The 96,114-nt window shown below is 38.6% G+C and carries 99 protein-coding genes, 2 tRNA genes, 1 pseudogene and 2 other annotated features (1 of these 104 cut by a window edge); of the genes and pseudogenes, 10 read left to right on the forward strand and 92 right to left on the reverse strand.

The window, feature by feature from the left end:
• The 16 genes from pepT to rpsU form a co-directional block, all read right to left on the reverse strand.
• Positions 1-720: the 5' portion of a peptidase T gene (gene pepT / locus KH893_RS04680; protein ID WP_281164988.1), read on the reverse strand. Its footprint begins 528 nt before the window's first position; only the first 720 of its 1,248 coding nucleotides appear in the window; the start codon lies at positions 718-720; the stop codon falls past the left edge of the window.
• Between the two features lie 14 nt (positions 721-734).
• Positions 735-1,850 (reverse strand): Nif3-like dinuclear metal center hexameric protein, encoded by a 1,116-nt coding sequence (locus KH893_RS04685; protein ID WP_281164989.1) that lies wholly within the window; start codon positions 1,848-1,850, stop codon positions 735-737.
• A complete protein-coding gene (locus tag KH893_RS04690) occupies positions 1,837-2,550 on the reverse strand; it encodes a tRNA (adenine(22)-N(1))-methyltransferase (RefSeq protein ID WP_281164990.1) in 714 nt (237 codons plus the stop codon). Before KH893_RS04690 ends, KH893_RS04685 begins: the two co-directional genes overlap by 14 nt.
• A gap of 153 nt (positions 2,551-2,703) precedes the next feature.
• Positions 2,704-3,849: a trans-sulfuration enzyme family protein gene (locus tag KH893_RS04695; protein WP_281164991.1), complete on the reverse strand. Its 1,146-nt coding sequence runs from the start codon at positions 3,847-3,849 to the stop codon at positions 2,704-2,706.
• Positions 3,850-3,872: 23 nt separating this feature from the next.
• Complete coding sequence (locus KH893_RS04700) at positions 3,873-4,790, reverse strand: PLP-dependent cysteine synthase family protein (protein WP_281164992.1); 918 nt, start codon at positions 4,788-4,790, stop codon at positions 3,873-3,875.
• Positions 4,791-5,082: 292 nt separating this feature from the next.
• The gene (gene rpoD, locus KH893_RS04705; RefSeq protein WP_281164993.1) at positions 5,083-6,210 is read right to left on the reverse strand and encodes an RNA polymerase sigma factor RpoD; all 1,128 of its coding nucleotides are present in this window, start codon (positions 6,208-6,210) and stop codon (positions 5,083-5,085) included.
• A 12-nt stretch (positions 6,211-6,222) separates the two neighbouring features.
• On the reverse strand, positions 6,223-8,061 hold the full coding sequence (dnaG, locus tag KH893_RS04710) for a DNA primase (protein WP_281164994.1): 1,839 nt from the start codon (positions 8,059-8,061) through the stop codon (positions 6,223-6,225).
• Positions 8,062-8,193: 132 nt separating this feature from the next.
• Complete coding sequence (gene glyS, locus KH893_RS04715) at positions 8,194-10,260, reverse strand: glycine--tRNA ligase subunit beta (RefSeq protein ID WP_281164995.1); 2,067 nt, start codon at positions 10,258-10,260, stop codon at positions 8,194-8,196.
• Complete coding sequence (glyQ, locus tag KH893_RS04720) at positions 10,261-11,178, reverse strand: glycine--tRNA ligase subunit alpha (protein ID WP_281164996.1); 918 nt, start codon at positions 11,176-11,178, stop codon at positions 10,261-10,263.
• A 285-nt stretch (positions 11,179-11,463) separates the two neighbouring features.
• A complete protein-coding gene (recO, locus tag KH893_RS04725; RefSeq protein WP_281164997.1) occupies positions 11,464-12,228 on the reverse strand; it encodes a DNA repair protein RecO in 765 nt (254 codons plus the stop codon).
• 20 nt (positions 12,229-12,248) lie between these two features.
• Positions 12,249-13,151 (reverse strand): GTPase Era, encoded by a 903-nt coding sequence (era, locus tag KH893_RS04730; protein ID WP_281164998.1) that lies wholly within the window; start codon positions 13,149-13,151, stop codon positions 12,249-12,251.
• A 13-nt stretch (positions 13,152-13,164) separates the two neighbouring features.
• Positions 13,165-13,569 (reverse strand): diacylglycerol kinase family protein, encoded by a 405-nt coding sequence (locus KH893_RS04735; RefSeq protein WP_427859851.1) that lies wholly within the window; start codon positions 13,567-13,569, stop codon positions 13,165-13,167.
• Positions 13,553-14,029: an rRNA maturation RNase YbeY gene (gene ybeY / locus KH893_RS04740; RefSeq protein ID WP_281165000.1), complete on the reverse strand. Its 477-nt coding sequence runs from the start codon at positions 14,027-14,029 to the stop codon at positions 13,553-13,555. The genes KH893_RS04735 and ybeY overlap by 17 nt, the downstream gene beginning before the upstream one ends.
• The gene (locus KH893_RS04745) at positions 14,029-15,015 is read right to left on the reverse strand and encodes a PhoH family protein (protein WP_281165001.1); all 987 of its coding nucleotides are present in this window, start codon (positions 15,013-15,015) and stop codon (positions 14,029-14,031) included. The genes ybeY and KH893_RS04745 overlap by 1 nt, the downstream gene beginning before the upstream one ends.
• A gap of 145 nt (positions 15,016-15,160) precedes the next feature.
• Positions 15,161-15,601, reverse strand: coding sequence for a GatB/YqeY domain-containing protein (locus KH893_RS04750; protein ID WP_281165002.1), 441 nt, complete (start codon positions 15,599-15,601; stop codon positions 15,161-15,163).
• Between the two features lie 21 nt (positions 15,602-15,622).
• The gene (gene rpsU / locus KH893_RS04755) at positions 15,623-15,808 is read right to left on the reverse strand and encodes a 30S ribosomal protein S21 (protein WP_010581058.1); all 186 of its coding nucleotides are present in this window, start codon (positions 15,806-15,808) and stop codon (positions 15,623-15,625) included.
• Positions 15,809-15,998: 190 nt separating this feature from the next.
• Between rpsU and KH893_RS04760 the strand changes: the two genes are divergently transcribed.
• The gene (locus KH893_RS04760; protein WP_281165003.1) at positions 15,999-16,820 is read left to right on the forward strand and encodes a pyruvate, water dikinase regulatory protein; all 822 of its coding nucleotides are present in this window, start codon (positions 15,999-16,001) and stop codon (positions 16,818-16,820) included.
• On the opposite strand, the gene KH893_RS04765 is transcribed toward KH893_RS04760, so the two are convergent.
• From KH893_RS04765 to hisS, 8 genes are all read right to left on the reverse strand, one after another.
• Positions 16,812-17,723 (reverse strand): deoxyribonuclease IV, encoded by a 912-nt coding sequence (locus KH893_RS04765; protein WP_281165004.1) that lies wholly within the window; start codon positions 17,721-17,723, stop codon positions 16,812-16,814. The two genes, KH893_RS04760 and KH893_RS04765, sit on opposite strands and share 9 nt — an antisense overlap.
• Positions 17,724-17,747: 24 nt before the next feature.
• Positions 17,748-18,704 carry a glycosyltransferase family 2 protein gene (locus KH893_RS04770; RefSeq protein ID WP_281165005.1) on the reverse strand — a complete coding sequence of 319 codons (957 nt, stop codon included), beginning with the start codon at positions 18,702-18,704 and terminating at the stop codon, positions 17,748-17,750.
• A gap of 15 nt (positions 18,705-18,719) precedes the next feature.
• Entirely contained in the window at positions 18,720-19,493 is a 774-nt protein-coding gene (locus tag KH893_RS04775) for a glycosyltransferase family 32 protein (protein ID WP_281165006.1), read from the reverse strand.
• A gap of 14 nt (positions 19,494-19,507) precedes the next feature.
• The gene (locus KH893_RS04780) at positions 19,508-20,518 is read right to left on the reverse strand and encodes a glycosyltransferase (protein ID WP_281165007.1); all 1,011 of its coding nucleotides are present in this window, start codon (positions 20,516-20,518) and stop codon (positions 19,508-19,510) included.
• 26 nt (positions 20,519-20,544) lie between these two features.
• On the reverse strand, positions 20,545-21,429 hold the full coding sequence (locus tag KH893_RS04785) for a YitT family protein (RefSeq protein ID WP_281165008.1): 885 nt from the start codon (positions 21,427-21,429) through the stop codon (positions 20,545-20,547).
• A 13-nt stretch (positions 21,430-21,442) separates the two neighbouring features.
• Positions 21,443-21,973 (reverse strand): peptide-methionine (S)-S-oxide reductase MsrA, encoded by a 531-nt coding sequence (gene msrA / locus KH893_RS04790; protein ID WP_281165009.1) that lies wholly within the window; start codon positions 21,971-21,973, stop codon positions 21,443-21,445.
• Positions 21,974-22,089: 116 nt separating this feature from the next.
• Positions 22,090-23,850 carry an aspartate--tRNA ligase gene (aspS, locus tag KH893_RS04795; protein ID WP_281165010.1) on the reverse strand — a complete coding sequence of 587 codons (1,761 nt, stop codon included), beginning with the start codon at positions 23,848-23,850 and terminating at the stop codon, positions 22,090-22,092.
• Positions 23,847-25,157 carry a histidine--tRNA ligase gene (hisS, locus tag KH893_RS04800; RefSeq protein WP_281165011.1) on the reverse strand — a complete coding sequence of 437 codons (1,311 nt, stop codon included), beginning with the start codon at positions 25,155-25,157 and terminating at the stop codon, positions 23,847-23,849. Before hisS ends, aspS begins: the two co-directional genes overlap by 4 nt.
• 380 nt (positions 25,158-25,537) lie before the next feature.
• Here hisS and KH893_RS04805 point away from each other — a divergent pair, with 380 nt between their 5' ends.
• Positions 25,538-26,410: an N-acetylmuramoyl-L-alanine amidase family protein gene (locus tag KH893_RS04805; protein ID WP_281165012.1), complete on the forward strand. Its 873-nt coding sequence runs from the start codon at positions 25,538-25,540 to the stop codon at positions 26,408-26,410.
• On the opposite strand, the gene KH893_RS04810 is transcribed toward KH893_RS04805, so the two are convergent.
• From KH893_RS04810 to prmA, 7 genes are all read right to left on the reverse strand, one after another.
• Positions 26,403-27,056 carry an HAD-IA family hydrolase gene (locus KH893_RS04810; RefSeq protein WP_281165013.1) on the reverse strand — a complete coding sequence of 218 codons (654 nt, stop codon included), beginning with the start codon at positions 27,054-27,056 and terminating at the stop codon, positions 26,403-26,405. The two genes, KH893_RS04805 and KH893_RS04810, sit on opposite strands and share 8 nt — an antisense overlap.
• Positions 27,053-28,015 carry an alpha/beta hydrolase gene (locus tag KH893_RS04815; protein ID WP_281165014.1) on the reverse strand — a complete coding sequence of 321 codons (963 nt, stop codon included), beginning with the start codon at positions 28,013-28,015 and terminating at the stop codon, positions 27,053-27,055. The genes KH893_RS04810 and KH893_RS04815 overlap by 4 nt, the downstream gene beginning before the upstream one ends.
• Positions 28,016-28,032: 17 nt before the next feature.
• A complete protein-coding gene (dtd, locus tag KH893_RS04820; RefSeq protein ID WP_281165015.1) occupies positions 28,033-28,482 on the reverse strand; it encodes a D-aminoacyl-tRNA deacylase in 450 nt (149 codons plus the stop codon).
• A gap of 25 nt (positions 28,483-28,507) precedes the next feature.
• Positions 28,508-30,730 carry a RelA/SpoT family protein gene (locus KH893_RS04825; RefSeq protein ID WP_281165016.1) on the reverse strand — a complete coding sequence of 741 codons (2,223 nt, stop codon included), beginning with the start codon at positions 30,728-30,730 and terminating at the stop codon, positions 28,508-28,510.
• Positions 30,731-30,832: 102 nt separating this feature from the next.
• Positions 30,833-31,159: a hypothetical protein gene (locus KH893_RS04830; protein WP_281165017.1), complete on the reverse strand. Its 327-nt coding sequence runs from the start codon at positions 31,157-31,159 to the stop codon at positions 30,833-30,835.
• 34 nt (positions 31,160-31,193) lie between these two features.
• The gene (locus tag KH893_RS04835) at positions 31,194-31,955 is read right to left on the reverse strand and encodes an RsmE family RNA methyltransferase (RefSeq protein WP_281165018.1); all 762 of its coding nucleotides are present in this window, start codon (positions 31,953-31,955) and stop codon (positions 31,194-31,196) included.
• A gap of 10 nt (positions 31,956-31,965) precedes the next feature.
• Entirely contained in the window at positions 31,966-32,856 is an 891-nt protein-coding gene (gene prmA, locus KH893_RS04840) for a 50S ribosomal protein L11 methyltransferase (RefSeq protein WP_281165019.1), read from the reverse strand.
• A 367-nt stretch (positions 32,857-33,223) separates the two neighbouring features.
• Between prmA and KH893_RS04845 the strand changes: the two genes are divergently transcribed.
• Both KH893_RS04845 and KH893_RS04850 read left to right on the forward strand, forming a co-directional pair.
• Positions 33,224-33,529 carry a hypothetical protein gene (locus KH893_RS04845; RefSeq protein WP_281165020.1) on the forward strand — a complete coding sequence of 102 codons (306 nt, stop codon included), beginning with the start codon at positions 33,224-33,226 and terminating at the stop codon, positions 33,527-33,529.
• Between the two features lie 55 nt (positions 33,530-33,584).
• On the forward strand, positions 33,585-33,815 hold the full coding sequence (locus KH893_RS04850; RefSeq protein ID WP_281165021.1) for a hypothetical protein: 231 nt from the start codon (positions 33,585-33,587) through the stop codon (positions 33,813-33,815).
• A 130-nt stretch (positions 33,816-33,945) separates the two neighbouring features.
• On the opposite strand, the gene lepA is transcribed toward KH893_RS04850, so the two are convergent.
• From lepA to KH893_RS04975, 25 genes are all read right to left on the reverse strand, one after another.
• Positions 33,946-35,778, reverse strand: a complete 1,833-nt coding sequence (lepA, locus tag KH893_RS04855) for a translation elongation factor 4 (protein WP_281165022.1) — start codon at positions 35,776-35,778, stop codon at positions 33,946-33,948.
• Positions 35,779-35,912: 134 nt separating this feature from the next.
• Entirely contained in the window at positions 35,913-37,040 is a 1,128-nt protein-coding gene (dnaJ, locus tag KH893_RS04860) for a molecular chaperone DnaJ (protein WP_281165023.1), read from the reverse strand.
• A 107-nt stretch (positions 37,041-37,147) separates the two neighbouring features.
• Positions 37,148-39,004, reverse strand: coding sequence for a molecular chaperone DnaK (dnaK, locus tag KH893_RS04865; RefSeq protein ID WP_281165024.1), 1,857 nt, complete (start codon positions 39,002-39,004; stop codon positions 37,148-37,150).
• A gap of 38 nt (positions 39,005-39,042) precedes the next feature.
• Positions 39,043-39,660: a nucleotide exchange factor GrpE gene (gene grpE, locus KH893_RS04870; protein ID WP_281165025.1), complete on the reverse strand. Its 618-nt coding sequence runs from the start codon at positions 39,658-39,660 to the stop codon at positions 39,043-39,045.
• 22 nt (positions 39,661-39,682) lie between these two features.
• Positions 39,683-40,720 (reverse strand): heat-inducible transcriptional repressor HrcA, encoded by a 1,038-nt coding sequence (gene hrcA, locus KH893_RS04875; RefSeq protein ID WP_281165026.1) that lies wholly within the window; start codon positions 40,718-40,720, stop codon positions 39,683-39,685.
• A gap of 115 nt (positions 40,721-40,835) precedes the next feature.
• A complete protein-coding gene (gene ribF / locus KH893_RS04880) occupies positions 40,836-41,774 on the reverse strand; it encodes a riboflavin biosynthesis protein RibF (protein ID WP_281165027.1) in 939 nt (312 codons plus the stop codon).
• A 5-nt stretch (positions 41,775-41,779) separates the two neighbouring features.
• Positions 41,780-42,685, reverse strand: a complete 906-nt coding sequence (gene truB / locus KH893_RS04885; protein ID WP_281165028.1) for a tRNA pseudouridine(55) synthase TruB — start codon at positions 42,683-42,685, stop codon at positions 41,780-41,782.
• Between the two features lie 123 nt (positions 42,686-42,808).
• Positions 42,809-43,177 (reverse strand): 30S ribosome-binding factor RbfA, encoded by a 369-nt coding sequence (gene rbfA, locus KH893_RS04890; protein WP_281165029.1) that lies wholly within the window; start codon positions 43,175-43,177, stop codon positions 42,809-42,811.
• A gap of 24 nt (positions 43,178-43,201) precedes the next feature.
• A complete protein-coding gene (infB, locus tag KH893_RS04895) occupies positions 43,202-45,442 on the reverse strand; it encodes a translation initiation factor IF-2 (RefSeq protein WP_281165030.1) in 2,241 nt (746 codons plus the stop codon).
• A gap of 4 nt (positions 45,443-45,446) precedes the next feature.
• Positions 45,447-45,788, reverse strand: a complete 342-nt coding sequence (locus tag KH893_RS04900) for a ribosomal L7Ae/L30e/S12e/Gadd45 family protein (protein WP_281165031.1) — start codon at positions 45,786-45,788, stop codon at positions 45,447-45,449.
• Positions 45,785-46,090, reverse strand: coding sequence for an RNase P modulator RnpM (gene rnpM / locus KH893_RS04905; protein WP_281165032.1), 306 nt, complete (start codon positions 46,088-46,090; stop codon positions 45,785-45,787). The genes KH893_RS04900 and rnpM overlap by 4 nt, the downstream gene beginning before the upstream one ends.
• Positions 46,091-46,133: 43 nt before the next feature.
• The gene (gene nusA / locus KH893_RS04910; RefSeq protein WP_281165033.1) at positions 46,134-47,210 is read right to left on the reverse strand and encodes a transcription termination factor NusA; all 1,077 of its coding nucleotides are present in this window, start codon (positions 47,208-47,210) and stop codon (positions 46,134-46,136) included.
• A 24-nt stretch (positions 47,211-47,234) separates the two neighbouring features.
• Positions 47,235-47,708, reverse strand: a complete 474-nt coding sequence (rimP, locus tag KH893_RS04915; protein WP_281165034.1) for a ribosome maturation factor RimP — start codon at positions 47,706-47,708, stop codon at positions 47,235-47,237.
• A gap of 127 nt (positions 47,709-47,835) precedes the next feature.
• Positions 47,836-52,176, reverse strand: a complete 4,341-nt coding sequence (locus tag KH893_RS04920) for a PolC-type DNA polymerase III (RefSeq protein WP_281165035.1) — start codon at positions 52,174-52,176, stop codon at positions 47,836-47,838.
• A gap of 29 nt (positions 52,177-52,205) precedes the next feature.
• The gene (locus tag KH893_RS04925) at positions 52,206-53,933 is read right to left on the reverse strand and encodes a proline--tRNA ligase (protein ID WP_281165036.1); all 1,728 of its coding nucleotides are present in this window, start codon (positions 53,931-53,933) and stop codon (positions 52,206-52,208) included.
• Positions 53,934-53,974: 41 nt separating this feature from the next.
• Entirely contained in the window at positions 53,975-55,243 is a 1,269-nt protein-coding gene (gene rseP, locus KH893_RS04930) for an RIP metalloprotease RseP (RefSeq protein WP_281165037.1), read from the reverse strand.
• 33 nt (positions 55,244-55,276) lie between these two features.
• On the reverse strand, positions 55,277-56,062 hold the full coding sequence (locus KH893_RS04935; protein ID WP_281165038.1) for a phosphatidate cytidylyltransferase: 786 nt from the start codon (positions 56,060-56,062) through the stop codon (positions 55,277-55,279).
• A gap of 4 nt (positions 56,063-56,066) precedes the next feature.
• On the reverse strand, positions 56,067-56,843 hold the full coding sequence (uppS, locus tag KH893_RS04940) for an undecaprenyl pyrophosphate synthase (protein ID WP_281165039.1): 777 nt from the start codon (positions 56,841-56,843) through the stop codon (positions 56,067-56,069).
• A gap of 128 nt (positions 56,844-56,971) precedes the next feature.
• Positions 56,972-57,535 carry a ribosome recycling factor gene (gene frr, locus KH893_RS04945; protein WP_281165040.1) on the reverse strand — a complete coding sequence of 188 codons (564 nt, stop codon included), beginning with the start codon at positions 57,533-57,535 and terminating at the stop codon, positions 56,972-56,974.
• 2 nt (positions 57,536-57,537) lie between these two features.
• Complete coding sequence (pyrH, locus tag KH893_RS04950; RefSeq protein WP_281165041.1) at positions 57,538-58,260, reverse strand: UMP kinase; 723 nt, start codon at positions 58,258-58,260, stop codon at positions 57,538-57,540.
• Between the two features lie 170 nt (positions 58,261-58,430).
• On the reverse strand, positions 58,431-59,309 hold the full coding sequence (tsf, locus tag KH893_RS04955; RefSeq protein ID WP_281165042.1) for a translation elongation factor Ts: 879 nt from the start codon (positions 59,307-59,309) through the stop codon (positions 58,431-58,433).
• An 80-nt stretch (positions 59,310-59,389) separates the two neighbouring features.
• Positions 59,390-60,196, reverse strand: coding sequence for a 30S ribosomal protein S2 (rpsB, locus tag KH893_RS04960; RefSeq protein ID WP_281165043.1), 807 nt, complete (start codon positions 60,194-60,196; stop codon positions 59,390-59,392).
• A 151-nt stretch (positions 60,197-60,347) separates the two neighbouring features.
• Positions 60,348-61,340 (reverse strand): D-2-hydroxyacid dehydrogenase, encoded by a 993-nt coding sequence (locus KH893_RS04965; protein ID WP_281165044.1) that lies wholly within the window; start codon positions 61,338-61,340, stop codon positions 60,348-60,350.
• Between the two features lie 46 nt (positions 61,341-61,386).
• Positions 61,387-61,665 carry a GIY-YIG nuclease family protein gene (locus KH893_RS04970; protein ID WP_281165045.1) on the reverse strand — a complete coding sequence of 93 codons (279 nt, stop codon included), beginning with the start codon at positions 61,663-61,665 and terminating at the stop codon, positions 61,387-61,389.
• A complete protein-coding gene (locus KH893_RS04975; RefSeq protein ID WP_281165046.1) occupies positions 61,655-62,410 on the reverse strand; it encodes a tRNA1(Val) (adenine(37)-N6)-methyltransferase in 756 nt (251 codons plus the stop codon). Before KH893_RS04975 ends, KH893_RS04970 begins: the two co-directional genes overlap by 11 nt.
• 91 nt (positions 62,411-62,501) lie before the next feature.
• Here KH893_RS04975 and KH893_RS04980 point away from each other — a divergent pair, with 91 nt between their 5' ends.
• Entirely contained in the window at positions 62,502-63,134 is a 633-nt protein-coding gene (locus tag KH893_RS04980; RefSeq protein WP_281165047.1) for a lysophospholipid acyltransferase family protein, read from the forward strand.
• 78 nt (positions 63,135-63,212) lie between these two features.
• On the opposite strand, the gene KH893_RS04985 is transcribed toward KH893_RS04980, so the two are convergent.
• Both KH893_RS04985 and KH893_RS04990 read right to left on the reverse strand, forming a co-directional pair.
• Positions 63,213-63,440 carry a YneF family protein gene (locus KH893_RS04985; RefSeq protein WP_281165048.1) on the reverse strand — a complete coding sequence of 76 codons (228 nt, stop codon included), beginning with the start codon at positions 63,438-63,440 and terminating at the stop codon, positions 63,213-63,215.
• A 73-nt stretch (positions 63,441-63,513) separates the two neighbouring features.
• A complete protein-coding gene (locus KH893_RS04990; protein WP_281165049.1) occupies positions 63,514-63,762 on the reverse strand; it encodes a DUF896 domain-containing protein in 249 nt (82 codons plus the stop codon).
• 140 nt (positions 63,763-63,902) lie between these two features.
• On the opposite strand from KH893_RS04990, the gene lexA reads away from it, so the two are divergent.
• A complete protein-coding gene (gene lexA, locus KH893_RS04995; RefSeq protein WP_281165050.1) occupies positions 63,903-64,529 on the forward strand; it encodes a transcriptional repressor LexA in 627 nt (208 codons plus the stop codon).
• Between the two features lie 43 nt (positions 64,530-64,572).
• On the opposite strand, the gene recN is transcribed toward lexA, so the two are convergent.
• The 15 genes from recN to KH893_RS05070 all read right to left on the reverse strand — a co-directional run bounded on the left by recN (position 64,573) and on the right by KH893_RS05070 (position 75,051).
• Entirely contained in the window at positions 64,573-66,255 is a 1,683-nt protein-coding gene (gene recN / locus KH893_RS05000; protein ID WP_281165051.1) for a DNA repair protein RecN, read from the reverse strand.
• 20 nt (positions 66,256-66,275) lie between these two features.
• The gene (locus KH893_RS05005) at positions 66,276-66,728 is read right to left on the reverse strand and encodes an arginine repressor (RefSeq protein ID WP_281165052.1); all 453 of its coding nucleotides are present in this window, start codon (positions 66,726-66,728) and stop codon (positions 66,276-66,278) included.
• Between the two features lie 87 nt (positions 66,729-66,815).
• Entirely contained in the window at positions 66,816-67,628 is an 813-nt protein-coding gene (locus KH893_RS05010) for a TlyA family RNA methyltransferase (protein WP_281165053.1), read from the reverse strand.
• Entirely contained in the window at positions 67,625-68,524 is a 900-nt protein-coding gene (locus KH893_RS05015; RefSeq protein ID WP_281165054.1) for a polyprenyl synthetase family protein, read from the reverse strand. The genes KH893_RS05010 and KH893_RS05015 overlap by 4 nt, the downstream gene beginning before the upstream one ends.
• On the reverse strand, positions 68,517-68,747 hold the full coding sequence (locus KH893_RS05020) for an exodeoxyribonuclease VII small subunit (protein WP_281165055.1): 231 nt from the start codon (positions 68,745-68,747) through the stop codon (positions 68,517-68,519). Before KH893_RS05020 ends, KH893_RS05015 begins: the two co-directional genes overlap by 8 nt.
• A complete protein-coding gene (gene xseA, locus KH893_RS05025) occupies positions 68,740-70,089 on the reverse strand; it encodes an exodeoxyribonuclease VII large subunit (protein WP_281165056.1) in 1,350 nt (449 codons plus the stop codon). The genes KH893_RS05020 and xseA overlap by 8 nt, the downstream gene beginning before the upstream one ends.
• Positions 70,086-70,940: a bifunctional methylenetetrahydrofolate dehydrogenase/methenyltetrahydrofolate cyclohydrolase FolD gene (gene folD, locus KH893_RS05030; RefSeq protein ID WP_281165057.1), complete on the reverse strand. Its 855-nt coding sequence runs from the start codon at positions 70,938-70,940 to the stop codon at positions 70,086-70,088. The genes xseA and folD overlap by 4 nt, the downstream gene beginning before the upstream one ends.
• Positions 70,941-71,047: 107 nt before the next feature.
• Complete coding sequence (gene nusB, locus KH893_RS05035; RefSeq protein WP_281165058.1) at positions 71,048-71,455, reverse strand: transcription antitermination factor NusB; 408 nt, start codon at positions 71,453-71,455, stop codon at positions 71,048-71,050.
• Between the two features lie 2 nt (positions 71,456-71,457).
• A complete protein-coding gene (locus KH893_RS05040; RefSeq protein ID WP_281165059.1) occupies positions 71,458-71,889 on the reverse strand; it encodes an Asp23/Gls24 family envelope stress response protein in 432 nt (143 codons plus the stop codon).
• A 137-nt stretch (positions 71,890-72,026) separates the two neighbouring features.
• Entirely contained in the window at positions 72,027-72,584 is a 558-nt protein-coding gene (efp, locus tag KH893_RS05045) for an elongation factor P (RefSeq protein WP_281165060.1), read from the reverse strand.
• Between the two features lie 106 nt (positions 72,585-72,690).
• Positions 72,691-73,761 (reverse strand): M24 family metallopeptidase, encoded by a 1,071-nt coding sequence (locus KH893_RS05050; protein WP_281165061.1) that lies wholly within the window; start codon positions 73,759-73,761, stop codon positions 72,691-72,693.
• Positions 73,762-73,825: 64 nt separating this feature from the next.
• Positions 73,826-74,113 (reverse strand): 50S ribosomal protein L27, encoded by a 288-nt coding sequence (gene rpmA / locus KH893_RS05055; protein WP_281165088.1) that lies wholly within the window; start codon positions 74,111-74,113, stop codon positions 73,826-73,828.
• Positions 74,114-74,132: 19 nt separating this feature from the next.
• Entirely contained in the window at positions 74,133-74,447 is a 315-nt protein-coding gene (locus KH893_RS05060) for a ribosomal-processing cysteine protease Prp (RefSeq protein ID WP_281165062.1), read from the reverse strand.
• A gap of 17 nt (positions 74,448-74,464) precedes the next feature.
• Positions 74,465-74,776, reverse strand: coding sequence for a 50S ribosomal protein L21 (gene rplU / locus KH893_RS05065; protein WP_281165063.1), 312 nt, complete (start codon positions 74,774-74,776; stop codon positions 74,465-74,467).
• Between the two features lie 15 nt (positions 74,777-74,791).
• Positions 74,792-74,870: a sequence feature (ribosomal protein L21 leader region), on the reverse strand.
• 107 nt (positions 74,871-74,977) lie between these two features.
• Positions 74,978-75,051 (reverse strand) — tRNA-Arg (locus KH893_RS05070).
• A 143-nt stretch (positions 75,052-75,194) separates the two neighbouring features.
• On the opposite strand from KH893_RS05070, the gene KH893_RS05075 reads away from it, so the two are divergent.
• Entirely contained in the window at positions 75,195-75,317 is a 123-nt protein-coding gene (locus KH893_RS05075) for a hypothetical protein (RefSeq protein WP_281165064.1), read from the forward strand.
• Between the two features lie 7 nt (positions 75,318-75,324).
• Here KH893_RS05075 and KH893_RS05080 read toward each other — a convergent pair whose 3' ends face one another.
• The 15 genes from KH893_RS05080 to KH893_RS05150 form a co-directional block, all read right to left on the reverse strand.
• Positions 75,325-75,792, reverse strand: a complete 468-nt coding sequence (locus KH893_RS05080; RefSeq protein WP_281165065.1) for a hypothetical protein — start codon at positions 75,790-75,792, stop codon at positions 75,325-75,327.
• 16 nt (positions 75,793-75,808) lie between these two features.
• On the reverse strand, positions 75,809-76,780 hold the full coding sequence (locus KH893_RS05085; RefSeq protein ID WP_281165066.1) for a hypothetical protein: 972 nt from the start codon (positions 76,778-76,780) through the stop codon (positions 75,809-75,811).
• Positions 76,773-77,669, reverse strand: a complete 897-nt coding sequence (locus KH893_RS05090; protein ID WP_281165068.1) for an exonuclease SbcC — start codon at positions 77,667-77,669, stop codon at positions 76,773-76,775. Before KH893_RS05090 ends, KH893_RS05085 begins: the two co-directional genes overlap by 8 nt.
• 93 nt (positions 77,670-77,762) lie before the next feature.
• Complete coding sequence (locus KH893_RS05095) at positions 77,763-78,935, reverse strand: hydroxymethylglutaryl-CoA synthase (RefSeq protein ID WP_281165069.1); 1,173 nt, start codon at positions 78,933-78,935, stop codon at positions 77,763-77,765.
• A gap of 422 nt (positions 78,936-79,357) precedes the next feature.
• Positions 79,358-79,445: transfer RNA gene (locus KH893_RS05100), tRNA-Ser, on the reverse strand.
• A 63-nt stretch (positions 79,446-79,508) separates the two neighbouring features.
• Positions 79,509-80,264, reverse strand: coding sequence for an NADPH-dependent oxidoreductase (locus KH893_RS05105; RefSeq protein WP_281165070.1), 756 nt, complete (start codon positions 80,262-80,264; stop codon positions 79,509-79,511).
• Between the two features lie 12 nt (positions 80,265-80,276).
• Positions 80,277-80,702: a hypothetical protein gene (locus tag KH893_RS05110; RefSeq protein ID WP_281165071.1), complete on the reverse strand. Its 426-nt coding sequence runs from the start codon at positions 80,700-80,702 to the stop codon at positions 80,277-80,279.
• A gap of 71 nt (positions 80,703-80,773) precedes the next feature.
• On the reverse strand, positions 80,774-81,253 hold the full coding sequence (gene greA, locus KH893_RS05115; RefSeq protein WP_281165072.1) for a transcription elongation factor GreA: 480 nt from the start codon (positions 81,251-81,253) through the stop codon (positions 80,774-80,776).
• A gap of 22 nt (positions 81,254-81,275) precedes the next feature.
• Positions 81,276-81,926, reverse strand: coding sequence for a uridine kinase (udk, locus tag KH893_RS05120; protein ID WP_281165073.1), 651 nt, complete (start codon positions 81,924-81,926; stop codon positions 81,276-81,278).
• 31 nt (positions 81,927-81,957) lie between these two features.
• Complete coding sequence (gene mltG, locus KH893_RS05125) at positions 81,958-83,094, reverse strand: endolytic transglycosylase MltG (RefSeq protein WP_281165074.1); 1,137 nt, start codon at positions 83,092-83,094, stop codon at positions 81,958-81,960.
• Between the two features lie 136 nt (positions 83,095-83,230).
• Positions 83,231-85,642: a phenylalanine--tRNA ligase subunit beta gene (pheT, locus tag KH893_RS05130; RefSeq protein WP_281165075.1), complete on the reverse strand. Its 2,412-nt coding sequence runs from the start codon at positions 85,640-85,642 to the stop codon at positions 83,231-83,233.
• Between the two features lie 6 nt (positions 85,643-85,648).
• Complete coding sequence (pheS, locus tag KH893_RS05135) at positions 85,649-86,695, reverse strand: phenylalanine--tRNA ligase subunit alpha (RefSeq protein ID WP_281165076.1); 1,047 nt, start codon at positions 86,693-86,695, stop codon at positions 85,649-85,651.
• Positions 86,696-86,744: 49 nt separating this feature from the next.
• Positions 86,745-86,963: a binding site (T-box leader), on the reverse strand.
• Between the two features lie 43 nt (positions 86,964-87,006).
• Positions 87,007-87,348 carry a winged helix-turn-helix transcriptional regulator gene (locus KH893_RS05140; RefSeq protein ID WP_281165077.1) on the reverse strand — a complete coding sequence of 114 codons (342 nt, stop codon included), beginning with the start codon at positions 87,346-87,348 and terminating at the stop codon, positions 87,007-87,009.
• 103 nt (positions 87,349-87,451) lie between these two features.
• The gene (locus tag KH893_RS05145; RefSeq protein WP_281165078.1) at positions 87,452-87,952 is read right to left on the reverse strand and encodes an HD domain-containing protein; all 501 of its coding nucleotides are present in this window, start codon (positions 87,950-87,952) and stop codon (positions 87,452-87,454) included.
• Positions 87,953-88,048: 96 nt separating this feature from the next.
• Positions 88,049-88,825: a TrmH family RNA methyltransferase gene (locus KH893_RS05150; RefSeq protein ID WP_281165079.1), complete on the reverse strand. Its 777-nt coding sequence runs from the start codon at positions 88,823-88,825 to the stop codon at positions 88,049-88,051.
• An 82-nt stretch (positions 88,826-88,907) separates the two neighbouring features.
• On the opposite strand from KH893_RS05150, the gene KH893_RS05155 reads away from it, so the two are divergent.
• Together KH893_RS05155 and yidC are read left to right on the forward strand one after the other, a co-directional pair.
• Positions 88,908-89,183 carry an acylphosphatase gene (locus tag KH893_RS05155; protein WP_281165080.1) on the forward strand — a complete coding sequence of 92 codons (276 nt, stop codon included), beginning with the start codon at positions 88,908-88,910 and terminating at the stop codon, positions 89,181-89,183.
• 97 nt (positions 89,184-89,280) lie between these two features.
• Positions 89,281-90,219: a membrane protein insertase YidC gene (gene yidC / locus KH893_RS05160; RefSeq protein WP_281165081.1), complete on the forward strand. Its 939-nt coding sequence runs from the start codon at positions 89,281-89,283 to the stop codon at positions 90,217-90,219.
• Between the two features lie 39 nt (positions 90,220-90,258).
• Here the strand turns inward: yidC and KH893_RS05165 are convergent, their stop codons facing one another.
• The 4 genes from KH893_RS05165 to clpX all read right to left on the reverse strand — a co-directional run bounded on the left by KH893_RS05165 (position 90,259) and on the right by clpX (position 95,418).
• On the reverse strand, positions 90,259-91,728 hold the full coding sequence (locus tag KH893_RS05165) for a HAMP domain-containing sensor histidine kinase (protein ID WP_281165089.1): 1,470 nt from the start codon (positions 91,726-91,728) through the stop codon (positions 90,259-90,261).
• 65 nt (positions 91,729-91,793) lie between these two features.
• Positions 91,794-92,480: a response regulator transcription factor gene (locus tag KH893_RS05170; protein ID WP_281165082.1), complete on the reverse strand. Its 687-nt coding sequence runs from the start codon at positions 92,478-92,480 to the stop codon at positions 91,794-91,796.
• A gap of 170 nt (positions 92,481-92,650) precedes the next feature.
• Entirely contained in the window at positions 92,651-94,081 is a 1,431-nt protein-coding gene (gndA, locus tag KH893_RS05175; RefSeq protein WP_281165083.1) for an NADP-dependent phosphogluconate dehydrogenase, read from the reverse strand.
• Positions 94,082-94,167: 86 nt separating this feature from the next.
• Positions 94,168-95,418, reverse strand: coding sequence for an ATP-dependent Clp protease ATP-binding subunit ClpX (clpX, locus tag KH893_RS05180; protein ID WP_281165084.1), 1,251 nt, complete (start codon positions 95,416-95,418; stop codon positions 94,168-94,170).
• A 367-nt stretch (positions 95,419-95,785) separates the two neighbouring features.
• Between clpX and KH893_RS05185 the strand changes: the two are divergent.
• Positions 95,786-96,114, forward strand: a pseudogene (locus tag KH893_RS05185) (ISL3 family transposase); the annotation flags it as partial.

Below are 96,114 nucleotides of genomic sequence, written 5' to 3' on the forward strand. Positions count from 1 at the left end.
ATTGACCATGACATTTTTGGCTGAACCCGGATGAACATTTTTGCCAATTAGTTTTATCTTAGCCTGAGCAGCATTAAAAGTTTCATATTCCAACTCACCTAAGGGACCACCATCAACGGTATATGCTAAATCAGCATTAAACTCCTTAACATCGAAATGATCCGCGCCGGTTCCAATTTCTTCATCCGGACCAAGACCAATTTGAATTTGACCATGCTTAATCTCAGGATGATTCAATAGATATTCGACCGCCGTAATAATTTCAGCTACACCGGCTTTGTCATCTGCCCCCAATAAGGTCTGACCATCAGTCGTAATCAAATCCTGACCAGCATAATTTCTTAAATTGGGGAACTCATGTGGATCAAGCCGATACTGACTGGTTCCTAATTGAATTGCCGATTTACCATCATAATTTTTAATAATTTGCGGGGAAACATTTTTGGCATTAAAATCCGCCGTATCCAAATGCGCAATCAAACCAACCGTTGGCACCTGCTGATCTTTTGCTAAATTACTTGGCAAAGTTGCTAAAACGTAGGCACTTTTTTGGGAGATATGAACTTTGCTGAGACCAAGATTTGTTAATTCTGTCACCAATTCACGCGCAAACTCAACTTGACTTGGTGTTGAGGGAACTGTTTGCGAATTTTCATCAGAACGCGTCTCTTTTTTGACATATTTAATAAATCGCGGGATTAAATTTTGATAGACTGTCATCTTAACTCTCCTTGTTAAATAAATTTAAATGGATCGGTATTAAGTCTTGAAGTAATAATTGGAAATTGCCAGTCATTCTCTGAGCGCCATTTTTCAAATAAGCGCTTCAAATTTGGCTTGCAAATACTTTCAATGTGGTGTCCCGGATCAATAACCGTCAAGCCAGCCGCTAAAATGTCATGTCCCGTATGATAAGTCACATCGCCGGTCAGATAAACATCAGCATGAGCTTGAAGTGCAGCAGGATAAAATTGTGCTCCACTGCCACCTAAAACTGCAACCCGACTGATAATTTGATTTAAATCTGGACTGATCACGCGCAGCCCAGAAATCTTGAAAGTCTGCTTGCACATTAAAGCAAATTTTTCAACTGTCAAGGGATGCTTGAGCTGGCCAACGCGCCCCATTCCATATTTTTGATTTAAACCATGAACTGGTACTAGATAATAAACTGGTTCTTCATACGGATGTGCGGCCAACATTGCTTGGATCACCTGACCAACTAGTCGTGGTCTAACAAAAACTTCAAGCTTTTCTTCCGCCGCTTGACTTGGTTGATTTGCCTGACCGATCAGTGGCTGGGCAGCTTGATTTGGTAAAAAGCGACCAGTGCCCACCGCACTATAGGAACAGCCAGTATAATTACCGATCGAACCAGCACCGGCTTGGGCTAATGCTTGGCGAACAGTTGCTGCTGCAGCCCGTGGAACATAAACGCACAGCTGATCCAGTGATTCTTCTTTTAAAGGCAAAAGACTACTCGTTGCCGTTAATCCTAAAGCGGCTGCCAACCAATCATTCATACCACCTGGAGCATTATCTAAATTTGTATGTGCCGCGTAAACCGTAATTCCATGTTTGATCAATTCAGCATACATTTGATTTTGCGGAACTGTTAAATCAAAATGCTTGACCGGGTGAAACATTGCTGGGTGATGGGCAAAGATAAAATCGACTTGCTGATCAATTGCCTCTTTAACAACCTCAGGGCGAACATCCAACGTTACCATCATTTTCTTGATCTCCGCTGATAAGCTTCCTAATTGCAAACCCACTGGATCACCAGGTTCGGCGATTTCCTTGGGCGCAAATTTTTCAAAGCGTTCGACAACTTCTTTAACCTTTGTCATTTAAAACACCTTCGATCATTTTAATTTTTTTCAAAAGCTGCTTTTCTTTGGCTAAGGGTTCAGTTTGAGCTCGTTGCAGCTGAACTAGGACCTTTTTGAGTTTTTCAATTTCCAAGGACCATTTTTTTTGAAAAGGCGGGTCTTGGTGCGCTAATAAAAATGGTCCAAATAATAGCTGCTGATTAGTTAGCAATTGCTGAGTTTTTCCTGGATCAGCAACAATAATTTCATAAATATGACCATCCTCTTCCAAGATCTCTTCGGCAATGATCTGATACCTATGCACCTGTAGCCAGCGACGAACTTTCATTGAACCAACATTTGGCTGCAAAATCAAACGCGGCAGACGGGTAAAACTTTTCAATTGTTCCCAACCAGCTGTTAAAATCTGGCAAATCAAAGCTCCGCCCATTCCACAAATTGAAATCGCATCAACTTCTTCAGTCGGTTTAAGAGCAGCCAAGCCATCAGCCTGCCTAGTGATGACCATTGAACTAAGATCAAGCCGCTCAATTTCGCGGCAAGCATTTTTATATGGTCCTGAAACAATCTCACCCGCGATGGCTTGCTTAATCCGGTGATTTAACGCTAGATTGGCTGGCAAATAAGCATGATCTGAACCAATGTCGGCTAAGAAAGCCTGTTCTGGAACATACTTAGCAGCCAACTGCAGTCGTTGTGATAAATGATATGCATCCAAAGTCTTCACTCCTTAATTCTCTTACCTTTAAGTATAGCTGACTTAAAGCTGAAAAAAAAGTTGTCTTAAGCGACAAAAAATAGGATTGAAAAATTCCGTCTTTTTTCAGTCCTAAAGTTGTTTTTATTTAGAAATCTGCAAAGATTTCAGTGACTAGTTTTTAGCTTGATCCAAGGCTTGTTTTAAATCTGCTAATAGATCTTCAATGGCTTCAATTCCGACTGAAAGACGAATCAACTCATTTGAAATTCCATTAGCCAAACGGATCTTCTCAGGAATCGATCCATGTGTCATAATGGCGGGAACTTCAATTAAACTTTCTACGGAACCAAGACTTTCTGCTAATGTGATCAAATGAAGATTGTCAATAAACTTTTTGACTGATAACTTCGGATTGATTTCAAATGAAAGCATCCCACCAAAACCATTCATCTGTTTTTTGACCAGCTGATAATCAGCCGCTTGAGGATCGCCTGGATAATAAATTTTGGTGATTCGCGGATCGTTTTGCAAAAATTCAAAAATCTTTAGTGCATTTTGCTGATGAGCCTCCATCCTGACTGCTAGTGTTTTAATGCCGCGCTGCAAGAGCCAGCTATCCTGTGGGCCTAAGATTCCGCCAATTGCATTTTGCAAATAACCAATTTTTTCAGCCAATTTAGAATCTTTGACTACGATCAATCCAGCAATCAAATCACTATGCCCGCCTAAATATTTAGAAGCACTATGCAAAACTAAATCAGCTCCTAAATTCAATGGCTGTTGAAAATATGGTGAAGCAAAAGTATTATCAACGATCGTTAAAAGATGGTTTTGCTTAGCTATTTGTGCTAAAGCTGCAATATCAGAAATATGCATCAATGGATTAGTCGGCGTCTCCAAATATATCGCTTTAGTGTTAGCTTTGATTGCTTGGGTAACAGCCGTTAAATTCCGAGTATCAACGGCCGTAAATTCTAATCCTAAACGTGTCAATACTGTGTTGATCAAACGAAAAGTTCCACCATAAACGTCGTTACCAACAATAATGTGATCACCAGCCGAAAAAAGTGAAAAAGCAGTGTGGATGGCAGCTGAACCGGAGGCAAAAGCAAAACCAGCTGTCCCATTTTCTAAATCAGCAATCAAGCTTTCAACCGCCAAACGCGTAGGATTGCCAGTCCGTGAATATTCAAATGATGGGTGACCACCTAATTCTTTTTGAGCAAAAGTTGACGTTTGGTAAATGGGCACGCTGACTGCGCCAGTTGTTTGATCTTGACTGATTCCACCATGAATTAATTGCGTTTTAAATTTCATTGTTTAACATCCTTTCCAAATCTTTAATTATAAATCTGTTGACTGAGATATCTTTCACTACTGTCGGGAAATACCGTGACGATGTTGCTTTGTGGCGGTAATTCCTCAGCAAGCTGCCAGCTAGCTGCCAAAGCTGCCCCGCTAGAACTGCCTGCAAAAATACCAAACTTTTTGGCTAACTTTTTGACCCATTCAAAAGCTTGCTGATCACTGATCGTAAAAATTCGATCAACATCTTGCCGTCGCAAAAATGGCGGAATAAATTCCACCCCAATGCCTTCGATTCGATGCGGATGCTCTGGACCGCCATTTAGGATCGATCCTTCTGGTTCAACGATGGCGGTTTTGATGCTTGGAAGCTGTTCTTTAAAATATCGCGCCGCTCCGACAAAGGTCCCGCCACTGCCTGCTCCGGCGACAAATCCCGCTAATTTTAAATGGTTAGCTTGAAACTCTTGCCAAATCTCTGGGGCTAGCGTTTGGTAATATGTTTCTGGATTAGCTGGATTGTCAAACTGCATTGGTACATAACTATTAGGAAGCTGCTCAGCTAATTGTCGTGCCCGTTTAATTGCACCGACAATTCCTGCTTGGCTTGGAGTATGGACGATTTGAGCTCCCAATGCTTTCATCAACGATTGCTTTTCCTGACTAAACTTTTCCGGTACAACCAAAATAGTTTTCAAGCCGGCCTGGCCAGCAGCTAAAGCCAACCCAATCCCGGTATTACCAGCTGTTGGTTCAATGATCGTCGTTTCAGTATCGATCAACTGTTTTTCAAAAGCCTGTTCAAGCAAATATTTTCCCAAGCGATCTTTGATACTTCCTCCAGGATTAAACATTTCCAGCTTGGCAAAAATATGTGACTGCTTGGGAGCTGCAAGTGGCAACTCGATTAGTGGTGTTTTCCCAACTAACTGACTAATCTGTTTATAAATCATTAAAAACCCCTCCTTGATTATTAAAGAAAAGTGTAAACAAAAAAGGACGCAAATCAAAATTGATTCGCGTCCTCATACGTTGATAAGCCGTCGACTATTACGACTCTTTCTCACTGAAAATAAAAGCTCTAGCTTGAAAAATTGCCGCACCAAGTCATCGCACTCCACGCATAAAAACGCGAATTGCGACAACAACATGCTACAAAATTAAGCTTAAAGTCTTTCATCAACAGCCCTCTTTTCTTTACTTTTAAGAATACCAGTTGTCTTTAAATAAAACAAGTCTTTTTTATTATTCCAGAAAATCACGCAACTGTTTGGAACGTGAAGGATGCCGTAATTTTCGTAATGCTTTTGCTTCGATTTGGCGGATCCTCTCCCGCGTTACTCCAAAGACCTTACCAACTTCCTCAAGCGTCCTGGTTCGACCATCGTCCAGCCCAAAACGTAGACGCAAAACATTTTCTTCCCGATCAGTCAAAGTCTCCAGGACACTTTCCAACTGTTCTTTAAGCAACTCATAGGCAGCATGATCAGCCGGACTGGTTGCATCATGATCTTCAATAAAATCACCTAAATGCGAATCATCTTCTTCACCGATCGGGGTTTCCAAAGAAACCGGTTCTTGGGCAATCTTCAAGATCTCTCTAACTTTATCGGTTGGCATATCCATTTCAGCACCGATTTCTTCCGGCGTTGGCTCACGACCCAAATCCTGTAGCATTTGGCGCTGGATTCGAATCAGTTTGTTGATCGTCTCAACCATATGAACGGGAATCCGAATTGTCCGGGCTTGATCAGCAATCGCCCGAGTAATCGCCTGTCTGATCCACCAAGTTGCATACGTTGAAAACTTAAATCCCTTTCGATAATCAAATTTCTCAACAGCCTTCATTAATCCCATGTTGCCTTCTTGAATCAGATCAAGAAATGACATTCCTCGACCAACGTAACGCTTGGCAATTGAAACGACTAAACGCAAATTAGCCTCTGCTAGCCGTTGTTTGGCTTCTTCGTCTCCCTTTTCGATTCGTAAGGCCAACGCAACTTCTTCATCAGCCGTTAGAAGATTTACTCGTCCGATTTCTTTCAAATACATCCGAACCGGATCATTGATCTTAACCCCTGATGGTGCCCCAGCTTCCCGCTCAACCTCCTTGGTGTCATCTTTATTTTCATTGGCAACCGCTTGTAAGCTGTGCTCACTCGGCTCACCATTTTCATCAACAACTGAAATTCCTTCATCTTCAATGTGTTGGATCAATTCTTCCATTTGCTTGCTTTCTAAACCAAATGGCGAAACTAAACGTTTAGTCAGTTCATTATAAGTAATTTGTTTAGCCGGTTTGAATTCACGGATCAATTTCCGTAATTCTTTTTTGTATTCTGCCGTATCCTTGTTCATTTTCTCTTCTGCCATTATGCAGCCCCCTTAAAGTGAAGTTGATTTTTTCAGTTGTTTTTGTTTCAATAAATCGACAAATTCAATCGTTAATTTAGTAATTAGTTGCTGATCATTTGTTTTGCGTGCTGCAATTAACTGATGCTTAACTTGCAGCAACTTTTCCTCAATTGGTGAAACCTGCATAATTAAACGCACACAATCTTGGATTTCCTCCATTGAACCAACCTTAGCGTAATTTTCAATCTCCAAACTAATAATTATTTGTCGCAAATCATCAGCTTGCAAAAAGTCTAAAAAGCGTGCTGTTTCATATTCATCATAAACTTGAAAGTAACCTTCTGCGAGCAAATAAATCGTTTGATACTGATCATGAATAAATGAAAATCCTGTCACTCCCTTGAGATGTGAACGAACCTCATAACTCTGCAATAATCGATAAAGCAACAAACGCTCAGCTTTTTCAATTTGACTATATTTTTTCTCAGCATGCAATGACAAGTCCGGTGACTGTTTTGCTTGTTGAGACAAAGCCGGCTGCTTAAATTGCTTTTGTTGGCGCATTAGCACGTGTAACTGTCTCGTCAAGCTGCTTTTTTCCAATGCGAAACGTTTAGCTAATTGATTAAGATACAAGTCACGTTCAACTGGCTCCAACAACTGAGCAATTTTCTCTAAAACTTCTGAAATATAGGCTAGCTGTTCATTTTCATTTTCTAAATTGTGTTTGGCAGCCAAATAAGTCATCCAAAAGGACATTTTTGTTTGTTGTCCTTTGGTAACTAAATTCTTAAATGCTTGACCACCATTTTTTTGAATATATTCATCCGGGTCTTGCTTTTCAGGCAGTAAAACAACATTCAACTTCAGACGAGTTATTGGCTGAAGCAGTTTTAACGCACGAGCAATTGCATTTTGCCCTGGATCATCACCATCATAGCATAAACACAAGCGCTCAGTTGTTCGCTCTAATAAATAAACCTGTTCATTGGTTAAACTAGTCCCCATTGAGGCAATCCCGTTTTTAACTCCCACTTGGTACGCTGATAAAACATCCATAAAGCCTTCTAATAATAAAGCAAAACCATTTTGTCTGATAGCTGACTTAGCTAAATCAAAATTAAACAAAATCTTACGTTTATTAAACAGCTTGGTTTCTGGACTATTCAAATATTTAGGAACTTTAGGGTCCTGGCTTAATGTTCGTCCAGAAAAAGCAACTACATAGCCTTGTCCATCACGAATTGGAAATAAGACTCTTTCTCTAAATCGTTGCCGCAAAACACCACTTTGATTTTCAGCAAACAGTCCAGTTTTAATCAGCAATTGATGCGAAAAACCCTTTTCAGACAAAAATGTTGCCAAAACTTCCTGCGGGGGTGCAAAACCTAATTGAAATTTTTCAATTGTTTCCGTTGTTAATCCCCGGTCTTGCAGATAAGTCAAGGCACTTTCTCCTAACTGGGTATTCAGTAAAATATGGTGAAACAATTGAGCTGTTTCGGTATAGACACGTCTTAACTGACCAGTTTCTGAATCAGCCGAAACAGTCTGATCCGAACTCGAATTCAGCAATTGCGGTGGAAGCGAGATTCCACCAAGTTCAGCCACTTTGAGCACCGCTTCAGGAAAACTAATTTTTTCGATCTCCATGATGAATTTAAACACGTTACCGCCACGATGACAGGAAAAGCAATGGAAAATCTGTTTTTCAGGTGCAACTGAAAAAGAAGGCGTTTTTTCTTCGTGAAATGGACACAACCCAAAATAATTTTTCCCTGATTTGCGTAATTGAACGTATTGGCCGACAATATCGACAATTTCAACATTTGAACGAACTTGTTCGATCACTTCTTCAGGAATCCGCATGATCGTTCGACCTCCTTGTTCAGCTCACGCTATTTAGGTCAACAAAAGCCGCACAAAGCTGTGCGACTCTTCAAAACACTCTTTTTAATTTTAGCGCAAAAATACTAGAAAATCAACTAAAGGCCTCTACGATCATTTGACATTCAAAACTGTTAAATCACCAAACGGTTGTAAGATATTAGCTAATTGAGCTAATTGTGCTAAACGATTTTGCCGCAACTTTTTTTCTTGAGCCATGACCATCGTCTGGTCAAAATACTCAGTAATCGGCTGCCGCAAGGTCTGCAGCTGCTGATATAACTCTTTAAGATCTTTAGTAGCTGTTAAAGCTTCTACTGCAGTTTGCAGCTGCTGCTCGCTGGCATTTTCAAATAATGCTGGATCAACTGATTGATCGGACTTAATACCAGCTTTACGCAACAAACGCAAAACTCGGCTGGCAGCTTCAATCGTTCCTTTAAAATCAGCATCAGTTCGATGAGTTTGTAAAATTGCAGCAGCTTGAGAAATCATGGTAAAAGGATTTTTTGCATCAGCAACTGTCGCTTGGATCACATCAAAATCATAATTATTGCGGGCTAATTGCTGCTGAATTCGATCTTTTAGAAAGGCAGTCATTTCATCAAGGTGAGCTGGTTGATTTTTTTGATATAAGTCACGATTTGCTTGTGCCATTTTAGCAACTAATTCTTCCAGTGAAGTAATTGAGACTGGCCAATCAAAAGCTAATGCGATCCGCACTAAGCCAGCCGCTTGTCTTCTAAGTGCATAAGGATCATTTGAGCCAGAAGGAATCATTCCTACTGCAAAGAATGAACTAATGCTGTCTAATTTATCTGCTAAAGCCAACAAGGCGCCAACTTTAGATTCTGGTAAAACACCGCCTGCTTCAATTGGTAGATAATGTTCTCTGATTGCGGTAGCAACTGCTGGATCTTCACCTTGCAAAAGTGCGTACTTTTCGCCCATGACGCCTTGTAACTCTGCAAACTCACCAACCATTCCAGTTACTAAATCAAACTTATAAATCTCAGCTGCTCGCGCAACTTGTTGCTTTTCCTGTTGATCAAAACCAAATTGAGTGGCTAAATCAGCAGTCAATTTGCCAACTCGCTGCATTTTCTCAGCAATCGTACCAATTTTATCATGGAACATGACTTTCTGTAATTTTTTAGTGTAATCAGCGATCGTCGCCTTTTGATCCTCATGGTAGAAGAAAGCAGCATCTTCCAAACGAGCAGTTAAAACCTTTTCATTACCAGCAATGACGTTTTCTAAATGGTCTTGGTTGCCATTGCGCACAGAAACAAAATTCGGCAGCAATTTACCCTGCTGATCGCGGACATAAAAGAAACGTTGATGGTCCCGCATTGAAGTAATCAAAACTTCTTCAGGAATCTCCAAATATTTTGCTGCAAATTTACCAGCAAACACGGTTGGATACTCAACCAAATTATTAACTTCTTCAAGAAGTTCAGGCTCAACCACGATCTGCCAATGCCGAGCAGCGGCCAACTTGATAATTTGCTGTTTGATCAGTTCTTTGCGTTTAGCAGCATCAGCAATTACAAAAACTTTTTCCAAAGCAGCTGGATAATCAGTGGCGGATGATAATTTGACCGATTGACCCAAAAATCGATGTCCCTCTGAAACTCGATCACTTTTAATATTTAAAATTGCAAACGGCATGACCTGCTGATCTAATAAAGCAACCAGCCATCTGATTGGCCGCACATACTTAAAATCATGATTGCCCCAACGCATCATAGTTGGAAAATTCATTGCGGTAACAACGTTTTTGATTTTGGGTAAAATTTTGCTAGTGGTTTGACCCGGGATAAACTTCTTAACATAGGCATACTCTGTGCCCTTTAATTCCTGGAAAAAAATATCATCAGGTGTCAGCTTTTGACCACGAGTAAAACCAACTGCTGCCTTTGACCAACTGCCATCAGCTTGCTGAGCAACTTTCTTTGACGGACCTTTGACTTCTTCCTCCACATCCGGTTGCTTATCAGCCAAACCAGCAACTTTGACAGCCAAACGCCGCGGAGTCGAAAAACTTTCAATTTTTTCGAAGTTTAAATGCTCAGTCCGCAAAAATTTAGTGACCCGCTCAACTAATTGTTTAGCACTGGCGGTAACTACATGAGCTGGCATTTCTTCCAAACCAATTTCAAGTAAAAATGTATGTGACATTTATTTATCCTCCTTTAGCAGTTTTGCTCGCAGCTGCTCATCTTTTAATAATGGGAAGCCTAATTTTTTGCGTTCAGCCACAAAAGCCTTAGCAATTGATTTGGCCAAATTCCGGATTCGAGCCAAATACCCAGCCCTTTCAGTGACTGAAACTGCTCCTCGCGCGTCCAACAGGTTAAAAGTATGACTGCATTTTAAAACATAATCATAAGCCGGATGGATTAAACCTAACATAATTTGCTTTTTAGCTTCGGTTTCATAGATATCAAAGAACTTGAAAAGCATCTCTTGATTACTAGTTTCAAAAGCATATTTTGAATGCTCATATTCTGGCTCACTAAAAATATCTCCGTAGCGAACCCCATCGCCCCATTCCAAATCAAAGACTGAATTGACATTTTGAATGTATGAGGCCAAGCGTTCTAAGCCGTATGTTACTTCAGAAGCCACCGGTTTGACTTCTAAACCCCCAACTTGTTGAAAATAAGTAAACTGAGTGATTTCCATTCCATCCAGCCAGACTTCCCAACCGACACCAGCGCAACCCATTGATGGGTTTTCCCAATTATCTTCGACAAATCGAATATCATGTTCCAGCGGATCAATTCCTAATGAGCGCAAACTATCCAAATAAAGATCCTGAATATTAGCTGGTGAAGGTTTCATAATTACTTGGAATTGATGATGCTGAAAAAGTCGATTAGGGTTTTCCCCATAACGGCCATCAGCTGGTCGACGTGAAGGCTCAACGTAAGCCGCATTCCACGGTTCTGGACCAATTGCCCGCAAAAAAGTATAAGGGCTCATCGTTCCAGCACCTTTTTCCGTATCGTAGGCTTGCATCAGCATACAGCCTTGTTGTGACCAAAACTTCTGCAGTCTTAAAATTATTTCTTGCATTGATAACTGCTTTTCCATTGTCTTCCTCCTTGAATTTTTGGATGACTGCAATTCAAAATTTAGCCATAAAAAAAACCTATGCAACCACCCAAGTTGGTTACATAGGGACGATTTTCAACCGCGGTTCCACCCTACTTCCGGTTTTTTTACCGGCAACTTCATTTATAACTAAGCTCCGAAAACGCCAATCAACCAGTTTTAATCACCTGCTTACACCACTTCAGGCTCGCTAAGATCAACCCGGATGACCCTTTTTCATCTTTGCCTTTACGCCCTTAAGCTTAATCGAAGAAAAATAATTTGTCAATGTTTCGGCCATATTTTCATTTCTTCTAAAAAATGCCGCGATTTCAAATTTAAGCCAACTTCATTATCATAAATTTGATCCAAGGCCTGCCGTAAATTATTTTTTGTCGTTGCTTTAACCTGAATCGAATTCAAACGCCGCAAATCAATCCGCGCAAAAGTTCGTAAAAGGTACAGTGTTCGTTGATCTAAATGCATTCGTTGCGGATCTAAATGAAAATGTGTTGCACACAATAAGCCACCATAACTTTCTGAGAAGTCAAAGTTACCAGTCTTTTGATGACAAATTACGCAATCTTGTAAGTTAGGTTTAACTCCAAAAAAATTAAGGAGTTGAACTTCGATGATATTAACAATAATTGCCGGGTCAAAATGCTGGTCAATCAGCTGCAATGCCCGCTGAAGTTGAATAAACCAACCACCAAGCGGCCGGGAATCACCAAATGCTGCAGCAGCTAGTTCCAAAAGATAAGTTGCATAAGCATTTAACTCAATATCCTGCAATAAGTTTTGATAATGTTCGACATCTTTAACACTATTAATAAATGATAAACCATCAGCGTTAATGGCACCAAGGTAATTAGCCTGTGTAAATGGCAAAATTGCAGATCCTAGCCGAAACCCCCTTTTCCGCGCACCACGCACAAAGAACATCTTAAAACCAAAATTATCAGTTAGGATTTTTACTAGCATATCTCTTTCCCGATAATCACGGCGAAAAAAAACAATTCCAGCAAATTCAGCAGCTTGGGCCTGACTCATCTATGTCACCTCATTAATGCTCAGTCTTCATCTGGCTGATAGCCTAAAGATTGCAAATCAACTTTCCGATCACGCCAATCCTTTTGAACTTTGACCCAGAGTTCCAGAAAGACTTTATCCCCTAACAATAGTTCAATTTGCTTGCGCGCCTGGGTACCAATTTGCTTGAGCATTTTGCCGCCACGACCAATTAAAATTCCCTTTTGCGACGAGCGTTCAACAACAATTGTCGCTTGAACCAAGACTTTCTGCTGATCCTGACGTTGAATCTTCTCAGTTACGACTGCTACCGAGTGCGGGACTTCCTGTCGAGTCAACTTTAGAACTTGCTCGCGAACCAATTCGGCAACAATAAATCTTTCTGGATGATCAGTAATCTGATCAGCTGGATAATACTGCGGTCCAGCTGGCAGCATGTTAGTCACTGCGCTTAAAAGTTCTTCGCAATTGATTCCTTCAAGAGCTGAAATTGGATAAATTTCTTGAAAATCAAGTGTTTGGCGAAAATCTTCGACAAACGGCAACAAATCATCTGGCTGAACCTGATCGATCTTATTGATCACTAAAAAAATTGGTTGATTGACTTTCTTTAACCGTTCAATAATAAAGTCATCCCCACGACCGCGCCTTTGAGTTGCATTGACCATAAATAAAACCGCATCAACATCATTTAAAGTTGAGAGAGCCGCTTGTACCATATAATCTCCCAACTGACTTTGTGGTTTATGGATTCCTGGGGTATCAATAAAAACCACTTGACTATCAGTGGTGGTATAAATTCCTTGGATCTTATTCCGAGTTGTCTGAGCTTTATCACTCATAATGGCAATTTTTTGACCAATAATTCGATTTAAAAAGGTTGATTTGCCAACGTTAGGCCGACCAATAATGGCCACAAAACCAGAATGTTTCATTAATTCCATCAAATTTACTCCTTTATCTAGCAAACAACTGCCAGATTTTTACACCAAAAATTATTGTGCCAACAATCAAAGCAAAAATCGCATTCAACAAAACTGCCGCCGAAGCCATATCTTTAGCTTTTTTTGCTAAAGGATCACTATGAAACTTAGTGACTAGATCGACAATATTTTCAATGACGGTATTCCAAATTTCACTCGCCAAAACACTAATAATACTCCAACAGAGCCATAACCATTCATTCAGATCTAACTTTAAATAAATTCCCAACAAAATTGCAGCAATCATCGCCGCAGTGTCAAAGCGAAAATTACGTTCATCTAGCCAGACCGTCTTCAAACCGGTCAACGCGTGCCCTAATGATTGACAAAAATTATGATTTTTCCAGCGCCGTTGCTGCTCTTTATCTTTTAAGTCCATAAGCATCTAAAATCTTTCGTTGTAAACTGAACATTACTTTTTCATCTTCCGATTTCATATGATCATAGCCATTTAAGTGCAAAAAACCATGAATCACTAAAAAACCTAATTCGCGTTCTTCAGAATGCTGCAAATAGGCGGCTTGTTCTTTAACTTTATCAACTGACACCATAATGTCACCAATATTTTTAGGCTCTTTAAAATCGGCATCTGCTGGGATAATTATTGGATCCTCGCTACCAGTTTCTTCGATTGCAAAACTGATCACATCAGTTGGTTTGTCGACTCCGCGATATTTTTTGTTGATTTGATGAATGTGTTCATTGTCCATTAAAGTAACTGACATTTCAGTTTCCTCTGGCAGTTTCAAGTAGTTACCAGCATACTCAAGGACAGCTCGAATTAATTCAATCCAGTTGGAATCTGCTTGTTTGGTGTCATCATAAATTTCTAAATCCACTATTCTTGCCTCTTTCTTTCATCATCTTCTTTAGCATACGCTTGAATGATCTCAGCTACAATTGGATGCCGAACGACGTCAACGGCCGCAAACTTAACAAAAGCAATTCGTGGTAAGCCTTGCAAGATCTCCCAAGCATTAATTAAACCGCTTTGACTATGACCTTTAGGTAAATCAATCTGAGTTTGATCTCCATTTACCACCATTTTGGAGCCAAAACCTAAACGAGTTAAAAACATCTTCATCTGAGCACGGGTTGTGTTTTGAGCTTCATCCAAAATAACAAAGGCATTCTCCAATGTTCGACCGCGCATGTAAGCTAATGGTGCAATTTCGATTGTTCCCCGTTCGATCAAACGTTCCGTGTGTTCTTTTCCAATGATCGTGTAAAGTGCATCATAAATTGGCCGCAAATAAGGATCAACTTTTTCTTTGAGATCGCCAGGTAAAAAGCCTAATGATTCACCAGCTTCAACAGCTGGTCGAGTCAAGATGATTTTTTCAACTTGATTTTTTTTCAAAGCAGCTGCTGCCATTACGACCGCTAAAAAAGTTTTAGCGGTTCCCGCTGGTCCGATCCCAAAAACTAAATCTGATTTACGAATTGCATTAATATAACGCCTTTGTCCAGCAGTTTTACTGCGAATCGGACGTTTTTTTTGATCATAAAGCAATACTTCCATATAAAGATCATGAAAGTAGTCAAGTGTTCCTTTGTCAGCCATCTTGATGGCTGACACCACATCTGTTGCTCCAATAGCAATCTTTTCCTCTAATAGCCGTTCTAACTGTGTCAGGATCGCATAAACCCGTTCAACAGCTGCCGGTTCACCGCTAATTCGGATTGCGTCGCCAAATGGTTGGACTTTGACCTGTTCTTTTTCTTCTAGTAATTGAACATATTGATCATTAACACCTAGCAAAGCCACTGATTGTTGTCCTTGGGCAACTTGAAAAGTTTTTTCTACAATCTGTTCACTTGTCAAATGTTCGACTCCTTATAAAACAACTTAATATGCTTAAATCATAGCATAAATAAAATCCAGATAAAAGTTTCAGCTGGTTTAAAAAAAGACAAGCTGCTAAAAAATAACAACTTGTCTTTAAAGATCTGAATTTAGTTAAACGGACTTACAGCAATGAGTTAACAATTTTGTTAACTAATTTTCCATCAGCTTGGCCTTTCAACTTCGGCATAACAGTTTTCATAACTTTGCCGAAATCTGCTTTTGAAGAAGCTCCCACTTCATTGATCGTTGTTTCGACGATTTTTTTGACTTCTACTTCGCTTAATTGCTGTGGTAGATAGCCCTGAACAACTTTGATTTCTTCTTCAATTGCTGGAAGTAAATCTTCACGTCCAGCTGATTTAAATTCTGACAATGAATCTTTCCGTTGTTTCAATTCACGAGTTAAAACTGCCAGTTCCTCATCACGGGTTAAATCATGTCCAACCTTGATTTTTTCATTCATCACCGCAGCCTTTAACATACGAACTGTACTTAAGCGTTGTTTGTCATGCGCCTTTAAAGCACTCTTCAGATCATTATTTAATAAATCGAGCAGGCTCATCAGTTCTATCCCTCCTTAGGATTAGAAACGACGCTTGTTTTTTCTTTTACGCGCTGCTTCAGATTTTTTCTTGCGTCTCACGCTAGGTTTCTCGTAAAATTCACGTTTACGGTATTCTTGTAAAGTACCTGTTTTTGAAACGGAACGTTTGAAGCGACGAAGAGCGTCATCAAGAGATTCGTTTTTACGAACGATCGTCTTTGACATTTTGTTTCCCTCCCTCCGAGCTTAAATGTAACCGTCATACTCTGCATAAAAAACACAAACTTTTAACAGTTCTTAACTATTATACAAAATGTAAGTTTGACCGTCAATAAAATTATGTCAGTTTCAAGGCTTGAATATTAGTTAATTTTTTTTTATAATAAATTAAACATCATGAAAGGGGTATCCAATCTTGGCTGACTCAAAACAACTGATCGTTTATGTAATCTCTGATTCTTTGGGCGAAACTGGTTACAACCTGGCAACGGCAGCAACCGTTCAATTTCCTAAGATCAAATTTCAATATCATCGCTTCCCATTGACCCGGACGAGCGCTAAGCTTGATAAGATTCTGCAACAGGCTCTGGGTGATAATGCTTTTGTTGTCCATACTTTTGTTGATACAAATCTCTCAGCTTATGTTAATAACTTCTGTCACCAGCACGAGCTGGGTGTTCTCGATGGCATGTCAAAATTAATCAAGGCCATTCAGCAAAGGACTGGCGAAAAACCCTTAGGACAAGCTGGACGCAATCACAAACTGACCCAAAATTATTTCAAACGGATCGATGCAATCGAATTTGCTGTCACTTACGATGATGGTAAGGATCCACGGGGTTTTTTAAATGCTGATATAGTTTTATTGGGTGTTTCAAGAACTTCGAAGACGCCACTGTCATTATATCTAGCCAATAAAAATTATCGGGTAGCAAATTTACCATTAGTTCCGCAAGCACAGTTACCAAAAGAAATTTGGCAAGTTAATCGAAAAAAGATTTTTGGTTTAACCAATGATCCCGCTGTCTTAAACAATATCCGTCGTCAGCGGATGTTGACTTATGGATTGAATCCCGATACTGCCTATTCAAATCTTGATAATATTGAAGGCGAACTCGAATACGCCCAAAAGCTGTATCAAAAGCTCGGTTGCACTGTGATCAACGTTGCCAACAAATCAATTGAAGAAACCGCGACTTTAATCACTGAACAATTAGACAAAAATGTTTCATTTTAACAATTGCCCTTGATTTTCAATGACCTTTTTCTTCATTCCGGTAAAAAATTTTTGCTGCTCCAGCATTTGAATCTCAAAAGCATAAGGCGGATATTGGTGCTGTTTATCTAATCCAATATATGGCGTTTCCATAATTTTCGGTACCGACTTTAGTGCCGGATGATGAACAATGTAGTTCAAAGCTTGAAAACCAATTGTCCCAAAACCAATATTTTCATGTCGATCCTTGTGGCTGCCACAAGGATTTTTTGAGTCATTTAAATGCAAAACTTGCAAACGTTCAAGACCAATGCAATGATCAAAATGCTCTAAAACACCATCAAAGTCATCTTTGACCGCATAGCCAGCATCATTAGTATGACAAGTATCAAAAGTTACTGAGAGTTTATCGTTGTAAACTACCCCAGCAATTATTTCAGCCAGCTGTTCAAAGGTCCGACCAACCTCAGTCCCCTTTCCAGCCATTGTTTCAAGTGCAATTTTAACCGTTTGTTGTGGTTCAATTACCGCATTTAAACCGCGAATAATATTTTTGATTGCTGCTTGATCACCAGCACCAACATGAGCTCCTGGGTGGAAAGTAATTTGGGTAGCATTTAAAGCCGCCGCTCTTTGAATTTCTTCATGCAAAAAATTGACGGCAAATTCAAAATTTTGGGGTTTCTTGGTATTGCCTAAATTAATGATATAAGGTGCATGGATAATCAATGGACCCAACTGGTTAGTTTGCATAAGCTTTTGTCCAGCCGCAATTTTCATCGCTGAGATTGGCTTCCGGCGGGTATTTTGTGGAGCACCAGTATAAATCATAAAACAAGTTGCCCGATAAGCAAGTGCTTCACGTGCCGCCCCTAAAAGCATATCTGGTGCTTTCATTCCAACATGACATCCCAAAAGTTCCATAATCTTCCTCCCTGTTTTAATTACCTACAATTTTAAAATCAATTTAGTGACGATTGGATTAGTAAGACGCAAATAAAGATTGATTAGTCCTGATTGATGAAGATATGGATTCTTTTTCCATTGAGGAAACCAACTATTTATTTTTTGCCAAATCTGAGATTCAAAATTCTTTTTCTCAGCTTGATTGGGTAATTGGCGAACCTTTCTGAGCAAAACATTGCCTAACAGGTTACGGCAAAAACGATATTCGATTTCTCTCGTAAAACGATTTTCTGCTTGTTGCTGATAATAGTCCAAAATATCCTGATAGATCCAAAAAATATCATCCAAACGACTTGCCTCATTATAAGAAATTGAATCATTTCGTTGCCGATAATGAACTTCAGGGATTTGATCAACTGCGACTTCCTTAATATTTTTCAGCTGAGCTACTAATTTAAAAAAGAAAGCTTGATCTTCATACAAACGTCCAGTTGGAAACAAAACCTTGGTCGCCAACAACCAACTACGCAAATAAAGCTTGTTCCATGCAACAACTCGTCCATGGACCAAATAATCATTAAGTGAATTATAATCTGTCCGCAAATCTTGCCGGGCATGATTGCTGAACTCCCAAATAAAATTGCATTCGATAATTTTCTTTTGTCCACCAACGCTTAACGCATACATCCGCTCCAGCATTTTCGGTTCAACATAGTCATCTGAATCAATGAACAACACATATTTACCTTGACAATATTGTAAGCCAAAATTCCTAGCTGCTGATAAACCGCCATTTTTTTGACTATACAATCTAATCAAGTGCGGATATTGATGCGCAAAAGTTTGACAGATCTTTAATGAGTCATCCGTACTGCCATCATTGACCACAATCAGTTCATAATCACTTGGCGCAAAAGTTTGCTGCAAGAGGCTGTTTAAACATTGCGGCAAAAATTCAGCTACATTATAAACTGGTACCACGACACTAATCTTTTTCATTATTCATCACCTAAATCAATGTTTGCCTAAGGCTTTAAAACGCCGCTTAACAGCCCAGCTTGCTCGCAAGAACCAGTTGATTTTCATCCCCAATTTTTTCCCAAATTTGCGATTCACTTGGCGAATGATTTTAATATGCCGCAAATTCTCTGGGTTTTGCCAAGTAGCACTATAATGATGGATACTGTAGGTGTTTTCTGTCAAATGGATCTCCCCAGTTAAAAAATCCATTGGAGCAAAATAGTCACTCGGATACAGCTTAATCCCAGCAATCGTTTGCAACCGGTTATTGGTTTTTAATCCCTTTTGACATAATAGCTTAGTTGTATAAGTCGGAACTGCCAATGTGTTTAAATGACCATTTTGATCAATAAACGCTAAGTCATCATAAATCTGACACAGCTCTTTAATTACCGGATCATGCTTTTGAGCGCCAAAACCCAAGCCAGGATTGATTGCAAAACCAATTTCATTTTCTTCAAATCCCATAAAGGCTTGATTATTCAATAAATAATCCAAATTTTTAAGCAGTTCAACATCAGTATCTAAATAAATCCCACCATACTGATAGACCACATCAAAGCCTAGATAATCTGAAACAAAACTCCATTTTCCCATTTGAGCTGCCTGTTGCATATAACGATTTTTTTGAACATCGTAGTTGGTTTCATCCCAACGAATAATTTGATAATCTGGACATTTTTTTTGCCAACTAGCCAGATAGTGCTGATACTCCGCCGGCAGTTTTTGCGAACCAAACCAACAATAGTGAATGATTTTCGGTATCATACGATTTCCTCCGTTTAGACTGTCAAAATTTGCTGACAAGCTGTTTTAATAAACTGACCCTGGCGCATTTTTCTCCCAATTCGCCGAGCATTTTGACTTAGGCGTTGATACTCGGTAACTGAAAGCCTGTCCAGCAGCGAATCAATCTGATCTAAACGATCAACTAGCAACCCGACTTGTTGTTGAGCAACAAAATCTGCTAAAGCAGCTTGTTTCCAGATAATCACCGGCAGTCCAGAACTAAGATAAAGTGAAGTTTTATGCGGATCGTTATATTTCAAATATTCGCCAAATAAACCGCTGCACCGATCAATTTGGTCACCATCCCAAATCAAACCAAAATTACCCTTCAAATGAGCTGGCAATTCAGCCGGCAAAAAAGAACCTTGATAAGCAACTCTGGCCGGATAACTGGCTGCTGGATTTGAACCATATAAGTAAAATTGATGTTGAACTCGCAAATTTTGAATGAAGCCAGCCTTCGCTAAATTACCTGCATAACAAAGACTGCCTCTATATGGTAGCTCGACAAATGGTTGCGGATTAGCATAATCAAAAATCTGCAAATCAATCATCGGTACTAAAACACCCTGTTGGCTTAACCAAGCTTTCATCTTTGAATTATGGACAATTAATCCATTCGTCTGATTAAAAAATTTAATTTCCTGCTGACGATAAGTCTGACTTGGTCGCTGCTGGCGCAATGATTCAACATCGTGAATAATCAAAAAAACTTGAGCTGCAGTTTTTTTTGCAGCTTGCAAGATTGCCCAATTAGTACGCCAATTAAACGCCGGATACTGAAAAAAAACTTGGTCTGCTGTTATATGAGCAAAGGTTTGTGGAATATCCCACCAGCTTTGTTTAAAACTCATCAATTTGGCTTTGCGATTACCTTGAAAATAAAAATTAACTGGCTGAAAACCATCGGCCGCCAAAAATTTTTCAATATCGCATTTAGCTTTGGGACCAGCTTCATTTTGTCCTTTATTATACATTGCCACCACTAATTTTTTAAAATTCATTTTTATCCCCTTTAATAGCCAATTAGTCAAGGCTCTGGTTCATAAAATCTTCCCATAATTTCGACATTATCAGAAATGCTGACAAATGCATACGGATCTGATTCTTTCATTGCCGCCTTTAACTCTGGTTTTTCGTAACGTGAAATAACCGTCAGCAAAACCGTTTTTTGATCATGCCGATAGGCCCCTTCTGCGTCATGAACAATCGTAATTCCCCGACTGAGCCGATTCTGAATACAATCGATCACACTTTTTGGTCGATCAGTAACAATCAAGACTTGCATTTTTTGCTGGCGCGTATATACCATATCCATGACTCGCGCATTAATAAAGATTCCTAAAGCTGAATAAAATGCATACGGCCAGCCATAGACGGCACCAGCTGCCAGGATAATAAAGAAATTAAAACACAGATTGATCGTTCCAATACTTTTGCCTGTTCGTTTGCGCAAAGTTAAGCCTAAAATATCTAAACCGCCAGTTGAAATCCCATTTTTTAAAGCTAAGCCCGTTCCAAAACCATTGATGGCTGCTCCAAAGATTGCACAAATAATCGGATCAGTTGTTAAGGTGATCGAATGCAAAGACTTGATCATCAAACTTGAACAGGTAACTGCTAAAATAGTAAAAAAAGTAAAGCGATGGCCAATTTGCTGCCAAGCTAAAATAAATAATGGTAAGTTCAAGACAAATAATAGTAAGGCAACTGAGGGTTGAAAAAATCCTGTTGAAAAATAACGTTTAGCTAAAGTTGCAACTAATTGGGCTAACCCCGTCACACCTGAGGAATAGATTTTACCGGGAGTCCAAAAAAAGTTCATCGCGATTGAAACTAAAATGCCATAAATGAAAGCCGTGGATGCTTTAGCAACGTATTGATGCTGTTTAACAATTTTTTGGAGTTCATCCATTGTCAGTTCGCTCCTAATTATTTTCTTGCCAGTGGACTTGCTTAAACTGCTGTCTGGTAGTTTCTTCTAAAGCAAAGCGCGCTGGATTTTTGCGATAAAAATGCTGATGATAATCCTCTGCAGGATAAAACGGTTGGGCATCCTCAATTTGAGTCACAATTGGTTGATCAAAACGACCACTTTTAATCAATCGCTCTCTTGATGCAAGTGCAATTTGATGCTGCTTGAGACTGTTAGTAAAAATCACCGGCCGATAATTGTCACCGCGATCTTGAAATTGTCCCATAGCATCGGTTGGATCGGTTTGCTGCCAATAAATTTCAACTAACTGCTGATAAGAGATGATAGTCGGATCAAACGTGATTTTAACCGCCTCAGTATGTCCGGTCGTATGCGAACAGACTTGCTCGTAAGTTGGATTTGGCACGTGACCGCCAGTATAACCTGAAACAACACTTATTATTCCTGGCTGCTGATCAAAAGGTTGCACCATGCACCAAAAACAACCACCTGCAAAAATAGCTGTTTCTTGTCGTTTAGCCATTTTATACTCCCCCTCAAATTCTTCGATCATCATTTAAAATACCTTAAAATCCAACAAGGTGCAAGTTTTCTTGCACCAAAAAAGTCTGGCTGTTCACCAGACTTTTTAATTAATGATTAGTCATCCTCGATTTCTAAGCCTAATTCATCCAACTGTTTGGCTGAAACTGTTGAAGGAGCATTAGTCAACGGTTCAGATGCTTTGGAATTCTTAGGAAAGGCGATTACTTCACGAATATTATCCTTACCTGACAACAGCATCGCAAACCGATCAAGTCCAATTGCTAGACCACCATGCGGAGGAAATCCATAATCAAAGGCATCCAGCAAAAAGCCAAACTGACTTTCTGCTCGTTCTTTGCTAAAGCCTAATGCTTTAAACATTTTCTCTTGAATATCGCGTCGATGAATCCTAATCGAACCACCGCCCAGCTCATAGCCATTTAAAACAATATCGTAACTTTGCGCATGAGCTTGGTGCGGGTCGGTATCCAGTAAATGGATATCCTCTTCATTTGGCATGGTAAATGGATGGTGGGCCGCAATATAACGGTGGAACTCTTCACTATATTCAAACAATGGCCAATCAACGACCCACAAATAGTTAAACTTGCTTTCATCGATCAAATTCATTTCATGCGCAATACTGGTCCGTAGATAGCCTAATGCATCAGCCACGACTTTGCGCGTATCAGCAACAAACAAGATCAAATCACCAACCTTGGCTCCAGCTGCTGACTTAATTCCAGCAACCTGGTCTTTAAAGAACTTGGCAATTGGGCCAGAAAAGCCGTCGGGCGTAACTTTTAACCAAGCTAACCCTTTGGCGCCAAAGCGTTTCAAATAATCCTGCTTAGCTTCAATTTCTTTACGTGAATAATGGTTGGCGCCATTGGGTACAACGATGGCTTTAACCTGACCACCTTTTTGCAAAACATTTTGGAAGACTTTAAAATCAACATTTTTAACAGCTGCCGCCATATCAATCAATTCCATCCCAAAACGTGTATCAGGTTTATCTGAGCCAAAACGATCCATTGCTTCATCCCAAGTGATTCTTGGTAATGGTAATTTGATTTCGATTCCTAAAACATCCTGCATTACTTTTTTCAGCAAGCCTTCAGTAATACTTTGAATATCTTGCGCTGTCAAAAATGAAGTTTCCAAATCAATTTGGGTAAATTCCGGCTGCCGATCACCACGCAAGTCTTCATCCCGAAAACAGCGAGCGATTTGGTAATAACGATCAAACCCAGCACCCATCAATAGCTGCTTAAAAAGCTGCGGAGATTGTGGTAAAGCATAAAAATGTCCGGGATAGACGCGTGAAGGAACTAAGTAATCGCGTGCCCCTTCTGGCGTTGATTTAGTTAAGTACGGCGTTTCAATATTGATAAAATCTTGATCAGCCAAATAACGATGAACGGCCTGCAAAATTTTGCTGCGTAAAATAATTGCTTGTTGCATTTCTGGACGTCGTAAATCTAAATAACGATATTTCAAACGTAAATCATCCGCAACCTTGATACCATTTTCAATATAAAATGGTGGTGTTTTTGCCTTACTCAAAATATTAACTTGATGAGCCTCAACTTCAATCGTTCCAGTTTTCATTTTAGAATTTATTTCTTCATCCGCGCGACGAACAACGATCCCACTGACTTCGATCACGTACTCATTCCGTAACTGATCAGCAATTTTTAGTGCATCTGGTTCAAATTCTTGACTAAAAACTAATTGCACGATTCCTTCACGATCACGCAAATCGATAAAAATTAAATTTCCTAAATCACGCCTTTTTTGAACCCAACCTTTTAGACAAACTTGCTGGCCTAAAAAGCTTTCATTGACTAAGCCGCAATAAGTTGTTCTTTTCATCTTGTTCTTTGCTCCTTTTTCTCAGTAATCTTTTGCCAAACAGCTGTAAAATTCGTCAACGCTGCAGTTAAATCAATTGTTGTTTCCTGACTCGTCGCCATGTTTTTGACTTTAGCAACTTGCTTTTCCAATTCAGCTTCACCAATCGTAACTGTAAAACTTGCCGCTTGCCGGTTAGCTGCTTTGAATTGCCCCTTAGGCTTACGATTCAGATAATCCCGATCAGCTGTTAAACCAGCTTGGCGAATAGCTTGTACCAGCTGGAGAGTAACCGCATCAGTGGCCTGACCGATTCCAACAACATATACATCTAATTGATTAGCCAGCTGCTGGCTGTTGCCCTCGGCCTCCAACACTAACAATAACCGCTCGACACCCAGCGCAAAACCAATTCCAGGAACTTCTGGACCGCCTAATTGCTCAACTAAGCCATTATAGCGTCCACCAGCACAGACAGTTGTCCATTTGCCACCAAAAGCTTTTGAATCACTCATAATTTCAAAAATCGTATGATTGTAATAATCCAATCCGCGAACCATTGTCGGATCGATTTCAAAGTCGATTTTCAAGGCATTTAAACGATCCTTGACTTGTTGAAAGTGCTCGGCAGCTGCACTTGTTAAATAATCAGTAATTTGCGGTGCATTTTTAACAATGACTTGATCTTGGGAATCTTTGCTGTCTAATACCCGCAATGGATTCTTCTTTAACCTAATTTGCGAGTCTTTGCTTAACTGATCAGCATACGGCTGCAAATAATCAACCAACGCTTGATGATAAGCTGCTCGTGAAGTTCGATCACCTAAGGTATTTAAAACTAATTTGACGTTTTTTAACCCCATGCTTTGCAGTAAATCAAGGGCCATCGCCATGACTTCAACATCCAAGGTCGGATTATCGACTCCAAAAGCTTCTACTCCGATTTGATGAAACTGTCTGAGTCTTCCCGATTGCGGTCGCTCATAACGAAACATCGGTCCCAAATAATAAGTCTTAAATGGTCGCTGAATTTCTGGCCCGTAAAGTTTGTTTTCAACATAAGCGCGAACAACCCCCGCCGTTCCTTCTGGTCGCAAAGTTATATGCCGTTGCCCTTTATCGTAAAAATCATACATCTCTTTGGTAACAATATCTGATGTTTCACCTGAAGTCCGTGAAAAGACTTCAAAGCTTTCAAAAATTGGAGTCCGAATCTCCTGATAACGATATTTTTTAAAAACCTGGCGTGCAATTTTTTCAACAAATTGCCATTTTTCAGACTCACCGGGAATGATATCATTTGTGCCCTTTGGACGCTGATACTTCATTGATTTATCCTCCTTAAATAAAACAAAATAAAAAAGCCCTGTCAATTCGACAAGGGCGCAATCAGCACGGTACCACCTTTATTTAACACTTTTGGATAACGCCCCATAGCGGCATCTGCTAAAATGCACCTCGAAAGTGTCTTTTGCTTGTCTGTTCAGCAGGCCTTTCACCAAATCACCCTTCGCTGTTTCTGAAAACCCAAGCTACTTTTCTTCCGTTCGGTTTTAACTATACTGTAGTAAAAGATACCTGAAATTAACTACTAAGTCAAGTTAGTTTAAAAATCAGGAATAAAAAAATGATTTCTTTATAATCGCAACATTTATTTGTTATAATTATCAATTGAAAACTAATTAATATATTGGAGTTAACAACAGCCATGAGAAGTAAACGTTCAAAAATCGCACATCGGCATCAAAGTCTGATTTTTTTAATAACTGTCACATTTCTGCTAGCGGGCATCCTTTGCTGGCGAACATATTCTTATTTTAAACAAGTCGAAGTTAACGTTGCTCAAGTCCAATTGCGTCAAGGACCCGGCATCGAATACCAAGCCAAGGGCCAGCTCAAACGTGGGAGTCGAATGACTGTCTTGCGCGAAAAATATCGTTGGTATTATGTCAAAACTGCCAATAATAAGTTCGGCTGGGTTGCTAGCTGGAATCTTAATCCTCAGGGTTCACAAACTGTCACCAAATTAAATAATGCCACGATTGTCCTTGATCCCGGTCACGGCGGTAGCGACTCCGGGGCACTTTCTGCTAATGGTAAGATGGAAAAAACTTATACTTTAAAATTGGCTAAAAAAGTTGCTGCTTTGCTTCGGCAAAAAGGCGCCAAGGTTTATTTGACCCGTACAAGTGATAAATTTGTCAGTTTAGCAGCTCGGCCTGCTTTATCAAATCAAGTCCATGCCAATGCTTTCATTAGTTTTCATTTTGATTCTTCACCTCAGCAAAATTTGGCTTCCGGTGTAACAACTTATTATTACCACCGTCAATTGTCGTATAGTTTAGCACATACTATTAACCAACAACTAAATAACTTGAACTTAAAGAATCGTGGAATCGACTTTGGCAACTTTGAAGTCATTAGAGACAACGATTACCCAGCCGTTTTGCTAGAAATGGGCTACATTAATAGCGATCATGACTTTGCCGAAATCAGATCTAATCAATATCTGGCAGAAGTTGCCAACGATGTCGTTAAAGGTCTTAGCAATTACTTTGCTACCAGTTCTTCAACTAATTAAGACGAAAAAGCTGATTGAGTGCTTGATAACTGCTAAATTTTAAGTCATAAGCAGTGAAATTTATGAGTTCATCCGGCGCAAATAACCAGCCCTGCATCCCAGCTCGCTGGCCAGCAACAATGTCTAACGGTCGATCGCCGATCATTACTGCTGTAGCTGGATCAATCGTATATTTGTGGCACAAATAATTTAAAGATGCCGGATCAGGTTTGCGTGCAAATTTCATTTCTGCTGTAACTCCGCCAGTAAAAAACTTTTCCAAATCATCATTTTTTAGTAACTGCCAAGCAGATGAGTCCCGGTGAGTCAACAAAAATTGCTGTTTGCCTTGTTGAAACAATAATTGGCAAACGGTGCTTACTCCTGACATTGGTTTTGCTGACAGTGAATGTTGACTTTCCAATTTGCGATAGATTGTCCAAATTTGCTGCCTTAGATCATGCTTTTCACTAAAAAAAGTGTCAAAGGTCTGATGAACTGAGGTCTGCCGAAAATGACGAAAAATCTGTTGATAATCTAAAGAAATGTTAAAATTTTCAGCCGCTTGCAACAAACTCGCGGTCATTTCTGGATAGGTGTCGTAAAGCGTTCCATCAAAGTCCCAAAAGACTGTACTTATCTGCTTAACCACTTCTTTATTCTTCAAACTTGCTTGCTCCTCTTTTTCAACCAATCAACGGCAATATTCATCGCCAGGCGACAGGCATTGGTCTTATCTAGCTGATTTTTCGTAACAAAATCGTGAATAATCCCTTGTAAGCGTAACTCAGCCACTTTACCACCAGCATCTCGCAATTTACGTGCTAAAGCTTCTGCTTCATCGCGAACTGGATCAGCTTCTGCAGTTAAAATCAAAGTTTCTGGTAACTTTTTTAATAATTCAAATGAAGCCAGCAATGGCGAATAGTGCCAATCATTTCTTTGCTCATCTGTTTGCAGATACTGTTGCCAACACCACTTCATCTCTTCGCGGGTCAAATCGTAACCACCAGCATATTGCAGGTAAGATTCAGTCTCAAAGCTGGCATTCACAACTGGATAGAATAAAAGCAGTTTATAAATTGGCAGCTGCGCGGTTTGAGCCAAAGTTAAAGCTAAACTAATGGCCATTCCACCACCAACATCATCTCCAGCTAACATTAAACGTTCCAGCGACAAGGGCGTTTTTGCTGTCAGCTCCGGCAGTCTTAAAAAGCATTGCTGCAGTTGCTGCAATTGAAACGGAGCTTTTTTTTCCGGTGCTAAAGCATAGCAGGGGAAAATTACGGCCGCATGTGAGCGGTAGACGATCTCGCGGACCATTTTATCATGCGAAAAAATCCCACCATTAACAAACTGTCCGCCGTGAATATAAAAAATAGTTGGAATTTTTTCGCCTGGCCGTAAGTGATGTGGAAAGTAAACTCTAACTGGTAATTCTCCTAAATCATTACCTAAATCAAGTTTTAAATCGTGAAACTTGACAGGATGGATGAAAACCGTTGAACGCTGATCAAACCTCAACTGTTGCCGTAAGACTTCTAAACCAATGGTAGTTGGCACAAAAATGTCTTGATGCTGCAGGCAGAGGTTTTTGGCTGCTGATTCCAAAGAAATTAATCGCAATTGTCACCCTCCTTTATTTAACCCAAATTATCAGTATCATAAATTAAGGTTACTGGGCCGTCATTAATCAACTCGACCTGCATGTCTGCTCCAAACATTCCTTCTGCCACTTTTAGTCCTTCAGTTCTCAAAGCCTGATTAAATACTTGATAATTTTTCTGGGCCGCAACTGGATCTTGCGCTAAAGAAAAACCTGGCCGATTGCCTTTGCGTAAAGCAGCATACAAAGTAAACTGTGAAACTGAAAGGATTTCCCCGCTAACTTGATGAATGTCTAAATTTAACTTGCCACTTTTATCGGCAAAGACCCGCACATGACTAATTTTATGCACTAAATAGTCAATTTGTTTTTGAGTATCGCCAGCTTCAAAACCAACTAACAACAAGTAGCCTTGATCTATTTGTCCGACAACTTGCTGATCAACTTTAACACTTGCCTTTTTAACTCGCTGTAAAACAATGCGCATTTTTTCTGATCACCTGCTCTTTTATCTAATGGATCGTTCGCTTGACAACATAAACATCTGGAACTTTTTTAATATTATCGATCACTCGTTGCAAATGTAAACGATCTTTGATCCCGACGGTGACTTCCATCGTCGCCAATTTGTTATGGTCAACGCGTCCATTGACCGAACTCAACTGACGCGTACTGTTATTTAAGGCTTGCAGCACATCATTTAATAAGCCATTACGATTATATCCTTGAATTTGCAGATCCGCATTGTAATAAGTCTGGCTTTCGGGATCAATATTCCATGAAACCTCAATCAAACGACTGCCATTCTTTTCAGCATTTTTAATATTAGGACAATCCGCTCGATGGACTGAAACCCCGCGTCCCTTGGTAATGTAACCAACAATTTCATCGCCTGGAATCGGATTACAACAATGACTCAAACGAACTAAAAGATTATCAACTCCCTCAATTACTACTGCACTATCTTTACTGACAGGAGTATTTTGCTGACTTTCATGAGAAATTTCTTTGTGTTCTTCTAATAAAGCCTTTTGCGCCTCGAGCTTTTTATCCACTTCACGCTGTTGCCGGATCTTTTCCGTCAAAATATTGATGATTCCTAAGGGTGCCAACTCACCAAATCCTAACGCGGCATAAAGATCATCAGCACTTGAAAATTTGCGTCGTTGCAACGCCTTATCGATATTCTCTGGTACTAAGATCTTCTTTGGTTCAAACCCCATTTCAATCAAATTGGTATTTAAAATTTCTCTTCCTTTTTCAATATTTTCTGTCCGATCGCGCTGTTTAAAGAAACGTTTAATTTTGTTTCGGGCTTTATTAGTATGAACCAATTTCAACCAATCACGACTCGGGCCAGTTGAGTTTGTGGAAGTCAAAATATCAACGATTTCGCCATTTCTGATTTGGTAATCAAGTGGCACAATTTTGCCATTTACTTTAGCCCCAACTGTCTTATTGCCGATCTCAGTATGAATTGAATAAGCCATATCTAACGGACCGGCTCCTTTGGGCAGTTCCAAAACATCGCCCTTCGGAGTAAATACATAAACACGGTCGCCAAAAAGATCCCCCTTGACACTCTCCATAAATTCAGCAGCGTCATTGCTTTCATCCTGGAGTTCAACGATTTCTTTGAACCAGTTAAGCTTATTACCAGTTTTATCGGGTTTAACACCATTCGTTTTGCCTTCTTTATAGGCCCAGTGCGCCGCGACCCCATATTCAGCAACCCGATGCATTTCTTCCGTTCGAATCTGGACTTCAAACGGTTTGCCATTTGGCCCGATAACGGTTGTGTGCAACGATTGATACATATTAGCCTTGGGCATGGCAATATAGTCCTTAAAACGCCCGGGCATTGGTTTCCATTTAGTATGAATTGCACCCAAAACAGCGTAACAGTCTTTGATTGAACTAACGATTACCCGTACTGCCAGCAGATCATAAATCTGACTAAATTGTTTATGTTGATCTTTCATTTTGCGATAAATTGAATAAATATGCTTAGGACGGCCGTAAATCTCGCAGTCCAAATGCAGATCAGCGATTGCACCCTTGATTTCTTCAATCGCACGATTAATATAGGCAACTCGTTCCGCACGCTTCGAATTCATTAAATGCACGATTCGATAATATTGCTGCGGATTCAAATAACGCAAGGAAATGTCTTCCAATTCCCATTTGATCGTACTAATTCCTAAGCGATCGGCCAATGGTGCATAGATTTCCAGTGTTTCATTAGCGATCCGCCGTTGTTTATCCGGTCGTAAATGATTGAGTGTCCGCATATTATGTAAACGATCGGCTAATTTAACGATAATTACTCGCAAATCTTTGGACATCGCCAACAACAATTTACGGTGGTTCTCTGCTAATTGTTCTTGATGAGATTTATAACGGATTTTGCTCAGTTTAGTCACGCCATCAACGATCACCTCAACATCGTGTCCAAACAACTCACCAACATCGCCCAAGGTGACATTAGTGTCTTCAACAACATCATGTAAAAAACCAGCACAAACTGTTGCCGGATCCATTTTCAAATTAGCTAAGATACCAGCCACTTGAATCGGATGCATAATATATGGTTCACCTGATTGACGACGTTGATCCTGATGAACATAAGCTGCAAAGTTATAAGCCTTTTTAACTAACTCTACGTGCGTTTGGTTCATATACTTTTCAACCATTTGAAAAACATCTTCCGCCGTCCAAGTCATTTCTTTTGCCATTTTATTCACTCCCCCTAAATCAACTACCTGTCACTAAAGCAACAAGTTCCCCTCATCTAGTAACGAAATAAAAGCGGTCAGCACCGTTTTTAAAAAAGTTGATCACTTTCGGAAAGCTCCATATGCTAAAAATGTAAAAATTACATAAGCCCCCGCAAAATAATAAGCATAGCTATCAAAAAAGAAATGAACGCCAATCAAATAAACGACCGGAAAGAACAGCAAATATACTAGTGGCTGTTGTTTTAAACCGACTATCACTCCGACCACTAATGAATAAATGACGTTAATTCCAAATAATATCAAACCTAGTCTTTGAACATCCGAGGCGTTAGTTTCAATAAAAATTATTGGAACAACAAAAGAAAGCGCCGCCGCCAAAGCCAAATACCAAAGAGCTGTAACTGAAAAAAGCTTACTCCGATTCATTGTAAAATCTCCGTTTCTTTTAATTGTTATTATTTTACCCTAATTCTAAGGCAAAAGAAAGTGTCGCTAATAAATACCAAGGTGCTGTTTCGGCCCGCATGATCCGAGGTCCTAAGCCAGCTAAATAACATCTTTGCTGTTGAAGATAAGCAACTTCAGCCAATGAAAGCCCACCTTCTGGGCCAAAAACTGCAACTAGAGTTGGTCTGGTCTGCTGTTTTGTTAATTGCTGTCTGATTTTTTGAATAATCAGTGGCAAAGCTTGTTTCTCACCTTGTTTAGCTGATTCTTCGTAAGCTGCTACTCGATACTGGTATTTTGAAAAATCAAATTTTTTCAACTCCGTTACAAAGTTAATTAACGGTACCTGGGTTCGATGCGATTGTTCAGCAGCTCCTTGAGCGATTTTTTGCAATCGTCCCAACTTCTTAGAAGCTTTTTGCTCATTCCACTGAGCAACAGAAAAATCAGCGTTGAAAAAAATAATGCTGGCTGCTCCTAATTCGGTTGCTTTTTGAATTAACAAATCTGGTTTGGAATTTTTGATCAATCCGGCTAAAATTGTTATTTTGACTGGAAGTTCGACCTGAGGCTGACTTGTCTTGAGCGTTTTAGCAAAAGCTTGATCAGCAAAAACGCGGGTTAGTTTCATTAATTTAACCCTTTGCTGTTGGTCTACCAATTCAAACATTTGACCTTCTTTATCCCGCAAGACTTTAATTGCATGATGAAAAATTTGAGGCTCTAATTGATAATCTGCTGGAACCTCGCTTAATTTAGTAAAATAGCGTTGCATTGCTGACTCCTTAATCATTTTTTTGAGCAACGATCCCCAACCAATTTTTCAATTGTGATTTTTGTAGAACCGTAAAATTATTCTGTAACAGTGCAGTTTCAACAATTGTTTGTTTTTCAAGAATTATTCCTGAAAGAATCAACTTTCCTTTCGACTTCAAATAATGAGCGACCGTTGGCAATAATTGTAAGATCAGATTTGGTAAAAGATTAGCAATTATTAGATCAGCTGGCCTTCTTGCATTTTGCAATAAATTACTCTGCATGAATGAAACATTCTTAGCTAAGCCGTTGAGCTGCAAATTTTTCTTAGCCGCTGCTAAAGCAAGCACGTCAAGCTCATAGCCATCGACCCACTCAGCTCCTAACAAGCTGGAAGCTAAACTTAAGATCCCTGAACCAGCTCCAACATCAATTACTGACTGATTGGTAAGTAAGCTTTCCTCGAGTGCTTGCAGTGCTAAAATCGTAGTTGGATGCATTCCCGTTCCAAAAGATTGACCAGGGTTCAATTTCAGCACTATTTCACCCTGAAACTTGGAGCAATATTTTTTCCAAGCGGGAACGATCGTTAAGAAATGACTAATATGCTGAATATTATAATAATTTTCCCACTGATGCTGCCATGTCTCTTCATCAACTTGGACTACTTTCCAAGTCAGTGCGCCGACTTTTAATTGACAATTTCTCAAACTATTTAATTGCTGTTTTATTTCAGTAAAATTCTGATCCCATTCAGGTGTTATATTAAAGTAGCCAATTAACTTAACTGGTTGTCGCGAATCACCTTGAAAATCCAAATCATCAATTTGATTTCCCAAACTGCCTGCTTGTAATAATATTTCACTCGCAGCCGCAACCGCTTGATTATCAAGTGAAATGGTCAATTTATTCCATTGCAAAAACTCGTCCTCCGTATTCTTCAATGTTAATGTCTATAAGCTATCTTAGTAGCTCAAAATTAGACTGGCAATCATTATTTTAAAATTACTAGTTATTTCAGTCGTTTTTTGCTAAAATTTACTTGAATTTAATTCGAAATCAAATATGCCATTTGATCAACTACAGCTTAAAGATCTATAATTAATTTAATTGCTATTATGAATACTTAATTAACCAGTAGCAATGACTTAATGACAATTGGTGATTATAGCTATTTTTTCCAAAAAACAGTACAAATTGGGAGGGACAGGTAACAGCCTTTTCTAGGTTGTCAAATCAATGATAAAGTTTATAGGATTGATACTTTACATATTTTGGATTTTGTTATTGTTTTTAAAATATCAACAACTAGTTAAAAATCGGCATTTTTCTTACAAAGAACTTTTTTTTGGCCATCTTTCTTGGTATCAAAATTCACGCAATTGGGTCTTGATTTTAGCTATTTTAATTTGTGAATTGACACTAAAGTTAAAAAGTATTTATCTCTTACTAGCCTTGACTGGTTTATTACTTTTATTAATTAGTGGACTCAACTGGCATTTTAAAATCCAACGCTCTATCATAACTTTAAGTGTCTTTTTTCTTGGAGCTTTAATGATGTTTGGTAGCGGCTGGATCCTTTATCAGCTTTAAGAACTATAATTTTGCTGAATTAAATTAAATCTTGAAAATCAAGGAGATAATTAAATTGAAAATCGTATTTGATCTTTGGCGTTATTCTGATTGGGGATACACAGTTGAAACACGGGAAAATGGCAAGTTGCATAAATTTGAGCGCTATGACGTTCACGACAAGCTTCTAGCTAGTTTTACCCCAAAGGATTTACAACAAATGGCTACTTGCATCGAAAAGTTAAATGATGGTGAGGATTTGCTTAACTGGAACGATTTGGATCCTTTACCAGCAACAAGCAAGTAAACTATAGTTCAGCCAATTAGCAAAAATGCAGGTGGTCATTAGCCTGCATTTTTTTACTATTACTAAATCAATTATCATCTCTTTTTCTGTCAACTTGGCTACCATACGCCATTTTATTACACCCGCTAAACTATTTATTTTGTTCTTCATCTGTCTTCAAAACTGCCATAAATGCCTCTTGTGGAACGATCACTCTACCAACAGCTTTCATCCGCTTTTTGCCACGTTTTTGTTTTTCAAGCAATTTTGCCCGTCGATCTGGATCGCCAGTATGAATCCGTGCAGTAACATCTTTGCGATAGGCTTTGATATTTGTTCGAGCAATTATTTTAGCACCAATTGCAGCTTGAATTGGAATTTCAAAGTTTTGCCGAGGAATAATGGCTTTAAGTCGAACCGTTATTTCTCGACCACGCTGTTGAGCATTTTGACGATGAGTAATAAAACTTAACGCATCAATTTTTTCTCCATTCAATAAAATATCAATTTTAACTAGATCACTTGGCTGACTAGTACTCAATTCATAATCAAGCGAAGCATAACCACGGGTGCTTGATTTCAATTTATCAAAAAAATCATAGATGATTTCTGCCAATGGAATTTGATAGATCACATTTACTCGATAATCATCTAGATAGTCCATCGTAACAAATTTGCCACGTTTTCTTTGGCAAAGTTCCATAACGGCACCCACATAATCATTGGGTACCATGATAGTTGCTTTGACAAACGGCTCGTTAATCTGTTTAATTTGAGCGATGTCGGGCATTTCAGATGGATTAGCGACTTTCAAATGTGATCCCTCAGCTAATTCAACATCATAAGTAACGGTTGGAGCCGTAGTAATCAAGTCCATATTAAATTCACGTTCCAATCGTTCTTGTACTACATCCATATGCAACAAACCCAAGAAACCACAGCGAAAGCCAAAGCCTAAGGCCTGCGAAGTTTCTGGTTCAAACTCCAACGCTGCATCATTAAGCTTCAATTTTTCCAAAGCTTCCCGCAAATCATTATACTTTGCATTATCTGTTGGATAAAGGCCCGCAAAGACCATTGGATTCATTTCACGATAACCCTTCAATGGTTTCGCAGCCGGATTAATAGCTGAAGTCACCGTATCACCAACCCGGGTATCTTTGATATCTTTAATACTAGCAGTTAAATAGCCAACATCTCCAGCCATTAAATAGTCACGTTGCAATGGCTTAGGCGAATTAACCCCAACTTCAGTCACCTCATACTCAGTCTGACTATTCATTAACCGAATTCGATCGCCAGGTTTGACTACCCCATCGACAACTCTAATACTTAAAACGACTCCTCGATAATCATCATAAATTGAATCAAAGATCAAAGCTTTCAACGGTGCTTCTAAATCACCATCAGGAGCTGGTACCTGATGAACGATTTTTTCCAGGATCTCTTTAATACCAATTCCTTTTTTAGCACTAGCCAAAACTGCCCCAGTGGCATCTATACCGATCACATCTTCAATCTGTTGGCGCACTACTTCTGGTTGCGCCGATGGCAAATCAATTTTATTGATCACTGGTATAATTTCCAAATCATCGTCAATTGCTAGATAAACGTTAGCGACTGTTTGTGCTTCGACCCCTTGAGCAGCATCAACAACCAAAATTGCTCCTTCACAGGCTGCTAAGCTGCGTGAAACTTCATAGGAAAAATCAACATGACCTGGGGTGTCAATCAAATGGAAAATATAAGTCTGACCATCATCTGCCCGATAATGAAGTTCAACCGCGTTTAGTTTAATCGTAATGCCGCGTTCTCTTTCCAAATCCATAGAATCCAACAACTGATCTTTCATTTCCCGTTTTGAAACGGTATCCGTCAACTCAAGAATTCGATCAGCCAAAGTGGACTTACCGTGATCAATATGTGCAACGATTGAAAAATTTCGAATCCGCCGCTGCCGTTGCTTCATTTCTTTCAGATCCATTTTTATGCCTACTTTCTATCTACTTAACAGAATTATATCAATCATTTAAATCGAATACAATTAAGGGAAAACAAACCATCCTAGAAATAAAAATGGAGTCGCCGGCTTAAAACTGGCAACCCCAATTAAATCAATTAAAAACCATGCTTTTTGAAACGATCAAACAATGAACCCTCGCCAGCAACCTTTTCGCCACTAGCCTCAGCAAAAGCTTTTAAGGCTTCTTTTTGACGTGAATTCAATTTCTTAGGTGTCACAACTTTGACGGTTACTTCTTCATCACCCATTTCCTGAGTCCGTAAATGCGGAGCTCCTTTGCCACGTAAACGGAAAGTAGCACCTGATTGGGTCCCAGCTGGAATCTTCAGTTTAACATCTCCATGTACAGTTTTAGCTAAGACTTCATCACCTAGAGCAGCTTGCACAAAGCTGATTGGTTGCGTAAAGAAGATTTTCGTACCATCACGTTTAAAGATTTTGCTTGGTTTTACTCGGAAAACAATGTATAAATCACCATATGGTCCACCGTTAAAACCAGCTTCTCCTTGATTTTGCAAACGCATTTGATTGCCGTCTTCAATTCCGGCTGGGATTGAAACCTCAACTTCATGCCGTTCTTTGACATGACCAGTTCCTTGGCAGTCCTGACATTTTTCGCGGATCACTTTTCCTGTACCACCACAGACATTGCACTCAGCTTCACGAATAATTCGACCTAAAGGAGTATTTTGAGCTTGCCGAACCGTTCCTGAACCATGACATTTTTGACAAGTCTCTGGATGTGTCCCTGGTTTAGCACCAGATCCTTGGCACGTTTTGCATAAAGCTTCTCGAGTATATTGAATATCAGTTTTCTTCCCGAAAATTGCTTCTTCAAATGTTAAAGTCATATTATATTGTAAATCATGACCTTGTCGTGGCTGATTGCGTGAACGACCGCCGCCACCGCCACCAAAGAAAGATGAAAAAATGTCTTCAAAACCACCTGAGAAATCGCCAAAATCAGAACCCTGAAAACCGCCAAAACCTTGACCTGCATTGGCGCCAGTCGAGCCAAATTGATCAAACTGAGCTTTTTTCTGCGGATCACTTAAGATTTCATAGGCTTCATTGATTTCTTTAAACTTTTGTTCAGCTCCCGGTTCTTTATTTAAATCTGGATGATACTTTTTGGAAAGCCGCCGATAAGCTTTTTTAATTTCCGCAGCAGAAGCATCCCGTGAAACACCAAGCACTTCATAAGGATCTTTATTTCCTGCCATTTTCTCCCTCCATTACTTACAGTCTACTTAAAAAGAGTAACATAATCGTCCCGAAATAAAAAGTCAAAGTCCCGCAGGCCTTTGACTTTTTATCCAATCAGCACTGATTATTTTTTGTCATCTGGATTGACTTCTTTAAAGTCACCGTCAACTGTTCCGTCATCAGACTTTGAAGAACTATTCTTGGATTCAGTCGAACCATTATTTTGTCCATTCGCCTGTTGATCTTTTTGTGCTTGTTGATAAAGTTTCACTGACATATCCTGAACAATCTTCATCAAATCGTCTTTCTTTGCCCTCATCTCATCAGCATTATTAGCTTCTTGAGCCTTCTTCAGAGCATCACGAGCAGCCTCAGCCTTCTTGATCTCGTCATCAGATACTTTGCCTTTGACATCTTTCAAAGTCTTCTCAGAAGTAAAGAGCAACTGGTCAACCTCATTTTTAAGATCAACTTCTTCTTTACGCTTCTTATCAGCTGTTTCGTTTTCTTTGGCTTCTTTGACCATTCGCTGAATTTCTTCATCTGAAAGGCCAGATGAACTTTTGATCGTAATTTTTTGTTCTTTGTTCGTGCCTAAGTCTTTAGCTGAAACATTAACGATACCGTTTTTATCAATATCAAAAGTAACTTGAATTTGTGGAACTCCTCTAGGTGCCGCTGGAATATCCGTTAATTGGAAACGACCTAATGTTTTATTGTCGGCAGCCATCGGACGTTCACCTTGTAAAACATGGATATCAACAGCTGGTTGATTGTCAGCAGCCGTTGAAAATACTTGCGACTTGCTGGTTGGAATCGTTGTATTTCGATCAATCAACTTCGTAAAGACTCCACCCATGGTTTCAATTCCTAATGACAGTGGTGTAACGTCAAGTAACACAACATCCTTAACATCACCAGTAATTACCCCACCTTGAATGGCTGCTCCTAAAGCAACAGCTTCATCTGGGTTAACTGATTTATTTGGTTTATGGCCAGTTTCTTTTTCAACTGCTTCTTGAACAGCTGGAATCCGCGTCGAGCCACCAACTAAAATAACTTCATCAATATCAGTATTAGTTAACTTGGCATCATGTAAAGCATTGCGAACCGGAATCTTTGTTCTTTCAACTAAATCCGCAGTTAATTCATCAAACTTAGCCCTCGTCAATGTTTTTTCTAAATGCAATGGACCATTTGCGCCAGAAGTAATGAATGGTAAACTAATTTGTGAACTTGAAACACCCGAAAGATCTTTCTTAGCTTTCTCGGCTGCATCTTTCAAACGCTGCATTGCCATTTTATCCTGTGATAAATCAATACCATTTTCCTTTTTGAAATCATCAATTAGCCAATCCATGATCTTGCGGTCAAAATCATCACCGCCCAAATGTGTATCACCATTAGTCGAAAGGACTTCAAAGACACCATCGCCTAATTCAAGGATCGAAACATCAAATGTTCCACCGCCGAGGTCAAATACTAAGATTTTTTGATCTTTTTCAAGTTTGTCCAAACCATAAGCTAAAGCAGCAGCCGTTGGTTCATTAACAATTCTTTCGACCTTTAAGCCAGCTATTTTACCAGCATCTTTAGTTGCCTGGCGCTGAGCATCATTAAAGTAAGCTGGAACTGTAATAACAGCCTGAGCAACTTTTTCACCTAAATAAGCTTCTGAATACTCTTTAATGTACTGCAAAATCATCGCTGAAACTTCTTGAGGAGTATATTCTTTGCCTTCGACACTAACTTTATAATCAGCTTCACCCATGTGACGTTTAATTGAATAAATCGTATTTGGATTAGTAATTACCTGACGTTTAGCAACTTCACCAACTTGTCTTTCACCATTTTTAAAAGAAACAACTGACGGAGTTGTTCGGTTTCCTTCTGGATTAGTAATGATTTTAGGTTCCTTACCTTCAAGAACAGCCACTGCAGAATTAGTTGTTCCTAAATCAATACCAATGATTTTTGACATAATTTTCTACCTCTTTTTAGAATTTATTTTAATGATTGTTATTGTGCTACTACTACCATCGCTGGCCGCAAAACCCGATCCTTTAATAAGTAGCCGTCTTGGAAAACTTCTACGACTGTTTCAGACTTTTGATCCTTTTCAACCGGCACAGTCTTAACCGCTTGATGATAAAGTGGATCAAATGGTTGGCCCAATGCTTCGATTTTTGTAATATGATTATCTTTTAAAGCTTTTTCCATATCACGATGGACCATTTCAACTCCATGCTTCAACTGTTTTGAAACATCATCCTCAGCTTCAATTTGCAAAGCACGGGCTAAATTATCTAACACTGGTAAAACATCCTTAGCCAACGCTTGACCATCATATTTGATCAATTTAGCCTGTTCATTTTTAAAGCGAGTGGTCATATTAGCCATTTCAGCTTCGGCACGCAAATATTTATCTTCCAGTTGATCATACTTTGCTTGCAGATCTTTTAATTGTTGCTTCAACTCCTGGTCAACCACTTTTTTCGCAGGCTTTACTTTTGAAGTTTTTGTTTCCTTATCTGCTTTTTTTGCTGTTTGCTCTTTAACTGATTTTTGTTTATTTGCGTCCGTTTCTTTCTTAGCATTTTCTTGTTTTTGGCTAAGATGACTTTCCTTTTCTGACAAGTGAACACCCCTTCTCTAATTTCTAATCATAGAAATCATAATAATCAAGCATCCTATGCGCTAACTCATCACGAAAGACCTCAAGTAAAGCAATAATTTTCGAATATGGCATATTGGTCGGCCCAAGAATCGCAATTAACCCTTGACCATGCTGAGCTACATCATAAGTTGTTGAGATCAAGCTGTAGTTCAAAAGTGACCGATCAGCCATTTCATTGCCAAGTTTAACATGGATCGCTTGCTGATGATCTTGAGTTGCAACTAAATTAGTAATGTCTGCTGAGCGATCAATCAATGAATATAAAGCTTTGATCTGCTCAATATTACCATCTTCAACAAAGTCTAATAGATTGAGTTTACCACCCACATAAAATTGGTCATCAACTGCCTTGTTTAAAATACCACCAAAAATACTCAAGAAACCACTTGGCTGGCGGATATAATGAACCAGCACCGGAACACTTTCACGAAGCTTACTAACAACTTCATCCAACGGCAACCCAACAATTTGATCATTGATGATTCTAACCACTGCCTCCAGCTCCTCACCACTAATTTGTCTTGGTAAGTTAAATAGCTGGCTTTCGACTTCACCATCGCTCGTGATCAGCATGACCATGGCTTGCTGGTTACCCATTGGCATAATTCTAAAGCCTTGCAAACGAACCTGTTTAGCTGCCGGCTTAAATGCTATCGCTGTATAATTTGTCATTTGCGACAAAATTTTGGCTGACGTAGCAACCAGTTGATCGATTTTAAAAAACTGGTTATCTAATGATTTGCGGACATTATCGACCAGCTGCGGATCAATTGCTGAAGGCTTTACTAAATTGTCAACATAATAACGATAGCCCTTAAGTGATGGTATTCTCCCAGAAGAAGAGTGCTCCTTCAACAAAAATCCCATTTTCTCCAAAGTCGCCATCTCATTGCGGATTGTTGCTGAACTGACATGAACTGGTAATTGACTTTCCAAAGCCTTTGACCCAACTGGATGTCCAGCGTCAGCATAATCTTGAACAATTGTTTCGAGAATCAGCAGCTGCCTTTCGGTTAGCATGATTATCACCTCGATTAGCACTTAGCATCATTGAGTGCTAAGTCAATTATTAATATACAAGAAAAAGGCTGATAAGTCAAGAATTGAACTTTCATCAGCTAAAAAGAGTTCCCTTTCATTTTTGAAAATAGTTCAGCGTCTGCTGCTGATCGTTTTTTAACTGTTCAATCAGTGCTTGAGCACTAACAAACTTGACCTGTCCGCGTAAATAATGATACCAATTGACAATAACTTGTTGACCATAGACCATTTTAGAAAAATTAAGTAAATTTATTTCAATAGTTAGTTGTTGATCGTCGCCGAAAGTCTCATTTCTGCCAATTGAAGCCATTCCCAAATAATCTTTTCCATCTAGCCATACTTTGGTCGCATAAATTCCTTCCCCCAAAACTCGTTCCTGGGAATCAATTTTTAAATTTAAAGTTGGAAAGCCCAGCTGCCGACCCAGCTGCTTGCCATGAACAACAAGCCCCGTATTTTGGTAATGATAACCTAATAACCGATTTGCTAAATCGATTTGACCCGTATCTAGCAACTGGCGAATCGTTGTTGAGCTAATTTTCTCTTGTTCAAATAAAACATGTTTGACTGTGATTACTTGAAAGCGACCACGGGCAAATTTTGGCAAAGTTCGCATATTAGCAATCGTGTGCTTGCCATAAGTATAATCTTCACCTGCAACAACGGCTGTCGCATGCAGACCAACCATATATTTATCGACGAATTCCTGAGGCGGCATTTGCGGCAAGGCCCCCGCCAACTTGATCACATATACATAATCAGCACCTAACTGCTGGAATAATTCTAATTTATGCTTCAATGTCGTCAAATAATGAACCTGCTTGGTCGGGACATGCTGAAAAACGATCATTGGATGCCGGTCAAGGGTCATCACTGCTAACTTGCAGCCCAATTTTTTTGCCTGTCGAGCTGCCGTTTTGATCACCTGTTGGTGTCCGCGATGAACACCGTCAAAAAAACCAGTTGCTAAAACGACTTTCTCGGCTGGAATGAGTTGTGAATCAAATGGCTCACTTAGTTCAATTGTTTTCACTCTTCTTACCCTTCCGTCAAATCGATCATCTGTTTTGGTACATAAAACTCTCGCTGCTGGTTTAAATGATAAATGCAACGACTTTTTTGTTGATAAGTCAGCACTAATTCATCACTGACAGCCTCTAAATCTAAAAAGCCACCATTTTTCACCTTATTCCATTGTGCTGGTGACAACTGATAATGATCGAAGTTTTTTAAAGCTACATCCCAATCGTAAATCAGATTTTTAATTTGTCCAGTCGCTGCTGCTGTTCGTAAATGCTTAAGACTGACCGTTTCTGAAAGATCAAAACCACCACTTGTTTGTCTCGTTAACTTTGACATGACAGCAGGTACGCCCAAGGCTTTTCCTAAATCACTAGCCAGTGTTCGAATATAAGTTCCTTTGCCACAGCTTACTTCAAAAAAACAGGTTTGCTGTCCCTTTTGCGGATTGAAGACCGGTGGTTTGCTTTGGCGGAAATATTTGACTTTGATTTTTCGCTTAGGACGTTCGACCGGAATTCCTAAACGCGCGTAGTTATACAAACGTCGGCCGTTAACCTTAACTGCCGAATACAGTGGTGGAATCTGAATCAAATCACCAGTCAATTTTTCCATTGCTTGATCAATTTGCTTAACTGAAAAAGGCTCCATCAACTTTTTTTGAGCAATTATTTTTCCATCCAAATCTTCCGTAACGGTTGCTAAGCCAAAAATTATTTCGCCGGTATAAACTTTTCCAAAATCCATCAAATAGTTAACGACTTTAGTTGCTTTCCCAATACAAATTGGCAAAACCCCGTTAACGTTCGGATCTAAGGTCCCACTATGCCCGACTCGTTTCATTTTTAAAATTTGCCGACAATGACGGACACAATCGTTGCTGGTCATGCCTTTTTCCTTATACAAAGGAATTATGCCATCCATTAGCGGCCTCCTTTAATCTTTTTTGAAATAAAAGCTGTGACAAAACAAGTGCTTTGTTACAGCTTTTATAATTGTCTGCAAATACTGCCGTTAAAAATATACAGCAAGTTAAACTTAAGCAGATCATGCATCATTATCTTGATTATTCTTTTTTACTTGATTCAACAACTGATCAATCCGATTGCCATATTGGACCGAACGATCTTGTTCAAACTTAATCTCTGGTGTCACGTAAATGCTTAAGCGCGATCCCAATTCACGCCGAATCAATCCCGTTGCCTTGTCCAAGCCAGCCTGCGTCTTTTCAGCAGCTGAGGCTTGATCTGACAAAATGCTATAGTAAATAGTTGCGTGCTGCAAGTCTCCCGTCACTTCGACACCCGTAATTGTAACGCCTTGGACACGGGGGTCTCGAACACGTTTCATCAAAATATCATCAACTTCACGCTGAATCTCTTGCTCTAAACGACCTATACGGTAATTACGAACCAAAGTTAATTCTCCTTTAAAAAATTACTATTTTGCTGGAACTTCCTGCATAATAAAGGCCTCAATTTGATCGCCAACTTTAATATCATTATAATTTTCAACCATTAAGCCACATTCAAAGCCCTGCTTAACTTGCTTAACATCATCTTTAAAGCGCTTCAAACTTGCAAGCTTACCTTCATAAATCACAATTCCGTCACGGATGACTCGTACCCCGCTATCACGTTGAATATAACCATCCGTAACATAGCCACCACCGATTGTCCCAAGTTTAGAAACTTTATATGTTTGACGAATCTCAACTTGACCGATAATTTTTTCTTGATAAACCGGTTCAAGCATCCCTTTCATCGCTGTTTCCACTTCTTCAATTGCTTGATAAATTACCTTATGCAAACGAATATCAACATGATCACTTTCTGCTTGAGCCTTGGCTTGTGGGGTCGGACGAACATTAAAACCAATGATGATCGCGTTGGAGGCTTCCGCTAAAGTAACATCGCTTTCGTTGATTGCGCCAGCTGCTTGATGAATGATATTGACCCGAACACCCTCGACATTGATTTTCTGAAAACTATTAGCCAAAGCTTCAACTGAACCTTGAACATCAGCCTTGATAATTAAGTCAACTTCCTTCAATTCGCCTTCTTTTAACGAATCAAATAGATTATCCAGCGTTACGTGCGGCGCCGTTTGACTTCTTTCCTTCCGTAAAGCCCGCTTAGCTCGTTCTTCACCAACTGCCCGAGCAGATTTTTCATCACCAAAAGCTACAAAACGATCACCAGAGTCTGGGACATCATTTAAACCGGTAATTTCAACAGGTGTCGATGGCAAAGCTTTTTTGATTTGTTGCCCTTTGTCATTGGTCATCGTCCGAACTCGGCCAAATGTATTACCGACAACAATTGGATCCCCGACGTGCAGTGTACCTTGTTGAGCCAAAAGGGTCGCAACTGCTCCTTTGCCCTTATCCAACCGTGCTTCAATAACTGAACCAGCCCCATGTTGTTTTGGATTAGCTCGTAACTCAAGCATTTCAGCTTCCAACAAAATCATATCTAATAACTCATCGAGATTTTTACCAAATTTTGCTGAAATTTCAACAAAAATTGTGTTGCCACCCCAATCCTCAGGTATCAATTCATATTCCGTCAATTGTTCCATTACGTGATTAGGATTAGCACCTGGTTTATCAATCTTATTAACCGCAACAATGATTGGCACCTTAGCTGCTTTGGCATGATTAATAGCTTCGATCGTCTGCGGCATCACGCCATCATCAGCTGCAACTACTAAAACGGTAATATCAGTAATATCAGCACCGCGAGCTCGCATATTAGTAAAAGCAGCGTGACCTGGTGTATCAAGGAATGTGATCGTTTTACCATCATGCTTCACTTGATAGGCACCGATATGTTGTGTGATCCCACCAGCTTCTTTAGCTGTCACATGAGTATGCCTTAACTTATCTAGCAACGTGGTCTTGCCATGATCAACATGTCCCATCACCGTAACTACTGGCGGACGAGGAACCAGATGCTTTTTGTTTTTGTTTTCATCGTCGAAAATCTTATCAATATCAGAAAGATCAACTTCAACCTTTTCTTGGGCTTTAATACCATATTCTTCAGCTAATAATTCAATCGTTTCTTTATCTAATGATTGATTTTGATTGACCATTACTCCAAGCAAAAAGAGTTTTTTGATAATCTCAGCTGGTTCACGATGAATTTTTTTTGAAATATCAGCTACATTCATTCCAACTGTATAAACCAAGGTCTCTGGCAATGGCTTGTTCTTACGTGGTGGAACTGCCGGCTTTTTATTTTCCTGACGACGATTCTTGCGACGGTTCTTTTTGTTTTTTCGGTTAAAACGATTTTGTGAATAATTGTTTTGACCACTATATTTCTTTTCAGTATTTCTCGACGGTTGATTGCTATGAGCTTTGGATTGATTATTCTGATTAACTGAATTGCTAACTTGACTTTGCTTTTTCTCAGTTACTGGCTTAGACTTAACAGCCTGACGTTTTGGCTGAACGGACTTTTTATTAGCCTGAACCTTGGTCTGTTTTGTCATAGCTTTTTCACTGCTTGACGATCCCGCTTTACTCAATAAGTTACGCAGTTGACGTTCTTCATTTTCGCCAATTGTTGACATATGATTGGCAACCGCAAACCCCTGCTTTTTAGCCACTTCAATAACTTTTTTACTAGGAAGATTTAATTCCTTTGCTAATTGGTAGATTCTTTTTTTCCCCATAGACTCACTCTCCATTTTCTCTAGTTGATCTATTATCGTGATTGGTTTTCAATAAACCTAAAGCTTTTTTGGTAAAGCCCTCATCAGTTAAGGCAACGACTGATCTAGCCATGCCAATTGCTTGACTAAGCTCATTGCGCTTAAATGATCGATCAACAATTACTTGATAGAATTGACATTTATCATTGATTTTTTTGGCGGCTGTCGGCGTTACATCAGTAGCCAAAAAAATCAATCTCAGCTTTCTTTGAGGCAATTGCTTGAGAACTTGTGCTTCGCCACTAACTATTTTGTCAGCTCGACGGGCGATCCCTAATAATTGCAAAACTTGTTGCCGAGCGTTCATTTTGCTTGCTCTCCAAATAATTCGCGCCGAGCAACTTGGTGATCGACATAAGCAATCAGTTGATCGTAAAAGTTATCTTCAACCTTTATATTAAACGCTTTGTCGAAAGTCCGCTCAATTTTTGCTTGTTTAGCAATTGCTAAATCTAAACTAATATATGCACCACGACCAGCTTTTTTCCCGGTTGGATCAATACTAATTTCTCCTTCTTTGCTTTTAACGATTCGAACCAATTCTTTTTTGGGTTTCATTTCAGCAGTTACAATATCTTTGCGCATTGGAACTTTTCTACGGCGAACCATTTTAATCACCCCTTTGTTAATTATCTTCAAATTTAGTTATTGTTTATTGTTCAGTTGGTTCTTGTTCAGAATTTGCTGTTAAATCAGCAAACTCGCTTTCTGATTTAATATCAATCTTATAGCCAGTCAATTTGGCTGCCAAGCGCGCATTTTGTCCCCGTTTGCCAATTGCTAAAGAAAGTTGATCATCGGGAACGACTACTGTGCAAGCCCGCTCGTTGTCTGGATCAAAAATCACATTTAAGACTTCAGCTGGATTTAAAGCATTGCTGATAAAATCAGCCGGATCACTTTTCCATTCGACAATATCCATATTTTCTCCCCGCAGTTCATTAACAATTGCTTGAACACGCTCACCACGAGGTCCAACACAGGTTCCAACCGGATCGACCCCATCTTTAGTCGAACGAACAGCGACTTTTGCTCGATCGCCCGCTTCTCTGGCAATCGAAACGATTTCAACCGTCCCATCAAAAACTTCTGGAATTTCTTGTTCAAACAATCGCTTTAACAAATCTGGGTGTGAGCGACTAACAAAGACTTGCGGTCCTTTAGCACTGTTTTCAACTTTATAAATGTAAACTTTGATTCGATCATGTGGATGATACTCTTCACCTGGAATCTGATCCTGATGAGACAAGACAGCTTCTACCCGACCAAGGTTTACATAAACATAACGATGATCGATTCGCTCAACTTCACCAGTAACGATTTCTTTTTCATACTGGATATATTGATCATAAACAATGCTTCTTTCAGCCTCACGTACCCGTTGCATAATAACTTGCTTAGCCGTTTGGGCTGCAATCCGGCCAAAGTTTTTAGGTGTGACTTTAAATCTGATCTGATCGCCAATCTCATAAGCCTTATTGATTTTTAAAGCATCTTCTAAACTGATTTCCAATTGGGAATCAAAAACCTGATCAACAACTTCTTTAACTGCATAAACATTGATCTCACCAGCTTGTTGATCAAAGTCCACTTCTACATTACGTGACTGGCCATAATTTCGCTTATAAGCCGAAACGAGTGCTGCCTCTAAAGCCTCAACAACAACTTGCTTTTTTATTCCCTTTTCCTTTTCCAAAGCATCAAGTGCTTCAACTAATTCTTTGCTCATCGTCTTTAAACTCCTTAATTAAAATTAAAACTTAATAGCTAACCGTGCTTTGGCAATTTGCTGACGTAAAATTTTCTGTTGCTTAAAACGGCCCTTATCATTGATCCTTAATGTTAAAGATGTTGGTGTCACAGCGGTCAAGTCACCTTCAAAAGCCTTTCTCCCAGCTAAAGGCTGATATAAAGAAACATGAATATATTTATTGATTGCACGCTGCAGATCCTTTTCATTTTTCAAAGGTCGTTCTGCCCCCGGTGAAGAAACTTCTAAATAATATGCCTGTGGTATTGGATCAGGATCACATTGATCAAGCTGTTCACTTAAGCGGTCGCTCACCAAAGCGCATTCTTCAATGTTGATTCCGCCTTCTTTATCAATATAAACTCTCAAATACCAACTCTTGCCTTCTTTAACAAATTCAATATCAACTAATTCAAAGTGATAATCTGTCAAAATTGGTTTTACTAATTCCGTTACTTTTTCAACGACGGGACTCACTAAGTCACCCTCCTTTACAAATAGCTGCAATAAAAAGAGCGAGCATTGCTGCTCACTCCCAACGAGTTATTAATTACAAGTTAACTATACCATATAAAATCACGCTTGACAAATTTTCTCTTAAAAACTAAAACAAGGAATCAAATAAACTTAGTTGATTCTCATCAGGCAATTTATCTAACACGTGATTCTCATCCATAAAATCGATCAATGTCTTTGAAACTTTGCCGCGTTTAGCTAAATCCTCTTTAGAAAGAAATGGTTTTTCTTCACGAGCAGCAACGATTTGTTTCGCAACATTCGTTCCTAAACCAGGAATTGCATTAAAAGGAGCAATTAATGAATCATCATCAATCAGCCAAGCAGAAACCGCCGAACGATCTAAATCAACCATTTTAAAGTTAAAACCACGTTCCAACATTTCATTAGCCAGCTCTAAAACAGTCAACAAATTCTTTTCTTTAGTACTTGCATCCATTCCTTTGGCATTAATTTCTTTGATGGCTGCTTTGACAGTTTCCTTACCGCACGTCATCGCTACTAAATCAAAATCATCGGCGCGCACGCTAAAATAAGCTGCATAATAAATCAGTGGAAAATAAACCTTAAAATACGCGATCCGCAAGGCCATTAAAACATAAGCTGCGGCATGAGCTTTTGGAAACATATATTTGATTTTCAAACAAGAATTGATATACCATTCTGGAACTTTTGCTTGGCGCATTTCTTTTTGCCAATCCTCAGGAATCCCACGTCCTTTTCTGACATGTTCCATAATTTTAAAGGCCCGATCAGCTTCAACTCCCATATGGATCAAATCCATCATGATATCATCACGACAGCCAATGACCTCTGGCATCGTTACCGTGCCATTTTGAATTAATTCCTCAGCATTTCCTAGCCAAACATCCGTTCCATGCGACAAACCGGAAATTTTTAATAATTCTGCAAAGGTTTTAGGTTTGGTTTCTTCCAGCATACCACGAACAAAACGCGTTCCAAATTCAGGAATCCCTAAAGTTCCGGTTTTAGAACCAATCTGCTCCGGAGTTACCCCTAAAACTTCAGTCCCAGAAAACAATTGCATTACACCTGGATCAGCTGGTGGAATCGATTTAGGATTGATTCCGGAAAGATCTTGCAACATCCGAATCATTGTCGGATCATCGTGACCTAAAATATCAAGTTTTAAAATATTGTCATGAATTGAATGAAAATCAAAATGCGTTGTTTTCCAAGTCGCTGTTTGATCATCAGCTGGATACTGAATTGGTGTAAAATCAAAAATATCCATATAATCCGGTACAACCAAAATTCCAGCTGGATGCTGTCCAGTTGTTCTTTTAACTCCAGTCGCTCCCTTGGCTAAGCGATCAACTTCAGCATTTCTGAATTCCTGTTCTGTATCACGTTCATAACCCTTAACATATCCATAAGCAGTTTTGTCAGCAACCGTGCCAATTGTACCAGCTCGATAAACATTATTTTCTCCAAATAGAACTTTCGTATAATTATGAGCAATTGGCTGGTAGTCACCAGAAAAGTTTAAATCTATATCTGGTACTTTATTGCCGTAAAAGCCTAAAAAAGTCTCAAAAGGAATATCTTGTCCGTCTTTGATCAAAAGCGTCTGACATTTAGGACATTTCTTAGCTGGTAAATCATAGCCCGAACCATATTCACCTTTGACGTAAAAATGACTCCATTTGCATTTAGGGCAACGATAATGAGGAGGCAGTGGATTGACCTCAGTAATTCCAGTCATCGTTGCTACCAAGCTTGACCCGACTGATCCACGAGATCCGACTAAATAGCCATCTTTATTTGATTTATAAACCAATTTTTGTGCAATCAGATAAATGACTGAAAAGCCATTCCCAATGACACTTTTTAATTCTTTCTCAAGCCGCTTTTGAACAATTTCCGGTAATGGATCACCGTATAATTCATGTGCCTTGTTTAATGTCAAATCATGAATTTGATCCTCAGCACCTGGCATTTTGGGTGTATACAATTTATCTTTGACTGGTGAAACAACATCAATTTTAGCTGAAATTTCAGCTGGACCAGCAACGACCACTTTTTTTGCTTCATTTTCCCCTAAGAAAGCAAAATCCTGCAACATTTCATCGGTCGTCCGAAAATGTGCATCGGGTAATTCTGGCAACCGGTTTAAAGGATTAGCACCACCTTGAGAATTAATCAAGATTTTACGATAAATGGCATCTTCTTGATTTAAATAATGCACATCACCAGTTGCTGCCACTGGGATCCGTAAATCTTGACCTAATTGAATTAGATTCTGAATAATTTCTTCCAAATCTGTTTCATTTTTTACCAATTCTTGATCGAGCAATGGTTGATACAAAGGCTTAGGTTGGACTTCAAGGTAGTCATAAAACTGGGCCCGTCTTTTTGCTTCATCATATCCTTTTTGCATCATTGCCGTAAAGACTTCACCGCTTGCGCAAGCTGATCCTACCAATAAACCTTGGCGATACTTGGTCAGCAATGAACGGGGAACTCGAGGAACTCGATAAAAATAATTAATCATTGAATCAGAAACCAGCTTAAATAAATTCTTCAAACCACCCTGATTAGCTGCCAAAAGTGTTGCATGATAAGGATGCTCATGCTGATAGGCAGCACTTTGACCAATATGCTGATTAAACTCATCTTGAAAATGGATCTTAAACCTTTTTTGGGCAGCTTCCAACATTGCAAAATAAACATAGCCTGTTGCACGCGCATCATAAATTGCGCGATGATGATGTTCCAATTTAACATCTAAAAGCTTGGTTAGTTTGTTCAAACGAAAACTCTTCAACTGGGGATACAAAAGTCGAGCCATTGGTAAGGTATCAAGCCATGGTTCAGAAATCATGGGCAGTTGATGACGTTGATAACCAGTATTCATGAAGTCCACATCAAAAGTGGCATTATGTCCAACAATTATGCAACCTTGGCAAAACTTTTGAAAGAGCTGAAAGACTTCCTTTTCACTTTTTGAACCATTGACCATTTCGTCGGTAATACTGGTCAATTCAATCGTTGTCTTCGATAACGGATGACCAGGATCAATAAACTCTTCAAAACTATCAATTTCGGCTCCATGATGCATTTTTACTGCAGCTAGCTCAATTACCTTATCATAGCGGGCTGATAAACCAGTAGTTTCAGTGTCAAAAATTACATACGTAGCATCATCCAAATTCACATGCTGTTGATTATAAGCAATTGGCATCCCATCATCGACTAAATTGATCTCGACTCCATAAAGAATTTTGACACCATATTTTTCTCCGGCAGCATGAGCCTCAGGAAAAGCCTGTAAATCGCTATGATCAGTGACTGCAATTGCTGATTGTCCCCAGGCTGCCGCTTGTTTCACATAATCAGTAATACTGTTAGTTGCATCCATCGTACTCATATTAGTGTGAAGGTGAAGCTCAATCCTTTTTTCACCCTCAGGCTTAGTATCTTGACGTTTTCGATGTGTGACTTGATTAATATCATAGGCATTGATCACCAAGTCATGTAGAAAATTGTCTTCTTGTACATTTCCACGAACTTTGATCCACTGACCTTCTGCTAAGGCTGCAAAGGCTGCTTCATCGTCATCATTGCGTGAAAATTTTTTGACAACAATCGAAGAACTATAATCTGTGATCTTCAAGATCAGCAACTGGCGCGAAGACCGCAAAGTTCGCACTTCTTTATCAAAAATATAGCCCTGAACAATGACTGATCGTTCTTCCTGATCAATTTCGCTTAACTGCATTGTTGGCTCGTTATCAATCCTTTTGCCCAACACTACCAAGCCATTTTCTTTAATTGGTGCCACAGTTGGCTTGTTCTTTTGTTGTGACTGCTGGTGAATGGCTGCTAATGCTTTTTGAGCTAAAGCCTCATCAGATTTTTCTTGCCGTTGCTTAAACTCTTCAATTTTCTGCTGTGATTTTGATTGATCAACCATTGTATGAATCGCAAACTTAGGAAAACCTAAGTCTTGATAACCCGCTTCAATTGGTCCTAAAGCCTGATTGACCAAAAAATCTTTGATAATTTCATTATCAGCCAAAATCAAGACACGGCCATCTTCAATATATGGCACATTATGATTAAATAGTTCCTGCAGTAGCGGTGAGTTGATCCCTGCATGACCAATGACCCACTTCCAATAGTCAGCCAACAATTGATTTGATAAATTGTTTTGATCAGTAGTTTTAAAACGAATCTTGACTTTGGCAATTGATTCAAATGCCGCTTGCAGCCGTTGAGCAAACTCAGCAAAAAGTTGATAAGACCAAATTTGTGGACAATTCAAGCAAAAATCCCAACGTTTAGACTTTTGATGGATCAAAACTTTTGCAATCGCTGTTTGCTTTAACAGTTTCTGGGCAGAATCAGGATGCCATGCGAGCTGATCCAGTAATTTTTGAAATAGCTCATACTGATCGATTTCCAAATCTCATGCATCCTTTCTAAATTTAATCGTTAAGATCTCTTAACCGCTGTCTTTGACAAAATCGTCAATGTATTGATTAACTCAGCTGCTTTGACTTCAACTGTCTCACCACTGCGGCGCATTTTTATTTCAACAATTCCATCAGCTGCTTTTTTCCCAACCGTGATTCGAACTGGTAAACCTAACAAATCAGCATCAGCAAATTTGACTCCAGCACGTTGCTTGCGATCATCTAATAAGACTTGATAACCAGCTGCTTCTAATTGACCAGTGACTTTAACAGCCAGTGCTTTTTGCTCATCATTTTTAATATTGATTGGAATAACATGCACATCAAAAGGAGCAATTGTTTTTGGCCAAATGATACCATTTTCATCACAATTTTGTTCGATAATTGCTGAAAGCAACCGTGAAACTCCAATTCCATAGCAACCCATGGTGATTGGCTTTTGACGACCATTTTCATCCAAGACATTTGCTGAAAGAGTTTTAGTATAGCGTGTCCCTAGTTTAAAGACATGACCGATTTCAATTCCGCGCGTAAACTTTAGCTTGCCTCGACCATCTGGTGAGATCTCGCCTTCGCGAACTAGTCTCAAATCGGCAAATTCAGTGACCCGATAATCCCGTTCAAGATTAGCATTCAAATAGTGAAAACCATTCTGATTGGCACCAATGATCGCATTTTCCATTAGTTTAACATCTAAATCAGCCAAGACCTTTAAATCTGCAGCCTGCCCCTGTAAACCAACCGGGCCGAGTGAACCAAAGTCAGCTCCCAAAAGCTGTCTGGCTTCCTCTGTTGTCGCCAATCGAACTTCATTAGCACCAAGATAATTGGTAAGCTTAACATCATTTAACTCATCAGTTCCTCGCAATAAAACTAACAACGGTTGATCGTCAGCAAATAACAATAAAGTCTTAATAATTCTCTTTTCATCAACTTGCAAAAGTTTAGCAACTTCACTGACCGACTTGGTATTCGGGGTAGCAACTTTTTGCAACTCACCGATTGCTTCATGAATTTTTTGATCGGAACGTTGATTTTTTGCCATTTCTAAATTAGCAGCATAGTCACTTTGATCAGAATAAACGATCGTATCCTCACCAACATCAGCCATTGCCATATATTCTTTCGAAGCATTACCTCCCATAGCACCGACATCAGCAATAATTTCTCTGAACTTCAAACCACAACGTTCAAAAATTCGCTCATAAGCTTGTTCCATCTGATGATAAACTCGATCAAGGCTTTCTTCTTCAGCATGAAAAGAATAGGCGTCAAACATCAAAAACTCGCGTCCACGTAATAGACCATACCGCGGGCGATCTTCATCACGATATTTCATTTGAATTTGGTATAAAGTCAGCGGCAACTTCTTATAAGATTTAATCGCATCCCTAATAATAACCGTAAAGGTTTCTTCGTGAGTTGGTCCCAATAAGAAGTCGCGTTGATGGCGGTCTTTTAATTTAAACATTTCTGGCCCATAAGTTTCATACCTGCCTGATTGACGCCACAATTCAGCCGGGATCACTGTTGGCACCAACATTTCAACTGCATCAATTTTTTCCATTTCTTCTCGGATAATAGTCTCAATTTTTTGAATCACCCGATAAGCCAGTGGCAAGTAAGCGTACATTCCCGCTGAAACTTGTTTAATATAACCCGCTCGCAACATCATCTTATGGCTAAGAGCTTCGGCATCACTCGGAACTTCTTTAACCGTCGGAATTAGCATTGTTGATTGCTTCATACAAAAATCTCCCTTAATTTATTTCAAAATTTAAAATTAATTTAAAAAAAGTAGCGCTGAATGTCATTCCAAGTCACTAAGATCATCAAAAGCATTAAAAATCCAAAGCCAATCAAGGTCAAGATGCCTTCTTTCTCTGATGACAAGGATTTGCGCCGAATTGCTTCAACCACATTCAGCAACAACTTACCGCCATCTAAAGCCGGAATCGGAAAAAGATTAACCACACCTAAGTTCAACGACAAAAAGGCTAATAAATTGATAACACTAGTCAAACCGTATTTAGCAGCCTGTGACGTATAGGAGTAAATTGCAACTGGGCCGCCTAAGTCATTTAAATTAAAACCCTGGGTGAACATTGATTTAATGGCTGCTAGCAATTCTACTAGCAAATTCCAACTAGCTGTAAAGCCATAAACAATAATTGCTGCAAATGAATGATTTTGACTAGCTTCAATGCCAATTACACCGACCTTTTTCCCATTTTGCTGCTCACTTCTCGGAGTCACCCAAATTTGTTTAATCTGATGCTGACGTTTGATCGTAAATTGCGTTTTTTTACCTGGATACCGGCTAATCTCTTGAGCTAAAGCCTGCCAATTCTTAGTTTTCTTCCCGGCAACTGCCACGATCCGATCACCACTTTTAATTCCCGCTTGACGAGCAACTGAATTAGCCGTAAAAGTGCCCACTTGATTGGTGGTTTGGTAAACACCGCCTTGTAGCAGAGCAACCAGAGCAAAAGCAACGATTGCCAACAAAAAGTTATTCATTGGACCAGCAAAATTAGTTAACATGCGTTGCCAAAGTTTGGCTGATTGAAATTGAACATCCCGTGGTGCAATCCTGATTTTTGTCCCATCTTCTTCAATAATTGAGGCATCATGACTGACTTGATAGCGTTTGAGCTGTGAATCATCGCCATTTAAATAACCCTCTAGCCACAATTCATCTGTGAGATCCCATTTGCTGATCTGCAAAGGTATGCCATTAAATAGCAATTTTTTTTGACTGGCATTAATTACACTGACCTGATTATTGTGATCTAACTGCAAACTAACGATTTGTCCAGGTTTAAACTCTTCTTCATCATCTTCCAACCCAGCCATTCGAACATAGCCGCCGAGTGGCAAGATTCTCAAAGTATAGGTGGTGGTATCAGTCTCGTGAGCAAAAACTTTTGGTCCCATTCCTATTGAAAATTCGCGAACCAGAATACCAGCCTTTTTAGCAAAATAAAAATGGCCGAACTCATGAACTAGAACTAAAATTCCAAAGACGATTATAAACGTTAAGATGGTAATTACCATTACTCAAATCCTTCCTTGCAAGTCTGGAATACCTTAGAGCAAAAACATAAAGTGGGCAACTGGCAAAACGAACAGCAAAGAATCGAAACGATCTAAAATTCCGCCATGCCCTGGTAAAATGCGACCAGAATCCTTAACTCCATAAAATCTTTTTAAAGCTGATTCAACTAAATCGCCAAACTGTCCCACTATTGATAGCACTAAAATCATACCAACCGCTAATGCCCAATTGGTAATCTGCGGCCAAAAAAGATTAAAAATAATTCCAACGACCAAAGCTAGTAAAGTCCCACCGATTGATCCTTCCCAAGTCTTATTAGGGCTGATATGCGGAGCCAATTTATGTTTGCCAAATCTACGGCCAAACAAATATGCCCCGGTATCTGTCGACCAAACAATTAATAATAAGAAAAATAAGGTTGATAGCCCTGCTTGACGTGCCGCAATCAAGTAATGAAATCCCATTGAAATGAACAAGGCACCCAGCAGTAAGACAGCCGCATCATCAAAAGAAAAGCGATTGCGTGTTATTACTGTATATAACAGCAATAACAACATAAAGAAATAAAAAATCGTAAATCGTGAACTATTCGATGGTAAAAAATCAAGCCATGTCGTTGGTACTAACAGCACAAAAGCAGCTAACCCACTAAATAAGGCTTCTGGAGAAACCAATAGCTTCTTCCGCATGATCAAGATCTCAGACATGGCAATTAAACCTAAGACGATCGTCAAAATATTGAACGGTGTTTTACCGATAATTGCTAAAGGAATAAAAATCAGTAAAGCGACGACTGCGGTAATTACACGTTGTTTCATTAAACTACTCCTTTTTCAAGCCACCAAAACGACGACTGCGGCTTTGATATTCAATAATATTTGCTTTCAACTCCGCCGAAGAATAATCTGGCCATAAAACTTTTGAAAAGACAAATTCACTATAAGCAACTTGCCACAAAAGAAAATTAGAAATTCTTTCTTCCCCACTAGTTCGAATCAATAAGTCGGGATCAGCAAATTGACCAAGTTGAGCAGTCATCAAATGATCAGCAAATAAATGCTCATCAATCTGTTCTGGTTTTAGTTGCTGATCAACTGCTAAAGTCGCCAAATCTTTAGCTGCTTTAATCAATTCATCCCGGCCCCCGTAATTAATTGCAAAATTTAAAATCATTCCTGTATTATTGGCAGTGTCCCTCATCGCTTTTTGGACAGTTGCTAAGGTTTTAGGCGGTAAACCAGCTAGTTCACCGATTACGAAAACACGGACATTATTAGCAATTAATTCTGGCATAAAAGTTTTAAAAGAAGTCGCAATCAAACTCATTAGAAAATTGACTTCACTTTTAGGACGTTTCCAATTCTCAGTCGAAAAAGTATATAGTGTCAAAACTTTAACACCTAAATTACTAGCAGCTTTGGTAACTTCCTTAACGGTTGTCAAGGCTGCTTTATGTCCAGCAGTTCGTGGAAGATGCCTTTTTTGAGCCCAGCGCCCATTTCCATCCATAATAATTGCTATATGTCGCGGAACTCTTTTTAAATCAAGCTGTGCATCATTTTGCAGTGATGAATCATTTTGCAAATAATTGGAAAACATGATTACGACCTCCTGTAACTTTAAAAAAACAACTTTTTTTGCTTTTTGGATAACTTATTATCCTCCAAGTTCAAAGTTGCCTTCAAAATGTTCAGTAACTTAATAAGCAATACCTAACACTACTTGACTTAATCATCAAGAATCTCTTTTTCCTTATCTGCTTGGATCGCTTCAATGGCTTTAATTGCTTGATTGGTGACTTTTTGAGCTTGGTCTTCAAAGTTGTGTAATTCATCTTCGTTCAAATCACCATTTTTTTCAGCTTTCTTTAAATTATCCATCATTTCACGACGGACATTTCTAACGGCGACTTTCCCCTTTTCAGCCTCAGCTTTAACTTGCTTGGCCAATTCTTTTCGCCGTTCTTCTGTTAACTGTGGAATTACCAATCTAATCGCTGTCCCATCATTAGTTGGTGATATCCCTAAATCTGAAGCCAAAATTGCTCGTTCAATTTCCTTTAAAGCTGATTTATCAAATGGTTTAACTAACAAAACCCGCGCTTCTGGAATCGTAATCTGAGCTAATTGATTTAAAGGTGTTGGTGCACCATAATAGTCAACCTTGATTCGATTAAGCAAACTTGCATTCGCTCGGCCTGCTCGAATTCCACCTAAATCACGTTGCAGTGCTTGTTCAGCTTTTTTCATTTTTTCTTGTGCACTTTGAATAATTGGATTGTTGATCTTCATCTCTATTTTCCTTTCACTGTTGTCCCAATTGGTTCACCCTTGATAACACGTTTAATATTTCCACGTTGATTCATATTGAAAACAACCAAGGGAATATCATTATCCATTGATAAAGAAGAAGCTGTTGTATCCATAACATGCAGACCCTTATTGATAATATCTAGATGCGTTAATTCGCGGAACTTAACTGCATTGGCATCCTTTTGTGGATCAGCTGAATAAATTCCATCTACGCCATTTTTAGCCATTAAAATCACATCAGCATTGATTTCTGATGCTCTTAAAGCTGCCGTGGTATCCGTTGAAAAATAAGGCGATCCAGTACCCGCTGCAAAAATAACGATTCGACCTTTCTCTAAGTGACGAATTGCTTTCCTTCGAATGTAGGGTTCAGCAATTTGACGCATTTCAATTGCCGTTTGGACTCGGGTCGGAACAGCTAACGATTCCAAATTATCTTGAAGCGCCAAGGCATTCATTACCGTTGCTAACATTCCAATGTAATCTGCCTGTGAACGTTCCATTCCCATCTGAGCTCCAGATTCACCACGCCACATATTACCGCCGCCTACAACGATTGCAATCTCAACACCCATTTTATAAACTTCTTTAATTTCAGCAGCCACCTTTTTGATTTCAGGGGGATTAATACCTATTTGCTGTTTCCCTGCTAAAGCTTCACCGCTTAATTTTAATACGATTCGTTTATATTTGACGTCCACCATGATGGGCCTCCTCTGAAATAATTATCTGTGCAAGTATTTATGCACATTTACTATTCATTTTATCATAAAAACAGACTATTTAATATCTTTAATTCATTTGTCATTTTGCTAAAAAGACTATCTATTCTACAATAAATAGAACAGATAGTCTTAAAAATCTTTGTTAAATCTTAACCTTTTACCTGATTCATAACTTCTTCAACAAAATTATCAGCCTTTTTCTCAATTCCTTCGCCAACTTCATAACGAACAAAAGAAACTAGTTTGCCATTTTTTGAAGCAACATACTTAGCAACTGTTTGATCTGGATCCTTAACAAACTCCTGATCAGCCAAACTAACTTCTGCAAAGAATTTGTTAAGCCGACCAGCAACCATTTTTTCAACAATCTTAGCTGGTTTGCCTTCGTTTAACGCTTCTTGCTTCAGAACTTCTTTTTCATGCTCAACTTCAGCTGTTGGAACCTGAGTACGATCAACATACTTGGGATTGATAGCAGCCACATGCATCGCCACATCTTTAGCAGTTACTGCATCAGCTCCATCAAGAACGGCAATCGTAGCAATTTTACCACCCATATGAAGATAAGAGCCAACGGATTGACCAGCTTGCTTTTCAACGACCATAAAACGCCGTAAAGAAATCTTCTCACCAATCACTTGGGTTGCTTCGATGATCTTATCATTGACCGTCATACCATCAACTGGCAAATTTAAAGCTGCTGAAACATCAGCTGGCTTATTTTTTGCAATTGTTTCGGCAACTAGCTTGACAAGTGCTTTAAATTTATCATTTTGAGCTACAAAGTCTGTCTCAGCGTTAACTTCAACGATCGCTGAAACATTGTCAACTGTTTCCACGTCCGCCAAACCTTCAGCAGCAACCCGATCGCTTTTTTTGGCAGCCTTAGCAACTCCTTTTTCTCTTAATAAATCAACTGCTTTTGCTAAATCACCTTCAGCAGCAACTAATGCCTTTTTAGCATCCATGATTCCAACACCAGTTTTATCACGTAGCTCCTTGACTTGACTAGCAGTAATTTTTGCCATTAATAAATCCTCCTTAATAATTAAAAGCTGCCCAAACTTTAGGCCACACATGCCCGTGTTCGAGACAGCCTCAGTTTTAGTTATTCAGCATCTTGTTTAGCTTGATTTTTTCCTTCAACAGCTTCAACGATTTCTTCGATTGATTCCGCTTTATCATCTTTTTTGGCAGCAACAGCCTGCTGATCGTCAGCCTCAGTTTGCTCTTCGCCCTGACGCGCTTCAACGACTGCATCAGCCATCTTTGAAGTAATCAAACGAACTGCTCGGATAGCATCATCATTTGATGGAATCTTAACATCGATTTCATCTGGATCAGCATTAGTATCAACCATTGCTATGATTGGAATATTCAACTTGCGTGCTTCTTTAACAGCAATTCGTTCTTTGCGCGGATCAACAATAAACAAAGCATCTGGTAAATGTGGCATATCCTCGATGCCACCTAAGAACTTTTGAAGCCGATCTCTTTCCTTAATCAAAAGAGCTACTTCCTTCTTTGGTAAAACATCAAAAGTACCATCTTCTGACATTGCCTTAATTTCTTTCAAACGCTTGATCCGCTTTTGAATCGTATCCCAGTTAGTTAAAGTACCACCTAACCAACGATGGTTAACGTAAAACTGACCAGCACGCTTAGCTTCTTCTTCAATTGCATCCTGAGCTTGTTTTTTAGTACCAACAAATAAAACGACTCCATTGTTGGCAGCAACATTTTTGACAAAATCATATGCTTGATCGATCAATTTAACGGTCTTTTGTAGATCAATAATATAAATTCCATTTCTTTCGGTGAAAATATATTTCTTCATCTTTGGATTCCAACGACGCGTTTGATGACCAAAATGAACACCAGCTTCAAGGAGCTGCTTCATAGTTATAACAGACATTCTAAAACCTCCAAAATTGTTTTTTCCTCCCTTAGCGTTTAACCTTGAGGACTCCAACGAGCACCCTGAAAGCCACTGCTAAGGTGTGAATTGGTGTCAAGACACCTTTTTGATTTTATAATAAATCAATCACAAGTGCAAGACTTTATCATCATTTTGTTACTAAATTATCTGATTTTCCCTGTTGACAAACAGCTTTGGCACTATTTAAAGCAATCAAAACCATATTTTCCACCGCTGGTTTTGTATAAAAAGCAATATGCGGTGTAATCAAGACATTGGGCTGAACTAACAACTCAGCTAAAATCGGGTCATCAAATGGCTGTGAGCGTAAATCATGATTGAAAATTGAATTTTCATTTTCATAAGTGTCTAACGCTGCACCAGCGACTCGATGATTTTTAAGTGCTGCCAATAACGCTTTAGTATCAATCAAAGCGCCACGAGCTGTATTGACAATATAAACCCCTTGTTTCATTTGTGCAAAAGCTTTTTCGCCCAATAAATAATGATCTTGTGCAGTTGCTGGTAAATGTAATGTAATTACATCTGCTTGCTGGAACAAATCAGCTAATGTTGGCACATAAATTCCTTGAGATTTCAGCTTCGGATCAGGATATAAATCATAGGCAATTACTTGAGCATTAAATCCTTGATAGATCTTGATTGCTGCTTTGCCAATCCGACCAGTTCCAATTACACCAACCGTTTTGCTGCATAATTCTTCACCGATATAAGGTGCCCAGCGAAAGTCATGCGCGGCGACTTTTTGACGAAAAATCGTGGTTTGCCGCAAAAGCTGCAATAATTGCGTTACTGAAAACTCAGCAATAGCATTTGGTGAATAAGCTGGGACATTAGTAACCAAAATTTGATTAGCTTGAGCTGCCTTTAAATCAAGATTGTCAACTCCAACATTTCTGACTGAAAGAACTTTGATTCCATGTTTTTTAAAGAATTCAAACATTCCAGCTGGATAAGCTCTAGTCTGTAAAGCTAATACCCCATCATAACCCTTTACTTTTTCTAAGGCTTGATCATCAAGTACCCCTGAATCTAAAGTGACCTTAATATTATTTTCTCTTTCCCAAGCTAGAAAATAAGTTTTTTCATCGTCACGAACGTCAAAAGCAATAAACTTCATTTTAAAGATCCTCCTCAAATTAAATATCGTTCGTGTAATCTGACAATTATATTTTAACCCCATGCGTACGTAAAAAGGAAATTTTTGCCGACCGTTTTTGATGCTTAAAGGCATATTCAGCTTTAAGTGCCGCCGATTTTTCACTAAAGGCTTCAAAATAAATAATTTTGACTGGTCGACGTTTTTGAGGTCGGGTATATTTTGCCCCCTTGCCCAAGTTATGAGTACGCTCACGTTGTTTCAAATTTGTGGTGAATCCACCATATAAGGTTCGATCAGCACAATAAAGAACGTAAAAGTAATATTTTTTTCTATTATTCTCCATGGAGTATTTGCCTAACTGTTGTTGAATATTGGTTATTTTGACCATATACAATTAAGGGCGGTAAAAATCTCATCCCTTGCTGGCTACCATTTTTGATAGCTTCAATTAAAATCATGTTAGCAGGCCGATCAGCCTTAGGATAAACTAGGCGTACCTGATTGACTGCCATTTGAGCCTGACCTAGCAAAGCCAAAATCTCGCTAAATCTGTCGGGACGATGAATTAAAAAAAACTTTCCTTTCATTTTTAAAAGCTGACTGCTGATATTTATTACTTGAGCTAAGTTGATTTTAATTTCGTGCCGCGCAATTGCTAAATACTGATTAGGATTTTTTTTGCTCGTTTTTAAATCAGGAAAATATGGTGGATTGCAAACAACAGTATCAACGGAATCTTTTGCCACTGAAGCAAAAATCTGCTTTGCATCTAGATTTAAAACTGACATTTGTTTTTGCAATCCATTTAGTAAAATACTACGCTGTGCCATGTCAGCCAAGCGCGGTTGAATTTCAACTTCAATGATCTGAGCAGCCGTTTTATGAGCGATAAACAATCCTACTGCCCCATTGCCGGCACATAAATCAACGATCCGGCGATCAGCACGTTTAGCTGGACGGCAAAAATCAGCTATTAAAACTGCATCTAAAGAAAAGGAAAAGACTTCCGGACTTTGAATGACTTGCACACCATGTGCAGTTAATTGATCGATTCGCTCATTACTATTTAAATTTGGTTTTGAATTCATTTATTTCGATCCTTTATGAATAACTTGCAACATTTTTTAAAATTAGGCATACTAATAACTGAAAATCAATATTAGAAAGGAACTAAAAATCGTGTTTTATTCTTTTATTCGGGTCGTTGCTCGCTTGATTGTTTGGATCATTAACGGCAATGCCCATTACTTAAATAAGAAAAATCTGCCTCAGGGTAATTATATCTTAGTTGGTCCACATCGTGCCTGGTTTGATATGATTTATTTTGCTTTGGGTGCCAGTCCAAAGCAATTTTCTTTTATGGCTAAAAAAGAACTGTTTACAAATCCTATCCTGCGCTTCATCTTAGTTCATGCCAATGCTTTTGCTGTAGACCGTGAAAATCCAGGACCTTCAGCAATAAAAATTCCAGTTCGTTGGTTAAAAAAAAGGGATCTTTCGTTGATTATGTTCCCATCTGGCACACGCCATTCGCAAGAAATGAAAGGTGGCGTGGTCTTAATTGCTAAATTAGCTGGCGTACCGATTATTCCAGCCGTTTACCAAGGGCCAGTAACTTTTAAGCATTTAATGACCCGCAAAAAAGTCACCGTTAATTTTGGTCAGCCAATTTATGTTGATCGCAAAGCTCGGATCAATGAAGAATTCGAAAAGAAAGTTATTTCTCAGTTGCAGTCTGCCTTCCAACAACTTGACGATCAAATTGATCCGAATTATAGCTATGTAGATCCTAAAAGTCTTAAGCAAAAATAATTAACGAATTAACTTATAATTTCAAAAACAAAGAGACTGAGGCAAAATTATCGTTTTGTCCCAGCCTCTTTGTTAAGATTATTTTTTTTTGGCACTTTGGGCTTTCATCGCATTTACCATCTGATGTAATTTTCGTTCTGAAGGTTTTTGACCCATTTGCAACATCATAGTTTTTAACATGTTTTCATTAATTGGGGGATTCTTCTTCAAGTAATTTTCCATATATTTTCTGGCTGCGAAAAAACCGCCCACAAAACCTAAGACCAAAGCTAAAATAATCAATAAAATCCATACGCCTGTCGACATGACAATAGCTCCTTTCGAATGACCTCAAAACTAATTTTACACAAAAGATTCACAAAAATAAAGACAAAATTAGCTAATCGTCTCGTAATCCCCGCTGCTTTTGGATCTCACGAACTTTGCGGGAGGTTACTTCTTTGCCATTTTTATCAAAAACTCGCATCATTTCAACATTACTCCGAAATGTTTGTCGAAAAAGAGCTAAGTAAGTTTCACGTAAGCTTTGTTGCTCGGCTAACTCATCAGCTGTTAAACCCACCGATTTTTGTTTGTGTGCCAACTGATTGATTCGGTTAATTAATTTGCTTGGTATTTTTGCTGCCATATCGTTACCTCATTTTTATTAATTTCACTTAATCATCTTAACCGAAATCAGCCTCTTTTTCAAACTTAACGAACGTTTGTTTGCTAATTAAAAAACGTTATGCTAAGATAAAAATAGAGAATTTATTGGAGTGGCAGAAAATGACAAAAACATCAGAAAAAAAACAACTAGCGATTTTACGTTTTATTTATGATCGAGTAAATGCACAGGGCTATCCACCAACTGTTAGAGAAATTTGTGAGGCAGTTCAGCTATCCTCGACTTCAACTGTTCACGGCCATTTGAGTCGACTAGAAAAAAAGGGCTACTTGCAAAAAGATGCCACAAAGCCACGAGCAATCGAATTGACCAAGGCTGGTTTAGAAATGATTGGCATTAAAATCCATGCAAAAAAAATACCTGTTGTTGGCACGGTGACAGCTGGCTCGCCAATTTTAGCAGTTGAAGAAACAAATGAATTTTTCCCCTTGCCGCCCGAATTTGACTCAGCTGATGATTTATTTATGCTAACAATTCGGGGAGAAAGCATGATCAACGTTGGCATTTTAAATGGCGACCAAGTAATTGTCCGAAAACAAAGATCAGCGGATAACGGTGATATCGTGATCGCCATGACTGAAGACAATGAGGCAACTTGCAAACGATTTTTTAAAGAAACCAATCATATCCGCTTGCAACCAGAAAATGACACCATGGCTCCAATTATTTTAAATAATGTTTTAATTCTTGGCAAAGTAATCGGGCTCTACCGTAATTTTGTTTCATAGAAAAACAGATTTTCTAACAGTAATTGTCTAGAAAATCTGTTTTTTAGTCTTGCTTTAATTTATCAGCTAAGGTAATCAATTCTTGGGCATGTTCAATAGCAGATGACGTAATCTGACTGCCGGCTACCATTCGCGCCAGTTCTGCAACTCGTTGCTTGCGGTTTAACTTTGTGACAGTTGTTTGTGTGCGGCCATTTCCCACTACTTTTTTTACAAGTAAATGATGATCACCGACTGCGGCAACTTGTGGTAAATGAGTGATACACAAAACTTGCGAATGTTGTGCCAATTGCAAAATTTTCTCAGCAATCGCCTGCGCAACTCGACCGCTAACCCCGGTATCAACTTCATCAAAAATGATACTGGTAATATTCTGTTGCGTAGCAAAAATTGTTTTCAAAGCCAGCATGATTCTTGACATTTCTCCGCCAGAAGCAATTTTTGCCAATGGACCCATTCTTTCTCCTGGATTAGTTTGAATGTAAAACTCCACCCGATCGCGGCCACTAAGATTTAATTGATCAACAGAACCAAAGCGCACCTGAAAAACTGTTTTGCTCATATAAAGGGCTGCCAGCTGTTGATGGACTTTTGCTTCAAGTTTAACTGCTGCTTGCTGGCGAATTCGCGATAAATCTCGGGCTAGTTTTTCTGCTGCCTGTCGCAAATCAACAACTTGTTTTTCCAATTCATCACCACTTGATTCAGTCGTTTGCATTTGTTGCAGTTCAGTTTTTATCTTTTGATAATATGCTGAGACTTCAGCTAAAGTACTGCCGTATTTATGTTCTAATTGATGAATCAACTCTAATCGTTCATTGACTTGATCCAAACGATCCTCATCCCACTCTAGCAGATCATTTTGGCTTGAAAGATCATGACTGATATCTTGCAACAAATAAAACGCATTAGTGACATCAGTTGAAATTTTTTTTAATTGTGGTGAAAATTGCTCAATTTGCTCCATCTGTTGCATAACTGTTCCCACCTGATCAATCAAAGCGACCGGCTCGCCATTCAATAACTGGTAACTTTGGGCTAAAGTTTGCTGGATCAACTGAAAGTTTTCAAGCTTTTCTTTTTCTTGCACCAGCTGTTGTTCTTCATTTTTTTTCAAGTTGGCGCTTTCAATTTCGTTAACTTGAAATTTCAACATATCTAAACGTTGAACCCAACTTTGTTCATTTTGTTTGCGTTGTTGCAAATAGGCAGCCTTTTTGTGGAAAAGTTCAAAAGCCGTTTGATACTTATCTTTTACTGGTTGAATTTGCGGATCAAATTGGTCGAGAAGTTTCAAATGGTTCTCAACTTGTAACAAGCTCTGTTGTTCATTTTGACCATGAATATCAATTAATAATTGCCCAACTTGACGCAAAACCGTTCTTGTAACTAAGGTACCATTAATTCGACAGGTTCCATGCCCACTGCGTGAATATTCACGCTGTAAGATCAGATTGCCTTCATCCCAATTAATGCCGAGTGAGTGCAAAAAGCCTTGCTCAGCCGACGCTAATGGCAAGTCAAACAAGCCTTGTAAAATAAATTTATTAGCCCCTTTGCGAATAAACTCTTGTGATGCTCGACCGCCCGCCAATAAACCTAAAGCATCAATGACAATTGATTTTCCCGCTCCAGTTTCGCCGGTAATGACTGTCATTTTAGCCTGAAAAGTAATGTCAATTTGCTCAATAATGGCAAAGTCTTTAATTATCAATTCTCGCAGCATCTAATCATTCCCCTAAAATTTCAACTGACCATTTCTAACAGTAATCTTTGAACTTCTTTGGCTGCCGGTGGATCCTGAGCAATCACTAGAACTGTATCATCATCGCCCAAAGAACCAAAAATTTCTTTAACCTTCAATTGATCAATCAAACTAGCGACTGCAGGACCATTGCCCGGCAATAATTTAATCAAGAAAAAAGATTCATGTAATCTTGAAGATAAATACGCATCATGCAAAGTCTTCTTCAACTTTTTCTCAGCGTTTAATTTTTTTTCAGCTGGCAAACTATATTGATAGCCGCCATTTGGAGCCGGTAATTTTACTAATTGCAATTCCTTAACATCACGTGAAACTGTTGCTTGAGTAACCTTAATCGCTTGCTCTTGCAGCAATTTTACAATATCTTCTTGCCGATCAATACTATACTGTTGAATTAACTTTCTGATTGCTTTTTGTCTTTCAAGTTTTCGCATTAATTTCACCGTTCCCTAAATAATATTCATTCATATAATATTATATTTTGGATAATTATACAAAGGAAAAACTTGGCTATAACCAATTTAAATTAAATTTTGCCAAGCAGCGGCCACAACTTGATCAATATCAACAGTAGCTGATTCTTCTCCCGCTTGATTGCTAGTCTTTAAATAAATCAAAAACTCAATATTCCCTTCACCGCCCTTGATTGGTGAAAAATCTAAGCCACAAACATCATAATTTTCCTGGATAGCCAAAGTAATTATCGCCTGCAAGACCTCACGATGAATCTGAGGATCACGAATAATTCCATGTTTACCAACTTTATCTTTGCCAGCTTCAAATTGTGGCTTGATCAAGGCAACTACTGAGCTGTCAACTGGTAAAATTGAATGTAAATTCGGCAAAATCAATGCTAGCGAGATAAAAGAAACATCAATTGTTGCAAAGGTCGGTTGGCCACTGGTAAAATCACTCGGCTGACTATAGCGAAAATTTGTCTGCTCCATGACAACGACACGCGGATCTTGACGCAATTTCCAAATTAATTGATTTGTCCCAACATCTAATGCATAACTTAGCTTAGCCCCATTTTGCAACATCACATCAGTAAATCCACCAGTTGAAGCTCCAATATCTAAAACAGTTTGGTCTTTAACGCTTAAATTAAAGACTTGTAAAGCTTTAGCTAATTTAAAACCTCCGCGACTAACATATGGCATTTTATTTCCCTTAAAGTGCAATTCTGTTGTCGGATCGATCTTCATTCCTGGTTTATCAAGTCGTTCTTCATTTTTTCCAAGAATCTCGCCAGCCATGACCGCCCGCTTAGCCTGTTCACGACTCGCAAATAATCCTTGCTTAACTAAGAGAACGTCGATTCGCTCTTTTTTCATTGTTTTTCCTTCTTTGAAAAATAAGTTAATAATCCTTGCAAAAGACTGCAATCCACTCCCGCTTGTGACAAAGTTTCCAACGAATTTGCAGCTTGATCAACAGCTGCGGCCAAAGCGATCCAACTTTGGGAAATTCCAAGCAAGCTAGGATAAGTATTTTTATGCTCGCTTTGATCTTTATGAACCCTTTTGCCCATTTCAGCTGTCGTACTGAGTTCATCCATTAAATCATCATAAATTTGAAAAGCCAAACCAAAATTTCGCCCATAATTTTCAATGGCTGCTCTTTGCTCCGACTTAATGCTAGCTAAAACAGCTCCTGCCTGACAAGCATACAAAATTAAGGCACCCGTTTTTTGTTGATGGAGTTTCTTCAATTGTCTCAAATTTAAGTGCTGTTTTTCTCCCAGAACATCCCTCATTTGACCGCTAACCATTCCTGAAACACCAGCGGCATGGGCTAATAAGCCTACTAACTCACTAATTTTCTTTGAACTCAAGCTAGTCTGAGTCAACCATTCAAAAGCTGTTGTTAATAAACCATCACCAGCTAAAACTGCTGTTGCTTGACCAAATTTTTTATGATTGGTCAAAACTCCACGCCTCAAATCATCATTATCCATTTCAGGCAGATCGTCATGAATTAAAGAGTAAGTATGCAACAACTCCAAGCTCCCGGCTACATCTAGAACTGCTTGATCGATCTTGCGACCAAAACTTTGGCAAACTGCCAAAATTAACATTGGACGAATTCGCTTACCGCCTGCCATAGCCGAATAAGTCATAGCTTTTAATAAATACGGTTGAGCAGTTAGGTTTTGTAAATATTCACCTAAATGTTGTTCAAGCAATGGCCGATACCTTTTTTCAAATTGGAGCACTTTTTGATCATTCATCGGCATGATCCCGCTCAAAATCTTTTTGATCACCATTTTCATCAACAACTTGTGTCAAAGTTTTTTCGGCATTTTCAAGTTGTTGCTGGAGTTGGCGACTTAGCTTGACTCCGTTTTGAAATTGAACTAAAGCTTTCTCCAATGGTGTCTGCCCTTTTTCTAATTCAACAACGATTTTCTCCAATTCGTTAAGCTTATCCTCAAATGTTTGTTTCTCAGCCATTTTTATCCTGCTCCTTAATCTTAATTGCTTTTGCGGTAACTGTTCCATCCTTAAGATGCAAATCAAAATTTTGATTAGGTTTCAAATCAGCAACCGAATTGACAACTTGATCAGCAATAACTGCATACCCATACCCACGAGCTAATATTTTTAAAGGACTCAAAGCATTCAACTGTGCAATTAACTGCCCAGTTTGCTGCTGCCGCGTCTTTAAATAATCTCGACCGTTTTTCTGTAAATTTTTTTGTAGAAAAATTAATTGACGCTGTTTTAAATGCAACTGTTCCAGAGGACTGACGTTAAATAAATGTTGTTTTAAAGTTATCAGTTTCCTTTCTTTAGTTACTAAAAGATGGTCGACTTGTTGTTGAAGTCGTTGATTCAATAAATCGATCCGCTGAAAATAGCCTTCATATAATCGGCCAGGTTGCAGAAAAATGGCAGCTTGACGCAAGCTGGTTAATTGCTGCTGCTTTGAATGCAATAAGCTGTGAAAGGCCTGGATCAAGCGCAGCCGCTGTTGCTTGATCTTTAATAATTCATCATTTAAAACTGGTACTGCCAACTCTGCAGCTGCTGTTGGTGTTGCCGCCCGCATATCTGCCACATAATCCGTCAAGGTCGTATCAGTTTCATGACCAACTGATGAGATAACTGGTAGCTTGCAGGCAGCTAGTGCTCGCACAACCTGCTCTTCGTTAAATGGCCAAAGATCCTCAATTGAACCGCCACCACGGCCAATAATTAAAACATCAAAATCAACCTGTTCAACCTGGTGAATTCGTGCCACTAATTCACCAGCCGCTTCTTGCCCTTGAACCTGAGCAGGAAACAAATACAACTTAGCAATTGGATAACGCCTACGAACAGTAGTCATAATATCTTTAATGACTGCTCCCGAACGACTAGTGATCACTGCAATTTTTTTAGGAAAATGCGGCAACTTTTTCTTTGGCTGCGAGAACAAACCTTCAGTTGCCAACTTTTTCTTTAACTGCTCGTAAGCTTGATATAATGCACCAACACCGGCTGGCTCCATTTGTTCAACATAAATCTGATAACTGCCACTAGCCGGATAAAGTGAGATGCGGCCAACTAAAATGACCTTCATTCCTTCTTCAGGTTTAAATTTAAGTCTGGTAAAAGCGGACCGAAACATGACGGCATTAATTTTGGCTTGTTCATCTTTCAAACTGAAATATTGATGAGCATTGGGCCGAAAACGATAATTTGAAACTTCACCAGTCAAGTAAACTCGACCCAGGTAAGGATCCGCATCGAACTTTCTTTTTAAATAGCCAGTCAATTCACTGACCGTCAAATATTGTTTTTCCTGTTTCATTTTTTCTGTTTACTCCATTTGGCAAACTCAACCGTTTGTTTCATTAACATTGCAATTGTCATTGGCCCAACTCCGCCAGGGACAGGTGTCAAATAACCAGCAATTGGTGCAACTTCAGTCTGTGCAACATCACCAACTAACTTGCCGGCAGCATTTCGATTGATTCCCACATCGATGACAATTGCTCCAGGTTTAACATCTTTTGCTTGAATGAAATTAGCCCGGCCAACTGCTGCTACTAAAACATCGGCTTGGCGCGTAATTTCGCTCAAATTTTTTGTGTGACTATGTGCAACTGTTACGGTTGCGCTTTGATTAAGCATCAAAGCAGCTAACGGTCGACCAACAATTTTGCTACGACCAACGATCACAACATTTTTCCCATCAACTGAAATTCCATATGACTTTAACAAATACATAATACCATTTGGAGTACAAGGAATAGCATAAGGATCATTGACAAATAAACGTCCTAAATTATAAGGGTGAAAGCCATCGACATCTTTTTTCGGTGAAATTGCTTTCGTTATTCGATCAGCATTAATTTGATCCGGTAAGGGTAACTGAACTAAAATACCATTTATCGTTGAGTCATTGTTTAAAGAAGCAATTTTTTCTAATAGCTCTGCCTCACTGATATCTTTTGATAAACGCAAGTCCAATGATTCAAGCCCAATTTTTTCAGCCATTCGATGTTTGTTTCGAACATAAACTCGACTTGCCTGATTGTCACCAACAAGGATCACCGCAAGCTTAGGGACAATTCCTTGACTTTTAAGACTGCTGATATCTGCTTGTAAATCATTGGCTAACTTAATTGACAGCTTTTTCCCATCTAATTTAACCGCCATTTTTTCCACATCCTTAAACTTTCATATTAGATTATATTTTAACATAATTTTTCATTAACCAAGATTCGAAATCAGAAAAAAAAGCTGGCATTGCCAGCTAAAAATAATTAATTTGAGACAATCAAATTCGATAAAATTCCATTAATAAATCGGCGTGATTTTTCATCGCTAAACTTTTTAGCCAATTCAATTGCTTCATTGACGGCTACCTTATCCGGTGTTTCAGTTATAAACTTAATCTCAAAAACGGCAATTTGCATAATTACCAAATCTGTCTTGTTTAATCGCTCTAGCGACCAACCTTGCTTTAAAAAAGCAATAATTACCTGATTGATCTCCAGCAAGTTTTTTTGAACGCCTTCAATCAGTAAATTTAAATATGCAGGCATTTCAGCGGGCATATCCTTGTTTGCTTGATGAAGCTGTTGATATAACTCAGCAGAATCAGTCAACGAGTTGCTCTCCCAAGCAAACAAAATCTGAAATGCGACTTGACGCATTTCACTTCGTTTCATAATCACTTTTTTTCACCATTTTCTTCTGCAAACAAATCATCAGGATCAACTGCTGCAGTTTGTTTTTCTGGAACTACTCCCTGCACATAAACATCCACCGATGACAGCTTTAATCCTGTCATAAACAAAAGCTGTTGTTTGACTTTTTCTTGAATTTCTAAAGCTACCTTAGGCACTGCAACGCCATAATTCAAAAAAACATAGACCTCAGCACGTAGATTCTCACCATCACGAGAAATTTTTACACCTTTTCCTCGATTCTTCCGGCCAAACAATTCATTCAAACTATTTGCCAATGACCCGCGCATTGAATAAACACCATCAACTTGACTGGCGGCAATCCCTGCGATCACTTCAACAACCTCTGGAGCAATTTCAATTGTACCAGTTTGCGAATCACTATTTGCTAAAATGATATTACTATCCTCTGCCATTGAACTTTCCTCCCAGTTTATATCTACCTTAAAAAAACCAGCTTAGTTACAGATAAAAATGTCTTACGCCAAAAAATTTTTTTAACTAGGATCATGACTTATCCGCTTAAATACTTTTGACTTTGACAAATTATGCATTAAGCCCGTGAAACATAGCTGCCATCTTGAGTATTAATTGTCAAGACATCACCTTCGTTAACAAAAAATGGAACTTGTACGATCAAACCTGTTTCCAATTTAGCTGGTTTTGAACCACCAGAAGCCGTATCACCCTTAATTCCGGGTTCAGTTTCAACAACTTCAAGATCAACCGTATTTGGCAAATCGATTCCTAAGGTTTCATTTTCATGCATAATAATATTAACGATCATATTTTCCTTCAAATAATTCAGTTCGTTTTTAATTCGTTCTTGAGGCAATTCAAGTTGTTCATATGTGGTTGTGTCCATAAAAACATAATTCGTCCCATCCGCATACAAATATTGCATCTTGCGATTATCAATCTGCGCCTGTTCAACCTTCTCACCTGCCCGGAAGGTTTTTTCCTGAACAGCTCCAGTTCTTAAGTTCTTTAATTTTGAACGCACAAAAGCTGAACCTTTGCCTGGTTTAACATGTTGAAATTCCACGACCCGCCAAAGTTCACCATCAACTTCAATTGTCAGTCCATTTTTAAATTCATTTACCGAAATCATGCCTGATCCTCCTAAAAATCACTTTTCCATTATATTAAAATATCCCGAAAAGCTCATATACATTTTATAATAGCAGTTTAACTGCAGAAAATGCAAGCTTCTTTAATTATAATTCGTGGTATTGACGATCAAAATCAGTTAAAACTTCATACCCTGTCTCAGTGACTAGGACATCATCCTCAATTCTAATACCTCCAACTCCTGGAACATAAACACCTGGCTCAATCGTAACTATCTGTCCGGGAAATAATTGATCCGTAAAACGGAGACCAACATTTGGCAACTCATGAATTGCCAAACCGATTCCATGTCCCATTCCATGATTGAAATATTTTCCATAACCAGCTTGAGTAATGATTCCACGACCAATTTTATCTAGTTGGCTGCCCATTATTCCGGGAGCAACTGCTTGAATTGTTGCCTGCTGAGCCTTCAATACTAGTTGATATAACTCACGAAATTTAGTTGTTTGCGGACCAACAGCAAAAGTTCGGGTAACGTCAGAGGTATAGCCGTGGTAAAAATAGCCAAAATCCAAAGTCACCATCGTATTTTGACCAATTAATTGGTCAGAAGCCGTAGCATGTGGCCAAGTAGAGTGCTCTCCACTAGCAACAATCGTCGTAAATGATTTCCCACTAGCTCCCTGTTTGAGCATAAAACTATCAAGATAGTGGCTCAAATCTAACTCGGTTAAAGCAGCCGAATTTTTTTTTACTAAATCTAAAACGGCTAGGTAACCGCTACCAGCAATTTGACATGAACGTTTTAATGTTTGAACCTCAGCTGGTTCTTTAATTGACCGCAATTGCTCAATTACTTGTGTAACAGCAGCTAAATCGCCAGGAAAGTTTTCATCTAAAAAGTCATAGCTAGCATAACTCAGACTATCTTCAAAAGCTAATGCAGTTAGGTCAAGCTTTTGGGCTAGCTGACAAACCCCTTGTAAGTAATTGCGGGTTAAGCATAATTTCCAGTTAGGACATTCTTGGTGAATCTGCCTTTCAAAACGCCAATCGGTAATTAAATATTGTTCATCGGCAGTAATTAACAAAACACCATCGTCACCACTAAAACCACTTAAATAAAACCGATTAGTTGGTTCCGTCACTAAAAAACAGTCAAAATGCATTTCTTTAATCTTTTTTTGTAATAAGCTAGTTCGTTCTTGAAACATTTTTTCCTCCAAACTAAAAAAACCAACATAAAACAAACTGTCTTATGTCGGCTTAAATTATAAATTATTCGGCAACTGGATAAACGGAAACTTGCTTTTTATCGCGTCCCTTGCGTTCAAAACGAACAACTCCGTTAACTTTCGCAAATAACGTATCGTCGCCGCCCATACCTACATTCATACCCGGGTAAATTCTTGTTCCACGCTGGCGATAAAGAATCGAACCACTTGTTACGACCTCACCATCAGCACTCTTGGCTCCAAGTCGCTTAGACTCAGAATCACGTCCATTAGCGGTTGAGCCACCACCCTTTTTATGAGCGAAAAACTGTAAATTCATAATCATCAGAATTCACCTCCTGTTTTAATGACTAACTAACTTTCAAATATTTTTTGTAAGTTGCCGCAATATCTAACAATCCAAGCCTGAGACTTGCCAATAAAAGCTGGACTGCATCCTGATCGATTTCTGCGACCGTTACATCAAGGTACCCACCATTAGCTTCATCTTGTTGAATTTCTAAATGTGCATTAGTCAATTGCTGTAAACTATTGACTGTATTGATTGACAATGCGGAAACAGCTGCACAAACAATATCTTCACCATAAATACCTGATCCAGCATGTCCTCTCAAAGCAAATCCACTAATTTTCTGTCCTTGATACTTAAATGCTGCTTTAATCATAATCTAACCAGCGATTGTTAAGCATTGATTTCATCAATAACAACTTTGGTATACGGTTGACGATGACCTTGTTTGGTATGTTGATGCTTCTTTGGTTTATACTTATAAGTAACAACTTTTCGACCACGGCCTTGTTTTTCAACCGTTCCAGTAACCGTCGCACCTTCAATGAAGGGTTTACCAACGACCGTTTTTTCCTCGCCACCTACTAAAACTACTTGGTCAAAAGTAACTTTTTCTCCAGCAGCTTGTGACAACTTTTCAACATAAATGGCTTGACCTGCTTCAACTTTAAGTTGTTTACCACCTGTTTTAACGATTGCGTACATTTTGTTGCACCTCCTTATTCTACTTAGACTCGCCACGATACAGTGACCCAAAAGGTAACTTTAATTAACTGCTCATGTGCGGTTGCAGCTGTGCAAGCACGTATGCAACGTCCAAATCATAACAAAAAATCGACTCATCGTCAATCATCAGACACAATTAAAGGTCCAGTTAAACTGGGCCTTTAATCTCACACAACTAACTGGCGCGGGAGAGATTCGAACTCTCGACCGTCCGCTTAGAAGGCGGATGCTCTATCCAGCTGAGCTACCGAGCCATAAACAACGAAATATATTGTAATATAAATTTTAAAAAGTGTCAAATTTAAATTTATATTACAATTAAATGTCTTTTACTTGAAATTTGTTTTAAACTATGTAACAATGATGTAACATAAACGAAACAAAGGAGGCGAGCTGGATGACCGCTTTTTTAGCAATCATTGGGATCCTTGCTCTGGCCAGCGGAATTCAGTTCTTTACAGGTCAACAAAAGAAGCAAGATACCTTCAAACATTTTAAACGCAACCATCAACTCTTTTAAGTTTAAATTATGAAACCGTCATTTCATAATTTAAAAAGGCTGTTTCCAACTCTTGGATGGAAAAATGCAAATCAACTAAACCATACTTAATGAAAATATGCCAAGCATGGACTAGTGTCGTTTGTTGCCGGGTAAAATAGCTTTGATTAATTAAATGATCAAGCGTCAGATAAGTTTTGGCCAATGAGAGGATCTCCTTTTGATTTATTAGGAAGTCCTCTTTTTCTTGTGAAAGTAGCAATTGAAATCCCCACTTATTCGTTAAAGCAATATTAAGAATTGCTTCCATCACTGCTAAATAATCAGTTTGAATCTTTGTTTGATGATTAGCTGCATTATAAAAAAGTTTTGCCAAGCGACTCTTTAAGACCATATACTCTGACGGTAAACGACTAGCCGCATCACTTTCACCATTTTTTGCAAATTCATTCAACTTTTTCTGCTGAACTACCGCTAACATTTTTCTGACATCCAAAAACTTTGCCCCCTAATTATGAAAAATATAACTGATCTGATTTGATTTCCAAAACTGTTAAATTATCTAAATACCAGTCCTTAAGAAAATCATACTTTAATAAAACATCAAATAAACTGATTTTTTGATTTGGATCTTGAACTGCTAATCCCCATTCACCAAAGGTTGCCGTTTCTGGATTTGTTTGACGAAAAGCCTTGAAAACAACTTGATCGCTTAAACGCAAAATTGCCGTCTGATTAGCTCCCGCTTCTAACATTTTATCTGCATGAGCAGCCGCAATAAATAAGCGATCCAAAACCTCGGACGGCAATTGCGGCTCAGTGATTTGGTAAACACAGTTGTTGGCAGGATCTAACAAACCAAAGTCAACATCAAAGCCAAAATCTTCTTTTAAAAACTTACCGATTTCCCACAATGAAAGTGCAAAGGATTTTATTTTTTGATGCTCAATTTCAGCAAAATAATCGACCAGTAGCAGTTGTGTTAATGCATGACTATTAAAGCGCAACAAATGCCTGGAAAAGTTCAAATAAAATAATTTCAGCTTGCGATTTTTTTCAATATAAAAAGTTCCATTTGCTTGATTATTTTCAAGTTGAAAAATAAAGTACCCTTTTGTATTGATTCCAGGAAATTCATGATATAGTTCGTGATATTGATCAGAAGATTGCAAAATCATCCCAGCACGTTGATGCAGTTCTAACAAACGATTTAGAAAAATCAGGTAGAAATCCGACCGACTGTATTTTTGTGGAAAAGTTAAAAAAGCAGTATCTAACTCATAGGCTGTCAGCTTTGCAACTGCTGCTAATAATTCGGTAACAGAATCCGTTGAAATTAGAGTGTCCAATAGCTTAGTAAAATTAAAACCATTCTCCAAACTATTTTTCAATTGATCATTATAAGCCATTAAACGGCCAGTCGTGCTTAAAGTAGCGGAATGTTCTTTTTGTGGTAAATAAGTTACTGTTTTATTTTCATTCATTTGTGATCTTCACCCGTCCTTTAGTAGCAATCAAATCCGCTATATAATCACGATATAATGAGCGATTGCGATTTTCAAAGTTCTCAAAGCTACCAAACTTGGCGATGATGCTTTGCTTTTCATAACCAATCAAAGTATCTTCTTTTGATAATTTGAGAATTTGAGCTTCACTTTCGCGGATCATTTGATAAGCACTCTGGGCTTTTTCATCCTGATCGGTCAAATCAGAGAGACGTTTCACCAATTTCTGCTTGGAATCCTTATACTTGGCTGCCTCCCAAGGCATGACCTTTTCCTGCGACATCTGTTTTAACTGTTGACGAATTTTTTCTTTTGCTTGGTCACGTTCGGCTTGTGAATCAATCAAAGCTTGTAATTGATCAGTCTGTTGGGAAACAGCTGCGATTCTATCGCTATTTAAACGTTTCTTTTCTCTTTCCAGTTCAAACGATTTCTTTAATTTTTGATATTCTGTCTCATCAAAATTAAATTGCACTTTTAAAACATCAAGTTGGCCAAAAAGGCGGCGATCCCACCAATTGCCAAAATAAAATTGAAACTGGCCTAAAGCTGTTTGCTCAAAATAAAAGAAAGGGTATGTTTCTTTTAAGAAAGCCAGGAGATTAGTACTCAAGTATTGACTCAGTTTAGCTTTGGCATCATTTAGCAATCGTTCATTACTTGGATCGGCTGTACTGTGTTTGGCCTGCATAATTTCACTTGAATAATGCTCACCATCAATCAGTTGATAAATCAAACGATCATCTTTTTCCTGAACGGCATTTAGCAACGTTTGTAAATATCGGATCTTATTGGCAACCGTCTTTGCTAACGTTTTAGCTGCAGTTTGATATTGAATCTGTTCAGTTGTTGAATTGACATTTGCCACAAAATCTCCCCCTTTGCATTTGGCCTAACACCAAATACATAAAATCACTTATTAAATTAATTATACCATTTGATATTCATTCATCCCAAAATATTAGCTATTATTTCGCGCTTGGTACTGTCGCTGATAGTCTCGAATACCGAGTAAAACATATTTGGCTGGGTCCTTAGTTGTATCTAATTCAACTTGTTGATTAGAATATTCCTGTTGTTGATAAAGTTTTTCATATTCAGCAATTGAAATCTTTTTTCGTGTTGCTAAATCCTCACCTGTTTTAATTAAAGCAACCTGTTTTTTGAAATTTTTTTGAAGAATTCCACTGAAAAATTCAGCTTGGGCACCAGATCCATAACTGTAAAATCCCAAACGGTGTCCAGCTTGTAATTGATCAGAGTTTTTTAAAAGCGACAAAAGGCTCAGATATAGTGAACCAGTATAGAGATTGCCGACTTGCCGATTAAAATAACGAGCAGCCTCAAACTGATGCAACAAATAACTGGCAACTGATAAATCAGTTGTCCCTAATAAACTGCGTAAGCCTTTTAGTCCCAATTTGGTATAAGGTAAATGGAACAGCAGCGCCGCAAAATCACTTAATTTTAAATTGGTTTGGATTTGATAGTTCTGCCAAACTTGCTGCAGCAATTGCAAATACAATTCAGTTGAAAACTTGCCTGCTACCTGAGCCCGACTTTCACCAATTGGTCGCCAAAAATCCATGGCATCTTCCATGGCAGCAACGTTATCATTATTTAAAGCCAAAATCCGTGGAGCTGCTGACAGCAACAGTGCTACGGCACCACCGCCTTGAGTTGGCTCACCAGGAGTTTTCAATCCATAGCGAGCAACATCAGCTCCAATCACCAAGACTTTTTGTTTTGGATGAGTTAATAAGAAGCCATAGGCTAGCTCCAAGCCAGCTGTTGCCGCAAAACAGGCCTGTTTTAATTCAATTGTTCTGATATTGCTTGGTAATTCCAATAATCCAGCTAAATACGCAGCAGCCGATTTAGAATTATCTACTCCTGATTCAGTTCCAAACAAAATCAAGCCCAAGCTTTGCTTATCGGTTGACTCAAGAATTTGTTCCGCTGCATTCGCCGCCAAGGTTACGGCATCTTGTGTTGGACGAATTACCGCCATTTTTTCTTGGCCGATCCCGATCAAGTATTTGTTTGGATCCTCATCTCTAGCATGAGCTAAATCTACCATATCAATATAGAGATCAGAAGTATAAAAGCCAATTTTATCGATCCCAATTTGCAATTTCAACTACCCCTTTTAACAAGACTTGTTAATTAAAAAAATAGAAACATTACTAAATACCCGTAACGCAAAATCATTTCACTCAAAGTAATTTTAACATACTATTGTTCTATCCGGTGAATTCTAAAGAACTGCAAAATTTTAAACTAAGCAGTATTTAAAATAATAGTAGCTGTCCTACCCGTAGATAACTATTTTTTCTTGTGGAACTTGAGAAAAATTTAGTTCACATCAAATGAAGTTTTCGACTGAAAAGCCAACTGATTTTAAAACAAGTACTTAATAATTTCTAACTAATTATAAATTGACTAACTTTATGTTCCATTTCTATCCTTTTCAGTAGGTTTTAGGTTACAATTGCAAAATAAAAACGCCACATAATCGGAATGTGACGTCCTAAAACTATCTAAAACGGAATGATAAGGAGAGTACAGGATTTGAACCTGCGCGCCGATATAGACCGGTTCGCCGGATTTCGAGTCCGGTGCATTACCACTCTGCCAACTCTCCAAACTTTAACAACAAAAATAATTCTACCAAAAGTTTAACAAAAATGCAATTACCATTGATCAACTATTTCAAACAAAGTCCTTGTTGATGCAAAACTTTTAATAGCTCATTGCGCTTGGTTGACTTCTTATCTAATTTCGTACCAATTTGATTAGTAAAAGAATCGATTCGCCGATTGCTATCACGCAAATCATAATACGTTTGCACAATTTGATCATAAGCTTCAAAATCAGCGAGTTCAAAATTAGCAGGATAATTATTTTCAAAAAAACAGCTTGATAATGGTAAGCGTGGTTTTAATTGCGGCTTTTGATCAGGAACGCCAACTTGAACGCCTAAAACTGGAAAAGTTAGTTGTGGGAGATTGAGGATATCAATCATCCGTTGTGGATCATTATTAATACTGCCTAAAATCACTGCCCCTAAGTTTAAACTCTCGGCTGCGGTTACAAAGTTCTGAACACCCAGAACCGTATCTTCCAAACCTTGGATGAAAATATCAGTTTGGTGCAACCGGCCATCTTCTTTGCCTAAATGTTGCCGAATTTGTTGGTTACGAAATAAATCAACAATAAAAATAAATAAATCGCCATTTGCTCCAACATATGACTGATTTGAAACTTGGCAAATTGCTTGCCGCTTAGCTAGATCAGTAATATGTAAAACCGTCCGTTGTTGCAAAAACATACTGGTTGCAGTTTGATTAACGACCTTAGCCAGCAATTGCACCTGTTTTTGAGTTAACTGTTGAGATTTAAAAGCTCGAATCGTCCGATGCGTTAACTGATGCTCAATTGTTTGATTACAATTCTCTGTCATCTTAAAACTCCTTTAAAAAGTCCAGTCCAATTGGCCATTTTTCTTCACCATTACACTCATCGCCGTTCCAGTCATTGAGCCAGCTAGTTGTAACTGCTGAGAAGTCGCCTTGACGAAATAGCCAGTTTCATTACTCCAAATACAACTCCATTGCCAATCACCATGATTATCACCAAAATGGCATTGTACCCAATCAATTGCCTGTCGTTGATCAGTAATCCTCATTGAATCAGTATCATTTTGATCAGTAAAAGTTTTGATTAAAACCCCCTGATCTTTTGGTAAAGAAACTGGAAGTTGCTGATCTTTGGTTGATTTTTCAATCGGTAAAGCCTTTTTTGATGATAAATTTGTATCATTTTGAGCTGACCTTTTTAAAAATTTCCACCAAAGGTAGCCTGTACCAACAACGACACTTGTCAAAAATAATTTTTTCATTGTCTCAACACTCCACCTAGACAAAATGACTTCTAAAAAAGGGCTAGAAAACTAGCCCTTTAATAACTAAGCTATTGCTTAACCTCTAAAATCTTAACTTCCATTTCTCCACCAGGTGTTTCGATTGAAACTTTTTCACCTAAATGATGTCCAACCAGTCCTTTAGCAATTGGTGAGTCATTGGAAATCTTTCCTGCAAACGGATCTGCTTCCGCAGCACCAACGATCGTATAGGTTTCTGGCTCTTCGTCAGGCAGTTCCTTAAAGGTAACTGTCTTTCCAACCGCAATTTCATCTTGGTCAATATCACCATTATCAATGATCTCAGCATGGTTTAACATTTGTTCGATCGTTTTGATCCGACCTTCAACGAATGATTGTTCATTTTTAGCTGCTTCGTATTCTGAATTTTCAGAAAGATCTCCAAACCCGCGGGCAATTTTAATTCGCTTAATAACTTCCGCACGTTTGGAAGTTTTCAGCGTATTTAATTCATCCTCTAATTTCTTTTTTCCTTCTAATGTCATTGGGTAAGCTTTTTCTTCTGCCATTTTCTTCACTCCTCAAATTATATTATAATTCATGATTACATCTTAGGATATCCCGAATTTTTGTCACTAACAAATCAATTGCAACTTTATTTTGACCACCTTCCGGAATAATGATATCAGCATAACGTTTGGTTGGCTCAACGAATTGATGATACATTGGTTTAACAGTTTTCAAATACTGTCCGATAACTGATTCAAGTGATCTCCCACGCTGTTGGATATCACGCTGAATTCGACGAATAATGCGAATATCATCATCTGTATCAACAAAGACTTTAATATCCATTAAATCACGTAAACGCGGGTCATTCAAAACTAAGATTCCCTCAATGATGATTACCTCACGCGGTGCCTGATGCTTAATGCGATTACTCCGAGTATGTGCTGTGTAATCATAAACCGGAATATCAACTGATTTCCAGTCTAACAAGGCTTTGAGCTGACTGATCAGCAAATCCGTATCAAAAGCATCCGGATGGTCATAGTTAACTTGCAACCGTTCTTCAAAAGACATTTCTGCTTGATCCTTGTAGTAGGAATCTTCCTGCAACATTAGTAACGAATGTCCTTGTAACTGATCAAAAACAGCCTGACTAACTGTTGTTTTACCACTCCCGGAACCGCCAGTTACACCAATTATAACCGGCCGCTTTCGAGTTGAATTGTTTATCATCGTATTACTTCCTAACTATTTTATTCAAAGGTCAATTATTATCTTTAGCCAATTTTTTTTCTAGAGCCTGATGCTCAGCATATGTTTTAGAAAAATAAACTTTACCGGTTTTTAAATTAGCAATAAAGTACAAGTAATCCTGATCCAAATCTTTTGGGTACAAAACAGCTTTAACTGAATCCAAACTAGGGTTATTAAAAGGACCTGGTCCGACTCCTTGATGCCGGTAAAGATTATATGGTGAATTTACCTTCAAATCTTTATAAGTAACATTTTTTTTATGCTTTCCCAATGCATATAATACTGAAATATCTGATTGAATCATCATCTTCTTGTTTAGACGATTTTCGAAAACTCCAGCAATTCGATAACGATCATCATTAGTGACTCCTTCGCGCTCAACCAATGAAGCTAACGTTAAGGTCTTTTGGACGGTCCAGTTTTTCTTGCTGATCTCTGAATAATAGGGACTTAATACCTGATTTGTCTTGGCAACCATTTTTTCAATCAAATCACGCAAGTTTTCTTTTTTTCCAAGCATATAAGTTGCTGGATAAAGATAGCCTTCTAATTTATACCTAACGTGCTTAGCTTTGACAGCTGAAGATAACAACTGGGGATATTGTTTCGCCAGCTTATTTAAAAATCGCTGATTATTTAATAATTTCAAGAACTGTTTTTTACTATATTTGGTTTTAGTTTGAACAACGTCACCAATCTGATCTGCGGTAACACCCTCACGAACTAAGACCTTGCCTGATTTGATTGATTCACTGGCACCACCTTTTTCTAATTTCTGAGCGATGGTTTTTAAGGTCATTGAAGATTTTAATTCATAATAACCAGCTTTAAAATTCGTAAAGTTATGTTTTTTGACATAGTAATCAAACACAAAACTACTCTTGATGATATTCTTTTGTTCGAGAATACTGCCAATTTGTTTACTGTTACTGCCGATCGGGACTTTAACTTCAACAATTTTTTGACTCTTAGGATTCAGCGGCTTTAGCGATTGATCAAAATATTGATAGCCGCGCCAGCAAACAATCACAAGTAACACAATGATTAAACTAACGATTCCATAAATGATTCGGTTAGCTTTTCGTTTATTAGATGTCGCTGCCTGTTTGCTTTCATTTAAACTGACATCTTTTTTTTCAGGCTTCAAATTACCACTCCATCTCCATTTGGTAAACACTATCTATTTCATTATACAAAACAATACTTAAAAATGCATTAACAAACTAAAGGAGCTGAAACAAAAATGAGTTGTTTCAGCTCCTATTAACCAATTCAAAAGTAATTTACCGAATGACAGCTTTGAATTCACTTTGCAAACGATCCACAACATGGTCAAAATCTGTATTAACAATTTCATCCGACAAAGTTGTATCCGTAGCTTGATAAGTTAATTCATAAGCCAATGATTTTTTACCAGGCATAACACCTTTCCCTCGATAGACATCAAATAAATGGATGTCGACTAAATAACTGCCGCCATGGGCATAAAGGTAGCTGACGATCTTTGAATTTTCAATATTTTGATCAACCGCTAAAGCAATATCCCGCTTGATTGCTGGATATTTCGAAACTGGCTGGAACACTTCTGCTTGGCTTGGCAGATCAATTATTTTTTGTAAATCAAGTTCAAAAACATAGGTTCGATCAATATGATATTCGGCACAAATTGCCGGATGAACTTCACCAACAAAGCCCACAAATTCATCTTGAATATATATATCTGCCGTTCTTCCTGGATGCATTTCTTCATGACCGCTCGCTTTTTCAAAACGAACCTTCGTTGCTCCTAATCTCGTCAACAAGAATTCTACAATTCCTTTAATCACAAAGAAATCAACCGGGCGAACTTGTTCATGCCAACTACCGTTAATAAATTCTCCCGTCATAGCAGCCGCTACGTGTTCAACTTCTCGCGGCCGTTCTTGATTGCATTGGCGATAAAAGACCCGGCCCTCTTCATAAAGATCAACATTTTTAACTTTACGAGCAACATTATAAGCAACATCATCTAATAAACCGCTTAATAAATTCATTCTAATCGTTGTTCGATCAGAACTCATTGGGAAACTGAGTTCAGTTGCTTCCGATGGCTCCATCATAAAACGACTGGCCTTTTGAGTTGTTGTTAATCCATACGAAATTGCTTGGTCCAAACCAGCTGTTTCCAACAACTGCCTTACCTGCCGAATAATTTTTTGTTGGTAAGTATAGTGACCAGGGATTAATTCACCGCTTGGTAGAGTGGCTGGCAAATTGTCATAACCATAAATTCGCGCAACTTCTTCGATCAGATCCGCTGGAATGCTGATATCCCATCTTCTTGATGGAATCGTTACCGAATAATTTCCTTTTTGCTCTGCTACTTCAAAACCTAGCCGTTGAAAAATGTCCGTTACAGTGTCAGCTGAGAGCTCGGTTCCTAAAACCGCATTAATTTTTTGCAAAGTAATCGCAATTTTCACAGTTTGAGCTGGCTTTTGCGTTGCTGTCAATTGTTTAGCAACCACTTGCCCATCACCCAATTCAGCAATCATTTCAGCAGCAGCATCCAAAGCTTCAGCCACAGTTGCCGGATTGATCCCCCGCTCAAATCTCATTGATGCCTCGCTGTGCAAATTATGCCGTCGAGCCGTTTTACGAATTCGTGATGGATCAAAGACAGCTGCTTCTAAAGCTACAGTCGTTGTTTGATCTGTTACTCCAGTCCTTAAGCCTCCCATTGTACCAGCTAATGCTACTGGACCTCTAGCATCGGCAATGACAATATCACGGCCAGCCCGCAATTTTCGCTGTTGTTCATCAAGCGTTTCTAACTGCTCACCATCTTTTGCCAACCGTACTTTAAGTTGCTTGCCTGCAAGTTGATCAAAATCAAATGAATGCAGTGGTTGACCATAATCCAGCAAAATGTAGTTAGTAACATCAACAACATTGTTAATCGGTCGTACACCAGCGTTCCAGAGACGTTTTTGTAACCATAGCGGACTTGCTTTGATTTTAAGGCCTTTAATGACCCGCATTAAATAAGTTGGAGCTAATTTTTGATCAACTTCAACTGTTAAAAGATCATTAATTGAAGTCGTTGGATCTTCTTTGACATTAGGATGTTTAAAGTGAAGTTGTTGGTCATAAATAGCAGCTAACTCATAAGCCGTACCCCGCATGCTCAGCATATCTGCCCGGTTTGGTGTCACATCTAAATCAATGATCGTTTCGTCCATTCCTAAATAAGGGAAAACACTGTTACCAACTTGAGCATCATCTGGTAAAAAATATATTCCGTTGGCAAATTCTTTAGGAACTACACTATCGCTAAAACCGATTTCCTGCAATGAACAAATCATACCGTCGGAAATTTCTCCGCGCATTTTTGCTCGCTTAATTTTGATATTATTGGCGATCCGTGCACCTGGCAAAGCAACAATAACTTTCTTTTTAGCCTGCAGATTAGGAGCGCCACATAAAATCTGAACAGGTTCTGCTTTGCCAATATCCACTTGACAGATATTTAAATGATCCGAATCAGGATGTGGCTTTGCCTCACTGACATATCCCACAACAAGTCCCTTTAAACCATCTGACAAGCAATATGTCTGATCGACCTCAACTGCCGTTCGTTCGATCTTTTCTGCCAGTTGTTGAGGATCAACTAACAAATCAAGATAATCCTGCAACCATTTTGTCGAAATCTTCATCTTCAATTACTCCTTTTGTGAAAATTGTTCTAAGACACGGACATCATTCAAATAAAAATCACGAATATCATCAACACCATATTTCAACATAGCAAAGCGATCTGGACCTAAACCAAAAGCAAAACCGCCAAAGATTTGCGGATCAACACCTGCCATTTTTAAAACGTTTGGATGAACCATTCCCGCACCTAACACTTCGATCCAGCCGGTTTGCTTGCAAACCTGACAACCTTCTCCACCACATTTAAAGCAGGAAACGTCTACTTCAACCGATGGCTCAGTAAATGGAAAATAGCTTGGACGTAATCTAATCTGACGTTTTGCGCCAAAAACTGTTTGAGCAATTTTTTCAAGCGTGCCCTTTAAATCAGCCATCGTCACATGTTTGTCAATCACTAGACCCTCTACTTGATGAAATTGATGGGAATGGGTTGCATCATCGGTATCACGTCGATAAACCTTACCAGGAGAAATCATCTTCAACGGGCCCGCAGAGAAATCGTGTTTTTCCATTGTCCGTGCTTGAACTGGTGAAGTTTGTGTTCGCATTAAAATTTGATCAGTAATATAAAAAGTATCTTGCATATCACGAGCCGGATGATCCTTAGGCAAGTTCATCATCTCAAAATTATAATGATCTTCTTCAACTTCTGGTCCATCAACGACTTGATAGCCCATCCCTAAAAACAACTTCTCAATTTGATCGATCACTTGCATAATAATATGTGGTGTGCCTGCTTTAACAGGTACTCCTGGCAAAGTTACATCAATTGCTTCATGTTCCAACTTTTTGGAATTTAAAATCAGCTCGACTTGCTCTTTTTGTTTAGCAATGGCAGCAGTTAGTTCATCTCTGACCGTATTTGCAAAACTGCCAATTTGTGGGCGTTGTTCTTTAGGTAAATCACGCATTCCTCGTAAAATTTCAGTAATTGGCCCTTTTTTACCCAATAAATGAACTCTAATTTCGTTGATCTTATCTAAATTATCTGTCTGCTTAATTTCAGATAGAGCTTGTTGCTCCAGCTGGTGTAATTTCTCTTGCAAATTCATTTTTACTCATCATTCCTTTCTAAAACAATAAAAAAAAACCCGTCCCCCCAAAAGGGACGAGGCACGCGTTACCACCCTAATTTTGAAATGCTCGAACATTCCAACACTCAAATAGATAACGGTCTCCCGGCAGATCATTCATTAAATCGCAAATCCCGATTGCAACTCTGGAAATGAAATTCATATGTCTCTTAGGAATTGCTTGCAGCAGCTGCAACTCTCTCTGAAACTAAAAGATCATATTACTAGCTTCCTTCAATGTTTTTCAATTTTTCAGTTTAAACGTTCAATTTGTTTTCGTCAAGTCTGGGTTACTGACAATCATCCAGTGAATACCATTTTTCAGCCCATTTATGGATATCGATCATGACTTGACTTAAATCAAGGCCCTGTTTAGTCAACTTGTAAACTGGCCGACAATCTGAAACCAATTCACGACTAATAATTCCATCTTCTTCAAGTTCACGCAAACGTTCAACTAAAACGCGATCACTACATTTTGAAATCTTAGCTGTTAATTCCTTAAAACGCTGTGGACCTTCATTCAATAAAACATCAATAATTAAACCATTCCATTTTTTCCCCAAAATACCAAAAGTTTTTTCAAATTTTGGACAGACTTTAAAATCAACAACTGTTCCTGTTTCAGGCATCAATTATCCTCCCCTCAAAGAAAATAAAATTTACTATTAAAACAAGTATATCATTTTTAACCAAAAAAAGAGCTGCTTTTTAATCAAAGACAGCTCACTAACTCTAATTTGAAATTTTCAAATGCTGTTTCACCCTTTTTTCATATCGAAAAAAGAGCGGTAAACTAAATTCTGAAGTAGCTTCATATTTATCGACTGCTGTAACAATATAACTCTCAGGATACCTTGGCGGCATCAGAGTTGCACCCCACATATGTTTAAGAATAATATCACGTTCCAGCACACTGAGATGCGTGAATTTCTCGGCATTTCTAACTGCAATTCGCGGATGGATCCAGGCATGTGTACCACTATTGAATTTAGTCGTTCGCCAATCATAATAAAACAAATCATGCAATAATCCAGCCCGAGCTGTTGCACGTGCATTTAAGTGCAATCTCTTTGCGATTCGGTAACTATCATATGAAACTGAAATTGAATGCTCCAACCGATTTGAAAAGTAATGCTGTTTATAATTAGCCAAACTCCGAACTTCTGGACGTTCCAATAACTCACCAACATAGCTCAAATACTCTTGATCTTGACGCCATTCATCTTTTTTCATATAATACCTCTCTTATTAAAGCTACTTTCATAGTAAAGCATTTCATGGATCTTTTTCAAGAGAAAACCGTTAAAATCATCGCTGATTTAAAAAAATTTAATAATTGTTAAGTTGAAACATTAAAATGCCAGCCGCTACCGCCACATTCAATGATTCGGCTTGACCCTGGATCGGAATATAAATATTTTGAGTCGTTTGTTTTAGCAATTGAGGATCGACGCCATTACCTTCATTCCCCATAATCAACGCAAAATTATGAGCACGCTTGACCTGACGATAATCTAAAGCCTGCGCATTAACTTCTGTTCCCCAAACTGGGTAACCCTGCTGAGCAAAGGCTGTAAGCCAATCGGCTAATTTACCTGTGAACAGTTTAATATGAAATTGACTTCCTTGCATTGAGCGGACAACTTTTGGTTGAAACAAATCCGCTGTTCCTCTGCCAAAGACTACCCCAGTAAAGCCGGCAGCATCAGCTGTTCTAACCATTGTTCCGATATTTCCAGGATCTTGCACATTATCAAGCAGCAGCCATTTCCCAGCAAGATCAGGCGAAATTTCAGCAAGACTTTTTTCAAGTGCAACAACCGCAAAAATTCCTTGCGGATGATCTGTATCACTAATTTTTTCAGCAACTGCCGGTGAAATTAAAATTAGTGGCTGGTCTTTAGTAATCAACTCCGTTAGCTCTGCTTGTTCCTTAAAATCAGCTGTGACTAAAATGACTTGTATTTTTACTTGTGCTAACAATGCCTCTTTAACTAAATGCCATCCTTCTAATAAGTAGGATTGTTGATTTTTTCGGCCTTTTTTGTTTTTTAATTTTGTCCAATTTTTAACGTAACCATTTTGAATCGACTCAATTTTTTTCATTGTTTGACCCCATTAATTGATTAAATACTGTGACTTAGTATAACATAGAAATAAAATAAAAATAATTGTCAAGGTGATTAATATGATAGCTGTAAGGATAAAGGTTTATGGTCTCGTTCAAGGAGTTGGTTTTCGCTATTGCACCAAAATTTTGGCTGATCGCTTAAAAATTGCCGGTATTGTCCGCAATGAGGCTGATGGTTCTGTTTACATTGAAGCTCAAGGACCAGCAATTGTAATTCAGGAATTCATAGCAAAAGTAAAGTTGTCTCCATCTCCTAGTGGTCGCGTTGAAAAAACAGAGGTTTCTTTGATTGAACCGAATCGAAACTATCAAAAATTTCGTGTTACTTACTAAAGAATGAAGAAAATCTTAATTAATTAAAAACAAAATTGAAAAAGGGCAACAGATAAAGTATAGTAAATTACGTAGTTCATTTGAAAGGGATTAGATCATGAAAAAATTAAAACGTTTTATAATGCTGCCTCTCTTTTTTTCGTTAGCCTTTTTTCTCAGTGGCTGTGTCCAACGAACGAGCAGTGGAAAACCATACGGAGTAGTTTACGACTACTTAGCAGTGCCTACTCAACATATAATGGTCGGCTTATCTAATCAGCTGGGTGGAAGTTTTGGTTGGGCAATTATTGTGATTACTTTTATTGTTCGCTTAGCTTTAATGCCATTGATGTTACGTCAATCAAAACAAGCAACTGTTCAACAAGAAAAATTGTCATCAATTCGACCTCAGCTGGTGGAAATCCAAGAGAAACAAAAGGAAGCTAAAACAGCCGAGGAAAAAAATTTGGTAAGTCAGCAGATGATGGAACTCTATCGAAATAATGGAGTATCGTTGACCGGCGGAATTGGTTGTTTACCGATTTTGATTCAAATGCCAATTTTTGCTGCTTTATATGCAGCTATCCAGTACTCTCCAGAGTTATCAAAATCATATTTTATGGGAATCAATTTGGGACAGAAAAGCTACATTTTAGCAATTCTGACGTTCTTGATCTACTTGTTCCAAGGTTACCTCTCAACTTTGGGGGTTCCAGCTGAGCAAAAAAAGCAAATGCAATCGATGATGTTTATGAGCCCAATCATGTTGACTGCAATGACTTTGTTTTCACCGGCCGGCTTAGGTCTCTACTTCTTTATTGGTGGAATTTTTGCCTGTATTCAAGTTGTCTTGATCAACTTAATGCGACCAAAAATCAGAGCTGAAATTCAAGCTGAATTAAAGAAGAATCCACCGAAGAAAATTGTTCATGAAGAAGTTCAAAAGGCTTCAACCAGTTTGAAACATGAAAAAGCTGAAATTGAAAAAGTTACTAAAGAAAAGATTGCTAATCGTAACCGCAAACGAAATGCCGGCAAACAAAATCGCCATAAATAAACAAAAAAGCTGAATTCAATAAGAATTCAGCTTTTTTGTTTATTTATCCTCAGACGGCAAGGCCTCGACTTCAATTTTTAAAGGCAAGAAAATCCTAAAAATCGAGCCTTGTCCTAAGACGCTTTCTAAGGTTAATTGTCCATGATAGCCTTCAATTAACCGCTTAGCAATTGAAAGTCCTAAACCATTGCCGCCTTTGCCACGACTACGGGCTTTATCAACCCGATAAAAGCGATCAAAGACTTTATTAATATCATCTTGTGAAATTCCCTCACCGAAATCTTGAATAGCTATTTCAACATAACGAGAATTTTTAGAAACTGATAAATGGATTTCTAAACGTTCTTTTGAATACTTGACAGCATTATCCATTAAAATAATCAGTACCTGTTCCAAATGATTACGATAGATTTTAACTAATGTTTTTTCTTCTAAATCATTATCCATCACAAAAGAAAAGTCCGGATGGATCATTTTAAAATTATTAAACACTTGCAAAGCAACTTCTCGAGCATCAGACAGCTCATTTTTAAAATGGATCTCAACTTGTTCCGCTCGTGACAAATCTAACATTTCTTGCACTAAGCTCTTCATCCGATTAATTTCTTGCAAAGAAGCAGCGATTGATTCATTCAAAACTTGAGGATCATCTTTGCCCCAACGATTTAACAACTCTAAGTGGCCTTGAATAATTGCTACCGGTGTCCGTAATTCATGAGAAACATCTTCAACAAACTGTTGTTGCTGTTCAATATAACGTTGCATTCGATCCAGCATAATATTAAATAACTGACTCAGATCGGTCAATTCATCATGATGACTAGCCACTGGTACTCGTACGTTAGCAACCGGATCATTTTGCGCATCAGCCTGGTTAATTTTTTCAATTGTCTCATTAATCAAATCTATCGGCCGTAACAGCCAGGCTGCCAAGATATACCCTAAAAGGGCACTTGCTAAAGCTGCTGTTAAGCCAAAAACCAGAAAGATCAAAATCAGCTTTCCTCGCGTCGCATCATAATCAACTAGACGATTGGTAACTTGGACATAGCCAAGCAAGTGATGACCATTCTTGCTATAAACTGGACTGCGTTTAACAAAAACATGTACACCTTCCTGAACAAGAAAAGTCGTTTGCGTTTTACTTTTAGCAGTAAACTTAACTGGCACCGAACGTGATGCAAAAATCTTTTGTCTTTGCCGATTATAAACACTAACCCCAATATTTTTTCGTGATAAAGTCACAAAAACATCATTCGAGTACAAATTTTTGTGATGTTTATGATTGTCGTTAACTGAGCCAATATCTGAGTTCAATAAACTAGCAACATTGTCTGAATTAAATTGGTTCTCTAGTCCTGCTAACTTGTTTTGTGCCACAGTTAACGCATCTTGAGCATATTGCTGTTCCTGGCGTAAGAGTAGGTTTGAAAAACTTTGAAACAGCAAAATAGAAAATATCCCATAAATCAATAAGACACCAATCCCGGTACCAATTGACCATTTCATTTTTAATGAAAAGCGGCGGGAAATAGCCTGCCGCTTGATTTTCGAATTTTTGCTTTTATTTTTGATCACGAACGCATCACATACCCTGTTCCACGAACAGTCTGAATATAGCTTTCCTCACCACGGCGATCGATCTTATTCCGTAAATAACGAATATAAACGTCAACAACATTTGTTTCAATCTCAGATTCATAGCCCCAAACTTTTTTTAACAAAACGTCTCGTGACAAAACAACATTGACGTTTTCCATTAAAGTCAATAAAAGCTCATATTCACGTTTAGTTAATTCAATAACTTCATCGCTACGCCGAACTACCCGATTTTCCTTTTCAATTGTTAAATCTTTAAAAGTTACTTTTGTTTGTTTAACGGAGTTCTGCTTACTCTCAATTTGCACTCGTCGTAGCAAAGCTCTTAATCTCGCTAAAAGCTCTTCAATTGCAAATGGTTTAACAATGTAATCATCAGCTCCATGATCCAATCCAGAAACTCGATCAATGACCGAATCCCGAGCTGTCATCATGATAATTGGTGTGCTTTTTACCTGCCGAATTCGACGGCAAACTTCCAAACCATTTAAAACTGGTAACATCAAATCAAGCAAGATTGCATCCCAATCTTTTTCAAGTGCTGCCTCAAGCCCAGTTCGCCCATTATAATGGACCTCAGTTTCATAACCTTCATGTTGTAATTCCAATTCGACGAAGCGAGCCAAATTTTTTTCATCCTCAATTATTAATATACGGCTCATACCTGACACTCCTAATTTTAAATTTAATTAATCTTCTACTAATCCTCAAATTCTAATTTACCACAAAAATTGAATTTAGTCGCCCTTTTTAAACAAACTTGAAAAGAAAAGAACTGTTACAAAACAAATGTTTCTAACAGTTCCTCCTTTATTCAGCTGATCGCTTAAGATTATTCTTCATGATACCATTCGTAGTGATAGATTCCTGGACGATCATTTCTCTCATAAGTGTGAGCACCAAAATAATCACGTTGAGCTTGAATGATGTTAGCTGGCAAAACTGCTGAGCGATATTGATCAAAATAAGTAATCGCTGCAGTAAAACCGGGTACAGCAATCCCTGATTTAATAGCCAAGGCCGAAATATCTCTCACAGCCGCTTGATAATTCTTGGTAATCTCTCTAAAGTATGAATCTAATAACAGGTTTTTAAGTTTTGGATTGTGGTTAAAGGCATCTGTAATCTTCTGGAGAAATTGGGCACGAATAATGCAACCGCCGCGCCAGATCATTGCCAGTTCACCGTAATTTAACTGCCAATCAAAATGTTCAGAGGCAAACCGCAATTGTTCAAATCCCTGAGCGTAACTCATAATTTTGCTAAAGTAAAGAGCTTGACGAATCTTTTCAACCAATTCTTGTTTTTGCGTTTTTGTTAAAGACAGTTTTGATGTTTGCGGTCCGGCTAAAACTTGACTGGCATTAACCCGCTCATCTTTTAAGGCTGAAATATAGCGTGCATAAACCGATTCGGTAATCAATGATTGTGGGACTCCCAATTCAAGCGCACTTTGAGAACTCCACTTACCAGTACCTTTATTGCCTGCTCGATCAAGGATGACGTCAACAATTGGCTTACCTGTTCCTAAATCATCATCACGTGTCAAAATTTCAGCTGTAATTGCTATTAAATAGCTATCCAATTCACCTTGATTCCAATCATTAAAAATAGTTGCAATTTCTTTAACTGATAAGCCAAGAATCTGACGAAGTAAATTGTAGCTTTCCGCAATTAGTTCCATATCACCATATTCAATGCCATTGTGGACCATTTTCACATAATGGCCAGCTCCATTGGGCCCAATATAGGTTACACACGGAGTACCATCATTTGCTTTTGCCGCAATTTTTTGCAAAATTGGTTCCACTAAATCATAAGCTTCTTTTTGACCACCCGGCATCAGTGAAGGGCCTTCCAATGCACCTTTTTCGCCACCAGAAACTCCCATACCAATGAAGTTGACTCCTGATTCATCTAATTTGGCATTTCGCCGTATCGTATCACCAAAGAAAGTATTACCACCATCAATTAAAACATCACCTTTTTCAAGATGTGGTAATAATTGTTTGATGATATTATCAGTTGGTGCCCCAGCTTTGATCATTAAAATAATACGTCGCGGTCGTTCTAAAGAACCAACGAACTCTTCAATTGAGTAACTAGGCACTAAATTACGCTTAGGATGATCCTCAACAACTTTTTTTGTTTTGGCACCGGTTCGATTAAAGATTGCTACCGTATAGCCACGGCTTTCAATATTTAAAGCTAAGTTCTTACCCATGACAGCCATACCAATGACACCAATTTGTGGTTTATCCATCCTTAAACCTCCTCAAAAATTTTCAACCAAGTTTATCCTATCAAAATCCTTCTCAAAGTTAAAGCGGCAATTAAAACAAATTCCCATTAAGAAGCTTGTTGATCATCACGATGAATAATTTGTGGAGAGCTGTTCCCATCAACACTTTCTGGAGTAACAATAACTTCGGTAATGTTTTCCTGACTCGGTATATCAAACATTACATCTCGCATTGTATTTTCAATGATTGATCGCAAACCACGAGCTCCAGTTTTTCTTTCAATTGCTAAACGAGCCACTTTTTTTAAAGCTGCTGGAGCAAATGTCAGCTTAACATCATCCATTTCCATTAATTTCGCATATTGTTTAACCAAAGCGTTCTTCGGTTCAGTTAAAATTCGGACCAAATCTTCTTCGGTCAATTTTTCTAAAGCAGTTAAAATCGGCAAGCGACCGATAAATTCTGGAATCAAGCCGAACTTTAACAAGTCTTCAGGAATAATTTGCTGCATTAGACTTTTACCTTCATTAGGTTTACTCTTAGCAGTTGCAGCTCCGAAACCAATTGTTTGATCGCCCAAGCGCCGTTTAACAATTTCTTCGATTCCATCAAATGCTCCGCCAACAATAAACAAAATATTAGTGGTGTCAAGCTGGATAAACTCTTGTTGTGGATGTTTTCTTCCACCTTGCGGCGGCACATTAGCAATCGTTCCTTCAAGGATCTTCAACAAAGCTTGTTGAACACCTTCGCCAGAAACATCCCGGGTAATCGAAACATTTTCACTTTTTTTAGCAATCTTATCAATTTCATCAATATAAATTATGCCGCGTTGTGCTCGTTCAACATCATAATCAGAATTTTGCAGTAATTTTAGTAAAATATTCTCAACATCTTCACCAACATATCCAGCCTCAGTTAAAGTTGTTGCATCAGCAATTGCAAATGGAACATTCAAAATTTTGGCTAAGCTTTGGGCTAAAAAGGTCTTTCCCGATCCAGTCGGACCGACCAAACAAATATTACTTTTTTGCAATTCAGTTTCGTCATCTTGATTTAACTCAGAACTGATCCGCTTATAATGATTATAGACTGCAACAGCCAAAGTTTTTTTAGCCTGCTCCTGACCGATTACATATTGATTCAGAATATTAACAATTTCATGTGGCTTAGGTACATTGACCAAGTCCTCAGATAATTCAGCCTTAAATTCCTCATCAATTATTTCCTTGCACAAATCAATGCATTCATTGCAAATGTAGACTCCAGGGCCAGCAACTATTTTCTTTACCTGGTCTTGTGATTTACCACAAAATGAACAAACTACTGGGCCATTCTTATCACTATCTTCAAACATTGCTTTCCTCCTAAAGACATTATTCACCTTATTTTACCAAAGAGCTGCTCCAAAGGCTAATAGTTAAGCAGCCGATAAAAGAAACACGCCAGCCAAAAGACTGACGTGAAGGAAACAAGCCTAGTAACTTGTCAATTTATTTGGTTCTATAATATTTGGTACTGATAGAAATTTTTCTATCCTAAGTACCGATTTTTATTTTATGCCTTGAATTTACACTTTAAGTGCAACGCTAAAACAAAATAAAGGACTCACAAAGGAAATCCAAATATAATAAGTTTGTCTATAACTAAAAAAAAGATGAAGCGGCAACTTCATCTTCAAAATAAACTCGCTTTTCAACGAGTATAGAAAGAATGTTTAATTCATGGATTATTGTACCCGATTTTTACTCGGAATTAAAGACTCAAAGCTGATTTTCGATCCTAAATTTGGTGATAATTACATCACTGAAGGATCTTATCATCATCAAAATGTTCACTTTGTCCATTTGCTACAAACTTATCCTTGCTTTTGCCCTGCTTGTCATCGAAGAATGCTGCGAAATGGTTTTAAACTGACTAAAGCTGTCGGTTTGCCTTCGGCTGGAGTTACTAATATTCTTTGTATTCGCAAACAAAAGTTTATTTGCCCTAAATCCAAAATGTGTCCCCAAGTCATCACCCAAATTGCTAAAGTTGCTGGCATTCAGCCTAA

Source organism: Liquorilactobacillus sicerae (assembly GCF_029916425.1).
Classification (GTDB): Bacteria; Bacillota; Bacilli; order Lactobacillales; family Lactobacillaceae; genus Liquorilactobacillus; species Liquorilactobacillus sicerae.

Bases quoted from the DNA above. Each gene is read 5' to 3' on its own strand.
- KH893_RS04685 (WP_281164989.1), bottom strand. From the start codon at position 1,850: ATGACAAAGGTTAAAGAAGTTGTCGAACGCTTTGAAAAATTTGCGCCC.
- KH893_RS04695 (WP_281164991.1), bottom strand. From the start codon at position 3,849: ATGAAATTTAAAACGCAATTAATTCATGGTGGAATCAGTCAAGATCAA.
- KH893_RS04700 (WP_281164992.1), bottom strand. From the start codon at position 4,790: ATGATTTATAAACAGATTAGTCAGTTAGTTGGGAAAACACCACTAATC.
- rpoD (WP_281164993.1), bottom strand. From the start codon at position 6,210: ATGGCAGAAGAGAAAATGAACAAGGATACGGCAGAATACAAAAAAGAA.
- dnaG (WP_281164994.1), bottom strand. From the start codon at position 8,061: ATGCGGATTCCTGAAGAAGTGATCGAACAAGTTCGTTCAAATGTTGAA.
- glyS (WP_281164995.1), bottom strand. From the start codon at position 10,260: ATGTCACATACATTTTTACTTGAAATTGGTTTGGAAGAAATGCCAGCT.
- glyQ (WP_281164996.1), bottom strand. From the start codon at position 11,178: ATGGAAAAGCAGTTATCAATGCAAGAAATAATTTTAAGACTGCAGAAG.
- recO (WP_281164997.1), bottom strand. From the start codon at position 12,228: ATGAGTCAGGCCCAAGCTGCTGAATTTGCTGGAATTGTTTTTTTTCGC.
- era (WP_281164998.1), bottom strand. From the start codon at position 13,151: ATGGAATTAATGAAACATTCTGGTTTTGTGGCCATTATTGGTCGGCCT.
- KH893_RS04735 (WP_427859851.1), bottom strand. From the start codon at position 13,569: ATGGACTTAAAAGATAAAGAGCAGCAACGGCGCTGGAAAAATCATAAT.
- KH893_RS04750 (WP_281165002.1), bottom strand. From the start codon at position 15,601: ATGAGCCTGCTCGATTTATTAAATAATGATCTGAAGAGTGCTTTAAAG.
- rpsU (WP_010581058.1), bottom strand. From the start codon at position 15,808: ATGTCAAAGACGATCGTTCGTAAAAACGAATCTCTTGATGACGCTCTT.
- KH893_RS04765 (WP_281165004.1), bottom strand. From the start codon at position 17,723: ATGGAACTTTTGGGATGTCATGTTGGAATGAAAGCACCAGATATGCTT.
- KH893_RS04770 (WP_281165005.1), bottom strand. From the start codon at position 18,704: ATGAAAAAGATTAGTGTCGTGGTACCAGTTTATAATGTAGCTGAATTT.
- KH893_RS04775 (WP_281165006.1), bottom strand. From the start codon at position 19,493: ATGATACCGAAAATCATTCACTATTGTTGGTTTGGTTCGCAAAAACTG.
- KH893_RS04780 (WP_281165007.1), bottom strand. From the start codon at position 20,518: ATGAATTTTAAAAAATTAGTGGTGGCAATGTATAATAAAGGACAAAAT.
- KH893_RS04785 (WP_281165008.1), bottom strand. From the start codon at position 21,429: ATGGATGAACTCCAAAAAATTGTTAAACAGCATCAATACGTTGCTAAA.
- msrA (WP_281165009.1), bottom strand. From the start codon at position 21,973: ATGGCTAAACGACAAGAAACAGCTATTTTTGCAGGTGGTTGTTTTTGG.
- aspS (WP_281165010.1), bottom strand. From the start codon at position 23,850: ATGAAAAGAACAACTTATTGCGGCTTAGTCAATGAAAGCTTTTTAGGC.
- hisS (WP_281165011.1), bottom strand. From the start codon at position 25,157: ATGAAGTATCAGCGTCCAAAGGGCACAAATGATATCATTCCCGGTGAG.
- KH893_RS04805 (WP_281165012.1), top strand. From the start codon at position 25,538: ATGAGAAGTAAACGTTCAAAAATCGCACATCGGCATCAAAGTCTGATT.
- dtd (WP_281165015.1), bottom strand. From the start codon at position 28,482: ATGCGCATTGTTTTACAGCGAGTTAAAAAGGCAAGTGTTAAAGTTGAT.
- KH893_RS04825 (WP_281165016.1), bottom strand. From the start codon at position 30,730: ATGGCAAAAGAAATGACTTGGACGGCGGAAGATGTTTTTCAAATGGTT.
- KH893_RS04830 (WP_281165017.1), bottom strand. From the start codon at position 31,159: ATGAATCGGAGTAAGCTTTTTTCAGTTACAGCTCTTTGGTATTTGGCT.
- KH893_RS04835 (WP_281165018.1), bottom strand. From the start codon at position 31,955: ATGCAACGCTATTTTACTAAATTAAGCGAGGTTCCAGCAGATTATCAA.
- lepA (WP_281165022.1), bottom strand. From the start codon at position 35,778: ATGGATCTGAAAGAAATGAAGCAACGGCAGCGGCGGATTCGAAATTTT.
- dnaJ (WP_281165023.1), bottom strand. From the start codon at position 37,040: ATGGCAGGAAATAAAGATCCTTATGAAGTGCTTGGTGTTTCACGGGAT.
- dnaK (WP_281165024.1), bottom strand. From the start codon at position 39,004: ATGTCAAAAATCATTGGTATTGATTTAGGAACAACTAATTCTGCAGTG.
- hrcA (WP_281165026.1), bottom strand. From the start codon at position 40,720: ATGCTAACCGAAAGGCAGCTGCTGATTCTCGAAACAATTGTTCAAGAT.
- truB (WP_281165028.1), bottom strand. From the start codon at position 42,685: ATGGATGGCATAATTCCTTTGTATAAGGAAAAAGGCATGACCAGCAAC.
- infB (WP_281165030.1), bottom strand. From the start codon at position 45,442: ATGGGGAAAAAAAGAATCTACCAATTAGCAAAGGAATTAAATCTTCCT.
- KH893_RS04900 (WP_281165031.1), bottom strand. From the start codon at position 45,788: ATGAACGCTCGGCAACAAGTTTTGCAATTATTAGGGATCGCCCGTCGA.
- rnpM (WP_281165032.1), bottom strand. From the start codon at position 46,090: ATGGTTCGCCGTAGAAAAGTTCCAATGCGCAAAGATATTGTAACTGCT.
- nusA (WP_281165033.1), bottom strand. From the start codon at position 47,210: ATGAGCAAAGAATTAGTTGAAGCACTTGATGCTTTGGAAAAGGAAAAG.
- KH893_RS04925 (WP_281165036.1), bottom strand. From the start codon at position 53,933: ATGAAGCAATCAACAATGCTAATTCCGACGGTTAAAGAAGTTCCGAGT.
- rseP (WP_281165037.1), bottom strand. From the start codon at position 55,243: ATGGTAATTACCATCTTAACGTTTATAATCGTCTTTGGAATTTTAGTT.
- KH893_RS04935 (WP_281165038.1), bottom strand. From the start codon at position 56,062: ATGAAACAACGTGTAATTACCGCAGTCGTCGCTTTACTGATTTTTATT.
- uppS (WP_281165039.1), bottom strand. From the start codon at position 56,843: ATGTTTTCCAATTATTTGCAAAATGATTCATCACTGCAAAATGATGCA.
- frr (WP_281165040.1), bottom strand. From the start codon at position 57,535: ATGAAGATCAACAATCCAATTATTCAAAGTGCACAAGAAAAAATGAAA.
- pyrH (WP_281165041.1), bottom strand. From the start codon at position 58,260: ATGGTGGACGTCAAATATAAACGAATCGTATTAAAATTAAGCGGTGAA.
- tsf (WP_281165042.1), bottom strand. From the start codon at position 59,309: ATGGCAAAAATTACTGCTAGTCAAGTCAAGGAGCTACGTGATAAAACT.
- rpsB (WP_281165043.1), bottom strand. From the start codon at position 60,196: ATGTCTGTTATAACTATGAAGCAGCTCCTTGAAGCTGGTGTTCATTTT.
- KH893_RS04965 (WP_281165044.1), bottom strand. From the start codon at position 61,340: ATGAAGTTTATTGCTTTTGACGTTCGTGACGATGAAAAAACTTATTTT.
- KH893_RS04970 (WP_281165045.1), bottom strand. From the start codon at position 61,665: ATGGAGAATAATAGAAAAAAATATTACTTTTACGTTCTTTATTGTGCT.
- KH893_RS04975 (WP_281165046.1), bottom strand. From the start codon at position 62,410: ATGAATTCAAAACCAAATTTAAATAGTAATGAGCGAATCGATCAATTA.
- KH893_RS04985 (WP_281165048.1), bottom strand. From the start codon at position 63,440: ATGTCGACAGGCGTATGGATTTTATTGATTATTTTAGCTTTGGTCTTA.
- KH893_RS04990 (WP_281165049.1), bottom strand. From the start codon at position 63,762: ATGGCAGCAAAAATACCAAGCAAATTAATTAACCGAATCAATCAGTTG.
- lexA (WP_281165050.1), top strand. From the start codon at position 63,903: ATGACAAAAACATCAGAAAAAAAACAACTAGCGATTTTACGTTTTATT.
- recN (WP_281165051.1), bottom strand. From the start codon at position 66,255: ATGCTGCGAGAATTGATAATTAAAGACTTTGCCATTATTGAGCAAATT.
- KH893_RS05005 (WP_281165052.1), bottom strand. From the start codon at position 66,728: ATGCGAAAACTTGAAAGACAAAAAGCAATCAGAAAGTTAATTCAACAG.
- KH893_RS05010 (WP_281165053.1), bottom strand. From the start codon at position 67,628: ATGAAAAAAGAGCGAATCGACGTTCTCTTAGTTAAGCAAGGATTATTT.
- KH893_RS05015 (WP_281165054.1), bottom strand. From the start codon at position 68,524: ATGAATGATCAAAAAGTGCTCCAATTTGAAAAAAGGTATCGGCCATTG.
- KH893_RS05020 (WP_281165055.1), bottom strand. From the start codon at position 68,747: ATGGCTGAGAAACAAACATTTGAGGATAAGCTTAACGAATTGGAGAAA.
- xseA (WP_281165056.1), bottom strand. From the start codon at position 70,089: ATGAAACAGGAAAAACAATATTTGACGGTCAGTGAATTGACTGGCTAT.
- folD (WP_281165057.1), bottom strand. From the start codon at position 70,940: ATGGCGGTTAAATTAGATGGGAAAAAGCTGTCAATTAAGTTAGCCAAT.
- nusB (WP_281165058.1), bottom strand. From the start codon at position 71,455: ATGAAACGAAGTGAAATGCGTCAAGTCGCATTTCAGATTTTGTTTGCT.
- KH893_RS05040 (WP_281165059.1), bottom strand. From the start codon at position 71,889: ATGGCAGAGGATAGTAATATCATTTTAGCAAATAGTGATTCGCAAACT.
- efp (WP_281165060.1), bottom strand. From the start codon at position 72,584: ATGATTTCGGTAAATGAATTTAAAAATGGACTGACAATTGAAGTTGAT.
- KH893_RS05050 (WP_281165061.1), bottom strand. From the start codon at position 73,761: ATGTTTCAAGAACGAACTAGCTTATTACAAAAAAAGATTAAAGAAATG.
- KH893_RS05060 (WP_281165062.1), bottom strand. From the start codon at position 74,447: ATGATTAAAGCAGCATTTAAGTATCAAGGACAGAAAATTAGTGGATTT.
- rplU (WP_281165063.1), bottom strand. From the start codon at position 74,776: ATGTACGCAATCGTTAAAACAGGTGGTAAACAACTTAAAGTTGAAGCA.
- KH893_RS05075 (WP_281165064.1), top strand. From the start codon at position 75,195: ATGACCGCTTTTTTAGCAATCATTGGGATCCTTGCTCTGGCCAGCGGA.
- KH893_RS05085 (WP_281165066.1), bottom strand. From the start codon at position 76,780: ATGAATGAAAATAAAACAGTAACTTATTTACCACAAAAAGAACATTCC.
- KH893_RS05105 (WP_281165070.1), bottom strand. From the start codon at position 80,264: ATGACAGAGAATTGTAATCAAACAATTGAGCATCAGTTAACGCATCGG.
- KH893_RS05110 (WP_281165071.1), bottom strand. From the start codon at position 80,702: ATGAAAAAATTATTTTTGACAAGTGTCGTTGTTGGTACAGGCTACCTT.
- greA (WP_281165072.1), bottom strand. From the start codon at position 81,253: ATGGCAGAAGAAAAAGCTTACCCAATGACATTAGAAGGAAAAAAGAAA.
- udk (WP_281165073.1), bottom strand. From the start codon at position 81,926: ATGATAAACAATTCAACTCGAAAGCGGCCGGTTATAATTGGTGTAACT.
- pheT (WP_281165075.1), bottom strand. From the start codon at position 85,642: ATGAAGATTTCGACAAAATGGTTGCAGGATTATCTTGATTTGTTAGTT.
- pheS (WP_281165076.1), bottom strand. From the start codon at position 86,695: ATGAATTTGCAAGAGAAATTACACCAGCTGGAGCAACAAGCTCTATCT.
- KH893_RS05140 (WP_281165077.1), bottom strand. From the start codon at position 87,348: ATGCCTGAAACAGGAACAGTTGTTGATTTTAAAGTCTGTCCAAAATTT.
- KH893_RS05145 (WP_281165078.1), bottom strand. From the start codon at position 87,952: ATGAAAAAAGATGAATGGCGTCAAGATCAAGAGTATTTGAGCTATGTT.
- KH893_RS05150 (WP_281165079.1), bottom strand. From the start codon at position 88,825: ATGAAAAAAATTGAGTCGATTCAAAATGGTTACGTTAAAAATTGGACA.
- KH893_RS05155 (WP_281165080.1), top strand. From the start codon at position 88,908: ATGATAGCTGTAAGGATAAAGGTTTATGGTCTCGTTCAAGGAGTTGGT.
- yidC (WP_281165081.1), top strand. From the start codon at position 89,281: ATGAAAAAATTAAAACGTTTTATAATGCTGCCTCTCTTTTTTTCGTTA.
- KH893_RS05165 (WP_281165089.1), bottom strand. From the start codon at position 91,728: ATGAAATGGTCAATTGGTACCGGGATTGGTGTCTTATTGATTTATGGG.
- KH893_RS05170 (WP_281165082.1), bottom strand. From the start codon at position 92,480: ATGAGCCGTATATTAATAATTGAGGATGAAAAAAATTTGGCTCGCTTC.
- gndA (WP_281165083.1), bottom strand. From the start codon at position 94,081: ATGGATAAACCACAAATTGGTGTCATTGGTATGGCTGTCATGGGTAAG.
- clpX (WP_281165084.1), bottom strand. From the start codon at position 95,418: ATGTTTGAAGATAGTGATAAGAATGGCCCAGTAGTTTGTTCATTTTGT.